At 69.7% G+C, this 114,259-nt stretch carries 99 protein-coding genes and 2 pseudogenes (2 of these 101 running past the window's edge); 68 read left to right on the forward strand and 33 right to left on the reverse strand.

Annotated features, from left to right (window positions below):
- The 4 genes in view from AC1PK7_RS02570 to AC1PK7_RS02585 are tightly spaced (at most 56 nt apart) and all read left to right on the forward strand, a layout consistent with a single transcriptional unit that may run on beyond the window.
- Positions 1–1,028 carry the 3' portion of a tryptophan halogenase family protein gene (locus tag AC1PK7_RS02570; RefSeq protein WP_481099763.1) on the forward strand. 502 nt of this gene lie to the left of the window's left edge, so the window shows 1,028 of its 1,530 coding nt (coding positions 503–1,530); its start codon lies beyond the left edge, outside the window; the stop codon is at positions 1,026–1,028.
- 24 nt (positions 1,029–1,052) lie between these two features.
- Positions 1,053–2,585: a xylulokinase gene (xylB, locus tag AC1PK7_RS02575; protein ID WP_481099764.1), complete on the forward strand. Its 1,533-nt coding sequence runs from the start codon at positions 1,053–1,055 to the stop codon at positions 2,583–2,585.
- A 44-nt stretch (positions 2,586–2,629) separates the two neighbouring features.
- Positions 2,630–3,964 carry a xylose isomerase gene (gene xylA, locus AC1PK7_RS02580; protein WP_481099765.1) on the forward strand — a complete coding sequence of 445 codons (1,335 nt, stop codon included), beginning with the start codon at positions 2,630–2,632 and terminating at the stop codon, positions 3,962–3,964.
- Positions 3,965–4,020: 56 nt separating this feature from the next.
- Positions 4,021–6,540: a glycoside hydrolase family 3 protein gene (locus AC1PK7_RS02585; protein ID WP_481100828.1), complete on the forward strand. Its 2,520-nt coding sequence runs from the start codon at positions 4,021–4,023 to the stop codon at positions 6,538–6,540.
- Between the two features lie 14 nt (positions 6,541–6,554).
- On the opposite strand, the gene AC1PK7_RS02590 is transcribed toward AC1PK7_RS02585, so the two are convergent.
- Positions 6,555–7,613, reverse strand: a complete 1,059-nt coding sequence (locus tag AC1PK7_RS02590; RefSeq protein ID WP_481099766.1) for a LacI family DNA-binding transcriptional regulator — start codon at positions 7,611–7,613, stop codon at positions 6,555–6,557.
- A 111-nt stretch (positions 7,614–7,724) separates the two neighbouring features.
- Between AC1PK7_RS02590 and AC1PK7_RS02595 the strand changes: the two genes are divergently transcribed.
- The 6 genes and pseudogenes from AC1PK7_RS02595 (at position 7,725) to AC1PK7_RS02620 (ending at position 18,732) form a co-directional block, all read left to right on the forward strand.
- Positions 7,725–9,869, forward strand: a complete 2,145-nt coding sequence (locus AC1PK7_RS02595) for an alpha-glucuronidase family glycosyl hydrolase (RefSeq protein WP_481099767.1) — start codon at positions 7,725–7,727, stop codon at positions 9,867–9,869.
- Positions 9,866–11,842, forward strand: coding sequence for a sialate O-acetylesterase (locus AC1PK7_RS02600; RefSeq protein WP_481100829.1), 1,977 nt, complete (start codon positions 9,866–9,868; stop codon positions 11,840–11,842). Before AC1PK7_RS02595 ends, AC1PK7_RS02600 begins: the two co-directional genes overlap by 4 nt.
- The gene (locus AC1PK7_RS02605) at positions 11,842–13,536 is read left to right on the forward strand and encodes a glycoside hydrolase family 43 protein (protein WP_481099768.1); all 1,695 of its coding nucleotides are present in this window, start codon (positions 11,842–11,844) and stop codon (positions 13,534–13,536) included. Before AC1PK7_RS02600 ends, AC1PK7_RS02605 begins: the two co-directional genes overlap by 1 nt.
- Before the next feature lie 2 nt (positions 13,537–13,538).
- Positions 13,539–16,241, forward strand: coding sequence for a glycoside hydrolase family 3 protein (locus AC1PK7_RS02610; protein WP_481099769.1), 2,703 nt, complete (start codon positions 13,539–13,541; stop codon positions 16,239–16,241).
- Positions 16,195–17,724 (forward strand): annotated as a pseudogene (locus tag AC1PK7_RS02615) (MFS transporter); the annotation flags it as partial. The gene AC1PK7_RS02610 and the pseudogene AC1PK7_RS02615, both read left to right, overlap by 47 nt.
- The gene (locus AC1PK7_RS02620) at positions 17,725–18,732 is read left to right on the forward strand and encodes a glycoside hydrolase family 43 protein (protein WP_481100830.1); all 1,008 of its coding nucleotides are present in this window, start codon (positions 17,725–17,727) and stop codon (positions 18,730–18,732) included. It begins immediately after the preceding pseudogene.
- A 274-nt stretch (positions 18,733–19,006) separates the two neighbouring features.
- On the opposite strand, the gene AC1PK7_RS02625 is transcribed toward AC1PK7_RS02620, so the two are convergent.
- Both AC1PK7_RS02625 and AC1PK7_RS02630 read right to left on the reverse strand, forming a co-directional pair.
- Positions 19,007–20,110 carry a dipeptide epimerase gene (locus AC1PK7_RS02625; RefSeq protein WP_481099770.1) on the reverse strand — a complete coding sequence of 368 codons (1,104 nt, stop codon included), beginning with the start codon at positions 20,108–20,110 and terminating at the stop codon, positions 19,007–19,009.
- Positions 20,107–21,501 (reverse strand): SH3 domain-containing protein, encoded by a 1,395-nt coding sequence (locus AC1PK7_RS02630; protein WP_481099771.1) that lies wholly within the window; start codon positions 21,499–21,501, stop codon positions 20,107–20,109. The genes AC1PK7_RS02625 and AC1PK7_RS02630 overlap by 4 nt, the downstream gene beginning before the upstream one ends.
- Before the next feature lie 342 nt (positions 21,502–21,843).
- Here AC1PK7_RS02630 and AC1PK7_RS02635 point away from each other — a divergent pair, with 342 nt between their 5' ends.
- From AC1PK7_RS02635 to hglS, 14 genes and pseudogenes are all read left to right on the forward strand, one after another.
- Positions 21,844–24,636: a TonB-dependent receptor plug domain-containing protein gene (locus AC1PK7_RS02635; RefSeq protein WP_481099772.1), complete on the forward strand. Its 2,793-nt coding sequence runs from the start codon at positions 21,844–21,846 to the stop codon at positions 24,634–24,636.
- Positions 24,637–24,722: 86 nt separating this feature from the next.
- The gene (locus AC1PK7_RS02640) at positions 24,723–25,523 is read left to right on the forward strand and encodes an N-acetylmuramoyl-L-alanine amidase (RefSeq protein WP_481099773.1); all 801 of its coding nucleotides are present in this window, start codon (positions 24,723–24,725) and stop codon (positions 25,521–25,523) included.
- 113 nt (positions 25,524–25,636) lie between these two features.
- Positions 25,637–26,557 (forward strand): hypothetical protein, encoded by a 921-nt coding sequence (locus tag AC1PK7_RS02645; protein WP_481099774.1) that lies wholly within the window; start codon positions 25,637–25,639, stop codon positions 26,555–26,557.
- A 379-nt stretch (positions 26,558–26,936) separates the two neighbouring features.
- Positions 26,937–27,722, forward strand: a complete 786-nt coding sequence (locus tag AC1PK7_RS02650; protein WP_481099775.1) for a hypothetical protein — start codon at positions 26,937–26,939, stop codon at positions 27,720–27,722.
- A gap of 147 nt (positions 27,723–27,869) precedes the next feature.
- The gene (locus AC1PK7_RS02655; RefSeq protein ID WP_481099776.1) at positions 27,870–29,780 is read left to right on the forward strand and encodes an XVIPCD domain-containing protein; all 1,911 of its coding nucleotides are present in this window, start codon (positions 27,870–27,872) and stop codon (positions 29,778–29,780) included.
- 329 nt (positions 29,781–30,109) lie between these two features.
- Positions 30,110–30,415, forward strand: coding sequence for a lysozyme inhibitor LprI family protein (locus AC1PK7_RS02660; protein ID WP_481099777.1), 306 nt, complete (start codon positions 30,110–30,112; stop codon positions 30,413–30,415).
- Between the two features lie 119 nt (positions 30,416–30,534).
- Positions 30,535–30,738 (forward strand): annotated as a pseudogene (locus AC1PK7_RS02665) (peptidoglycan-binding domain-containing protein); the annotation flags it as partial.
- 124 nt (positions 30,739–30,862) lie between these two features.
- Positions 30,863–31,624 carry a M15 family metallopeptidase gene (locus AC1PK7_RS02670; protein ID WP_481099778.1) on the forward strand — a complete coding sequence of 254 codons (762 nt, stop codon included), beginning with the start codon at positions 30,863–30,865 and terminating at the stop codon, positions 31,622–31,624.
- Between the two features lie 30 nt (positions 31,625–31,654).
- Positions 31,655–31,852 (forward strand): CPXCG motif-containing cysteine-rich protein, encoded by a 198-nt coding sequence (locus AC1PK7_RS02675; protein WP_481099779.1) that lies wholly within the window; start codon positions 31,655–31,657, stop codon positions 31,850–31,852.
- A gap of 79 nt (positions 31,853–31,931) precedes the next feature.
- The gene (locus tag AC1PK7_RS02680) at positions 31,932–32,321 is read left to right on the forward strand and encodes a hypothetical protein (RefSeq protein WP_209032273.1); all 390 of its coding nucleotides are present in this window, start codon (positions 31,932–31,934) and stop codon (positions 32,319–32,321) included.
- A 236-nt stretch (positions 32,322–32,557) separates the two neighbouring features.
- Positions 32,558–32,947 (forward strand): EF-hand domain-containing protein, encoded by a 390-nt coding sequence (locus tag AC1PK7_RS02685; RefSeq protein WP_010340159.1) that lies wholly within the window; start codon positions 32,558–32,560, stop codon positions 32,945–32,947.
- A 200-nt stretch (positions 32,948–33,147) separates the two neighbouring features.
- Positions 33,148–33,906, forward strand: a complete 759-nt coding sequence (locus AC1PK7_RS02690; protein WP_481099780.1) for an HAD family hydrolase — start codon at positions 33,148–33,150, stop codon at positions 33,904–33,906.
- 138 nt (positions 33,907–34,044) lie between these two features.
- Complete coding sequence (locus AC1PK7_RS02695) at positions 34,045–34,635, forward strand: hypothetical protein (protein ID WP_481099781.1); 591 nt, start codon at positions 34,045–34,047, stop codon at positions 34,633–34,635.
- Positions 34,636–35,027: 392 nt separating this feature from the next.
- The gene (gene hglS / locus AC1PK7_RS02700) at positions 35,028–36,389 is read left to right on the forward strand and encodes a 2-oxoadipate dioxygenase/decarboxylase HglS (RefSeq protein WP_481099782.1); all 1,362 of its coding nucleotides are present in this window, start codon (positions 35,028–35,030) and stop codon (positions 36,387–36,389) included.
- 365 nt (positions 36,390–36,754) lie between these two features.
- Here the strand turns inward: hglS and AC1PK7_RS02705 are convergent, their stop codons facing one another.
- From AC1PK7_RS02705 to AC1PK7_RS02730, 6 genes are all read right to left on the reverse strand, one after another.
- Positions 36,755–38,125, reverse strand: a complete 1,371-nt coding sequence (locus tag AC1PK7_RS02705; RefSeq protein WP_481099783.1) for a leucyl aminopeptidase family protein — start codon at positions 38,123–38,125, stop codon at positions 36,755–36,757.
- Positions 38,126–38,174: 49 nt separating this feature from the next.
- Positions 38,175–38,891 carry an HAD family hydrolase gene (locus AC1PK7_RS02710; RefSeq protein ID WP_481099784.1) on the reverse strand — a complete coding sequence of 239 codons (717 nt, stop codon included), beginning with the start codon at positions 38,889–38,891 and terminating at the stop codon, positions 38,175–38,177.
- A 111-nt stretch (positions 38,892–39,002) separates the two neighbouring features.
- A complete protein-coding gene (locus AC1PK7_RS02715; protein WP_481099785.1) occupies positions 39,003–40,115 on the reverse strand; it encodes an AI-2E family transporter in 1,113 nt (370 codons plus the stop codon).
- Between the two features lie 247 nt (positions 40,116–40,362).
- Positions 40,363–40,845 (reverse strand): hypothetical protein, encoded by a 483-nt coding sequence (locus AC1PK7_RS02720; RefSeq protein ID WP_209032266.1) that lies wholly within the window; start codon positions 40,843–40,845, stop codon positions 40,363–40,365.
- On the reverse strand, positions 40,842–41,318 hold the full coding sequence (locus AC1PK7_RS02725; RefSeq protein WP_420008795.1) for a phage holin family protein: 477 nt from the start codon (positions 41,316–41,318) through the stop codon (positions 40,842–40,844). The genes AC1PK7_RS02720 and AC1PK7_RS02725 overlap by 4 nt, the downstream gene beginning before the upstream one ends.
- A 7-nt stretch (positions 41,319–41,325) precedes the next feature.
- Complete coding sequence (locus AC1PK7_RS02730) at positions 41,326–41,697, reverse strand: hypothetical protein (RefSeq protein ID WP_019801903.1); 372 nt, start codon at positions 41,695–41,697, stop codon at positions 41,326–41,328.
- A 174-nt stretch (positions 41,698–41,871) separates the two neighbouring features.
- Here AC1PK7_RS02730 and AC1PK7_RS02735 point away from each other — a divergent pair, with 174 nt between their 5' ends.
- Positions 41,872–42,099 (forward strand): hypothetical protein, encoded by a 228-nt coding sequence (locus AC1PK7_RS02735; RefSeq protein WP_481099786.1) that lies wholly within the window; start codon positions 41,872–41,874, stop codon positions 42,097–42,099.
- A 9-nt stretch (positions 42,100–42,108) separates the two neighbouring features.
- Here AC1PK7_RS02735 and AC1PK7_RS02740 read toward each other — a convergent pair whose 3' ends face one another.
- Positions 42,109–43,545 carry a Do family serine endopeptidase gene (locus AC1PK7_RS02740; RefSeq protein ID WP_010340431.1) on the reverse strand — a complete coding sequence of 479 codons (1,437 nt, stop codon included), beginning with the start codon at positions 43,543–43,545 and terminating at the stop codon, positions 42,109–42,111.
- Positions 43,546–44,039: 494 nt separating this feature from the next.
- Here AC1PK7_RS02740 and AC1PK7_RS02745 point away from each other — a divergent pair, with 494 nt between their 5' ends.
- From AC1PK7_RS02745 to AC1PK7_RS02780, 8 genes are all read left to right on the forward strand, one after another.
- Positions 44,040–47,312 carry an LAGLIDADG family homing endonuclease gene (locus tag AC1PK7_RS02745; protein WP_481099787.1) on the forward strand — a complete coding sequence of 1,091 codons (3,273 nt, stop codon included), beginning with the start codon at positions 44,040–44,042 and terminating at the stop codon, positions 47,310–47,312.
- A 190-nt stretch (positions 47,313–47,502) separates the two neighbouring features.
- Positions 47,503–48,192: a hypothetical protein gene (locus AC1PK7_RS02750; protein ID WP_481099788.1), complete on the forward strand. Its 690-nt coding sequence runs from the start codon at positions 47,503–47,505 to the stop codon at positions 48,190–48,192.
- Positions 48,193–48,279: 87 nt separating this feature from the next.
- On the forward strand, positions 48,280–49,119 hold the full coding sequence (locus AC1PK7_RS02755) for a TSCPD domain-containing protein (protein WP_481099789.1): 840 nt from the start codon (positions 48,280–48,282) through the stop codon (positions 49,117–49,119).
- A 3-nt stretch (positions 49,120–49,122) separates the two neighbouring features.
- Entirely contained in the window at positions 49,123–49,911 is a 789-nt protein-coding gene (locus AC1PK7_RS02760; protein ID WP_481099790.1) for a hypothetical protein, read from the forward strand.
- Positions 49,912–50,362: 451 nt separating this feature from the next.
- Positions 50,363–51,292 (forward strand): hypothetical protein, encoded by a 930-nt coding sequence (locus tag AC1PK7_RS02765; RefSeq protein ID WP_481099791.1) that lies wholly within the window; start codon positions 50,363–50,365, stop codon positions 51,290–51,292.
- Positions 51,293–51,460: 168 nt separating this feature from the next.
- Positions 51,461–52,075 carry a pyridoxamine 5'-phosphate oxidase family protein gene (locus tag AC1PK7_RS02770; protein ID WP_481099792.1) on the forward strand — a complete coding sequence of 205 codons (615 nt, stop codon included), beginning with the start codon at positions 51,461–51,463 and terminating at the stop codon, positions 52,073–52,075.
- Between the two features lie 213 nt (positions 52,076–52,288).
- A complete protein-coding gene (locus AC1PK7_RS02775; RefSeq protein ID WP_481099793.1) occupies positions 52,289–52,882 on the forward strand; it encodes a CPBP family intramembrane glutamic endopeptidase in 594 nt (197 codons plus the stop codon).
- A gap of 370 nt (positions 52,883–53,252) precedes the next feature.
- Positions 53,253–54,491, forward strand: coding sequence for a sensor domain-containing phosphodiesterase (locus AC1PK7_RS02780; RefSeq protein WP_481099794.1), 1,239 nt, complete (start codon positions 53,253–53,255; stop codon positions 54,489–54,491).
- 43 nt (positions 54,492–54,534) lie between these two features.
- Here AC1PK7_RS02780 and AC1PK7_RS02785 read toward each other — a convergent pair whose 3' ends face one another.
- Positions 54,535–54,723, reverse strand: coding sequence for a hypothetical protein (locus AC1PK7_RS02785; protein WP_481099795.1), 189 nt, complete (start codon positions 54,721–54,723; stop codon positions 54,535–54,537).
- Between AC1PK7_RS02785 and AC1PK7_RS02790 the strand changes: the two genes are divergently transcribed.
- The 3 genes from AC1PK7_RS02790 to AC1PK7_RS02800 all read left to right on the forward strand — a co-directional run bounded on the left by AC1PK7_RS02790 (position 54,707) and on the right by AC1PK7_RS02800 (position 56,803).
- Entirely contained in the window at positions 54,707–54,898 is a 192-nt protein-coding gene (locus AC1PK7_RS02790) for a hypothetical protein (RefSeq protein ID WP_481099796.1), read from the forward strand. The genes AC1PK7_RS02785 and AC1PK7_RS02790 overlap by 17 nt on opposite strands.
- 100 nt (positions 54,899–54,998) lie before the next feature.
- Entirely contained in the window at positions 54,999–55,733 is a 735-nt protein-coding gene (locus AC1PK7_RS02795) for a hypothetical protein (RefSeq protein ID WP_481099797.1), read from the forward strand.
- A gap of 245 nt (positions 55,734–55,978) precedes the next feature.
- A complete protein-coding gene (locus tag AC1PK7_RS02800; protein ID WP_481099798.1) occupies positions 55,979–56,803 on the forward strand; it encodes a DUF6348 family protein in 825 nt (274 codons plus the stop codon).
- A 45-nt stretch (positions 56,804–56,848) separates the two neighbouring features.
- On the opposite strand, the gene AC1PK7_RS02805 is transcribed toward AC1PK7_RS02800, so the two are convergent.
- The 3 genes from AC1PK7_RS02805 to AC1PK7_RS02815 form a co-directional block, all read right to left on the reverse strand.
- On the reverse strand, positions 56,849–57,631 hold the full coding sequence (locus tag AC1PK7_RS02805; protein ID WP_481099799.1) for a lysophospholipid acyltransferase family protein: 783 nt from the start codon (positions 57,629–57,631) through the stop codon (positions 56,849–56,851).
- Between the two features lie 336 nt (positions 57,632–57,967).
- On the reverse strand, positions 57,968–58,447 hold the full coding sequence (locus tag AC1PK7_RS02810; protein WP_481099800.1) for a hypothetical protein: 480 nt from the start codon (positions 58,445–58,447) through the stop codon (positions 57,968–57,970).
- 153 nt (positions 58,448–58,600) lie between these two features.
- Positions 58,601–58,807, reverse strand: a complete 207-nt coding sequence (locus tag AC1PK7_RS02815; RefSeq protein WP_481099801.1) for a hypothetical protein — start codon at positions 58,805–58,807, stop codon at positions 58,601–58,603.
- A gap of 74 nt (positions 58,808–58,881) precedes the next feature.
- Between AC1PK7_RS02815 and AC1PK7_RS02820 the strand changes: the two genes are divergently transcribed.
- Positions 58,882–60,009 carry an exodeoxyribonuclease III gene (locus tag AC1PK7_RS02820; protein WP_481099802.1) on the forward strand — a complete coding sequence of 376 codons (1,128 nt, stop codon included), beginning with the start codon at positions 58,882–58,884 and terminating at the stop codon, positions 60,007–60,009.
- Positions 60,010–60,080: 71 nt separating this feature from the next.
- Here AC1PK7_RS02820 and AC1PK7_RS02825 read toward each other — a convergent pair whose 3' ends face one another.
- Together AC1PK7_RS02825 and AC1PK7_RS02830 are read right to left on the reverse strand one after the other, a co-directional pair.
- Positions 60,081–60,899 carry an HDOD domain-containing protein gene (locus AC1PK7_RS02825; RefSeq protein WP_481099803.1) on the reverse strand — a complete coding sequence of 273 codons (819 nt, stop codon included), beginning with the start codon at positions 60,897–60,899 and terminating at the stop codon, positions 60,081–60,083.
- Between the two features lie 157 nt (positions 60,900–61,056).
- Positions 61,057–61,530 (reverse strand): YehS family protein, encoded by a 474-nt coding sequence (locus tag AC1PK7_RS02830; RefSeq protein WP_481099804.1) that lies wholly within the window; start codon positions 61,528–61,530, stop codon positions 61,057–61,059.
- A gap of 171 nt (positions 61,531–61,701) precedes the next feature.
- Here AC1PK7_RS02830 and AC1PK7_RS02835 point away from each other — a divergent pair, with 171 nt between their 5' ends.
- From AC1PK7_RS02835 to glpK, 4 genes are all read left to right on the forward strand, one after another.
- Complete coding sequence (locus tag AC1PK7_RS02835) at positions 61,702–62,541, forward strand: DeoR family transcriptional regulator (protein ID WP_371183710.1); 840 nt, start codon at positions 61,702–61,704, stop codon at positions 62,539–62,541.
- Between the two features lie 289 nt (positions 62,542–62,830).
- Positions 62,831–64,345, forward strand: a complete 1,515-nt coding sequence (gene glpD, locus AC1PK7_RS02840; RefSeq protein WP_481099805.1) for a glycerol-3-phosphate dehydrogenase — start codon at positions 62,831–62,833, stop codon at positions 64,343–64,345.
- A gap of 160 nt (positions 64,346–64,505) precedes the next feature.
- Entirely contained in the window at positions 64,506–65,327 is an 822-nt protein-coding gene (locus tag AC1PK7_RS02845; protein ID WP_017916383.1) for an MIP/aquaporin family protein, read from the forward strand.
- Between the two features lie 103 nt (positions 65,328–65,430).
- Positions 65,431–66,930 carry a glycerol kinase GlpK gene (gene glpK / locus AC1PK7_RS02850; protein WP_481099806.1) on the forward strand — a complete coding sequence of 500 codons (1,500 nt, stop codon included), beginning with the start codon at positions 65,431–65,433 and terminating at the stop codon, positions 66,928–66,930.
- Positions 66,931–67,041: 111 nt separating this feature from the next.
- Here the strand turns inward: glpK and AC1PK7_RS02855 are convergent, their stop codons facing one another.
- Positions 67,042–67,260 (reverse strand): hypothetical protein, encoded by a 219-nt coding sequence (locus AC1PK7_RS02855; protein WP_010342416.1) that lies wholly within the window; start codon positions 67,258–67,260, stop codon positions 67,042–67,044.
- Between the two features lie 166 nt (positions 67,261–67,426).
- On the opposite strand from AC1PK7_RS02855, the gene AC1PK7_RS02860 reads away from it, so the two are divergent.
- The 7 genes from AC1PK7_RS02860 to AC1PK7_RS02890 all read left to right on the forward strand — a co-directional run bounded on the left by AC1PK7_RS02860 (position 67,427) and on the right by AC1PK7_RS02890 (position 74,160).
- Positions 67,427–68,134, forward strand: coding sequence for an HAD-IA family hydrolase (locus AC1PK7_RS02860; protein ID WP_481099807.1), 708 nt, complete (start codon positions 67,427–67,429; stop codon positions 68,132–68,134).
- Positions 68,131–68,589, forward strand: coding sequence for a hypothetical protein (locus AC1PK7_RS02865; protein ID WP_481099808.1), 459 nt, complete (start codon positions 68,131–68,133; stop codon positions 68,587–68,589). The genes AC1PK7_RS02860 and AC1PK7_RS02865 overlap by 4 nt, the downstream gene beginning before the upstream one ends.
- Positions 68,590–68,998: 409 nt before the next feature.
- Complete coding sequence (locus tag AC1PK7_RS02870; RefSeq protein ID WP_481099809.1) at positions 68,999–70,033, forward strand: aldo/keto reductase; 1,035 nt, start codon at positions 68,999–69,001, stop codon at positions 70,031–70,033.
- Positions 70,030–70,911, forward strand: a complete 882-nt coding sequence (locus tag AC1PK7_RS02875) for an amidohydrolase family protein (RefSeq protein WP_481099810.1) — start codon at positions 70,030–70,032, stop codon at positions 70,909–70,911. Before AC1PK7_RS02870 ends, AC1PK7_RS02875 begins: the two co-directional genes overlap by 4 nt.
- A 31-nt stretch (positions 70,912–70,942) precedes the next feature.
- The gene (locus tag AC1PK7_RS02880; protein ID WP_481099811.1) at positions 70,943–71,689 is read left to right on the forward strand and encodes an SDR family oxidoreductase; all 747 of its coding nucleotides are present in this window, start codon (positions 70,943–70,945) and stop codon (positions 71,687–71,689) included.
- Between the two features lie 33 nt (positions 71,690–71,722).
- A complete protein-coding gene (locus AC1PK7_RS02885; RefSeq protein ID WP_010342410.1) occupies positions 71,723–72,580 on the forward strand; it encodes a fumarylacetoacetate hydrolase family protein in 858 nt (285 codons plus the stop codon).
- A 260-nt stretch (positions 72,581–72,840) separates the two neighbouring features.
- Positions 72,841–74,160 (forward strand): L-fuconate dehydratase, encoded by a 1,320-nt coding sequence (locus AC1PK7_RS02890; RefSeq protein ID WP_481099812.1) that lies wholly within the window; start codon positions 72,841–72,843, stop codon positions 74,158–74,160.
- Positions 74,161–74,287: 127 nt separating this feature from the next.
- On the opposite strand, the gene AC1PK7_RS02895 is transcribed toward AC1PK7_RS02890, so the two are convergent.
- Together AC1PK7_RS02895 and fucP are read right to left on the reverse strand one after the other, a co-directional pair.
- On the reverse strand, positions 74,288–74,662 hold the full coding sequence (locus AC1PK7_RS02895) for an L-rhamnose mutarotase (RefSeq protein WP_481099813.1): 375 nt from the start codon (positions 74,660–74,662) through the stop codon (positions 74,288–74,290).
- 3 nt (positions 74,663–74,665) lie between these two features.
- Positions 74,666–75,973 (reverse strand): L-fucose:H+ symporter permease, encoded by a 1,308-nt coding sequence (fucP, locus tag AC1PK7_RS02900; protein WP_481099814.1) that lies wholly within the window; start codon positions 75,971–75,973, stop codon positions 74,666–74,668.
- A 211-nt stretch (positions 75,974–76,184) separates the two neighbouring features.
- Here fucP and AC1PK7_RS02905 point away from each other — a divergent pair, with 211 nt between their 5' ends.
- The 8 genes from AC1PK7_RS02905 (at position 76,185) to AC1PK7_RS02940 (ending at position 80,964) form a co-directional block, all read left to right on the forward strand.
- A complete protein-coding gene (locus AC1PK7_RS02905) occupies positions 76,185–76,937 on the forward strand; it encodes an IclR family transcriptional regulator (protein ID WP_152180516.1) in 753 nt (250 codons plus the stop codon).
- A 157-nt stretch (positions 76,938–77,094) separates the two neighbouring features.
- Positions 77,095–77,526, forward strand: a complete 432-nt coding sequence (locus tag AC1PK7_RS02910) for a hypothetical protein (RefSeq protein WP_481099815.1) — start codon at positions 77,095–77,097, stop codon at positions 77,524–77,526.
- 371 nt (positions 77,527–77,897) lie between these two features.
- A complete protein-coding gene (locus tag AC1PK7_RS02915; RefSeq protein WP_481099816.1) occupies positions 77,898–78,218 on the forward strand; it encodes a hypothetical protein in 321 nt (106 codons plus the stop codon).
- A 48-nt stretch (positions 78,219–78,266) separates the two neighbouring features.
- Positions 78,267–78,659, forward strand: a complete 393-nt coding sequence (locus AC1PK7_RS02920) for a hypothetical protein (RefSeq protein WP_481100962.1) — start codon at positions 78,267–78,269, stop codon at positions 78,657–78,659.
- A complete protein-coding gene (locus tag AC1PK7_RS02925) occupies positions 78,604–78,942 on the forward strand; it encodes an immunity protein Imm33 domain-containing protein (protein ID WP_481099817.1) in 339 nt (112 codons plus the stop codon). Before AC1PK7_RS02920 ends, AC1PK7_RS02925 begins: the two co-directional genes overlap by 56 nt.
- Before the next feature lie 408 nt (positions 78,943–79,350).
- Positions 79,351–79,911, forward strand: coding sequence for a peroxiredoxin family protein (locus AC1PK7_RS02930; RefSeq protein WP_481100831.1), 561 nt, complete (start codon positions 79,351–79,353; stop codon positions 79,909–79,911).
- A gap of 3 nt (positions 79,912–79,914) precedes the next feature.
- Complete coding sequence (locus tag AC1PK7_RS02935; RefSeq protein ID WP_267097823.1) at positions 79,915–80,130, forward strand: hypothetical protein; 216 nt, start codon at positions 79,915–79,917, stop codon at positions 80,128–80,130.
- 231 nt (positions 80,131–80,361) lie between these two features.
- On the forward strand, positions 80,362–80,964 hold the full coding sequence (locus AC1PK7_RS02940) for a DUF305 domain-containing protein (RefSeq protein WP_481099818.1): 603 nt from the start codon (positions 80,362–80,364) through the stop codon (positions 80,962–80,964).
- Positions 80,965–81,160: 196 nt separating this feature from the next.
- On the opposite strand, the gene AC1PK7_RS02945 is transcribed toward AC1PK7_RS02940, so the two are convergent.
- Positions 81,161–82,231, reverse strand: coding sequence for a pirin family protein (locus AC1PK7_RS02945; protein WP_481099819.1), 1,071 nt, complete (start codon positions 82,229–82,231; stop codon positions 81,161–81,163).
- Between the two features lie 353 nt (positions 82,232–82,584).
- Between AC1PK7_RS02945 and AC1PK7_RS02950 the strand changes: the two genes are divergently transcribed.
- The 6 genes from AC1PK7_RS02950 (at position 82,585) to AC1PK7_RS02975 (ending at position 92,035) form a co-directional block, all read left to right on the forward strand.
- Entirely contained in the window at positions 82,585–83,100 is a 516-nt protein-coding gene (locus AC1PK7_RS02950; protein ID WP_010342400.1) for an RNA polymerase sigma factor, read from the forward strand.
- Complete coding sequence (locus AC1PK7_RS02955) at positions 83,093–84,175, forward strand: FecR family protein (RefSeq protein WP_420008831.1); 1,083 nt, start codon at positions 83,093–83,095, stop codon at positions 84,173–84,175. Before AC1PK7_RS02950 ends, AC1PK7_RS02955 begins: the two co-directional genes overlap by 8 nt.
- A gap of 114 nt (positions 84,176–84,289) precedes the next feature.
- The gene (locus tag AC1PK7_RS02960) at positions 84,290–86,791 is read left to right on the forward strand and encodes a TonB-dependent receptor (protein WP_481099820.1); all 2,502 of its coding nucleotides are present in this window, start codon (positions 84,290–84,292) and stop codon (positions 86,789–86,791) included.
- Between the two features lie 8 nt (positions 86,792–86,799).
- The gene (locus AC1PK7_RS02965) at positions 86,800–88,110 is read left to right on the forward strand and encodes a histidine-type phosphatase (RefSeq protein WP_481099821.1); all 1,311 of its coding nucleotides are present in this window, start codon (positions 86,800–86,802) and stop codon (positions 88,108–88,110) included.
- A gap of 215 nt (positions 88,111–88,325) precedes the next feature.
- Entirely contained in the window at positions 88,326–89,348 is a 1,023-nt protein-coding gene (locus AC1PK7_RS02970) for an NAD(P)H-quinone oxidoreductase (protein WP_481099822.1), read from the forward strand.
- Positions 89,349–89,617: 269 nt separating this feature from the next.
- Positions 89,618–92,035: a DUF3772 domain-containing protein gene (locus tag AC1PK7_RS02975; protein WP_481099823.1), complete on the forward strand. Its 2,418-nt coding sequence runs from the start codon at positions 89,618–89,620 to the stop codon at positions 92,033–92,035.
- 131 nt (positions 92,036–92,166) lie between these two features.
- On the opposite strand, the gene AC1PK7_RS02980 is transcribed toward AC1PK7_RS02975, so the two are convergent.
- Positions 92,167–93,858, reverse strand: a complete 1,692-nt coding sequence (locus AC1PK7_RS02980) for an ABC1 kinase family protein (RefSeq protein ID WP_481099824.1) — start codon at positions 93,856–93,858, stop codon at positions 92,167–92,169.
- A 394-nt stretch (positions 93,859–94,252) separates the two neighbouring features.
- Here AC1PK7_RS02980 and AC1PK7_RS02985 point away from each other — a divergent pair, with 394 nt between their 5' ends.
- Together AC1PK7_RS02985 and AC1PK7_RS02990 are read left to right on the forward strand one after the other, a co-directional pair.
- Complete coding sequence (locus tag AC1PK7_RS02985) at positions 94,253–94,393, forward strand: hypothetical protein (RefSeq protein WP_481099825.1); 141 nt, start codon at positions 94,253–94,255, stop codon at positions 94,391–94,393.
- A gap of 84 nt (positions 94,394–94,477) precedes the next feature.
- Positions 94,478–95,635 carry an XAC2610-related protein gene (locus AC1PK7_RS02990; protein ID WP_481099826.1) on the forward strand — a complete coding sequence of 386 codons (1,158 nt, stop codon included), beginning with the start codon at positions 94,478–94,480 and terminating at the stop codon, positions 95,633–95,635.
- A 367-nt stretch (positions 95,636–96,002) separates the two neighbouring features.
- Here AC1PK7_RS02990 and AC1PK7_RS02995 read toward each other — a convergent pair whose 3' ends face one another.
- Entirely contained in the window at positions 96,003–97,628 is a 1,626-nt protein-coding gene (locus tag AC1PK7_RS02995) for a dihydroxyacetone kinase subunit DhaK (RefSeq protein ID WP_481099827.1), read from the reverse strand.
- Between the two features lie 140 nt (positions 97,629–97,768).
- Between AC1PK7_RS02995 and AC1PK7_RS03000 the strand changes: the two genes are divergently transcribed.
- Positions 97,769–98,665 (forward strand): DUF808 domain-containing protein, encoded by an 897-nt coding sequence (locus AC1PK7_RS03000; RefSeq protein ID WP_481099828.1) that lies wholly within the window; start codon positions 97,769–97,771, stop codon positions 98,663–98,665.
- 106 nt (positions 98,666–98,771) lie between these two features.
- Here the strand turns inward: AC1PK7_RS03000 and AC1PK7_RS03005 are convergent, their stop codons facing one another.
- On the reverse strand, positions 98,772–100,370 hold the full coding sequence (locus AC1PK7_RS03005; protein WP_481099829.1) for a GGDEF domain-containing protein: 1,599 nt from the start codon (positions 100,368–100,370) through the stop codon (positions 98,772–98,774).
- Between the two features lie 442 nt (positions 100,371–100,812).
- On the opposite strand from AC1PK7_RS03005, the gene AC1PK7_RS03010 reads away from it, so the two are divergent.
- Positions 100,813–101,439, forward strand: coding sequence for a ParB-like protein (locus tag AC1PK7_RS03010; RefSeq protein ID WP_481099830.1), 627 nt, complete (start codon positions 100,813–100,815; stop codon positions 101,437–101,439).
- Here AC1PK7_RS03010 and AC1PK7_RS03015 read toward each other — a convergent pair.
- Together AC1PK7_RS03015 and AC1PK7_RS03020 are read right to left on the reverse strand one after the other, a co-directional pair.
- Positions 101,400–101,900 carry an MgtC/SapB family protein gene (locus AC1PK7_RS03015; protein ID WP_420008844.1) on the reverse strand — a complete coding sequence of 167 codons (501 nt, stop codon included), beginning with the start codon at positions 101,898–101,900 and terminating at the stop codon, positions 101,400–101,402. The two genes, AC1PK7_RS03010 and AC1PK7_RS03015, sit on opposite strands and share 40 nt — an antisense overlap.
- Positions 101,901–101,991: 91 nt before the next feature.
- The gene (locus AC1PK7_RS03020) at positions 101,992–102,918 is read right to left on the reverse strand and encodes a carbohydrate kinase family protein (RefSeq protein ID WP_481099831.1); all 927 of its coding nucleotides are present in this window, start codon (positions 102,916–102,918) and stop codon (positions 101,992–101,994) included.
- Positions 102,919–103,261: 343 nt separating this feature from the next.
- Between AC1PK7_RS03020 and AC1PK7_RS03025 the strand changes: the two genes are divergently transcribed.
- Positions 103,262–103,894 carry a Rossmann-fold NAD(P)-binding domain-containing protein gene (locus tag AC1PK7_RS03025; protein WP_481099832.1) on the forward strand — a complete coding sequence of 211 codons (633 nt, stop codon included), beginning with the start codon at positions 103,262–103,264 and terminating at the stop codon, positions 103,892–103,894.
- A gap of 199 nt (positions 103,895–104,093) precedes the next feature.
- Here the strand turns inward: AC1PK7_RS03025 and AC1PK7_RS03030 are convergent, their stop codons facing one another.
- A complete protein-coding gene (locus AC1PK7_RS03030; RefSeq protein WP_481099833.1) occupies positions 104,094–104,855 on the reverse strand; it encodes an SDR family NAD(P)-dependent oxidoreductase in 762 nt (253 codons plus the stop codon).
- A 218-nt stretch (positions 104,856–105,073) separates the two neighbouring features.
- On the opposite strand from AC1PK7_RS03030, the gene AC1PK7_RS03035 reads away from it, so the two are divergent.
- Positions 105,074–105,412 carry a DUF6172 family protein gene (locus tag AC1PK7_RS03035; RefSeq protein ID WP_481099834.1) on the forward strand — a complete coding sequence of 113 codons (339 nt, stop codon included), beginning with the start codon at positions 105,074–105,076 and terminating at the stop codon, positions 105,410–105,412.
- 44 nt (positions 105,413–105,456) lie between these two features.
- Here AC1PK7_RS03035 and AC1PK7_RS03040 read toward each other — a convergent pair whose 3' ends face one another.
- The 7 genes from AC1PK7_RS03040 to AC1PK7_RS03070 form a co-directional block, all read right to left on the reverse strand.
- Positions 105,457–106,734 carry a DEAD/DEAH box helicase gene (locus AC1PK7_RS03040; RefSeq protein WP_481099835.1) on the reverse strand — a complete coding sequence of 426 codons (1,278 nt, stop codon included), beginning with the start codon at positions 106,732–106,734 and terminating at the stop codon, positions 105,457–105,459.
- Positions 106,735–106,817: 83 nt separating this feature from the next.
- Entirely contained in the window at positions 106,818–109,172 is a 2,355-nt protein-coding gene (locus AC1PK7_RS03045; RefSeq protein ID WP_481099836.1) for a DUF4034 domain-containing protein, read from the reverse strand.
- A gap of 46 nt (positions 109,173–109,218) precedes the next feature.
- Positions 109,219–109,428 (reverse strand): hypothetical protein, encoded by a 210-nt coding sequence (locus AC1PK7_RS03050; RefSeq protein WP_481099837.1) that lies wholly within the window; start codon positions 109,426–109,428, stop codon positions 109,219–109,221.
- A 50-nt stretch (positions 109,429–109,478) separates the two neighbouring features.
- Positions 109,479–111,050 carry a M4 family metallopeptidase gene (locus tag AC1PK7_RS03055; protein ID WP_481099838.1) on the reverse strand — a complete coding sequence of 524 codons (1,572 nt, stop codon included), beginning with the start codon at positions 111,048–111,050 and terminating at the stop codon, positions 109,479–109,481.
- A gap of 617 nt (positions 111,051–111,667) precedes the next feature.
- A complete protein-coding gene (locus AC1PK7_RS03060; protein WP_481099839.1) occupies positions 111,668–113,107 on the reverse strand; it encodes a dihydrolipoamide acetyltransferase family protein in 1,440 nt (479 codons plus the stop codon).
- Positions 113,104–113,454, reverse strand: coding sequence for an SH3 domain-containing protein (locus tag AC1PK7_RS03065; protein ID WP_010340973.1), 351 nt, complete (start codon positions 113,452–113,454; stop codon positions 113,104–113,106). Before AC1PK7_RS03065 ends, AC1PK7_RS03060 begins: the two co-directional genes overlap by 4 nt.
- 1 nt (position 113,455) lies before the next feature.
- Positions 113,456–114,259: the 3' portion of an alpha-ketoacid dehydrogenase subunit beta gene (locus tag AC1PK7_RS03070; protein WP_019799772.1), read on the reverse strand. The gene runs 276 nt beyond the window's last position; only the last 804 of its 1,080 coding nucleotides appear in the window; its start codon lies beyond the right edge, outside the window; its stop codon occupies positions 113,456–113,458.

A 114,259-nucleotide genomic window follows, 5' to 3' on the forward strand; every position in this document is an offset into this window, starting at 1 on the left:
TCCTGCGCAAGAAGGCCGAAGGCTACGGCTTGCGCCGGGTGGAAGGGCAGATTCGCGAGGTTCGGCAACACGCGCACGACGGCTCGGTCGCGTCGCTGCTGCTGGAAGACGGGCAAGTGATCGAGGGCGACCTGTTCATCGACTGCACCGGCTTCCGCGGCCTGCTGACCGAGCAGACCCTGCACACCGGCTACGAAGACTGGCGCGACTGGTTGCCCAGCGATCGCGCCGTCGCGGTGCAGACCGAGGCGGTCGCGCCGCCGGTGCCGTATACCCGTGCCATCGCGCACGAGGCCGGGTGGCGTTGGCATATCGCCCTGCAGCACCGGGTCGGCTGCGGGCTGGTGTTCTCCAGTCGGCACATGTCCGACGACGAGGCGCACGCCAAGCTGCTGCGCGACGTCGACGGCCCGCCGCTGCGCGATCCGTGGCTGGTGCCGTTCCGCAGCGGGCGCAGGTTGCAGGCGTGGAACAAGAACGTGGTGGCGCTGGGTCTGGCCAGCGGCTTCATCGAGCCGCTGGAATCGACCAGCATCCACCTGACCATCAGTGCGGTGGTGCGCCTGATCCAGCTATTTCCACACGAGGGCATCAGCCCGGCGCTGGTGGAGCTGTACAACACGGTCAGCCGCCAGGAGATGGAGCACGTGCGCGATTTCATCATCCTGCACTACCACGCCACCCAGCGCGACGAGCCGATGTGGAAAGCCTGCCGCGAGATGGCGCTGCCGGAGTCGCTGGCGATCCGGCTGCGCGCCTGGCGCGAACGGGCGCACGCCTGGCAGGACCCGGGCGAGTTGTTCCGCGTGGATTCCTGGACCAGCGTGTTGCTGGGCCAGGGGATCCAGCCCGGGCCGCCGCATCCGCTGGCCGCGGCCATTGGCGATGCGGATCTGCGCACGCTGCTGACGCGGATCCGGCAGCCGCTGCAGCAGGCCAGCGCGGCGATGCCTTCGCAGGCAGAGTTCATCGAGCGCTACTGCAAGGCGACCGCGGACGTCTGGCAGCGGAGCGTGTCCCTGGCGTAACGGCACACACGCTGCCGTCCAAAAATGATAGCGCTAACGAGAAGGCGGTACGACGTGGAAGAACGGGAACTGGTAGCCGGAATCGATGCGGGAACGCAGAGCCTGAAGGTCGTGGTCTACGACCCGGTCGGGCGCAGCGTCGTGGCCAGCAGCAGTGCGCCGCTGGAGTTGCATTCCGCCGCCGATGGCCGCCGTGAACAACATCCGGCCGACTGGGTCGCGGCCCTGCAGGCCTGCTTCCGGGCCATCGATCCTGCGCTGCGCTCGCGCCTCGCCGCGCTCGCGGTCTCGGGCCAGCAGCATGGGTTCGTGCCGGTCGATGCGGCAGGCGAGGTGCTGGCACCGGCCAAGCTGTGGTGCGACACCAGCACCTCGGCCGAGTGCGTGCAGATCATGGACGCGGTCGGCGGCGCGGCGCGCACCATCGCGCTGGCGGGCAACCCGATCCTGGCCGGCTACACCGCGTCCAAGCTGCCGTGGACCAAGACCCATCGGCCCGACGCCTACGCGCGCCTCGCCACCATTCTGCTGCCGCACGACTACCTCAACTTCGTGCTGACCGGCCAGCGCTTCTGCGAGTACGGCGACGCCTCGGGCACGGGCTGGCTGGACGTGCGCACGCGCACCTGGTCGACCGAGCTGCTGCGCGCCACCGATCCGCAGCGCGACCTGGCGGACTGCCTGCCGCGCCTGGCCGCACCCGATGCCCTGTTCGACATCGACCCGGCCGCGGCCGACTTGCTCGGCGTGCCGGCGACGCTGAAGGTCGCCGTCGGCGGCGGCGACAACATGATGGCGGCCATCGGCACCGGCTGCGTCGTGCCCGGTCGTCTGGCGATGAGCCTGGGCACCTCCGGCACCCTGTTCGCCTACTCCGACACGCCGGTGGTCGACCCGGACGGCGCGTGGGCCGCGTTCTGCTCCTCCACCGGCGGCTGGTTGCCGCTGATCTGCACGATGAACTGCACCGTGGCGACCGAACAGGTCGCCGCCGCGTTCGGCTTCAGCAGCCGCGACGGCGATGCGCACCTGCACGCCACCGCGCCCGGCGCCGACGGATTGGTCATGCTGCCGTTCCTCAACGGCGAGCGCACGCCCGACCTGCCGCTGGGCAAGGGGGTGCTGGCGGGCCTGGACACGCACAACATGACCCCGGCCCACCTCTATCGCGCGGCGATGGAAGGGGCGACGTACAGCCTGAAGTACGGCTTCGACGCCTTCGTGCGTGCCGGCATGCAGTTCGAGCGCATCGTGCTGACCGGCGGCGGTAGCAACAGCGGCGCGTGGCGGCAACTGGTGGCCGATGTGTTCGGCCTGCCGGTGGACGTGCCCACGCAGCCGGAAGGCGCGGCTTTCGGCGCCGCCTTGCAGGCGCTCTGGGCCATCGGCCTGGCACGCGGCGATGCCGCTTCCATCGCCGACATCGCCCAACAGCATGTGGCGGTGGATCCGCAGCTGTCTGCCCGTCCAGATCCGGCGCGCACCCAGGCCTATGCCGCGGCCTATGCGCGCTTCCTGCGCCACCTCGATGCCGTCATGCCGCTGTTCCGCGGTTGATCCTCCGTTTCGCACTGCCTCCCACCACGACAGGAATCCGCACCATGCACACCCAGCCCTTCATTGGCGCCAAGGAATACTTCCCCGGCATCGGCCGCATCCCCTTCGAGGGCCGTGGCTCGGATAACCCGCTGGCCTTCAAGGTCTATGACGCCAACAAGGTCGTCGGCGGCAAGACCATGCAGGACCATCTGCGCTTCGCGGTCTGCTACTGGCACACCTTCTGCAACGCCGGGCAGGATCCGTTCGGCCCGGGCACGCGCCACTTCCCCTGGGAGGTCGGTGCGCCGCTGGCCAGCGCCGAGGCGAAAGTGGATGCGGCGTTCGAGTTCTTCACCAAGCTCGGCGTGCCGTACTGGTGCTTCCACGACATCGACCTGGCGCCGGACGCCGACGATGCCGGCCAGTACGAGAAGAACCTCAAGCACATGGTCGGCCTGGCCAAGGCGCGCCAGGATGCGACCGGCATGAAACTGCTGTGGGGCACGGCGAATCTGTTCTCGCATCCGCGCTACATGAACGGTGCCGCGACCAATCCCGATTTCGCCGTGGTGGCGCGCGCCGCGGTGCAGGTGAAGGCGGCGCTTGAGGCGACGGTGGAGCTGGGCGGCGAGCATTACGTGTTCTGGGGCGGCCGCGAAGGCTATGCCTCGCTGGTCAACACGCAGATGAAGCGCGAACTCGAGCACTTCGCGCGCTTCCTCACCATGGCGCGCGACTACGGCCGCAGCATCGGCCTGAAGGGCAACTTCCTGATCGAGCCCAAGCCGATGGAGCCGATGAAGCACCAGTACGACTTCGACAGCGCGACGGTGGCGGGCTTCCTGAAGGCGCACGGCCTGGACAAGGACTTCAAGCTCAACATCGAGGCCAACCACGCCACGCTGTCCGGCCATACCTTCGAACACGACCTGCAGGTGGCCTCCGACCACGGCCTGCTGGGCAGCATCGACGCCAACCGCGGCAATGCGCAGAACGGCTGGGATACCGACCAGTTCCCCACCGACCTGTACGACACCGTCGGCGCCATGCTGGTGGTGCTGCGCCAGGGCGGCCTGGAAGGCGGCCTGAACTTCGACGCCAAGGTGCGCCGCGAGTCCACCGAGCTGGAGGACCTGTTCATTGCCCACATCGGCGGCATGGATGCCTTCGCTCGTGGTCTGGAAGTGGCCCATGCGCTGCTCACCGACTCGCCCTGGGAACAGTGGCGCCAGGAGCGCTATGCCAGCTTCGACAGCGGCGCCGGCCAGGACTTCGCGCGCGGCGCGCTCGGCCTCGCCGAACTCGCCGCATTGGGCGCGAAGGGCGGCGAGCCGCGGCAGATCAGCGGCCGCCAGGAGCGCTACGAGAACCTGATCAACCAGTACCTGCTGCGCTGAGCGCGGCGGCAAGGAGCAGCGCCGTGACCGACACCGATTCCACCCGCCACAGCGGCATGTTGCTGGCCGCGCTGTTGCTCGCGCTTGCCGTGTGCAAGGGCGACGTCCAGGCCGCAGCGCCCGCCCGCGCGGAGGCCAGCCCCTGGCCCAGCGTGCGCTGGCCGCTGCCCGAGGATCCCGCGCTGGAACAGCGCCTCACCGACCTGATCGCCACCATGACGGTGGAGGAAAAGGTCGGCCAGTTGGTGCAGGGCGATATCGGCAGCCTCACCCCGGAGGACGTGCGCAAATATCGCCTGGGGTCGATCCTGGCCGGCGGCAACTCCGATCCCGGCGGCCGCTACGACGCCGCGCCGGCCGAATGGCTGGCGCTGGCCGATGCGTTCTATGCGGCGTCGATGGATACGTCGCAGGGCGGCAAGGCGATTCCGGTGCTGTTCGGCATCGATGCCGTGCACGGACAGAGCAACATCGTCGGCGCCACGCTGTTCCCGCACAACATCGGCCTGGGCGCGACCCGCAATCCGGCGCTGCTGCACCGGATCGGCGAAATCACCGCACTGGAAACGCGCGCCACCGGCATGGAGTGGACCTTCGCGCCGACCGTGGCGGTGCCGCAGGACGACCGCTGGGGGCGTACCTACGAGGGCTATTCCGAATCGCCCGCGGTGGTGGCCAGCTACGCCGGTGCGATGGTCGAGGGACTGCAGGGCAAGGTGGGAACGCCGGCGTTCCTCGATGGCCGCCATGTGATCGCCTCGGTCAAGCACTTCCTGGGCGACGGCGGCACCACCGACGGACGGGACCAGGGCGACACCAAAATCGGCGAAGCCGAGCTGGTGCGCATCCACGCCGCGGGCTATCCCCCGGCCATCGCCGCCGGTGCGCAGACCGCGATGGCCTCGTTCAACAGCGTCAACGGCGAAAAGATGCACGGCCACAAGACCTACCTGACCGATGCGCTGAAGGGACGCATGCACTTCGGCGGCTTCGTGGTCGGCGACTGGAACGGCCATGGGCAGGTCAAGGGCTGCACGCCCACCGACTGCCCGGCCACCATCAACGCCGGCCTGGACATGGCCATGGCCTCGGACAGTTGGAAGGGCTTCTACACCACCACGCTGGCGGCGGCGAAGAACGGCACCATCTCGCAACAGCGCCTGGACGATGCGGTGCGCCGGATCCTGCGGGTCAAGATGCGGCTGGGCCTGTTCGAGGCGGGCAAGCCGTCGGCGCGCGCGGTCGGTGGGCAGTTCGCGCTGATCGGCGCACCGGCGCATCGGGCGGTGGCACGGCAGGCGGTGCGCGAGTCGCTGGTGCTGCTGAAGAACCAGGGCGGTCTGCTGCCGCTGTCGCCGAAGCAACGCATCCTCGTGGCCGGCGACGGCGCCAACGACGTCGGCAAGCAGGCCGGCGGCTGGACGCTGAACTGGCAGGGCACCGGCACCACCCACAAGGACTTCCCGAATGCGGACACCATCTACGAGGGGTTCGCGCAGCAGGCCAAGGCCGCCGGCGGCGAGGCCGTGCTTTCGGTCGACGGCAAGTACACGACGAAGCCGGACGTGGCCGTTGTGGTGTTCGGAGAGAACCCGTATGCGGAGTTCCAGGGCGATCGGCCGACCCTGGCCTACAAGCCGGGCGACGACACCGACCTGGCGCTGATCAAGCGGTTCACGGCCGACGGCATTCCCGTGGTCGCGGTGTTCCTCAGCGGGCGCCCGCTATGGGTCAACCGCGAACTCAACGCCGCCGATGCCTTCGTGGCGGCGTGGCTGCCCGGCTCGGAAGGTGCGGGTATCGCCGACGTGTTGCTGCGCACCGCGCAGGGCGGCGTGCAGCACGACTTCAAGGGCACGCTGAGCTTCAGTTGGCCGCGCACGGCCACGCAATACGCCAACAACGTGGGGCAACAGGGCTACGACCCGCTGTTCGCCTTCGGCTACGGCCTGCGCTATGCCGACAACGGCAACCTGGCCAGGTTGCCGGAAGTCTCCGGCCTCACCGGAAACGAAGGTGCGGCCGGCGTGTTCTTCGCCCGCGGCGCGGCCGGCCCGGGCATGGCCTTGCGCCTGGAAGGGGCCAATGGACAGGGCGTGACCGTCACCCGCGTGCCGGAATCGCTCGACGGCGCGCTGTTGAACGTCACCGGCGTCGATCACCTGGCGCAGGAAGACGGCCGCCGCCTCGCCTGGTCGGGCGGGCGCGAGGCGGTGGTCGCGCTGCAGTCGCATACGCCGCTGGACCTGCAGCGCGAAAGCAACGGCGACCTGATGCTGGTGACCACGCTGCGGGTGGATGCCGCACCGCGCGGCGAGGCGTGGCTGGCGGTCGGCTGCGGCAGCGGCTGCACCGCGCGCGTGGCGATCGGGGAGACGCTGACCGCCCTGCCGGTGGGCCAATGGACGCGCGTGGGCGTGCCGCTCAAGTGCCTGGCGGCGGCCGGCGCGGATCTGGGCAAGCTGGATCGCCCCTGGGCATTGGCGACGGCGGGCACCATGACGCTGTCGGTGTCGCGGGTTGCGCTCGGCGCGCTCAACGAAGCGGAGACCACCGTCGCATGCCCGAGCGCATGAGCCTGCGTCCTGCGCTAGCGCCCCTCGGGCGGGCCGGCGACCGAACCGCGCAGCACCAGCCGGTGCGGGACCACGTGGTCGCTGGACACGCGCGCGTCGTCGCGCTTGCGGCGGATGCTGCGCAGCAGGATGTCGATGGCGGCGTCGGCCATCGAGGCGATCGGTTGGTGGATGGTGGTCAGCTCCGGCCAGACGGTGGTGGCGGCCGAGGTGTCGTCGAAGCCCACCACCGACAGGTCGCGCGGCACCTCCAGGCCGCGCCGGTGCGCGACCGAGATCGCCGCCGCGCCCATGTCGTCGTTGCTGGCGAAGATCGCGGTCGGTGGCCGTCGCTGCGACAGCAGTTTCTCGGCGGCGGCCAGCCCCGAGCGATACGTGTAGTCCCCCTGCTGGACCAGGCCGGGCTCGATCTTCAGCCCGGCCTCCTGCAGGGCGGTGACGAAGCCCTCGTAGCGCCGCGCGCTGGCGCTGAGATCCTGGCGGCCGCGGATGAAGCCGATGCGCCGATGGCCCTGGCCGATCAGGTGTTCGGCCATCTCCTTGCCCGCGTGGAAGTCATCGATGCGCACGCAGGAGATCGCGTCGCTGAGGCGACCTGCGGCGATCGCGACCACCGGGATGCCGGCCTTGACCAGTTCGGTCACCGCCGCCTGCGACTCGCACAACGGCGGCGGCAGGATCACGCCGTCCACGCGCCCGGCCAGGGCGCGCGCGGCCTTGCGCTCGGCGTCGGCGTCCAGGTCTTCCCAGTAGTGGATGACCAACTGGATGGCGGCGTTGGACGCGACGCGCAGCAGGCCGACCAGCAGTTCGCGCAGGTAGGCGCCGCTGGGATTGGTGTAGATCAGGGCGATGCGCGTGTGCTGCGCGGCGGCCAGCGAACTGGCCGCCAGGTTGGGCGTATAGCCCAGCTCGCGCACCGCGCGCATCACGCGCTCGCGCGTGGCATCGCGCACCTTGCCCTGGTTGATCGCGCGCGAGACGGTCATCGGCGAGACGCCGGCCAGGGCCGCCACCTCGTCGATCGTCACCCCGCTGGTCTTGCGGCGGACCGCTTTCTTCGGCTTGTCCAAAACGCGTTCCCTTTCTTTTTGCTGACGCTGCCGCGCCGCGGGCACGCCCGCAGCTTACAAGGTTTGCTGGCGCTGCTCGGTGGGCGTTTGCATGTCATTCGGTGTCACTGGATGGCGTGTGCTGCCATCGCGCTGATGGCCTGCGCGGGCGTCGCGCGTGCCGAGGATGGCGCCGCGCTGTGGCTGCGTTATCTGCCGTCGCAAGGCGCCGCGCGCACGACGGACGTGCGCTTGCGCCTGGATGAAGTGGTGGCGCCGGAGCAGAGCCCGACGCAGCGTGTGGCGCGCGACGAGCTGGTGCGTGGCCTTACCGGCCTGTTCGGACGCGCGCCGGCGATGCGGGCCGCGGCGACCGGCGACCACGCCGTCGTACTGGGCACGCCACAGTCGTCGCCAGCGCTTGCGCCATTTCGCGAGGAGATCGCGGCGCTGGGCGAGGAGGGCTACCTGCTCAAGCGCACGCGCATCGACGGGCACTCCGTGCTGCTGGTGGGCGCACGCCGCGATATCGGCGTGCTGTATGGGGTGTTCCATCTGCTGCGCCTGCTGCAGACAGGCGCATCGCTCGACGCGCTCGATGTGCGCGAGTCGCCACGGATCCGGCTGCGCGTGCTCGACCATTGGGACGACCTGGACGGCCATGTCGAGCGCGGCTATGCCGGCCGCTCGTTGTGGGACTGGCAGAGCCTGCCGGAGTGGCGCGACCCGCGTTACACCGACTACGCACGCGCCAACGCCTCGGTCGGCATCAACGGCACGGTGCTGAACAATGTCAACGCCAATGCGCAGAGCCTGGCGCCGGCCTACCTCGACAAGGCGGCGGCGCTGGCAGAGGTGTTCCGGCCCTACGGCATCCGCGTGTACCTGAGCGCACGCTTCAGCGCGCCCATCGAACTGGGCGGGTTGAAGACCGCCGATCCGCACGATCCGGCCGTGCAGCGCTGGTGGCGCGACAAGGCCGCCGAGATCTACGCGCGCATTCCCGATTTCGGCGGTTTCCTGGTCAAGGCCAATTCCGAAGGGCAGCCCGGCCCGCAGGACTATGGCCGCTCGCACGCCGACGGCGCCAATCTGCTGGCCGATGCGCTGGCGCCGCACGGCGGCGTGGTGATGTGGCGGGCCTTTGTCTACGCCCACGACGTGCCGGTGGACCGTGCCATGCAGGCGTACACCGAGTTCGTCGGCCTCGACGGTGCCTTCCGCCCGAACGTGATCGTGCAGGTCAAGAACGGGCCCATCGACTTCCAGCCGCGCGAGCCCTTCCATCCGCTGTTCGGCGCCATGCCACGCACGCCGCTGATGCTGGAGGTGCAGATCACCAAGGAGTATCTCGGCTTCGCCACGCACCTGGTGTACCTGGGGCCGCTGTACGAAGAAGTGCTGCAGGCCGACACCCACGCGCGCGGCGCGGGCTCCACGGTGGCGGACGTGGTGGATGGCACATTGGAGGGCCATGCCCTGACCGGCATCGCCGGCGTCGCCAACATCGGCAATGACCGCACCTGGAGCGGCTCGCACTTCGACCAGGCCAACTGGTATGCCTTCGGCCGCCTGGCCTGGAATCCGCACCAATCCGCCCGCGCCATCGCCGAGGACTGGGCGGCGATGACGTTCTCGCCGGCGCCCGAGGTGGTGCAGCCCATCGTGGGGATGATGATGGGCTCGCGCGAGGCCGCGGTGAACTACATGACCCCGCTGGGCCTGCACCATCTGATGGCGCGCGGCCACCACTACGGCCCCGGCCCCTGGGTGGACGGCGGCCCGCGCGCGGACTGGACGGCGGTGTATTACCACCGCGCCGACCGCGATGGCATCGGCTTCGATCGCACTGCGCATGGCAGCAATGCGGTGAGCCAGTACGCGCCCGAGGTGGCGGCCGTGTATGGCGATCCGGCGCGGGTGCCCGAGTCGCTGCTGTTGTGGTTCCACCATGTTCCGTGGGACCACCGCATGGCCTCCGGACGACCGTTGTGGGACGAACTGGTCGGCCGCTATACGCAAGGCGTGCGCCAGGTGCGGACCATGCAGGCCACCTGGGATGGGCTGCGCGGCAAGGTGGACGCCGAGCGGCATGCGCAGGTGGCAGCGTTCTTGCGCATCCAGTTGCGCGAGGCGCAGTGGTGGCGCGATGCCAGCGTGGCGTATTTCCAGTCGGTGAGCGGACGGCCGTTGCCTGCAGGCGAAGCGCCGCCGCCGCATCCGTTGGCCTGGTATCAGGCCCTGCAGTTTCCCTCCGCACCTGGAGATGGACGATGAAGCCGACAACGTGGACGGGCTGGTTGCTGGCGGCGGCCTTGGGGTGCAGCGCCACGCCAGGGATGGCGCAGGACGCGGCGCCGCTCTTGCATGCGCTGTTCCAGGATCACGCTGTGCTGCAGCGCGACCGGCCGATGCCGGTGTGGGGGAACGCCGCGCCGGGCGCCACGGTGTCGGTGACCTTCGCCCGGCAGACCGTCAGCGCACGCGCCGATGCCGGCGGCCACTGGCGTGCCACGCTCAAGCCGGTCGCCGCGGGCGGTCCTTACGAGATGACGGTGCGCGCGGGACAGGCGCGCCAGGTCGTGCGCGATGTGCTGGTGGGCGATGTGTGGCTGTGTTCCGGGCAGTCGAACATGGAGCTGCCGGTGTGGCGCGCGCTGGATGCGAGCCGCGAACTGGCCGCGGCCGCTGAGCCCAATATCCGTCTGTTCACCGTGCCCAAGGCCGCGGCGGTCGCGCCGCAGGATGCGTTCGCCGCTGCGGTCGCGTGGCGACCCGCGGCGGCGGACACGGTGCGGGAGTTTTCGGCCGCGTGCTTCTACTTCGCGCGGGAGCTGCAGAAGACGGTCAAGGTGCCGATGGGGCTGATCCAGGCGGCCTGGGGCGGTGCGCGGATCGAGGCCTGGACCAGCGCCGACGCCCTGCGTGCACAGGGCGGCATGGACGAGGCGCTGGACGTTCTGGCGCTGTCTGCCACCGATCCCATCGCGGCGAGCGCGCGCTGGGGCCGGCATTGGCAGCAGTGGTGGACCACGCGCGCCGGTGCCAGGCCGGGCGATACGCCCTGGCAGCCCGGCATTGGCGGCACCGGATGGCAGGACGCGCCGGAGGCGCTCGGCGCATGGGAGCGCTGGGGCGTGCCGGCGCTGGCCGACTACAACGGCATGGTCTGGTATCGCACGCAGGTCACCCTGAGCGCCGCGCAAGCGGCGCAGGGCGCACGGCTGGTGCTGGGGCCGGTCGACGAAGCCGACGTAACCTGGGTGAACGGCGTGGCCGTGGGCAGCCAGAACGCGCCGAGCGATCCACGCCGGTACGCGCTTGCGCCCGGCCTGTTGAGGGCGGGCACCAACACGGTGGTCGTCAACGTGCTGGATACCTACGGCGAAGGCGGACTGGCAGGCCCCGCCGGTGCGCATGCCGTCGAATTGGCCGATGGCACGCGCATCGTCCTGGATCGGCATTGGCAGTACCGCATTGCGCCCGATCCGCAGTCACCGCCGCTGGCGCCGTGGCATGCGGCCTCCGGTATGTCGACGCTGTACAACGGCATGATCGCGCCGCTGGGACGTTACGGGCTGCGCGGCATGTTGTGGTACCAGGGCGAATCCAACACCGGCGAGGGCACGGCTTATGCGACGCGGCTGCGCGGCTTGCGCGACGACTGGCGCCGGCAGTTCGGCGCAAAGATGCCGTTGCTGGTGGTGCAGCTCGCCGGCTATGGCCTGCCGCCGCAGGCCCCGGTGGAGAGCGGCTGGGCGCAGGTGCGCGAGGCGCAGCGCCGCGTGGCCGCGGAAGACCCGTACAGCGGCATCGCGGTGGCCATCGACATCGGTGATGCCTACGACATCCATCCGCCGAACAAGCAGGAACTGGGACGACGCCTGGCACAGGTGGCGCGCCACGTGGTCTATGGCGAACGCGCACTGGCACCATCCGGTCCGACGCCACGCACGGCGTCGCGCGCGCAGGGCGCAGTGCGGATCGCGTTCGACGATGTCGCCGGCCGCCTGGTCACGACCGGCGCCAACGGCCCCATCGGCTTCGAACTCTGCGATGCGCAGGCGCAGCGCTGTACCTATGCCGACGCCGCGCTGGAGGGGCGCGACGTGGTGCTGCGCAGCCCGCAGGCCGCCTCCGCCATGCGCGTGCGCTACTGCTGGGCTGATGGCCCGGTCTGCACGTTGCGCGACAGTGCCGGCGCGCCGGCAGGGCCGTTCGAACTGGCACTTTCTGCAGAGGTTCCCTGATGCGTGCGCTGATCGCCACGGCCTTGCTGCTGCTGTCCGCGGCGTTGCAGCCGCTGTGGGCCGCGCCCGCACCGCCGGTCTATTTCGACTGGTTCGACTACGCCGGGCGCGACGCAGCCTTCGAGGCGCCGTTGCCGGCCGGGCATTACCGCAACCCGATCCTGGCCGGTTTTCACGCCGACCCGAGCATCGTCCGCGCGAACGGGCGGTTCTATCTGGTCAATTCCAGCTTCACCTACTTCCCGGGCATTCCGGTGTTCGAGAGCGTCGACCTGGTGCACTGGAAACAGATCGGCAACGTGATCGAGCGGCCGACGCAACTGGATTTCGATGGCCTGAGCGTGTCGCGCGGCATCTTCGCGCCGGCCATTTCCTACCACGACGGCGTGTTCTACGTGGTCACCACCGCCGTGGACAGCGGCGGCAACTTCATCGCCACCGCGCGCGATCCCGCTGGCCCCTGGTCGGACCCGCACTGGCTACCGAGCATCGGCGGCATCGATCCGTCGCTGTTCTTCGATGAAGACGGCCGCGTCTACCTGCTCAACAACGACGCGCCGCCCGGCCCGGCGCGCTACGACGGCCACCGCGCGATCTGGATGCAGCAACTCGACCTGGCGACCTTCACCCCGGTCGGGCCGCGCAAGGTGCTGATCGACGGCGGCGTCGAGCCGGCAAAGAATCCGATCTGGATCGAGGGGCCGCACCTGTATCGACGCGACGGCTGGTACTACCTGTCCGATGCCGAGGGCGGCACCGGGCCGCAGCACTCGCAGGTGGTACTGCGCAGCCGCGACGTGTGGGGGCCTTACCAGCCGTACGCGGGCAATCCCATCCTCACCCAGCGCGACCTGCCCGACGCTCGGCCGCTGCCGATCGCCAATGCCGGGCATGCGGACCTGGTGGAAGGGCCCGACGGTTCCTGGTGGGCGGTGTTCCTGGCTAGCCGTACCTACGACGTGCGCCACTACAACACCGGGCGCGAGACCTACCTGCTGCCGGTGCAGTGGCGCGACGGCTGGCCGGTGATCCTGCCGGCCGGGCAGGCCATCCCGTATGCGGTCAAGGCGCCGTCGTGGATGCAGGGCGAGGCGTCGCAGGCGCCATCCACCGGCAACTTCGCCGAGCGCGACGATTTCGACGCACCGACGCTCGGCAATGCCTGGTTGCGCGTGCGCGTGCCCAGGCAGGACTGGGCGGACCTGCGCACGCATCCGGGCAGCCTGGCCGTGCATCCGCTGCCGGAGAACCTGGACACCTTGCGCAACCCCGCGTTCCTGGGGCGCCGCCAGCAGCACCTGCGGTTCGAGGCCAGCACCGCGCTGACCCGGCCGGCGGCGGGCGTGGCCGCAGGGCTGGCGGCGTTCCAGAACGAGGACTGGTGGTACTTCCTCGGCGTGCGCAGTCTCGGCCGCGATCGCGTGGTGGTGTTTCTCGAAGCGCGCGGGGGCAAGGGCGCGACCAGGATCGTTGCCAGCCGCGAAGTGGACGCGTCCACGTCGCTGCGTCTGAAGATCGCCGGCGACAACGGCACGTATGCGTTCGCGTTCGACACCGGCGCAGGGCAAGGCTGGCAGACCCTCGCCGACGACGTCGACGGGACGGTGTTGAGTACGGATCGTGCGGGCGGCTTCGTGGGCGCCCTGCTCGGTCCCTTCGCGCGCGACGAGCGCGCCCCCAGGAGCAAACGATGATGATGCGCAGGTCTTCCTTTCGCAGCGGTGTTCGTGGCCGCCTGTTCCGTACGCTGGCCCTGTGCGCCGCCATCGCGCTGGCCGGCGTGGGCCATGCCGCCGACGCCGTCGACGTCAAGCCGTGGCAGGACACCTCGGCCAGCTTCGAGACCCGGGCGGCGGCGCTGGTCGCGCAGATGACCCTGGAGGAGAAGGCGGCGCAGATGCAGAACGCCGCGCCGGCGATCGAGCGCCTGGGCGTGCCGGCCTACGACTGGTGGAACGAGGCGCTGCATGGGGTGGCGCGGGCCGGGCAGGCCACCGTGTTTCCGCAGGCCATCGGGCTGGCCGCCACCTTCGACGTGCCGTTGATGGGGCAGGTGGCCACCACCATCAGCGACGAGGCGCGCGCCAAGCACCACCAGTTCCTGCGCGAAGGCGCGCATGGCCGCTACCAGGGGCTGACCTTCTGGTCGCCGAACATCAACATCTTCCGCGACCCGCGCTGGGGCCGCGGCCAGGAAACCTACGGCGAGGATCCCTACCTCACTGCGCGCATGGGCGTGGCCTTCGTGCAGGGATTGCAGGGCGACGATCCGGTGTACCGCAAGCTCGACGCCACCGCCAAGCATTTCGCCGTGCACAGCGGCCCGGAGGCCGACCGCCACCACTTCGACGCGCGCCCCAGCAAGCGCGACCTCTACGACACCTACCTGCCCGCGTTCGAGGCGCTGGTGAAGGAGGGCAAGGTGGATGCGGTGATGGGCGCCTACAACCGGGTGTACGGCGAGTCAGCCAGCGCCAGCCAGTTCCTGCTGCGCGACGTGCTGCGCCGCGACTGGGGCTTTACCGGCTACGTGGTGTCGGACTGCTGGGCCATCGTCGATATCTGGAAGCATCACCATCTGGCGCCCAGTCGCGAGGCCGCCGCGGCGCTGGCAGTCAAGAACGGCACCGAACTGGAGTGCGGCCAGGAGTACGCCACGCTGCCGGCGGCGGTACGCCAGGGGCTGATCGGCGAAGCGGAGATCGACGATGCGGTGACGCGCCTGTTCGCCGCGCGCATGCGACTGGGCATGTTCGACCCGCCCGAGCGCGTGCGCTGGGCGCGGATTCCGGCGTCGGTGAACCAGGCGCCCGCGCACGATGCGCTGGCCCTGCAGGCCGCGCAGGAATCGCTGGTGCTGCTGAAGAACGATGGCGTGCTGCCGCTCTCGCGCAAGCTCAAGCGCATCGCCGTGGTCGGCCCGACCGCCGACGACACCATGGCCTTGCTCGGCAACTACTTCGGCACGCCGGCGGCGCCGGTGACGATCCTGCAGGGCATCCGCGACGCGGCCAAGGGCATCGAGGTGCGCTATGCGCGCGGCGTGGATCTGGTCGAAGGGCGCGACGATCCGGGCGCCACGCCGCTGATCGAGCCGACGTATCTGCGGCCCTCGGCGGATTCGCCGGAACGCGGCCTGCGCGGCGAATACTTCCGCACGCCCGATCTGTCGGGGACGCCGGCGCTGGTCCGCACCGACGCGCAGATCGGCTTCCGCTGGGACCGCGGCTCGCCGACCGACAATCTGCTGGCCCGCGGCGAAGCGGGGCCGGGGCAGGGCATTCCCAACGATCATTTCAGCATCCGCTGGAGCGGCCAGCTGCTGCCGCCGGTCTCGGGCCGCTACCGGATCGAGGCGGCCGCCGACGACGGCTTCCGTCTCTACGTGGACGGCAAACTGGTGCTGGATCACTGGACCGACAGCGACCGCATGCGCGCCGACGGCGTGGACCTGGAGCTGCAGGCGGGCCGCGCCTATGCGGTGACGCTGGAGTACTACGACGCCGAGCGCGACGCGAGCGTGCGCCTCGGCTGGCGCATGCCCGGGGCCAAGCCACCGTTCGACGAGGCGCTGGATGCCGCGCGCAGCGCCGATGTGGTGGTGTTCGTCGGCGGCCTGACCGGCGATGTCGAGGGCGAAGAGATGAAGGTGGACTACCCGGGCTTCGCCGGCGGCGACCGCACCGATCTGCGCTTGCCGACGCCGCAGCGCGCCTTGCTGGAGGCGCTGCACGCCATTGGCAAGCCGGTGGTGATGGTGCTGACCGGCGGCTCGGCGATGGCAGTGGACTGGGCGCAGGCGCATCTGCCGGCGATCCTGATGAGCTGGTATCCGGGGCAGCGCGGCGGCACCGCGGTGGGCCAGGCGCTGTTCGGCGAGGTCAATCCCGCCGGCCGCCTGCCGGTGACGTTCTACCGGGCGGACCAGGCGCTGCCTGCGTTCGACGACTACGCGATGGAAGGCCGCACCTACCGCTACTTCCGCGGCACGCCGCTGTATCCGTTCGGTCACGGGCTGTCGTATACGCGCTTCGACTACGGCAAGCTGCACCTGGATGCGCCGCGCATCGCCGACGACGGACGCCTCAAGGTGCAAGTGGAGGTGGCCAACACCGGCAAGCGGGCCGGCGACGAAGTGGCGCAACTGTACGTGCGGCGGCTGGCGGCCGCGCCCGGCGATGCGCAGCAAACGCTGCGCGGTTTCCAGCGTGTGCACCTCGCCCCTGGCGAACGCCGGACCCTGACGTTCGAGCTGGATGCGCAGCAGGCGCTGCGGCAGTACGACGAGGCGCGCGGCGCGTATGTCGTGCCGGCGGGACGCTACGACGTGCGGATCGGCGGCTCTAGCGCCGATGCCCGCGTGCGTGCCGGCTTCACCGTGGAGGCGCGCCGTGACTGAGGCCCGCAGTGCGGAGACCGCCGCGCACACGCTGTCGGTGCGCGAGAAGCTGGGCTACAGCCTGGGCGACCTGGCGGCGAACCTGATCTTCCAGACGCTGATCACCTACCTGGCTTTCTTCTACACCGATGTGTACCGGTTGCCGGCGGCCACGGCGGCGACGATCATCTTCGTGATCGGCCTGCTCGGCGCGTTCGTGTTCACCCCGCTGATCGGCATCGCCGCCGACCGCACGGCCACGCGCTGGGGCAAGTTCCGGCCGTGGATCCTGTGGACGGCGATCCCGTTCGGCGTGCTGTCGCTGCTGGCCTTCAGCACCCCGGACCTGGGTGCGCGCGGCAAGGTGCTGTACGCCCTGACCACCTATGGCCTGCTGATGCTGGTGTACGCGGCCAACAACCTGCCGTACTCGGCGCTCAGCGGCGTGCTCACCGGCAACATGACCCAGCGCAACAGCCTGTCGGCCTACCGCTTCGTGGCGGTGATGATCGCGCAGTTCATCATCCAGGTGCTGCTGCTGCCGCTGGTGCTGATCCTGGGCGACGGCGACAACGTGCGCGGCTTCGAGCGCCTGATGACGGTGTTCGCGGTGGTGGGCACGCTGTTCTTCCTGATCACCTTCGCTACCACGCGCGAACGCATCGTGCCTGCCAAGGAGCAGTCTGCCGGCGTGCTGCAGGACCTGTCCGACCTGCTGCACAACCGGCCGTGGAAAGTGATGCTGGCGCTGACCGTGCTGGTCTTCGTCAATCTGGCGCTGAAGGGCGGCACCTACATCTACTACTTCCAGTATTACCTCAGCGAGGCCGCGCTGGCGGGCTTTCTCGACGCCTCCGGCTTCAACGGTTTCATCGGCGGGGTGAACGCGCTGCTCGGCGGATGGGGCCTGTCCGGCTTCACCTGGCCGCAGGATCCGGCGACCTCGGCGTTCAGCCTGTTCAATGCCTGCGGCATCCTGTGCATGATCCTGGGTATCGGCTTCTCGCGGCGCCTGGCCGACCGCTTCGGCAAGCGCGATGCCTTCGGCGGCGCGTTGCTGGTCTCCACCCTGTTCCTGCTGGTGTTCTACGTCCTGCCGCCCACCGCGATCGGCGTGGCCTTCGGCGCCTTCATGCTGCACGGCTTCTGCTACGGCATCACCATCCCCTTGCTGTGGGCGATGATCGCCGACGTCGCCGACTACTCCGAATGGAAGAACCATCGCCGCGCCACCGCGATCATCTTCTCGGCGATGCTGTGCGGGCTGAAGATCGGGCTCAGCATCGGCGGTGCGCTGGTCGCCGGCATCCTCGCGCACCACGGCTACCAGGCGGGTGCGCCACAGCAGCCGCAGGCCGTGGTGGACGGCATTCGCCTGACCGTCAGCGTCTACAGCGCCCTCCCGTTCCTGGTCGCGGTGGCGCTGCTGTTCTTCTACCGGATCGACAAACGCATGGAACTCCGCATCGAACACGAGCTGCAGGCACGTCGGCAGGGCGGCGAGGTGCGCGACCTCAGCGACCTTGGCCATCTCGCGGCGCACGCCATCGCGCAACCACTGGTGACCCACATCTACACGGCCGATCCATCGGCCCACGTGTTCGAGGGACGCCTGTACATCTATCCGTCGCACGACATCGACAGCGGCGCGCCGTTCGACGACGAGGGCGGTCACTTCGGCATGGAGGATTACCACGTGCTGCGCATGGACGCGCCCGACGGCGCGGCCACCGACTGCGGCGTGGCCCTGCATGTGCGCGACGTGCCGTGGGCGAGCCGGCAGATGTGGGCGCCGGACGCGGCCCATCGCGACGGCCGCTATTACCTGTATTTCCCGGCCAAGGACGCGCAGGATCTGTTCCGCATCGGCGTGGCGGTGGCCGATCGCCCAGAAGGCCCGTTCGTTGCCGCGCCGGAGCCGATCGCCGGCACCTACTCGATCGACCCGGCCGTGTTCGAGGACGACGACGGCGCGCACTACCTCTGCTTCGGCGGCATCTGGGGCGGGCAGTTGCAGAAGTACCGCGACGACCGCTTCGATGCGGCGCACGCCGAGCCTGTCGGCGACGAACCGGCGCTGGGGCCGCGGATCGCCAAGCTGGACTCCGGCATGACACAGCTGGCGGAGCGCACACATGAAGTCGTCATCCTCGACGAACACGGCCAGCCGCTGCGCGCCGACGACCACGCGCGCCGCTTCTTCGAGGGACCGTGGCTGCACAAGGACCAGGGCCGCTACTACCTGTCCTACTCCACCGGCAACACGCACCTGCTGTGCTACGCCATCGGCGACAACCCGTATGGACCGTTCACCTATCGCGGCGTGCTACTGAAGCCGGTGGTGGGCTGGACCACGCACCACTCCATCTGCAGGTTTGAAGGCCGGTGGTACCTGTTCTATCACGATGCCCTGTTGTCAGGCGGCGTGACCCACCTGCGCTCGGTCAAGTGCACGCCGCTGCACATCGAACCGGATGGCAGCATTCGCACTGTCGATCCCTATGGTGGCTGAAAGGCCCTGGTTCAGGGACTGCGCACGCGCCGGCCGTGGCAAGGCGGTCGCCCTGTCCCTTGTAGGAGCGGCTTCAGCCGCGACAGGCCTTCCCGGTCACGCCTGTCGCGGCTGAAGCCGCTCCTACGAGTGCATTGTCGATCGTGATTGGAGACCTGCTCCAGTCACGGGCGGACGCTGGAGAATCGGCCTTCGTGTCCGCCAGTGCAGCCAGGCGCCGCTTTTCGCCGCATGGCGCAGAGCGCCGGGCGCCACGCACGACGCAGCACCCTCCCTAAACCGACCGCGGCAACAGCTCCAACCCCTGGATCTCGCGAATCCCCAGCCCCGCCGCCTCGCCGATGCGGATCTGCGCCTCGTCGAACTGCACCCCGCCCACCACCGGGTCGAACGCCCCCAGCGACGGGCCGTCCAGGTCCACCTTGGTGATGACGTCCGCGCGCGCCACCGCCAGGTGCGCCGCCGCGGCCACGCCGATGCTCGATTCGAGCATGCAGCCGATCATGCACGGCACCCCGTACACCGCGGCGATGTCGGCGATGCGCAGCGCGTTGGACAGGCCGCCGGCCTTGATCAGCTTGATGTTGACGATGTCCGCCGCGCGCCGCTGCAGCAGCGCGATCGCCTGCGCCGGCGAGAACACGCTCTCGTCGGCCATCACCGGGGTCTGCACGCGTTCGGTCACGTACTGCAGGCCGTCCACGTCGCCGGCCTTGACCGGCTGCTCCAGCAGTTCCAGCGTCACCCCGGCGCGCTCCAGCGCGTGCATGGCCTGCACCGCCTGCTTCGGCGTCCAGCCCTGGTTGGCGTCCAGCCGCAGCTGCGCGCGGCCGGCGACCGCGGCGTGGATCGCCTTGACCCGTGCGATGTCCTCGGCCAGATCGGTGCCGATCTTGATCTTCAGCGCCACGAAGCCGCGCGCCAGCGCCGACAGCGCGTCGGCCACCATCGTGTCCACGGCATTCACGCTGATGGTGAGGTCGGTGGTCAGCTGCGGGGTGCCACCGCCGAGCAGCTGGTACAGCGGCGCATCATGCAGCTGCGCCCACAGGTCGTGCACGGCGACCTCCAGCGCCGCCTTGGCGCTGCTGTTGTGTTCCAGCGCGCCCTGGATCAGGCCGCGCAGGCGCTGCAGGTCGGCGATGTCCTCGCCGATCAGGCGCGGTGCCAGGCAGCGCTCGATCGCCGCGATGATCGATCCATGAGTGTCGCCGGTGATCGGCGGGGTGGCCGGTGCGCTGCCATGGCCGATCCGACCGTCGTCGGTGTGGACCATGACCACCACGTCCTCGATCGCCTGCACGGTGCGCAGCGCGGTCTTGAACGGGGTCTTCAGCGGCACGCGCAGCATGCCCAGGCGGATCTCGGTGATCTTCATTCGGCGGTCGGCGCGCGCAGGCGCTGGATGCGGGTGATGCGGTCGATGAAGGGCGTGCCGTCGCCGAGCAGCAGCGGTTCCAGCGGCGTCACCGACACGCCGTTGAGGCGCACGCGCTGCAACCGGCCGGCAGCGTCGCGGTAGCTGGCGCCGGCCACGTCGTGGATCACCCAGGTCTGGCCATCCTCGTGGCCGATCAACAGCATTACGTGGCCGGGGATGTAGACCAGGTCGCCGACGCGCAGTTGCGCCAATGCCTGCCGCCGCTGCGGCAGCGGATCAGTGGCGGTGTAGGGCACCGACATCAGTGCGGGGCTGCGCGCCTGGTCGCCGGTGTTGCGCGGCAACTCGATGCCGAGGCTGCGATGCAGATCGACGACGAAGCCGCTGCAGTCGCGCGCGTCGTAACCGTTGCCCCAGCCATAGCGCTCGCCGAGGAACTTGAACGCCTGCTGCAGCAGCATCTGCGGCGTGGCCGGCAGCGGCGCCTCGGCGACGTCGGCGCTGCGCGGCACCAGGGCGGGTATCAGTTGCAGGCGTCCGTCGCGGTCGCGCAGCGGCAACTGCACCACGTAGGCGGCCAGTGGCGACTGGCCGTTGACACTGTTCTGTGGCGGCCAGTCGCGCAGCAACGGCAGCGCGCTGCCCATGTCCAGCGCCACCTGCGAGGCCGCCGGCAGTTCCGGGGTGAACACGGTGGCCGCGCGTGCGCCGGTGACCAGCAGCCGTGGCGTGCGTTGCGCGTAGGCGAGCACGCTGGCGCGGTCGCCCTCGGCGAGATGATCGCGGGCGATCCACGCGGCGTAATTGTTCGCCAGCACGAACAGCCACTGGCCATCGGCACTGGCGTGCAGGATCGCCACTGCGCTGCCCGGATAGAGCGCCGATTCCTGGAAGCGGTCGATGTCGCGATCGTCGCGGTCGCTGAACACGCGCTCGGCGGTGGGGAAGCGCCGCAGGTCGGTGCGTTGCACCACCAGCGCGTAACGCGGCTGCACCTGTGCCGGCAGCGCCTCCAGCGCCAGCGCGTGCTGCAGCGCCTGCAGGCGCGCGGCGTCGAGTGCGCCGCCCTGGGTGTCGTAGAGCGTGCGCGTCGGCGGCGCCGACAGCGCCAGGATCTGCGCGCGCACCTGCGCGGCAGGTAGTTGCGTCGGCAACGCGGCCAGGTCGTGCATCGACGCATCGTCGCGCAGCAGCCGGGCGTTGAACGCGGCGCGCTGCGTCGCCTGCAGCAGTGGCGGCGAGGCCGCCGGCAGCCGTGCGATCCAGTGTTCGGCCTGCAACTGCGCCGGCTGTGCCTGCAGCGGCATGGCGTCGGTGGCGCGTGCTGGTGCGATGCCGCCGCTCGCCGCCACGGCGAGCAACAGGCACAGGCCGCGCATCGTGATCATGGCATCCCGCTGTCTGGAAAGAAGGCCGACGCATGCGGCGCGCCGACGCCAGGATCTTCGATTCCCGGTTTTTTTCTGTCAAGGCGCTGCGTTGACAGGTTTTGCGAGCGCGTGTTACACCCGGCTGCACAGGGGAAGCGTGGCGATGGCGCTGGGGAACGTGCAGGCACCGCACGGCAGCGCCGCGTCCGCTCGGCAAGATGCAGGACCCGCAACACGATGGCCGCGTGCCGCCCACGCGCCATCGCCGTGTGCGTGGACGCCAGGGACAGGCGCTCGTCGGTGGCCGCGCCCGCGGCGTTCGCGCCATCCACCCGCGCCATGCAGGAGAGCCGCGTGCCCATGCGAATCGTTCGTCGTCCTTCTCCCTTGCGACCCGTACGCGTGGCGCTGGCCGCGCTGACGACGCTGGCCGTGGCCTCGCCGGCAGCGGCCGTGGCGCAGGAACAGGCGGCGACGCCGCGCGATCTCGATGCGGTGCTGGTCACCGGCTCGCGCATCGCCCGCGCGCAGGTGGAAGGCCCGGCGCCGGTCACCGTCATCACCGCCGAGGACATCCGCAAGCAGGGCTTCGCCACGGTGTGGGAATCGCTGGGCACGCTGACCCAGTTCAGCGGCAGCACCTTCAACGAGAGCGACCAGACCGGCAGTTCGCCCAACGGCCAGTACCTCAACCTGCGCGGGCTGGGGCCGGGCTATCAACTGATCCTGCTCAACGGCAAGCGCATGGCCGACTACCCGCAGCCTTACGGCGCCAACGGCACCGCGGTCAGCTTGGGCAGCATTCCGGCGGCGGCGGTGGAGCGCATCGAAGTGATGAGCGGCGGCGCCTCGGCCATCTACGGCTCCGACGCGGTGGCCGGCGTGGTCAACATCATCACCAAGCGCGATTTCCAGGGCGACAGCCTGCGCGTGCGCGCCGGCACCACCACCCGCGGCGGCGGCGATACCGGGCAACTGCAGTGGAGCGGCGGGCGCCGCGGCGACGGCTGGAGCGTCACCTACGCCTTCGAACGGCTGGACCGCGAACCCATCGTGGCGCGCCAGCGCAGCTTCATGGATTCCTACGACGACCATCCGGCCAACAAGGCCGATCCCAGCTCGCCCAACGTGTCGATCTCCGGCGTGTACCTGCGCCGCGGCAACACCTATCTGTGGCCGCAGGCGGGCGCGCTGTCGACCTCGCCGCAGGCGCTGGCCGCGGCCTGCGCCGCGACCAATCCGGCGTTCCGTCCCTACCGCACCAGCGACAGCCTGGCCGCGCCCAACCGCTGCGGCGCGTTCGACTACTACGCCGGGCGCTCGGTGCAGAACGGCTACGGCAAGACCTCGGCCTACCTGGCCGGCGATGCCGAGCTCGGCCACGATGTGGTCGCCTATGCGCAACTGCTGGCCAACCGCTCGCAGGACAAGAGCTCCAGCCAGACCCACTACTACATCGGCGAAGGCGCGTTCACCGCCTACGATCCGGACCTGGGGCTGGTCACCGCGCAGCGCATCTTCCTGCCCGACGAGGTCGGCGGCATCAAGACCATCGACTACAACGAGCGCAGTTGGAATCTCAACGCCGGCGTGCGCGGCAAGGCCTTGGGTGGGCGCTTCGACTGGGACGCCAGCGTGTCGCTGTCGCGCTACGACATCACCACGCGGCGCCCGCGCTTCCTCACCAATGCGGTGCGCGATTACTACTTCGGGCCTGTGCTGGGCTATCGGCCGGACGGCACCGAAATCCGCCGCGTGCGCCCGGACCGGTTGTTCGCGCCCGGCAGCCCGGCGTTGTACCAGCAGCTCACCACCGAAGTGGTCAGCCGCGGCGAATCGGCCACCGACCAGGCCCAGTTCGTGGTCAGCGGCGACCTGTTCGAACTGCCGGCGGGCATGGTGCAGATCGCCACCGTGCTGGAAGCGGCGCGGCAGACCTACGACCTGCAGCCCGATCCGCGCACCACCGTCGACTACACCGGCAGCGAGCGCATCTACAACCTCACCCAGACCCCCGGCGGCGGCCCGCGCAAGCGCTACGCCGCCGGCCTGGAGCTGCGCGTGCCGATCGCCAGCCGGCTCAGCGCCACCCTGGCCGCGCGCTACGACGCCTACGACGACATCACCGCGGTCGATGGCGCGGCCACCTGGCAGGCCGGCCTGGAGTGGCGCCCGTTCGACACCCTGCTGCTGCGCGGCAGCCACGCCACCAGCTTCCGCGCGCCGGACCTGCTGTGGATCTACGCCGGCACCAGCGCCAACAATCCCACCGTGGTCGACGAATACCTGTGCCGCCGCGACGGCCTGGATCCGTTGTCGGCGGCCTGCGCGAGCGCGCACGAGTACCAGACCTTCTCCACCCAGGCATCCAATCCGCTGCTGCGCGAGGAGACCGGCAAGTCGACCACGCTCGGCGCAGTGTGGGACGTGCTGCCGGCGCTGTCGCTGAGCGTCGATTACTACCGCATCGAACTGAAGGGGCGGGTCGAAGCCATCTCCAGCGAAACCCTGCTGGAGAACAACGCCAACTGCCTGCTCGGCCGCGACCGCGCCGGCGCCGCGGTGGACACCGCCTCGGCGGCCTGCCGCTTCTACCTGGACGCGGTCACGCGCAGCCCGGGTACCGACCTGACCAGCGAAGGCCAGATCACCGCGTTCAAGACCTTCCCCATCAACCAGTCGCTGATGCGCACCGACGGCGTCGACGCCAGCCTGCGCTACGACCTCGACCTCGGCGCCTGGGGCACACTCGGCCTGCAGGGCGGGCTGACCCGGGTGCTGCGGATGGAGGTGGCGCAGTTCGCCGGCGCGCGCCCGGTGGACGTGATGAACGACGTCGACTACCTGGCGTTCCGCACGCGCAGCAACTGGCGTGCGAACTGGAGCCGCGGCGACTGGTCGGCCAGCGTGTACGGCTACCGCTACGGCTCGCGGCCCGACTACGCCGAGCGCGGGCGGGTGGCGCCCTACCTGGTGTGGAACGTCGACCTCGCCAAGCAGATCACCGACAAGGCCACCGTCGGCCTGAGCGTGCTCAACGTGTTCGACGCGCTGCACCCGCGCGACGACACCTACACCGCCTGGCCGTACTTCCCGCGGGTGTACAGCGCGATCGGGCGGCAGTGGTCCGTCAACTTCAATTACCGCTTCTGAGCGCGCGGCGGTAGCGTCGACGTGCGCCTGCACGCCGCCGCCGCACCGATTGCGTACGCTTGTGCGTCCCCGACCAGGATGTGCCCATGACCCGCGTTCCCGTGCCGTCCCCGTCCGCCGTGCGCCGGCTGCTGCTGTTGGCCGCGCTCGCGCTGCTCGGGGCCTGCGCGCACGCGCCGCAGCGCAATCCGCTGGCCACCTGGGTGCCGTCGCCGAACTACGACACGCGCCGGCCGATCCTGATCGTCATCCACTACACCGACCAGCACTCGGTACAGCAGAGCCTGGACACGCTGCGCTCGCACAACAGCAAGGGCAAAGTCAGCGCGCACTACCTGATCGGCCGCGACGGCACACGCTACCAACTGGTCGCCGACCAGGACCGAGCCTGGCACGGCGGCGCCGGACGCTGGGGCACCATCACCGACATCAACTCCGCCTCGATCGGCATCGAACTGGACAACGACGGCAAGACCCCGTTCGCGCAGGAACAGATCGCCAGCCTGCTGGTCCTGCTCGAGGACCTGTGCACCCGCCTGCGCATCCCGCGCACCCAGGTGGTCGGCCACGAGGACTTCGCGCCCTCGCGCAAGGTCGACCCGGGTCCGCTGTTCCCGTGGAAGCGACTGGCCGAGGCCGGCTTCGGCCGTTGGCCGGCCGCCGACACGCCGCCGGCCCCGCCCGGCTTCGATCCATGGCAGGCGCTGGCGCTGATCGGCTATCCGGTCGACGACCGCGCCGCGACCCTGCGCGCCTTCCACCACCACTACCGCGGCAACGACGCCACCGACTTCGACGCCGAAGACCTGCGCATCCTGTACGCGCTGACCCAGCCGCTGCTGGCGCGGCCGCAGCCGGTCCCGGCGATGGAGCCGGACGCGCCCTGAGCCGGCGCGCTGCGGCGCCAGCGTCGGTCCTGGCGGCGCGCACGCCTGTCACTTGGCGCCGCCGCGGTTCTTGGTAGCATCGCGCGCCAACGGACTCCAAAGGACGCAGTGCGATGAGGCGAGGAACCACGGCCCTGTGGGCGGCCACCTTCCTGCTGTTGGGCGGGTGCAAGGACAAGGCGGCCGATGCGCCCGCGGCGCAGACCCCGGCAACGGCGAGTGCGCCGGCAGCGCCTGCCGACACGAACGCGGCGGCACAGCCGGTCGCCGCCGAGGTGCCTGCGCCGGGCCAGGTGCTGGCCGACATCTACGGCGCCAAGGGCGATGGCTCGGCGTCCTATGCCATCGACAACGGCGCGGCGGCCAGCTTCTGGTACGGCTTCCGCTTCGACCTCGGCGGCAAGCAGTACTACACCGGGTTCGCCAACGCCACCGGCGGCAAGTACGCCAAGCCTGGGGACCAGGGCAGCGACCAGGACATGCCCGACCCGGCCGCCACCGTCAGCATCAGCCAGGCCACCTACGTGCTCGACAGCGCCGGCGGCAAGCCGACCTGGACCCTGTTCCACGCGCAGCGCTGGGCCGGCGACTTCGGCTCCGACGGCAAGGCCGACACCCTGGACGAACAGCGCAAGCCGCAGACCACCGCCACCCAGGACGGCCACCTGCTGCTGGCGCTGCCGACCACCCGCTTTGCCGACGGCATCACCAGCGCCGGCTTCGCGATCTTCACCTTCGACCCGAACAAGAACGACCTGGGCGACTACAAGGGCTGGGTATACCTGGGCACGGTCGCCGCCGGCGAGGACAACAGCGCCGCCTGCGACGACCAGGGCACCATGAAGTGCGCCACCAGCACCGGCACGCTGAGCTTCGTGCCGCCGGCCAGCGGCAATGTGCCGTCGCTGCGGATCGCCCTGCAGGGCACGGCGGTGGAAGGGCCGGGCAAGGTCCGCACGCTGGGCCCGGCCGACGCCGTCACCTACACCTACGACCCCGCCAAGCAGCAGTACACCCCGCCGCTGGACCGTTGAACGGACGGCGCGGGGCGTGTGCGCGGCGCGCGCGGCGGCGGTGGTTTCGGGCGCGGGACCTGGTTTAAGATGCGCCCCACGGGGCCTGATGATCAGGCGAGTCATTCGCGAGCGGCATGGGATGCTGCACTCGCCCGAAAATGCCGGTGTGGATTGCCGGCGTGCGGTTCGCCATGCGCGACCGCCATCACCGCCCCTGCTCGGGGCCGCAGTGCACGTCACCGTCGTTCCGTCCGAACTCGCGCCTGCCGGCAGCATCGTCCGGGGCGTCGCGTCCGTGCCGTGCGCGTCTGCGCCATGGCGCACGCGGCAGCAGGGCGTGGCGGGCGGTGCGGGTGGGCTCCCTCGGCTTCTTCACCGAATACAGGATGTTCTGGACATGTCGAACGACAACAAGCGCGCCGCCGCTCCCGAAGTGCCACCCGATGCGGGCAGCGTGCTGTACCTGATCTACGGCTGGGACGGCGATGGCGCCGTGTCCTACGAGATCGACAACGGTGCCGTGGTGAATTTCTGGGGCGGCCAGCATGTCGAGCTGGACGGCAAGCACTACTACACCGGTTTCAGCTACGCCACGCCGGGCCGGTACGGCATCGACGATGCGGAAACCTTCCCGAACCCGGGCGAGGGCGTCTCGCTCGGCGCCGCCACCTTCCTGCTGACCACGCCCGGCGGCGAGCGGCCGTGGATGGTGCTGCATGCGCAGCGGTACATCGGCAGCTTCGGCGCCTACGCGCGCGCCGATGCGTTCGATACCAGCCGCGCGCCGCAGCAGCATGCGCTGGGCGATGGCCGGTTGCTGCTGGCCGTGCCCACCACCCGCTTCGGCAACGGCATCACCGAGGCTGGCTTCGCGCTGTTCGTGTTCGATCCGAACCGGCACGACCTCGGCGATTACCGCAGCTGGGTCTATTGCGGCACGGTGGCGGCCGGCGAGGACAACGAGGCGGCCAGCGATCCGGATGGCGTGGTGCCGCACGTGTCCAGCACCGGCACCCTGGATTTCCATGCGGTACCCAGCCAGCCCATGCCGGCGCTGCGGGTGGCGCTGCACGGCACCGCCATCGCCGGTCCCGGCCGGGCACGCCTGCTCGATGGCAGCGACGTGCTGCAGTACGCCTACGACCCGGACAGCGGCCAGTACCGGCCCACGCCCGACGCATGACCCCGGCGGCGCGCCGCTGGACGCAGCACCCGATGTTCCGCAGTACGCAAATCGTTCTGTTGACCGCGCACTAACAAGCTCATGGACGAGCTCGGTTGACCCAGGCGGCCGCGATGGCCGTACCTCAACCTCAAGGAGTTACACGAGATGGCACGCGATACCACCAAGGCAGAGAATCTCGACATCATCGAGCGGGAAGCCAGGCAGCGGCAGATTCCGGTCGACGATTTCATGCGCTTCGCCTACATCGAAACCGGCGGCCGCTTCGACGAGCAGGCCAGTCGCGGTCCCAACAGCGCCAAGGGCCTGTTCCAGTTCACGCCCGGCGCCGCCAGCGCCTACGGCATCCGTGGCCGCGAGCTCGACGCGGTGGCCAACACCGATGCCGCCGCGCGCATGTACCAGGACAACCGCAACAGCCTGACCCGTCAGCACGAACGCGACGGCCGCCCCTACCTGTCCGGCAACGCGCAGCCCGACGGCCTGGACATGTACATGGCGCACCAGCAGGGCGCCGGCGGCTACCGCTCGATCCAGGCCGCCATCGCCACCGGTCACTTCGAATTGAAGGGCACCCGCGCCAACATCCTCAACAACGTGCCCGGCGAAAAGGACGCGCAGGGCGCGCGCCAGTTCCAGGCCTACACCGGCACCTCGCTGGCCGACTTCAAGAAGCTGTCCGACCAGGACATGGCCAAGGCCTTCGTGAAGTACTGGGACGCCAAGTACGACCACATCGCGATCCCGGAAAAGGGCATCAAGCCGCTCGCCGAGGACCAGGCCGCGCCGGCGGCCGCGCGCACGCCGACGCAGGCAGGCGGCAAGCAGGGCGGCCACGACGGCATCGCCCTGACCGCCGCCTACGACCTGGGTGTCAAGCACGACGACGTCAAGTATGCGATCAACGTCAAGAGCAGCAAGTACTACCACCCCGGCGTGGACGGCAAGCATCTGTCGCAGGGCTACATCGACTGTTCCGGCTGGGTGACCGAGCTGCAGAACGCGACGATGAACGAGATCAACCGCAAGGCCGGCCGCGACGTGTTCACCCAGAAGGACATGCTGGTGCAGGGCATGACCGGCTCCGGCGAGATCGTCAAGAAGGCCTACGACAGCTCCGGCGTGCTGCTGGAGGGCAAGGACGTGTTCAAGCCCGGCGCGTTGAAGGAAGGCATGGTCATCGGCGTGGACTCGGGCAAGACCGCGCACGAGCACTGGAAGGGCATCGACCACATCATGATGGTCGTGCGCGATCCCAAGAGCGGCGAGCTGCTGGTCAGCCAGTCCACCGGCAGCAAGGGCGTCAACACCATGCCGCTGGACGACTATCTGGCCACGCACCGGAACGCCAAGCTGTTCGCCTCCGATCCGCTGGCCAAGGGCCGCGACCTGCTGCAGGACCGCCAGCAGACCCAGGCGCAGACGCAGGGCACGCAGGAGCCGCGCACGGCGCTGAAACCGGGCGAGCAGGGCGCCGACGTCAAGGCGATGCAGCAGCGCCTGATCGAACTGGGCATCAAGGACGACCAGGGCAAGCTGCTCAGCGGCACCGGCTACTACGGCGATCGCACCAGTGAAGTGGTCGCCAACCTGCAACGCGAGAAGGGCCTGGCGGCGACCGGCATCGCCGACAAGGCCACCCTGGAGGCGATCGCCAAGCAGCCGACGCAGGCCAAGTCCGACGCGGCGACGCTGGCCGACAACCCGCTGTACAGGCAGGCCATGGAGCACCTGCAGAAGCAGGGCCCCAACGGCGGCTTCAAGAGCGCCGAAGAGATGCAGCGCGCCGCCGGCCAGGTCGCGTTCGAGGCCAAGGTGAGTGGCATGCAACGCATCGACGACTTGGTGCCCAGCGGCGACCGCCGTGGCCTGATCGCCGTGCAGCGCAATCCCGACAATCCGCACGACGTCAATCGCGCCTACGTGGACAGGCAGCAGGCCGCGGCGGTGCCGCTGGAGCGCAGCCAGCAGCAGTTGGCCGCCGAAACTCAGCGGCAGGCGCAGGAGCAGGCGCAGCAGCCCGACCCGCAGCGCGAAAAGACCCAGTCGCCGCGCTGATCGGTGATTCCGGCCACGGCCGCCGTCGCGCATGTCGCGCGGCGGCGGTGGTGCGTGGCGATGGCGGCGGCCCTTGCCACGCATGCGCCGGCGCGACATTGCCCAACGCTGGCCAAATACAATCACCTGCCATCGCGGCGTGCGATGGACAGGGTGCACAACGATCGATTAGAACCTCGCCTTCCCGCTCGCGCGCACGACAAGGACGTAACCCGATCATGGCCATTGCCAAGGCGTTCCAACGCTCTTCCCTGCTGCTTTTGTGCGTGGCCACGCCGGCCGCTGCGCCGGCGGCGCCCGGTCCTTCCAGCGCGTCGGGAGATTCCTCCGTGCTGCGACCGTCCTACGACACCTGCATCACCGCCGCCGGCGGTGCCACCCCGGCGATGCTGGACTGTATTGCCGACGAACATGCCTACCAGGACCAGCGCCTCAACACCGCCTACAAGGCGGCGATGGCCAAGCTCGGCGAGGCCGAGCAGCATGCGCTGCGCGAGCGGCAGCGCAAGTGGATCGCCGAGCGCGACGAAAAGTGCGTCGCCGATCCGGACGGCGGCCAGGCCGAGCGCGTGGATGCGGCCGAATGCCGCCTGGAAATGACCGCACGCCGCGCCGACGAACTCGAAGCGCACTGAGCACCGCTGTAGCGCACCCGACGCGCAGTCCTTTCCACGCCGCGCGTCCTGCCCCAGAAGATTGCGATGCGCGACGGGGATTGGGAACTGGGCCAGACCTTCAAGCACTACGAGGCCGCGGTCACGGCATGATCGCGGTGCAGCGCAATCCGGAGAACGCGCACGACGTGCATCGCGCCTATGTCGACCGCCAGCAGGCGGCGACCGTGCCGCTGGAGCAGAGCCAGCAGCAACTGGCCGCCGAGACCCAGCGCCAGGCGCAGGAGCGGCAGGTGCAGGACCAGCAGCGCACCCAGACCCAGGCGCAGACGCCCGGGCGCTGAGTCGCGCTGCGCAGGGCGGTCATCGGCACGCGCCGCTGGCCGCCATGCATTGGGCAGTTCGCATCGCGCGTATTTGCAGGCGCGCGGCAGGACAGCGGCCGCGGCCATGGCCTATGCTGCGCACATGCCGCATGACCGCCGCTCCCGCCACCACCGTTCCTCGCGCACCTGGGCCCGGCCTGGCGCACTGCGCGCAGTGGGCCTGGCCCTCGCGCTCGTCGTCGCGCCTGCCGCGCTCGCCGCGGAACCGACCACCTCACCGGCGACCACGCCGGAACAGGCGGGGCTCGTAGACGTGCATACGCTCGCGCCGGACATCGCGATGGACATCCGCTACGCCGGCTACGACAACTTCACCGGCCGCCCGGTGCCCGGCTACGACGCACCAAAGTGTTATCTGCTGGCGCCGGTGGCCACGGCCCTGGCGCAGGTGCAACGCGACCTGCAGGCCAACGGTTACCGCCTGCAGGTGTTCGATTGCTACCGGCCGCAGCGCTCGGTCCGCGCCTTCGTCGCCTGGGCGCGCGATCCGCAGGACCAGGTGGCCAAGGCGCGTTACTACCCCAAGCTCGACAAGGGCGTGCTGCTCGGCGACTACATCGCCGAACACTCCGGCCACAGCCGCGGCGCCACCGTCGACCTGGGCCTGCTGGACTGCCGCCAGGGCGCCTGCCGCGCGCTGGACATGGGCACCGGCTTCGACTTCTTCGATCCCAGCGCGCACACCGATACGCCCACCATCGACGCCACCCAGCGCGCGCATCGTCAGCAATTGCTGAAGGCGATGGCCGCGCGCGGCTTCGTCAACTATCCGATGGAATGGTGGCACTACACTTTCCAGCCCGAGCCCAGCCCCGGCGTCGCCTTCGACGTGCCGGTGCGCTAGCGTCTCGTCCCGATCGCCACGGACTCGCCCATGACCGGTACCCACCAGTTCGTCGACCTGCAATGCCCTTACTGCGGCGAATGGATCGACGTCGCCCTGGATCCGTCGGTGGACATGCAGCAATACGTGGAGGACTGCCAGGTGTGCTGCAAGCCGATGCTGATGACGGTGCGCTGGGACGAGGACGGCGCGCCGGTGGTGAGCGCGATCGCCGAAAACGCCAGTTGATCCGTGCGCCGGCGCGGTGTCTCGTACGCCGATGCGCGACAGCCTCTAGACTTGCGTCCTTGCCGACCGAGGACACCCGATGAACCTGCCGCTGCACTTCGGCCTGCTGGGCTCCCTGGAAGCCGGGCTGATCGCCTTGGCGGTCGGCTTTCTGGTGTATGCGCTGTGGCAGTGGCTGGGCCGGCGGCTGGGCTGGTCCGAGGGCCAGCAACTCGGCGGCGCGTGCCTGATCGCGGTGGCGGTGTCCGCCGGCATCGACTGCTGGAACCTGTTCTACACCAGCATCGTGCGCCTGGAGTCGCCGCTGTACGCGCGCATCGCCCTGGCCAGCATCCACGATCCGGACGAACTGGGTTCGCGGGTGGTGCTGGAGGTGGCCGGCGCGTTGTCCGGCGTGGCCTTGGCGTGGATCGTGTTCAGGGCGCGTTCAAGCGAAAACGCCGGCGATGGTGGTCACGAAACACGCTGAAACAGACGTTTTCTTTCTGCAATCCAAACGTCTCGAATGGACGCCTTACTGCTTGCTGACGGAATCCTAACCAGTGCGGTAGCGCGCCGCACGAGCGCCGTGGTTAACGATCCGTTTTGCGGCGATTTTCGACAGGGAATGGATTCAGTCTGAGGTGGGCACGGTAGGGCCGTGTTCCGGAATCGACCGGACATGCCACACCGAGAGCCAAACCGAACGTCAAGGAGAATCCACCCATGAACATCCGCACCCGCACCCCGCTGATCGGTACCGCCGCCATTCTCGCCGCCGCGCTGGCCCTGCCGGCCTTCGCCCAGGATGCGCAGGCAGACGCCGCCGCGCAGGCGCAGACGCAGTCGTCCACCAGCGCCACCGGCCAGAGTGGACAGGCCGGTGCGGCCTCGGGCGGCGCCCAGACCTGGGCCGACGTGGACGCCGACAAGGACGGCGCCATCAGCAAGCAGGAGGCGCAGGTCAACGCCGGCCTCAGCCAGATCTTCGCCCAGGCCGACGCCGACCATAACGGCAAGCTGACCCCGGACGAGTACAAGGCCTACGTCGCCAAGCAGCAGGGCGGTGCGGCCACCGGCGGCAGCACCGGCAGCGACAGCAACGGCGGCCAGTAACGGGAGCGGGACCGGCGCGGCGGTGGCGCGGCGATGAGGGCGCGCACCGCCCGCCGGGACCGAATCGATCAAGACTGACGCGCCAGTGGCGCGCAATGCGATCCACACGACGGCGGCCCTCGGGCCGCCGTCGTCCGTTTGTACGGGATGCGGCGCCGCAGGTCGTATGGCCACCTTTGCAGCGCTGCTATGCTTGGCCGATGCCCACGCCCACCGCTCTGCGCTCTTCTCCCATCGCCTTGGTCGGTTTCGACGGCGACGACACCCTGTGGAAGAGCGAGGACTATTACCGCGACGCCGAGGCTGCGTTCGAAGCCATCCTCGGCCAGTACCTGGACCTGCACGACACCGCCACCCTGCAGCATCTGCTGACGGTGGAGCGCCGCAATCTCAAGGTCTTCGGGTATGGCGTGAAGGGCATGACCCTGTCGATGATCGAGGCGGCGATCGAGCTGACCGAGGCGCGCATTTCCGCGCGCGACATCGGGCGTATCGTCGAGATCGGCCGCGCCACCCTGCAGCATCCGGTGGAGGTGATCGCCGGCGTGCGCGAAGCGGTGGCCGCGATCGCGGCCGAGTTCGAGATCGTGCTGATCACCAAGGGCGACCTGTTCCACCAGGAAGCCAAGATCGCGCAGTCCGGCCTGGGCGACCTGTTCCCGCGCATCGAGGTGGTGTCGGAGAAGGACCCGCAGACCTATGCCAGGGTGCTGTCCGAATTCGGCATCGGCGCCGAGCGCTTCGTGATGATCGGCAACTCGCTGCGTTCGGACGTGGAGCCGGTGATCGCGCTCGGCGGCTGGGGCATCCATACGCCGTACACCACCACCTGGGCGCACGAGGCCGAGCACGGCCTGTCGGCCGACGAGCCGCGCCTGCGCGAAGTGGCCGCGGCCGCGGACTGGCCGCAGGCGGTGGCGGATCTCAACCGGCATGCGGCGGGCCTGCAGCGGGGCTGAGCCAGTGCCGCGCCAGGCGGCGGCGTCTGGCTTTGTCGCGTAGGAGCGGCTTCAGCCGCGACACCGCCGAGCCCGCGGTGCACATCCCTGCCAGCCTGCCGCGCTGACAGCGCCCACTGCCTCCGGCAGAATCGACGCATGCGTCTGCTTCCGTCTCCTGCCGGTCTGTTCCTGTGCGCTGCCCTGGTGGCTGCCGGCCCGGCCATGGCGCAGGGGGCGGCGGCGCCCGCGCGCGCCCCTGCCTCCGAGGGTGGGGATGCGGCGCCGGTCGAGGTGCCCGGCACCGACGATGCCTGGATCGATCGCCAGTTGCTGGACATCGATCGCTACGCCGCGCGCTACCCCGACAGTTTCCTCGACGAGGTCGTGCGCTACGCGCAGATGCCGCGCGGCTATGCCGAGGTGCTGCTGCGCGATCGGCGCTGGCCACCGCGCGATGTCTATGTCGCCGCGTTCCTGGCCAAGGCCGCGGGACGGCCTTACCGCGAGGTGGTGCGCGCCCGCACCGCGGCCGGCGTCCCTGCCGGCTGGGCAGTGGTGGCGAGCGGCCTGGACGCGCCGCCCGGCTCGCTGGCCTACCGCGCGCTGCGCCATGCCATCGTCGCCAGCTACGATCACTGGGACCGGCCGATCGTGCTGGACGCGCTGTTGCGCCGGCAACTGGGCGACCGCGCCGCCCGCGACCGCGCCGCGGCACAGCCCCAGGACGGGTCCACGCGCACGCAATAAGCGCGGGGGAGCACAACGACACAGCGCGGCCGCCTGCACGGTCGCCCATGCGGTTGCGCGAACGTCCCGTTGCCGTGCACGGCATGCAGGCACCGCTATGCACCAACGTCAGCGCACACCTAGCCCCTCACCCCCCGGGAGAGGGGTTGGGGTGAGGGTCGGTGCGCGCAGCGCCTCATGTAGTTTGGGGGCATGAGGCTGCGCCCGGACCCTCATCCGCCCCTGCAGGGCACCTTCTCCCGGCGGGAGAAGGAGACAGCGGTGCCGGCCACTCCCGTGTCGCACCGATACGCGCCGCGCATTCATCCGCACTGGCCGCGCCGCCGCCACGGCGCGAGAATAGGCGTTCTGCCGGTCCTGCCGCCGGCGCCACCGCCGTCCCGGACCGCCCGATGACCAACGCCTTCGTTTCGCCCGACGCTATCCGCAGCCTGTTCGCGCAGGCCATGTCCGACATGTACCGCACCGAGGTGCCGCTGTACGGCACGCTGATGGAGCTGGTGGCGCAGGTCAATGCGCAGACCCTGGCCGCGGACCCGGCGCTGGAGGCACAACTGCAGCGCAACGACGAGCGCGCGCGTCTGGACCAGGAGCGGCATGGCGCGATCCGCGTCGGCACCGCCGAGGAACTGGCCACGCTGCGCCGCCTGTTCGCGGTGATGGGCATGGCGCCGGTGGGCTATTACGACCTGTCGGTGGCCGGCGTGCCGGTGCACTCCACCGCGTTCCGCCCGCTGGATGCCGCGGCGTTGGCGCGCAATCCGTTCCGCGTGTTCACCTCGCTGCTGCGGCTGGAGCTGATCGAGGACCCGGCACTGCGCGAACAGGCCGCGCAGATCCTCGCCAAGCGACGCATCTTCACCGACGGCGCGCTCGCGTTGATCGCGCAGTGCGAACGCGACGGCGGCCTGGGCGAGGCCGATGCGCAGCGCTTCGTCGCCGAGGCGCTGGAAACCTTCCGCTGGCACAGCGATGCCACCGTGAGCCTGCCGACCTATCGCGCGCTGAGCGAAGCCCACAAGCTGATCGCCGACGTGGTCAGCTTCCATGGCCCGCACATCAACCACCTGACCCCGCGCACCCTGGACATCGATGCCGCGCAGGCCGAGATGCTGCGCCGGGGCATCGACGCCAAGGCGGTGATCGAAGGCCCGCCGCGTCGCGCCTGCCCGATCCTGCTGCGCCAGACCAGCTTCAAGGCCCTGGAGGAAACCGTGCGCTTCCCGGCGGGCGCGGACAGCGCCGAGGCAGGCACTCACACCGCGCGGTTCGGCGAGATCGAGCAGCGCGGGCTGGCCCTGACGCCGAAGGGCCGCGCGCTGTACGACGCGCTGCTGGAACGCGCACGCGCCGCCGATGGCAGCGCCGGTGCCGACTACGCCACGCGCCTGCAGGCCGCGTTCGCCGATTTCCCCGACGATTACGCCACCCTGCGCCGCGAGGGCCTGGGCTATTTCCGCTACGCACTGACCGACGCCGGTCGCGCCGCCGGCGCCGCGGCCCTGGCCGGCAAGCCGGCCGAATCATTGATCGCCGATGGCCTGGCCAGCGCCGACCCGATCGTCTACGAGGATTTCCTGCCGGTCAGCGCCGCCGGCATCTTCCAGTCCAACCTCGGCGGCGGCGAACAGCGCGCCTACGCCGCGCACGCCAACCGCGCCGCGTTCGAGCAGGCACTGGGTGCGACGGTGCACGATGAGTTCGCCATCTACGCCGGTATCGAACGCGAATCGCTGCAGGCACTGGCGGGTTGAAGGTATGGCCGGCGCACCGATTGGCGTGCCCCGGCGATCGGCAGGAAAGCGCGCAGCGGTTGGTTTGCCGCGCGCCTGCTGCCTGCTGTCGTAGGAGCGGCTTCAGCCGCGACAGGCGTTCATGGGAAGGCCCATCGCGGCTGAAGCCGCTCCTACAAGAACACGATCAGTGTGGGGTGCATTGTGGGAGGGACTTCAGTCCCGACGGCCTCCGAAGGCGACCAAACCGCACACCGCCGCATCGCAGCCGAAGTGGCCTCTGCACGAGATGCATGCGCGGCAATGAACCGCGTGCTGTTGCCTAGCCACCGGCGCAGCAGCGCCAGCCTGCGCGACCTCGGCCGCGCAGCCGCATCGAACGCGGCTTACCCCGCGTAACGCGCCTTGAGCATGGCGTACGCCGAACGCAGCGCCAGTGCTTCGCCACCCGCCGGGCGGCCGGGGCGGTCGCTGTCGTTCCAGGCGTACACGTCCAGGTGCGCCCACGCCTGCCGCGCCGGCACGAAACGCTCCAGGTACAGCGCCGCGGTGACCGCACCGGCCATGCGCGAGCCGGCGTTGGCCAGGTCGGCGACCGAGCTGGTGAGATAGCGCAGGTAAGGACGCCACAGCGGCATACGCCAGACCGGGTCGCGGGTGCGCTCGCCGGCGGCGATCCAGGCCTGCGCCAGCGTGTCGTCGTTGCTGAAGAGCGCGGGCAGGTCGGGACCCAGGGCGATGCGCGCCGCGCCGGTCAGGGTGGCGAAATCCAGGATCGCGTCCGGGCGCTGTTCGCCGGCATAGGCCAGCGCATCGCACAGCACCAGGCGGCCTTCGGCGTCGGTGTTGTCGATTTCCACGCTGGTGCCCTGGCGGGTGGCGATGACCTCGCCCGGGCGGAACGCGTTAGGGCCCACGGCGTTTTCCACCGCCGGCAGCAGCACGGTCAGCCGCAGCGGCAGGCGCTGCGCCATCACCAGTCCGGCCAGCGCCAGCGCGTGTGCGGCGCCGCCCATGTCCTTCTTCATGTTGCGCATGCCGTCGGCCGGCTTCAGGTCCAAGCCGCCGGTGTCGAAGCACACGCCCTTGCCGACCAGCGCCACGTGCGGGTGCGCCTCCTCGCCCCAGCGCAGCACCAGCAGCCGCGGCGCGCGGTGCGAGGCGCGGCCGACCGCATGGATCGCCGGGAAGTTCTGCTCCAGCAGCGCGTCGCCGACGATGCTCTCGAACTGCGCGCCGTGTTCGTGCGCGATCGCGCGTGCGGCCTCTTCCAGTTGCTCCGGCCCCATGTGCTCGGTCGGCGTGTTGACCCAGTCGCGCACGCGCAGGCTGGCGGCGATCAGGTCGCACACTTCGGCCTGCGGCGTGGCCAGCAACTGCGCCGGCAGCCGCGGCGGTTGCTTGTAGCGGGCGAAGCGGTAGCTGCCCAGGCCCCAGCCCAGGTGCAGCGCCGCCAGCGTGTCCGCGTCCAGTGCCGTTTCCACGCGCCAGGTGCTGCCGGCCGGCAGTGCGAAGGGCGCATGCGCGTAGGCATACGCATCGCCGCGATCGCCGACGCCCAGCACCGCCGCGGCCACGCCGTCGGCGCCCGGCAGCAGCAGCACGCTGCCCGGCGCGGCCATGAATTGCTGGGTATCCATCCACGCCACCCAGGCCGGCGATTGCGCCGCGCGCCATTCGGCCAGGTGTTCGCGGTCGAGCACGTACAGCGGCAGGGCGTGGGTGGAGGCGTCGGTGAAGCCGGTCGGCAGGGACATCAGCGGATCCTTGGAAGGGGGAGAGGACCGGCAGGCGAGGGCGCGCGGATCAGGCGCGCGCCGCGGCGGCCGGCTGGGTCGCGTCCAGCCAGTCGGCCAGGCCGGTGAGGGTGTCGAAGTGCAGGTCGGGCGGGGTCGGCGGATGCCAGGCCTGCGCGTCGCGGTTGATCCAGCAACCGCGCAGGCCGGCCTGCATCGCGCCGACCACGTCGATCTCGATGTGGTCGCCCACATGCAGCACCTGCGCGCAGGGCAGGCCCAGGCGTGCGCAGGCAGCGCGGAAGATGCCGGGGTCCGGCTTGGCCGCGCCGTGGTCGCGGGCGCTGAGCTGGAAGGCGAAATGCTGGTCCAGGCCGATCGTGGTCAGGTCGGCATTGCCGTTGCTCAGCGCCACCACCGGCACGCGCGCGGCGATGCGCTCCAGCGCGGTGATGCTGTCCGGGTAGCACTCCACCTGGTTGCGCGCGGCATGGAACACCGCATAGGCCGGCTCCAGCAGGGCGGCGTCGGCGCCGCTCTCGTGCAGCGCGCGGCGCAGCGTCAAGCGGCGCAGTTCGCTGAGGTCGTGGTGAAGGTGCGGATGCGCGGCGAACACGTCTTCGCGCAGCTGTCGCATCGCCGCGACCGGAAAGCGCGCGGCGGTGGCCGGGCTGTGCTGCAGCAGCCACTCGTGCAGCACCTGCTCGATGCGCGCACCGATGGGCGCGAACGGCCACAGGGTGTCGTCCAGATCCAGCGTGATCGCGCGGACGGGGAAGGAGGGCATGGAAGTCACCGGCGCATTTTACGCCAAGCGCCGAGGCCTACGATGGCCGTGCCCGGTAGACAGTACCCGCGCGCTTCCACCAATCCCCAATCCCGACTCCCGAATCCCGCATCACTCAAGCAGCCGCGCCCAGCGCTGCATGCCCTCCACCCGCGCCAGCACCATCTTGATGCACACCAGCAGCGGCACCGCCAGCAGCAGGCCGATCATGCCCCACAGCCAACCGAATAGCATCAGCGCCAGGATCAGCATCAGCGGCGAGATCGCCATGCGCCGGCCGAGCACGATCGGCGTTACCACCTGACCTTCCAGCGTGTGCAGGGCCAGGTACAGGATCGCCGGCAGCGCCGCGCTCAGCGGATCGCGGAAGGCGACGAAGCCCATCAGCAGCATCAGCACCGCGCCGATCAGTGGCCCCACGTACGGCGCGAAGTTCAGCAGCGCCACCACCGTGCCCCACAGCAGCGCTTCCTGCGGCGGGATCTTCAGCACGATCAGGATGCCGGCGAAGATCAGGCCGACCAGCGTGTTGATCACGGTGATGGTCAACACGTAGCGCGAGACCTCGCGTTCGATCGAGCGCAGGATCTCGGTGGTGAACTTCTGCTGCTGGCGGCTGGGCAGCAACGCGATCGCATGGCGTTGCAGGTTCTCGCCGAACACCATGAAGAAGAATGTCAGCAGCACCACGGCCAGGGCCGAGGCGGCCAGCCGCGGGGTCCGCACCAGCGCCTTGTACGGATCGTCCATCTGCGTGCGGATCACCTGCACGCGGCGGCCGCTCTCGCCGCCGGCGGCGCGCGCGAAGTTTTCCGCGGCCTGGTTGGCCTGCTGCATCGGCTTGGTCAGGTCGCGCACCTGGTTGGCCAGGTGGCGCAGCTGCGCCGGCGCCTGCTGCGCCCACTCGGCGGCGGGGCCGGCCAGCTGCACGGTCAGCGTCGTCGCCACCGCCATGCCCGACAGCAGCACCAGCAGCGCGGCCAGGAAGCGCGGCAGGTACAGCCGTTGCAGCATCCGCAGGATCGGGTTGCCGACCAGGGCGAAGAAGGCCGCAAGCAGGATCGGCAGGATCACGTCCTGCGCGGCCCACAGCGTGTAGCAGACCGCCAGGGTGGCCAGCACCACCAGCGAGACCGGTCCGCGCGGACGCGGTGCGGGCGGCGGCGGCAGGGGGCCGTGCGGCGCGTCGTCGGCGACGGCCGCGGGATCGGGAACTGTGCTCATCGAACCTGCGATGCGGTGGCCGCGCCGCGCGCCGCAGTGCACGCGCCGAGCGGCGTCGGAAAGGAAGCGAAGTGTAGGCCGATCGTGGCCGGCGCGGTATCAAGACCGCGTGGCCGCCGCGTGCGCGCGGCGTGGCGGCGCAGTCATCACACCGGCTGCAAAGTCCGGCGTAGGAGCGGCTTCAGCCGCGACAGGCTTTACCGGGAACGCCCATCGCGGCTGAAGCCGCCCCTACAACGGGGCCGCCCTAGCGCTCGGACAGATCGGTGGCCGCTTCCGCGGCGGCGGGGTGCCCGGGCCGCGAGGCCGTCGGCGGCCGCACCGGCTGCGGACGAGCAGGAGATGGAGGAACCGGTGTGGCGGGTGGCGGTGTCTGGGTGGCGGCATCCACTGCCGCATCCTGTGCCGTGTCCGCGGCCTCCTCCGCATCGTCGGAGGCGCGCTCGGCGTTATCGGACGCGCTCTTGGCGGTGGTGGCGTTGATCAGGCTCGACACCGCGCTGAGCATCTGCAGCCAGCGTGCGCCGCCGAGCTTGCCGACCACCGCCGCCGGTTCGGCGCGCCCGACCAGGAAGCCGGTGCCGAGGCCGACCACGACGATCCGCCACGGCGTCCAACCTTCGCGCCAGACCTGCTGCAGGGTCGCCCAGTGCGTGCGCACCTGCTCCTGGCGGCCTTCCAGCACGGCTTCGGCGCGGGCGATACGGTGCTGCAATTGCCGCAGGCTCATGGCGTGGCCTCACCCTTGGCGATGTCGTCGTCGCCGTCCTCGTCGTCGCCGCCGATGCCCAGCTTGGCCAACTGGCGGCGGGTGGCGTCGAGCTTGCTCATATCGAAGTAGCGCAGCGCCTGCCAGGCACCGAGCGCGGTGACCACCAGGCTGAAGGCAGCGGTCGCCGAGATCGATGCCAGCCACGACCAGCCCATGCGCTGCAGCAAGGCGATCATCGCGCCCATCAGCAGCATCCAGGCCGAGGCGCCGAACGCCACCGCCACGGTCATCCACACGAAGGCCCGCGCCAGGGCGGCACGGGCCAGGGCGAAGTCCGCGGCCACCAGCTTGCGTAGGGCGCGGCCGGTGTCCAGGGTGGCGGTGAGTCCTTCGCGTCCGGCCGTGCCGAGCGCGCGGAAGGATTCCTCCAGCGACGGTGCGGCCGCGGCGTCTGCCGCGGCGCCGTCGGTGCGGGCCTGCTCCTCGCTCACGCGCGGCTTACTTGTCGCCGCCGCTGCGCGCCAGCTTGGCGATGATCCAGCCGGTGGCGAAGGCCACGCCGAACGAAGCCAGCGGACGCTCGCGGATCAGTTCGGCAGCGCTGTCGATCAGGTCGCGGCCCTTGTCCAGCAGCACGTCCACCTGCTCCTTCGCCGCCGCGCCGCCGAACTCGGCCGCCGCCAACCCGGACAGGGCGCTGTCGGACAGCTCGGCCTTGACGTTGGCCTTGCCCAGCTTCAGTTCCTCGCCGGCGGCACCGGCAGCGCCCTTGATCGCTTCGCCGGCGTAGCTGGCCGCGGACTTCAGGTGCGCGCCGGCTTCGCTCAGGTTGTCCTTGAGGTTCTCGGTATTGGTCGGGCTGGCATTCACGGGCATGTCTCCTCTGGGGTTTGGGGGCCTGCCGTCCGCCGATGCGGACGCTGCGCAGAACGTGGCGACACCAATACCATCGGCGGGGTGTACAGGGTGTTAGCTCGTCGCCACAAGCGATGCGCCATAGTGTCGGCGCTCGCCGGCGAGCGGCCAAGTCCCGGAGGAACCGCAATGCGTCGTTACGGCAACCGGAGCGGCCATGCCGGGGTGGTCGCCTACGACAGCGGCCCGGACTGGATCGTGCTGCGCTTCGCCGACGGCGCCACCTACCGCTACGACCGCCAGCATCCCGGCCTGCTCCATGTCATGGAGATGCAGCGCCTGGCCGCGGCCGGGCGCGGTCTCACCACCTACCTCAATCAACACGTGCGCGACGACTACGCCGCGCGCCTGGATTGAGCGCGCGGCTCACTGCATGACCAGGTCGGCCTGCGCGCCGCCGCGCACCACGCGCAGCACCAGTTGCGCCGGCTTGCGCGCGAAGTTGGCGCGGTAGCTGGCCAGGTCGGCGAACTCGCCGACCGAGGCGGCCACCACGATGTCGCCGCTGGCCAGGCCGTTGCGCGCCGCGCGGCTGCCGCGCGCCACGTTGCCGATCAGCACGCCGGAGATGCCGGACTGGCGCAGCGATTCGGGCAGGTCGGCGAAGGTGGCGCCGCTCAGCCGCGGATCCAGCGACTCGCCGCTGATCGCGCGCGGCTGCTCCTTGAGCGTGGCCTTGAGCTGCAGCGGCTTGCCGTCGCGGCGCACGTCCAGGGTCACGGTGCTGCCCACCGGCTGCAGGCCCTCGTAGTTGTGCAGTGCCTCGGCGCTGTCCAGGCGCTCGCCGTTTGCGGCGACCACCACGTCGCCCGGCTGCAGCCCGGCGGCCGCGGCCGACGAGCCGGCCAGCACCCGCGTCACCAGCGCCCCGCGCGGCGCCGACAGGCCCAGGCCCTGCGCCATCTGCGAGGTCAGGTTCTGCGTCTCGATGCCCAGGGTGCCGCGGATCATCACCCCGTTGTTCTTGATCAACTGGTCGACCACCGCGCGCGCCAGGTTCGACGGGATCGCCAGGCCCAGGCCGATGTTGCCGGCCATGCTGCCCTGCGGGTTGAAACTGGCGGTGTTGATGCCGACCAGCTCGCCGCGCAGGTCCACCAGCGCGCCGCCGGAGTTGCCGGGGTTGATCGAGGCGTCGGTCTGGATGAAGTTCTGGTAGCCCAGGCCGCGGATGCCGTTGCGGCCCATCGCCGAGACGATGCCGGAGGTGACGGTCTGGGTGAAGCCGAACGGGTTGCCGATGGCCGCGACGAAATCGCCCACGCGCAGCTTGTCGCTGTCGCCCAGGCGGATCTCGGTGAGGTTGTCGGCCTTGATCCGGATCAGCGCGATGTCGGTGTCCGCGTCCGAGCCCATGAACTCGGCCTTGAAGCTGCGCCCGTCGGCCAGGGTCACCTGCACGTCGTCGGCGTTCTCCACCACATGGTGGTTGGTCAGCACGTAGCCGTTCTTCGCGTCGATGATCACGCCCGAACCCAGAGACTCGTTGATGCGCTCCTGCGGGATGTCCGGGAACAGGCGGCGCAGGATCGGGTCATTGAAGAACGGATTGCGCACCCGCACCACCTGCTTGGTGTTGATGCTCACCACCGCCGGCATCACCTTCTGCAGCATCGGCGCCAGCGACGGCAGCGGCTCGCCGGCCACCGAGGACGGCAGGCGCGCGGCCGCGGACAGCGGCGGCGGTGCCGCGGCGGGCGCGGCCTCGGCGCGGTTGTCCAGTTGCGCATTGATCGCGGTGGCGGCGAAACCGCCGAAGGCAGCAGCGGCGGTCAGGGTCAGCAGCGTAGGCAGCGGTCGCATGGGTCGGTTTCCGGGGAACGCGGGAGACGTGGGGCAGATGGGCGCGCGTGCGCGTAAATCAAGATGAACGCGCGGCGTTTAACCGCCAGTGAAAGCGCTCTGGTGCCGCCTGCGCAAGGCCGCAACGGCGCTCCGCGTGCGTGGCGCTGCGACAGCGCCGAATCGCGTCGCGGCGACGTTGACAGTGGGCCTGCCCGGCGTTAGCGTTCACGCGTGTCGCAGCCACTACATGTAGCGGTATGGCTTCGGTGCGGCACTAGACATAGGGTTTTCTTCACCAGGACTTCACATCCAGGGGCGCGCTCGGCGGTGCATGACGGGACGGTGACAGGAAGCGTCGCGGAATCAGGGGATTTTTGATCGGTCGAGGGCAGGCGCCGCGTGCGCTGCCGCGGCCGTCGCTGCCGTGCAGCGCAAGTGCGATATAGACAAGACACACGGCGGGTGACCACCCATCCGCTTCATCGGGACAGGTTCGAGGAGAACACAGCAGAATGAGTACGGTGCGCCTGGAAGTCGTCCAGACCGGATCCAAGCACGACCCCATCCCGATGCAGCCGGCGTCGCAGGACATCTGGGACAAGAAGTATCGGCTCAAGACCAAGCAGGGCGATCCGCTGGATGCCGACATCGACGGCACCTACCTGCGCGTGGCGCGGGCGCTGGCCGATGCCGAGGCCACCGACGAGTTGCGTGCCTACTGGTTCGAGCGCTTCACCTGGGCGCTGCGCCGCGGCGCGATCCCGGCCGGGCGCATCACCTCCAACGCCGGCGCGCAGGAACACAAGCCGGCCACCAGCACGATCAACTGCACCGTGTCGGGCACCATCACCGACTCGATGAACGGCATCCTGGAGAAGGTCCACGAGGCCGGGCTGACCCTCAAGGCCGGCTGCGGCATCGGCTACGAGTTCAGCACGCTGCGCCCGCGCGGCGCGTTCGTGGCCGGCGCCGGCGCCTACACCTCCGGGCCGATGTCGTTCATGGATATCTTCGACAAGATGTGCTTCACCGTGTCCTCGGCCGGCGGCCGCCGCGGCGCGCAGATGGGCACCTTCGACGTGTCCCACCCGGACGTGAAGGATTTCATCCGCGCCAAGCGCGAGGACGGGCGCCTGCGCCAGTTCAACCTGTCGCTGCTGATCACCGACGGCTTCATGCAGGCGGTGGAACAGGACGCCGACTGGCCGCTGGTGTTTCCGGTGAACCGCAAGGAAGAGGCCGACATCGATCTGGCCGACGCCAGCGCCGTGGTGTGGCGCGACTGGCCCACGCACCACGACTACATCGTGCGCGACGACGGCCTGGTCGCGTGCAAGGTGTACGGGCACATCCGCGCCCGCCACCTGTGGGACATGATCATGGTCTCCACCTACGACTACGCCGAGCCGGGCTTCATCCTGATCGACCGCGTCAACGAAATGAACAACAACTGGTGGTGCGAGAACATCCGCGCGACCAATCCGTGCGTGACCGCCGATACCTGGGTGCAGACTGCCGAGGGGCCGCGTCAGGTCGCCGATCTGTTGGGAACGCCGTTCCTGGCGCGGGTCGATGGCGGCGACCATGCCACCGGTGCGGAGGGTTTCTTCAAGACCGCGCACAAGCAGGTGGTGCGACTGCAGACGCAGGAAGGTTACGCGCTGCGCCTGACCGCGGACCACCGCGTGCGGCGCGTGGTGCGCCAGACCCGTTGGTCGCTGGACACCCAATGGTGCCAGGCGGATCAACTGGTCGCAGGCGACCGGGTGCTGCTCAACAATCACCGTGCCGGTGCGGAGTGGGGCGGCGCGCGCAGCTATGAGGAGGGTTTCCTCCTCGGCATGCTGGTGGGCGACGGCACGCTCAAGCAGGACGCCGCCGTGTTGTCCGTCTGGCCGCAGGCCGCCGCCGTCAATGCGGCGCCGCTGGCACCGGTGGCGCTGATGGACGAAGCCCTGCGCTGCGCGCGCAGCCTGCCGCACCGTGCCGACTTCGCCGGCTGGAGCGAGGTGCGCGACCGTGGCGAGTACCGCCTGAAGTCGGCCGCCTTGCGCGATCTGGCCCTGGAGCTGGGCCTGCGTCCGGGCGACAAGGCGATCACCCCGGCCGTCGAGAAGACCTCCAGCGATTTCCATCGCGGCTTCCTGCGCGGCCTGTTCGACACCGACGGCTCGGTGCAGGGCAGCCAGGAGAAGGGCGTCAGCGTGCGCCTGGCACAGTCCGACCTGGCGCGGCTGGAGGCAGCGCAGCGCATGCTGTTGCGGCTGGGCATCGCCTCGCAGATCTACCGCGACCGGCGCCCCGCCGGCACGGCGTTGCTGCCCGACGGGCACGGCGGCACGCGTGCCTACGCCACCAAGGCGCAGCACGAACTGGTCGTCAGCGGCGACAACCTCGATGCCTTCGCCCAGCGGGTGGGCTTTGCCGACACCGCCAAGGCCAACCGGCTCAAGGCGCTGCTGTCCGGCTACCGTCGCCAGTTGAACCGCGAGCGTTTCGTGGCGACCGTGCAGTCGGTGGCCGCCGATGGCGTCGAAGACGTCTACGACGTGCAGGTCCCCGGCATCAACACCTTCGACGGCAACGGCCTGCACGCCCACAATTGCGGCGAGCAACCATTGCCGCCCTACGGCGCCTGCCTGCTCGGCTCGATCAACCTCACCACCTTCGTGCGCGAGCCGTTCACCGAGCGCGCCCGCTTCGACTGGGAGGAATACAAGGAAGTGGTGCGGGTGTTCACCCGCATGCTCGACAACGTGGTCGAGGTCAACGGCCTGCCGCTGCAGCAGCAGCGCGACGAGATCATGCGCAAGCGCCGTCACGGCATGGGCTTCCTCGGTCTGGGCTCGACCATGACCATGCTGCGCATGAAGTACGGCAGCGCCGAGTCGTGCGAGTTCACCGAGTCCATCGCCCGCGAAATGGCCGTGGCCGGCTGGGAGACCGCGCTGTCGCTGGCCAAGGAGAAGGGCCCGGCGCCGATCATGCAGGAGACCTTCGAGGTCACCGCGGCGATGCTGCGGCAGCGCCCGGAGATGGCCCGCGACGGCTGGCGCGTCGGTGAGCGTATCGAAGGCCGGTTGCTGCACGCCAAGTACAGCCGCTACATGCAGCGCATCGCCGAGGTGGCGCCGGCGCTGGTCGAGGAACTGGCCGAGGTGGGCGCACGCTTCACCCACCACAGCTCCATCGCCCCCACCGGCACCATTTCGCTGAGCCTGGCCAACAACGCCTCCAACGGCATCGAGCCGAGCTTCGCCCACCACTACAGCCGCAACGTGATCCGCGAGGGCAAGAAGAGCAAGGAGAAGGTGGACGTGTTCTCCTTCGAGCTGCTGGCCTACCGCCACCTGGTCAACGCCAAGGCGATGCCGTTCGCCGAGGACGCCGCCGCGCGCCTGCCGGACTACTTCATCGCCGCCGACGACATCCACCCCAAGGAACACGTGGACGTGCAGGCCGCCGCGCAGAAGTGGGTGGACAGCTCCATCTCCAAGACCGCCAACGTCCCCACTGACTATCCCTACGAGCAGTTCAAGGACATCTACCGCTACGCCCACCAGCAGGGGCTGAAGGGCTGCACCACGTTCCGCTTCAACCCGGCCGCCTTCCAGGGCGTGCTGGTGAAGGAAGCGGACCTGGAGAACACCACCTACCGCTTCGAGCTGGAAGACGGCAGCGTGGTCGAGGTCAAGGGCAACGAACAGATCGAATACGACGGCGAGATGCACACCGCCGCCAACCTGTTCGATGCGCTGAAAGAAGGGTATTACGGCAAGTTCTGACGCCGTCCCGTCTCCTCTTCGCGCCGGCGGAGGGGAGGGCGGCGGTGGAAGCCCTGGAGCGCGGCGCGCCGTGCTTCCCCAACGCTTCCCCACCGTTCGCCGTGTGTCGCCGTTTCCGGCTCCCCGCTTCGCTGCAATCGGTATAGCATCGCCCGCGTGACATAAACACTGACACCCTGAGGAGGGTTTTATGAGCAATGGAAATGGCGTCACGGCGACGCTGACGCAGGTCGCCGAGAACGTGAAAGAAACCGCCACCAACGTCGGCGAGACCATCGCCGCCACCGCCAGCGAGGCCGTCGCCACGGTCAAGCAGACCGCCGAGACCGTGCAGAAGCGCGTGCAGGACCAGGTCGCCAAGACCCGTAAGGCGGTGAAGCAGGCCGAGAAGGCCGTCGCCAAGCGCGCCGAGAAGGCCGGCAAGGCCGTCAAGAAGACCGTCGCCAGCGCGCGCAAGAAGCTGGAAGCGGCCAAGGCCAGCGCCCAGGCCGAAGCGGCCGCGCTGACCAAGGGCGGCAAGAAGACCGCCAAGAAGGCGGCTGCGAAGAAGGCGCCGGCGAAGAAGGCCGCGGCCAAGAAGGTCGCGGCGAAGAAGGCGCCGGCCAAGAAAGTGACCGCCAAGAAGGCCGCGCCGAAGAAGGCGGTCAAGAAGGTCGCCGCCAAGAAGGCCGTGACCAAGAAGTCGGTGGTCGCCAAGAAGAGCGCGGTGAAGAAGGCCGTGGGCGCGCGCAAGGCCGTGGCCAAGAAGGCCGTGGGCAAGGCCGCCAAGGCGGTCAAGAAGAGCACTGCCAAGGTCGCCAAGAAGAGCGCCGCCGTGAAGAAGACCGCCGTGCGCAAGGCCGCCGGCAAGAAGGCCGCGGCCACCCGCGCCAAGAAGTAAGCCGACCCGTCGCACCCTCTCTCCCGTGCGCGGGAGAGAGGCCGGGCCCACGCCCGTCCCGCTCCGCCTTCCAGGAACGCACGCCTCATGGCCATCAAGATCGACCAGAAAATCAAGGGCTACGCCGTCGTCACCCCCGAGGACAAGGCGCGCGACGCCGCCGCCGCGGTGCCCGCCTCGTCGATCGATCGCGCCACCGCCGAGGCCGAAGCGCCGGCGGACAACATCATCCACATGCACGAGCGCATCGAGCGCCCGGACGTGCTGATCGGCAGCACCTACAAGATCAAATCGCCGTTGGTGGAACACGCCATGTACGTGACCCTCAACGACATCGTGCTCAACGCCGGCACCGAGCACGAACTGCGCCGCCCGTTCGAAATCTTCGTCAACTCCAAGTCCATGGAGCACTTCCAGTGGATCGTGGCGCTGACCCGCATCATGTCCGCCGTGTTCCGCAAGGGCGGCGACGTCACCTTCCTGGTCGACGAGATGAAGGCCGTGTTCGACCCCAAGGGCGGCTACTTCAAGGCCGGCGGCGTGTACATGCCGTCGCTGGTCGCCGAACTGGGCAGCATCGTCGAAGAGCACATGAAGTCGATCGGCCTGCTGCACGACCCGGAAATGAGCGATCACCAGCGCGCGCTGATCGCCGAGAAGCGCAAGCAGTACGAAGAACGCTCAAAAAAAAACAGTGAAGTGAGCAAGGCGGTTCCTGCTCCTGCGGGAGAAGGTGCCCGCAGGGCGGATGAGGGTGCGGTGTCCGCCGACTCCACCGCCGACCACGAAGAGGACATCGCCGTCACAGGCGACGGCGCCAGCTTCCCGCCGTCGGCCACGATGTGCCACAAGTGCAACACCAAGGCGCTCGTTATTATGGACGGGTGTGCTACTTGTTTGAATTGTGGGTATTCGAAGTGCGGGTGATTTATGGCTGTAAATAGGGGGAAAAAAGATTCCAGCAACTGGAAAGATCATCCGGTAATAATAGTTATTATCGCTGGTGCCGCAGTTGCGGCGTTCATGATGAGCGTCGTCTTTCCAATGCTCACGACCATTCAGTCACAGAAATTAGAGGCTGCACTGCAAAGATCACAGAGAGATAAAGATGCTATAGAAAATTTAAAGGGTTCTCTTAAGGTGGCGTCTCTTTCCTTGAAGACTGCTGCAAGAGAGCTTGCTAGCCGTGGAGAGGAATTGCGTAGCTTGAGGCTTGGGGCAATGTTCGACCCTATGTCTCCTCTTCCGTATGGCTGGAGATCAGTGCCGATTGGATCAGAGAAGAGCCTTATAAGAACGCGCTACCCAGACAGAAAAATAGAAGATGACGGGGAGGGTATGGTTCGTGTTTCATCGGATCAGTCCCCATTCGATGCTGGCATTTTTTACATATCTGAAAATGGTCTGGTGAAGTTTATCAGATTCTCTCATTATAAGCTTGATTTTGTTAATGGGGAGTTGATAAGCGCAAACAAAGGCGTAGTAACTAGAAAGCTAAGGGATTCTTTCGGTGAGCCGGACTTGGTAAAGAAAGATTCCTTGTGCTGGCTGGGAAGGAATGGCGTTGATTTAGTGCAAGATAAGTTTGCACTTATGATACTCCCAGCTTCAAAATATGTGCTGAATGAGTGTGGAAGTGAAGCTGAGGTTATGGCTGCAAGATTTAAATCCCTTAACTGCCCGGTGCCAAAGGAGCTTCAGAAAATCATTTCAGATTGATTTTTTGCAGTATCGTTTTGATCAAGATTTTTGCGCCAGGTCTATATGGCAAATAGTCTGTAAGAGAGCGCGCAAGCGACAGCGCTCGCCAATGTTGGCGCTACCAAAGCGGAAGCGTCGATTGAAGCGACATCGCCTACTTCACCGGACACCATCGCATCACCAGCCTCGATGTCCTCGAGGAACTATATGGCCAACCCGCCGAGTGCGGAGTACGCAAGCAGCTCGACCATTTGAGTACCGCCCACCAGGCGGTCGTGCACGCGTCGCCTTTTATGGTGCTGACCTCGGCCACGGCCGAGGGCATTGCTGTTCGCTGCGCGGCGATGCGCCTGAATTTTTGCAGGTATTGGAGAACGGGGCCAAGGGCACTTCTTGGTAGCGCCGCCAGTGCACTTCAATACGATCAGGGTCGATATCGATAAAGTAAAAGGCCGCAGGGGGCGGAAAGATGATTCAAGACCAGGAGAGATGGATCTCGGGAGCCATCCTGCTATTCGTGTTCGCGGGTTTTGTGCTCACGGTTGTGCTGGTGCGACGGGCCAACAGGCGGGAGCGCGCGCTGGATGCCCTTCCAGCGGTGCCGATGGCGCGCGTGAGCGTAGGCATGCACTGGGACAGCGATACCAGCATGCCCATCCCCAAGTGGGAGGCCATTGCAGAGGCTGAGCCAGCGGACGCGGGGGCAGACGCGCTGCATGTCTACTGGACCTCTGCCGCGCGACAATGGTTGGAGGTCTTGAACCAGCAGTTGGGAGATCACTATGCGGTGACCGAGTCCGCCGATGACGACGACTACTACGCCTATGTCTCCAATTACTACCCCGAGGGCGGAGAGTATGCGATGTCCTCGGGGATGTTCATCAGGGCCGGCTATGGGCACTTCGTGGTGCCACTCGCGATCATGGACGCGATGGAGCCTGTGATCGCACACGAGCTGACGCATTGCTTGCTGCAGCACCTGCCGATCCCCGCGTGGTTGAACGAAGGTCTGGCGGTCAACACCGAGCACACCATGTTCCCGCATCTGGCCATGCCAAGCACACAGAAGTACTTCCAGCACGAGATCCCGGCCCGCCATGCAGCGTACTGGAATGCGGACAGCATCCAGACGTTCTGGTCCGGAAAGTCGTTCCTGGCGACCGACGATGGCAATGAGCTTTCCTACGATCTGGCCAAGAAGATCACGGCACTCGCCGCCGGGGACGAACCCGCGTTTCGTGCGTTCGTCGCTGAAGCAAGCATGGACGACGGTGGCGTGGCCGCTGCGCAGCACCTAGGCTATCCGCTGGAACGCCTTGTCCAGGCCGTGCTGGGTGAAGGGGATTGGTCGCCGAAGCCGGAGCGTTGGTGTCGGGACGTCGAGCGTGGGCAGTTCTGATCAGACGTCAGGTGCTGCAAGTGATGCACCCGTCGAAGTGCCATTTCAAGTTGCGTCTGGAAGGTGGGGGCGGAACGTTTTGAATGCGTGCCTCTATTTCCGTTTGTGCGCGGTTTGATGGATCATTGCGCCTTAATGCCGTGGACGCGATAGGGATAGGACGACGAGATGGACAACTGCATCACGCGTGTCGATGCCCTCGAAGCCCTATACGGCCAAGCTGTCGAGCGCGCCATACGCAAACAAATCGACCATCTGAATGCCGACTACCAGGCGTTCGTGCACGCGTCGCCGTTCGTGGTGCTGGCCTCGTCCGGCGTCGAAGGATTGGACTGCTCGCCGCGCGGCGATGCACCCGGATTCGTGCAGGTGCTGGATGCGCGCACGCTGGCGCTGCCGGATCGGCCGGGCAACAACCGCGTCGATACGCTGCGCAACCTGCTTCAGGATCCGCGGTTGTCGCTGTTGTTCCTGATTCCCGGCATCGGCGAAACCTTGCGCGTGAACGGGCGTGCCGAGATCCGGGTCGATCCGGACCTGCTGGCGCGGTTCGCAGTCGGCGAGCGCCTGCCGCGCAGCGTGATCGTGGTGCACGTCGAGGCGGTGTACTTCCACTGCGCCAGGGCGATCGTGCGCTCGCAGCTGTGGGATCCGACGCGGTACCTGCCGCGCGATCGCCTGCCCAGCCCCGGCACCATGCACGCACATCTGGCCGATGGCGCGTTCGACGCCGAGACCTACGACCGGGAGTTGCCGCAGCGCACCCGGGACGCGCTGTACTAACTTGACTGGATTGGTATGCGCGCCGCGCCGCGCGCATCACGCCGCCACCGATGTCCCCGGTCATGCCACCCTGCTACGGTACGCCCCTGGTGGGAAGGGGCGACGACGCCGTTCCGGCGCGCAGCGAACGACAGGGGAGTGCGGATGCAGGGAAGTGGGGAACCGTCAGGCGGTTGGGGTGAACTGCTGCTGGTCACGGCAGTCGCGTTCGGGTTGCCGATCTATTGGAGCGCGCTGGCGGTGCTGGCGCCGGTGGTGGAGCCGTCGTTTTCCGACGCGAACCTGTGGGGCATGGTGTTCTACGAGCTGCTGGTACTGGCGTTGTTGCTACCGACGCTGTGGTTCCGCGGCTGGACGCCACAGGCGCTGGGGTTGCAGTGGCAGGCGCGCGACATCGGGGTGGGCCTGGCGCTGTTGGCCGCCTGCGTGGTGGCGACCTATCCGTTGAATCTGTTGAACGACAGCGTGGCGGCGGGGGTGAATCCGTCGATGGACGCGATGGTGGCCGGGCCGCTGTCGGCCGGCGTGGTGGTGCTGGTCTCGCTGCTCAATCCGATCTTCGAGGAAGTGTTCGTCTGCGCCTACGTGATCCGCGCGCTGGAGCGGCGGCACAGCCCGGCGTTCGCGGTGAACGTGAGCGTGGCGATCCGCGCGTCGTACCACCTCTATCAGGGGCCGGTCGGCACCATCGCCATCGTGGTGATAGGGCTGATCCTGGGCTGGTGGGTGGCACGCACCGGGCGGCTGTGGCCGGCGATCGTGGCGCATGCCGCGCTGGACCTGATGGGGTTGATGGCCTACGCCTGACGGACGCGGCACACGCCGGCAGCCGGGCATGCGCCAGCGTGGCGTGGAGCGAATATCGTGCGGTGCCGCCTGCTCGAAGCCGACGAAAGGCGGTCGACCATCCCTGCCAACGGCAGTGCCATCCGGCCGGTCGCTGAATACGCGGCGGCGCCTTGCCGAAACGGTCGGTGGCGTAGACAGCTGCATTCCTGAACAGACCGGCGCTTTCGCGGCAGTACGTCACGCTTTACAGTCGAACGACAAGGACGTGTCGCCCGCTGGACAACGGGGAACGGTCCGGGTTCCCGCTGCTCGATCACCTCGCCTACGGCGCAGCGCCGTGCGCGGCGCGCGCAGCGCGGGCCGCAACGCTTTCAGGGCGAGAAGCGGGATGGCGTCGACCGAGCATCTACCAGCACCGCATCCGTTGTTCGAGCTGTTGTCCGGCGAGATCAGCGACCGCGAACTGCGCCGCTGCCTGCGCGTGGTGCGTCGGCATCTGGGCATGGACGTGGCGTTCCTGTCGCGCTTCCGCAAGACCGACCGCGTGCTCGATCATGTGGATGGGCCGCCCGACGGGCCGATCCACGAGGGCCAGGTCCTGCCGTTCGCCGATGGTTACTGCATGGGCGTGGCGCGGGGCGAATTGCCGCAGCTCATCCCCGACACCTCGCTGCTGCCGGCGGCGCAGTGCATTCCGGCGACGCGGGAGATTCCGATCGGTGCGCACATGAGCGTGCCGATCCAGGTGGGAGGGCGGATCTACGGCACGCTGTGCTGTTTCAGTTTCCTGCCCAGGCCCGACCTGGGCGAGCGCGACATCGGGATGTTGCGCGCGTTCGCCGAGATCTTCGCGCTGCGCCTGCACGAGGTGGAGGCGCACAAGCTGGAACGGCAGGCGATGATCGACGAGATCGAAGGCGCGCTGGCGGCGGGCGCGCCGCGCATCGTGTTCCAGCCGGTGTTCGCGCTGCAGGGGCTGCGCCTGCATGGATTCGAGTGCCTGTCGCGTTTCGACGTGGCGCCGCAGCGCGGGCCGGCGCAATGGTTCCAGCAGGCCGAACTGGCCGGGGTCGGCATCCGCCTGGAATTGCATGTGCTGGCCAAGGCGCTGGCGCATCTGCGGCGGTTCCCGCCGCAGTACCGGCTCAGCGTGAACCTGTCGCCGGAGTTGATGACCTCCGCGGCGCTGGCGGGCGTGCTGGGCGACGATGCCGAGGTGGCGCGGCTGACCCTGGAGATCACCGAGCACGCCATCGTGCGCAACTACCAGACGCTGGCGCAGGCGCTGGCACCGCTGCGCGAGCGCGGCGCGCAGGTGGCGGTGGACGATGCCGGCGCCGGCTACGCCAGCATGCGCCACATCCTGCAGTTGCAGCCGGACGTCATCAAGCTCGACATGAGCATCACCCAGTGCATCCATTCCGACCGCAGCCGCCGCGCGCTGGCCAAGGGGCTGACCAACTTCGCCCACGAGATCGGTACCCAGGTGGTGGCCGAAGGCGTGGAGACGGCGCAGGAACTGGAAGCCCTGCGCGAACTGCAGGTGGACTTCGTCCAGGGCTATTTCCTGGCGCGGCCGCTGCACGAGGATGCGGCGCTGGCGCTCGCGTTGAAGGAGAGCGGCTAGTGGGGCTTCGGCGTCGCGCGGGCCGCTGAAGCCCGCGTGGCGCCTACCACGGCACCACGCGGCCCAGGTAATCCAGGTAATGCAAACCGCCGCGGCCGTGGGCGGTGTCGATGGTGTCGAGCAGGGGCGGGATGCTGTCGTCGATGGACAGGCGCGCCTGCGGCCCGCCCATGTCGGTGCGCACCCAGCCGGGCGGCTCGGACTTGATCGCATTGTTGCCCGCCTCGTTCATGGCGGCGCAGCCCGACATGCTGCGCGAGCCCGCGCATACGTTTGCGCTCCCCGTGGTCACCGAGCCGATCACGGTGTCGATGCTGTGGCATCCGCGCCTGGAGCACGATGCGGCGCATCGCTGGCTCCGCGGCCTGTTTCTGTCCGAGTTCCGCTCGCGCGTGCCGCTGCGCTGAGTCGCACAGGCCGTTGCTGTCGGGATGCGACATCGGCACTGGTCCGCCGCCGCGGCGATGCCGCACACTTGCCGGCTCAGATCGAAGGCAGGAACAGGCGATGGCACGGCGATACGGATGGAGCGCGATGCTGGTGGGGCTGGTGGCGTTCGCCGCGGCGGCGGCCGGCCCCGCACCCGGCGAATACAGCACCAAGGAAGGCTGGGGCAGCATGCGCGTCACCGACAAGGGCGGTGCGCGCCAGTTCGACCTGTTGTCGGTCGGCGCCAACGGCCACACCTGCTCGCTGTCGGGCACGCTGCAGGGCGACAAGGCGGAGGTAAATGACGCTGGCGACGTGCCGTGCAAGCTCGCCTTCAAGCCGGTGCCGGGCGGGTTCAACGTGGCCGCGCTGACCGAGGAAAGCTGCCGCGACTATTGCGGCATGCGCGCCAGCTTCGAGGGCGACTACCTGCAGTTGCCGGCCGGCTGCACCGCCGTGGCCAGCAGCCGGCGGCGCGAGGCCTATCTGCAGGACTACCGCGGCAAGCGCTACGACAAGGCGCTTGCCGGCATGCAGGCGTTCGCAGGCGAGTGCGGCGGCTTCCTCAACTGGCTCGATCGTGACCGCTTCGCCAACGACCGTGCCATCACCCTGCTGCGCCTGGGTCGGCCGCAGGAGTGCCTGGCGGCGTTGGACGGCACCCTGGCCGGCCGCAGCCGCGACGAGGCCTCGTTCCAGGCGGAACTGGAAAAGCAGAGCACCATGCTGCCGCCCAGCGACTGGGACGCCTACCTGCCGATCGCCAAGTCCACCTGGTTCAACCGCAAGCTGTGCGAGGCGGCCAGGCGCTGACAGACGCTGTGTCGGTACGGCGCGCCGATGGCCGCTGCACCGGGTGCCGTCCGCCGCTGCGAGACGCGGCGCGGTGGCCATGGATGTGCTGCGGTTGGCGTGCGACGCGAGAGACGCCCAGGCCCCTGGCGCCGTTCCATGGCCCGCTGGTCGCCGGGGCGGCGTGGCGTCGGCGGTTGCCGTGGCCGCGGGCGACTGCGCATACTTCCGGCGACCGATGGCGGGTTGGACGCCCTGGAGCAAGGATGATCGATCGACTGCGACGCCTGTTGTCCCGCACCTCGCCACGCGAGGCCGATGCCGCTGGGTCGGAGCCGGCGCCCGACGTGCAACCGGGCCGCGCACTGCAACAGCTGTTGCTGCAGGTGCTGCAGCGCGAGGGGCATGCGGCCAGCTTGCACGACGAGGTCGTCGTGCTCGGCAACGGGCTGCAACTGCGCACCGAACTGGTGGATCTGGCCGAACTGCGCAGCGGCGTGCGCACGGCCAGTTGCATTCGCGTGCATCACGCCAGCCTGTTCGCGGACGGGATCGTCGAGTTCCAGCATTCCATCGGCGAGGACACCGAGGCGAGTCTGGCCTCGGGCTTCACCACCTGGGCGCGTACCGATCTGGTGGCGCTGTCGGAGGCGGTGGCGGCGCCGGCAGAGGCCCGCTGCATGACGTTGCAGATGGAGTTCCCCGCCTCGGCCACGACCGAGGCCGCGGTGCGGCGCACGGTGGTGCTGGGGCCGGTGGCGCACATGAACGGTGACGCGGCCCGGGCCGCGGCGGGCGACGACACGGAACACGCGTTCTGCCCGTGCTGTCTGTTCACCAACAGCCTGGATGCCTTGATGCCGTTGCTGCAGCGGGATCAGCGCATGCTCGGCATCCGCCTGTTCGCCTCGCGCGACGCCGACGGCGAGGTCGCGGCCGACTGCCGGGTCAACGGCGAGGACTTTCCGGACGGCGTGGCCTGCCTGCGCCGTTATGCCGAGACCTGGCCGGCGCTGGGCGCCTTGGAGTTCCGCAAGCAGTACGCGGTGGTGCGGCTGCCGGAGCCGGTGGTGCCGGATACCGCGCACTGACGCGCAGTCGGGCATCGCCCGCGCACGCCAGCAAGGCACGCCATCCTAGGCTGCGGCGGCATTCGTCGACGCAGCCGGCAGCGCCGAGGCCACGATGCCATGCAGTTGCGCGGCCAACGCCTTGCGGTCGCTGCCCGGCGCCACCGCGATCGGCGCGTGGAAGGTCACCCTGACCACCGCACCGGACAGGCGCAGGAAGTGCGCGACGTGCGCACCGGCCTGCATCTCGCCGTAGAAGGCATAGGCATCGCGATCGCCGCCCTGCGCCAGCGGCTGCCCATCGACGCTGCGCACCTCCAGCGTGAACGGCTGCAGCGTCCAGCGTCGCGCGTCGGGGTCGGCACTGAGGAACAGCGAGAACAGGCTGGACTTGAACGGCGCAACGCGCTCGCCGGAGGAGGTGGTGCCCTCGGCGAACAGCACCACATCGTGATCCGGGCGCAGTTGCGCGGCGACCGCGGCCGCCACCGCCGCAGCATCCTGACGACGCCGGCTGATGAACACGGTCTGCGCCAGCGCGCCGATGTGGCGCATGCCCGGCCAGCGTTCCATGTCGTTCTTGGCGATGAAGCGCGCGCGCAGCAGGCTGCCCAGCACTACGATATCGAAGTGGGAGATGTGGTTGCCGACGAACAGCGTGCCGCCCGCGTCGCGCGGCGTGCCCACCACCTCCACGCGAATCCCCAACGCGCGCCGCAGGCAGCCGAACCACAGCCGCGGCAGCACGAACGCGGCGCGGCCGCGGGTGAAGCGCATCAGCAGCCACTGTGGCGGGATCAGCAGCAGGCTGGCAGCGATGCAGACGGCGAGCCGGACGATGGCGCGCACGCGGCCAATCGGGGCGTCTGTTGCGTGTCGGGGCGAAGCGGAAGGCATGGGGATCGCAGGTGAGGGTACGGTCGGCACGCGCGGCGGCGCGCCCGCGGCGATGGTAGCCGAGGCGTGTGTACTTCAGCATCCTGCCGGCGGTCCGGCGCGCGCTCTCTGCTCCGCGCGTCGCGGCTGAAGCCGCTCCCACAGGGGCCGGCGATGTGCTGGCTGGGGGCACTGTGGGAGGGACTTCAGTCCCGACTGCTTCCAGGAACGAATGGCTGACCTGCTTCGTTCGTCGCGGCTGAAGCCGCTCCTACGAGTCAACCGCGCTCACCGATCCATGGCAAGTGACTAGCGGTGCGCCGATGCCGCGCTTGCAGAGTCTGCTGGGGTCGCCGGCTCAGCGCGCGCTGTCGCCTGTGTGCAGTCCGCACGCTGTGAGATGGCGAACGATGTCAGCGTCCAGTCATGCATGGACGCTGCCTCAACGCCGTAGATCCACGATTGGCGCAGGCCGTCGATGCAGCTTGCGATGGCGATGCTGTCGCCGGGCGCGCCCTGGTCGGGCAGCGGCAGCGCTACCGGCGCCTTGGTCGGCACGCCGTGCAGCGCACGTGCGTAGGTCAGCACCAGCGGGCCGAGTCGCTCCAGGTTCTGGGCCCGCGCCGGGCCGGCGTCCGATGGCCGATGCTTCGCCAGCCAATCGCGCACCTGCCGCCATTCGGGCGTGCCCGCGGCGTAGGTGTTGGTACTGGACACGCGCAGGCTGTCCGGCACGTCCGGCGCCGCGTGCGTCGCCAGGGGCAGCAGGGCGAGCAGCAGCGGGCCCATGACCCATCCGCTGCGCCGAGCGCGTCGTTGACTGGTCAAGACAGCACAACCGTTGCGCCTGTGCATCCGCCCGCTCCCTGCTGGTTGCCGATGGCGCGACGATAGCACCATCGGCGGCCACGTCTTCCCGCATGGCGCCGGCCGCGCTGACGCTTAGCGCTTGCCGGGACGATCGGCCAGCGACGCCTGCAGCGCGGTGGCCAGTGCGGCGTCGCCGCTGACCAGCGCATTCCAGCGCAAGTCCAGGCCCTTGCGCCGGCCTTTCTCGGTGAGCTTCAGGCCTTCCGGATCCACGGTCAGGGTGTAGTGCACGCCGTCGATCTCCAGTGCGCGGCGCAGGGGTTTGTCGAGCGGGGTCATGCGGCGGCTCCCGTTTTCACGATGCGACGAGCGTAGCGGGGCCAAGGTGACGGCAGGTTCTGCAGGCGCGCCGGATGAAGACGCTAAAAATCGCCACCTACAACGTCAACGGTATCCGCAGCCGCTTGCCGCAACTGCTGCAGTGGTTGCAGCGCGAGGCGCCGGACATCGTCGGGCTGCAGGAACTCAAGAGCGTGGATGCCGGCTTCCCGCTGGCCGAGTTGCATGCCGCCGGCTACGGTGCGGTGTGGATGGGGCAGTCGGGCTGGAACGGCGTGGCGCTGCTGGCCAGGGGCTGCGACCCGGTCGAGAGCCGGCGCGGCCTGCCCGGTGATCCGCGCGACACCCAGAGCCGCTACATCGAGGCGATGGCGCACGGTGTGCTGGTCGGCTGCCTGTACCTGCCCAACGGCAATCCACGCCCGGGGCCGAAGTTCGACTACAAGCTGGACTGGTTCGCGCGGCTGCAGCGGCATGCGCAGCACCTGGTGGCGTTGCCGCATCCGGTGGCGCTGATCGGCGACTTCAACGTGGTGCCCACCGATGCGGATATCTACAACCCGGCGTCGTGGCGGCGCGACGCGTTGCTGCAGCCGGAGAGCCGCCAGGCCTATGCGGAGTTGCTGGCGCAGGGGTGGACCGACAGTCTGCACGAAGTGCACGGCGAGCACCGCGTGTACACGTTCTGGGATTATTTCCGCCAGCACTGGCAGCGCGATGCCGGGCTGCGCATCGACCACCTGCTGCTGAATCCACCGCTGGTCGCGCGCCTGCGCGACGCCGGCGTGGACCGCTGGGTGCGCGACCTGCCGCATGCCAGCGACCATGCGCCGACCTGGGTCGCGCTAGGCCCGGCGCCGGCTCGCGGTGCAGCCAAATCGTCGGCCAAGCCGAGGCGCAGTGTCGAGGGCGCTGGAAGCAAGACCGCGCGCGGCGCTGCGAAGAAGACCGCACGTGCATCCGCGTCTGGCGCCGCGCCTTTGGCGGCGAAGACGACAGCGCGGCCCAAGCGCAAGACGACGACCAAGGCCGCGGCGACATCGGCGCAGCCGGCGCCGGCAACAAAGAAGACAAACGCGACAAAGACGAAGACGCCGAAAGCGCGCAAGGAGCCCGCTGCGAGCGCGGTGCCGCCGACGCCCGCGCGCGGCGGCAAACGCCGCAAACCCTCCCTTCTCCCATCGGGAGAAGGTGGCGCGTAGCGCCGGATGAGGGTACGGCGAAGCGGGGAAGGTACCGACCCCGCGCTACCGCCGCGTCCCGGCGGCTTCTCTTACTTCAACATCTCGGTAAACGCGCGATCGGCCTCGATCACGTCCGGCAGCGCGGCGAACAGCGCGTCCAGATCCACGTCGTCCAGCAGCGGGCCGGCCACCGCCTGCCGCGCCTGCTCGTTGGCGCCGCCGTGGCGCTGCAGCGCGTCGGCGACCAGCGCGGCCTGGGCGACGACCTTCGGCATCGGCTCGCCTTCCGGCGCCTGCAGCGGCCGCGCCTGGAAAGCGATGGCGGTCTGGATCACCTGCGGCAGATGCCAGCGCCGCGCCAGCTCGGCGCCCACTTCCGGGTAGCCGAAGCCCAGTTGCACGGTCTCGTCGGCGGCGCGGCCGCTGGAGGAGGCGTCCGGGTGCAGTTGCGCGGCGTAGTCGGGCGCGCCGGTCTGGATCAGCAGTTCGCCGATGTTGTGCATCATGCCGCAGGTGAACGCGGTCTCCGCGTCCAGGCCCTTCTGCCGCGCCAGCAGCCGGCACACGCCGGCCACTTCGAAGCTGTGCAGCCAGAACGCGCGCAGGTCGAAATGCGCCGGCGCATGGAACGCGCCGGTCACCGAGGAGGCCAGCACCAGGGTGCGCAAGGTGTTGAAGCCCAGGCGCAGCGCCGCGTCTTCCACCGTGGTGGAGTCGCGCGCGCCGCGGAAGCGCGCCGAATTGGCCAGCCGCAGCACCTTGGCCGCGATCACCGGGTCCCGTTCGATGTTGCGCGCCACCGTGTCCAGGCTGGTGCCCGGCGCATCGAACTGCAGGATCAGGTCCTGCGCCACCTGGGGAATGGTCGGCAGGGTGTGCAACTGGTCGAACAGCGCCTCTAGCTTCATGGGGACCCTCGGAACGGAACGGGAGGCGGGCAGGGCCGGCAGCCGGCCGCGCCGCCACGGTGGCGGAATGCGCGCATCCTACCGATTCGCGATGGCCGGCGTGTGGAAAACCGGCCCCGCGGCGACGGCCGCGCCCTGCTGCAGCGGAGGACGCGGCTCAGCCGGCGCCGCGCACGCGCAGGGTCAGGCCCTTGAGGAAGTTGCGCAGCAACTGGTCGCCGCACAGGCGGAAATTCTTGTGTTCCGACTGCCGGAACAGCGCCGACAGTTCCGGCTTGGACACCGGGAAACCGGCGGCGTCGAAGATCTGGTGCATGTCCACGTCCTTGAGCTGGAACGCCACGCGCAGCTTCTTCAGCACCACGTTGTTGGTGATGCGCGCCTCCACCGGGCGCGGCGGCAGGCGCTCGTCGCGGCCGCGGTAGTGGAACACCAGCCCGTCCAGCACATGCGCCAGCACCGCGTCGCTGCATTCGACCAAGCCGTCTTCGTCCTCCTTCTTCAGCCACGCCGGGATCTGCGCCTTGTCGATCGCGAACGCGGGGTCGGCGAGGTGCGCCAGATCGACGATCTTCTGGTCGCTCAGGTCGAGCATGTAGCGGATGGAGCGCAGGATGTCGTTGTTGAGCATGATCGGTGCAGGAGTGCCGGCAGGCCCGGCGAGGGGCGCTAGTCTAGGCGCTGGTCCACATCGGTGCGTAGACCGCGCAAGCCAGGCCAGGGTTGCGGTTCACCGAGGGTGTGTACGCGACGATGCCGGCGGCGCGGTTGCATCCACCGACGCATGCGCCATCATCGGGGCATGGACCATCCGATTCCCAAGCCGAACGCCGTGTCCGCGCTCAATCCGCGCCAGGAGCAACTGGTGGCGCTGGTGCGCCAGCAGGGCTATGCCGAGGTGGAAGGGCTGGCGGCGCGTTTCGAGGTGACGCCGCAGACCATCCGCCGCGACCTGACCCTGCTGTGCGAAGCCGGCGTGCTGCGCCGCTACCACGGCGGGGTGAGCCTGCCGTCGAGCGTGGAGAACCTGGCCTACGCGGCGCGCAAGTCGCTGCAGGCGCAGGAGAAGCGGCGCATCGCCACGTTGTTGGCGCAGCACATTCCCGACGACGCCTCGTTGTTCATCAACATCGGCACCACCAACGAGGACGTGGCGCGCGCGCTGATGGGCCACAGCGGCCTGCGCGTGATCACCAACAACCTCAACGTCGCGGTGATGATGAGCGCCAACCCCAGCTTCGAGGTGATGGTGGCCGGCGGGCGCGTGCGCGGCCGCGACCAGGGCGTCACCGGCGAGGCCACCATCGAGCTGATCCGCCAGTTCAAGGTGGATTTCGGCGTGATCGGCATCTCCGGCATCGATCCGGACGGCACCCTGCTGGACTTCGACTTCCACGAGGTGCGGGTGGCGCAGGCGATCATCGAGCACTCGCGGCAGGTGTTCCTGGCCGCCGACCACAGCAAGCTCGGCCGCAACGCGATGGTCCGGCTGGGCCCGATCGGGCGGGTGCACGCCTGGTTCACCGACCGCGCGCCGCCGGCCGAGCTGGCCGCGGTGCTGGAGGCGGCCGGCACCCGCGTGTTCGTCGCCGAGGGCGATGCGGCCGACCAGGGCGCGCCGCTGGACGCGGCCGCGGACTGAGCGAGGCCGGTCCTGCCGTCGTCGCCAGGGCGGCCACAGGACTGTGTTCGGATTGTTTCGTTAATGTTGCGTGATGTGGCGCGATCATCGCGCCGCAGCGGCCCGGCGCGCCCGCTCGGCTGTCTCTGACCTAAGCCACTGGCCGATTACGGCGGGTTTGCAGGACGCCGTCGACGCCACGCTGCAGTGCAGCGTGATATGTTCGGAAATGTTCGTTTACGATCTTTTCGTCCTCAGTCCTGACCCCGGCCGGTTGCCGGGTCCGGGCACGACACTTCCGGAGTCGGCTATGCGTGAGACCTACGATGTGCTGGTGGTCGGTGGCGGCATCAACGGCGTGGGCATCGCCCGCGACGCGGTGGGCCGCGGATTGTCGGTGTGCCTGTGCGAGCGCGACGACCTAGCCGCGCATACCTCCAGCGCCAGCACCAAGCTGATCCACGGCGGCCTGCGCTACCTGGAGCAGTACGAGTTCGCCCTGGTCGGCAAGGCCCTGGCCGAGCGCGAGGTGCTGCTGCGGCTGGCCCCGCACATCATCTGGCCGCTGCGTTTCCTGCTGCCGCACCAGCCGCACCTGCGCCCGGCGTGGATGATCCGCACCGGCCTGTTCCTGTACGACCACCTCGGCCGCGGCCGCCGCACCCTGCCGGGGTCGCGACGCCTGGCGCTGCGCACGCACCCGGTGGGCGCGCCGCTGCGCGAGGAGTTCCGCACCGGTTTCGTCTATTCCGACGCCTGGGTGCAGGACGCGCGGCTGGTGGTGCTCAATGCGATGGACGCCGCCCAGCGCGGTGCGCGCATCCTCACCCGCACCCGCTGCGTCGGCGCGCGCCGCGTGGATGGCCTGTGGCAGGTGCAGTTGCAGCATGCAGACGGTCGCCGCGAGGAGCTGCGCGCGCGGTCGCTGGTCAATGCCGCCGGGCCGTGGGCGGTGCAGTTCCTGGACGAGGTGGCGCACGTCGGCCACGACCACGCGCTGCGCCTGGTCAAGGGCAGCCACATCGTGGTGCCGCGGCTGTTCGAGCACGACCACGCCTACATCTTCCAGCAGCCGGACCGGCGCATCGTCTTCGCCATTCCCTACGAGCAGGACTACACCCTGATCGGCACCACCGACGTCGACTACCGCGCCGACCCGGCCGCGCCGCGCATCGACGGCGAGGAGACGCGCTACCTGTGCGAGGCGGCCAACCGCTACTTCCGCAAGCAGATCGCCCCGGACGACGTGGTGTGGAGCTACAGCGGCGTGCGCCCGCTGCTCGACGACGAGGAGGACAACGCCGCCGAGGTCACCCGCGACTACCTGCTGGAACTGGACACGCGCGATGGTGCGGCCCTGCTCAACGTGTTCGGCGGCAAGCTCACCACCTACCGCAAGCTCGCCGAGGAGGCGGTGGACCGGTTGACCGCGCATGCCGGGCGCAAGGCGCCGGCCTGGACCGCGCACGGTGCGCCGCTGCCCGGCGGCGAGCGCAGCGACATCGCCACGCTGGCGCGCGAGTTGCACGCGGCACGGCCGTGGCTGCCCGAGGCCACCGCGCAGCGGCTGGCGCGCAACTACGGTACCCGCGCGGACACGCTGCTGGGCGATGCCGCCTCGCTGCAGGACCTGGGCCAGCACTTCGGCGCCGACCTGTACCAGGCCGAGGTCGACTACCTGCGCGAGCACGAATGGGTGGTGGAGGCCGAGGACTTGCTGTGGCGGCGCAGCAAGCTCGGCCTGCGCGTGGACCCCGCCGGACGTCAGCGCCTCGTTGCCTACCTGCAACAGGCGCCGGCCACGCTGGCCGCGGCACCGGCGTGATCGAAACGCTGCCGTCGGCCCGGTTCGGGCCGCGGCGGCGCGTGCACAATCGCGCTGCGCCCGGCACCCGCCGCGGCGCACGAACCTGGACGCAACCGTGGAGGGTGGCAGGCATGGGTGGATCGACAGCGGCAACGACGGCAGGCCGGGAGGCATGGGCATGAGCCGGCAACTGGTGGGCGAACTGATTTCCGAGGCGATCGCGATGTTGATCATCATCGCCTTCGGCTGCTCGGTGGCATGCATGTACGTGCTCTACGACCCCAGCCCGTACCAGCACGCCTACTGGGGCGTGTGCATCGCCTGGGGCCTGGCGGTGACCATCGCCATCTACGTCACCGGCTCGGTGTCCGGCACCCACGCCAATCCGGCGGTGACCCTGGCGCTGGCGCTATACCGCGGCTTTCCCTGGCCCAAGGTGCTGCCGTACTGGGTCGCCCAGGTGATCGGTGCGTTCCTCGGTGCGTGGATCGTCTACCTGCTGTTCGCGCCGGTGATCGACCACTACAACCAGGCCCAGCATCTCACCCGCGCCGGCGGCGGTGCGGCCGGGGTGTTCTTCACCGCGCCGGGCCTGGCGATCACGCCGATGCACGCGCTGCGCGACCAGGTGATCCTGACCGCGTTCCTGATCTTCGGCATCTTCGCCATCACCGAGCGCTACAACGAGGCCGCGCCCACCGCCAATTCCGGTGCGCTGATCATCGGCCTGCTGGTGGCCACCATCGGCGCGTCGATGGGCTATCTGGAAGCCTGGGCGATCAATCCGGCCCGCGACTTCGGCCCGCGCCTGTTCGCCTACGTCGCCGGCTGGGGCTCCTCGGCGCTGCCGTCGGCCGACAATTACTGGTGGATCCCGATCGTCGGCCCGCTGATCGGCGGCGTGATCGGTGGCGCCGCCTACCAGTGGCTGATCTATCCGTTCCTGCCGGCACGGGTGAAGGCGCTGGAGGAAGAACAGGCCGCCGCGCGCCGCGGCTAGCGCGCCGGCAGCGCGTTCGTTTCCGCGCGCGGCGTGCGCGCGTCCCTACTTCCCCGTTGGCGCCGCGCCCGTGCGCGCGGCGTGCATCCCGCAGGAGTCTCCGATGGAAAAGCAGTTCATCCTGGCCATCGACCAGGGCACCACCAGTTCGCGCGCGATCCTGTTCGACCGCCAGGGCCGCATCGTCGGCATGGCGCAGCGCGAGTTCTCGCAGATCTTCCCGCAGCCGGGCTGGGTCGAGCACAACCCGCGCGAGATCATGACCAGCGTCTACACCACGATCACCGAGCTGCTCAACAACCACCAGGTGGACGCCAGCGCGATCGCCGGCATCGGCATCACCAACCAGCGCGAGACCGCGGTGGTGTGGGACCGCGCCACCGGCCAGCCGATCTACAACGCCATCGTCTGGCAGTCGCGACAGACCAAGGACATCTGCGACCAGCTCAAGGCCGACGGCCACGAGGACTTGGTGCGGGCCAAGACCGGCCTGCTGATCGATGCGTACTTTTCCGGCACCAAGGTCAAGTGGATCCTCGACCACGTCGAAGGTGCACGCGAACGCGCGCAGCGCGGCGAGCTGGCCTTCGGCACCATCGACAGCTGGCTGATCTGGAACCTCACCGGCGGCAAGGTCCACGTCACCGACTACACCAACGCCTCGCGCACGCTGCTGTACAACATCCATGAGTTGCGCTGGGACGAGGAACTGCTGCAGCTGCTCGACATCCCCGCCTCGATGCTGCCGGAGGTGCGCTCGTCCAGCGAGATCTACGGCGACACCCAGGGCCAGTATTTCTATGGCCATGCCGTGCCCATCGCCGGCATCGCCGGCGACCAGCAGGCGGCGCTGTTCGGCCAGGCCTGTTTCGAGCCGGGCATGGCCAAGAACACCTATGGCACCGGCTGTTTCATGCTGATGAACACCGGCGAGAAGGCGGTGGCGTCGAAGAACGGCCTGCTCACCACCATCGCCTGGGGCGTGGACGGCAAGGTCGAGTACGCGCTGGAAGGCGCGATCTTCGTCGCCGGCTCGGTGGTGCAGTGGCTGCGCGACGGCCTGCGCATGCTCGGCAAGGCCAGCGATTCGCAGGCCTATGCCGAGCGCGCCGGCGACAACGACGGCGTGTACTTCGTGCCGGCCTTCGTCGGCCTGGGCGCGCCGTACTGGCGCAGCGACATCCGCGGCGCGGTGTTCGGCCTGACCCGTGGCACCACCAAGGAACATTTCATCCGCGCCGCGATCGAATCGATGGCGTACCAGACGCGCGACGTGCTGACCGCGATGCAGGTCGATTCGGGCATCGAACTCAAGGAACTGCGCGCCGACGGCGGCGCCATCGCCAACGACTTCATGGCGCAGTTCCAGAGCGACATCCTGGACGTGCCGGTGCTGCGCCCGGAGGTGGCCGAGACCACCGCGCTCGGTGCGGCCTACCTGGCCGGCCTGGCCACTGGCTTCTGGAAGGACCGTGCGGAAATCGCCCAGCAGTGGGCGGTGGACCGCCGCTTCGAGCCGGACATGCCGGCCGAGCGTCGTGAGGCGCTGTATGCCGGTTGGCAGCAGGCGGTGGAGGCGACGATGGGCTTCCGGATTCGTTGAGGCGAGCAAAACACGTAGGGCGGTTTCAACCGCGACTGGGCGTTCCTGGGAAAGTCTGGTCGCGGCTGAAGCCGCTCCTGCGACGGCGGATTCTCTCCGCTCGGCGATGATTCAGACGTATTGCGTCGGCCCATGCGGACCCGGCACCGGGGCGTCGACGTCGCCGACCGGGTCCTGGATCGGCGGGATGGTCGGATCGATCGGCTGGTCGGGGGTCGGGTCGATCGGGCGATCCGGAGTCGGGTCGACGCCCGGGTTCGGGACCTGGCCCGGCACCTCGTTCGGTGGCTGCTGCGGATCCTGGCCGGGATTGGGGGATTGCATGTGCATGGGCGTCTCCGTGCGATGAGGGTCCAGCGTGCGCGCTGGGCCGGTGGTTGCGGGTGAAGCGCACGGCAACGGTGGATGAAAGGCGGGCCAATCCGCGCACCTCGCCGTCGCGATCGGGAGGCTTGTCGCTGGCGCCGACTCCAACGCTCCGGCATGCTGGCGCCGCATGCGCCACTACGACCTGGTCATCTTCGATTTCGACGGCACTCTGGCCGATTCGTTTCCCTGGTTCCTGGCGACCATCAACGGCGTCGCCGACGAATTCGGCTTCCGCCGCTTCGACCTGGCGCGGCTGGACGAGATCCGCAGCCTGAGTGCCCGCGAGCTGATGGCGCGCAGCGGCCTGCGCTGGTGGCGGGTGCCGGCGGTGGCGCAACGCATGCGCGCGCTGATGAGCGCGCAGATCGAGCGCATCGCGCTGTTCGACGGGGTCGCCGAACTGCTCGCGCAGTTGGCGCAGGCCGGCGTGCAGCTGGCCCTGGTCACGTCCAACAGCCACGCCAACGTCGCGCGCGTGCTCGGCCCGGCGCTGCTCGCGCAGTTCCGCGACGTGCGCTGCGGCGCGGCGGTGCTGGGCAAGCGCCGCAAGCTGCGCGCCAGCCTGCGCGCCTGCGGCGTTCCCGCCGCGCGGGCGCTGTGCGTGGGCGACGAGATCCGCGATGCCGAGGCCGCGCGCCAGGCCGGCATCGCCTTCGCCGGCGTGGCCTGGGGCTACACCTTGCCGACCGCGTTGCAGCCGCACACGCCGCTGCCGTTGCTGCAGCGACCGGACGCGCTGCGGGCGCTGGTGCTGGGTACCGGTGTCTGCGCGGAGCCGCATCTGGCGCAGGCAGGCGAGCGCGGCGCCTGCGCAGCCATGGGCAGCGACGCATGACGTGGCTGCCCTATGTGGTCGCAGGCGTGATCGCTTCCGTCTTCCTCGGCAGCGCCGCCCTGTCGATCGGCGCGCTGCATCGCATGGGGCGCAACCAGGTGACGCACCTGCTGGAGGCTTCGTTCCGCGAGCAGGCGTTTCCGGGTGAGCACGGGCCGTTGCGTGGCAGCGACCTGACCGTGGTCAAGCGATCCAAGCAGACCATCGAGGGCAGCTACGGCCATGTGTATTCGATCGCACCGGGTGCCGCGCTGCAGACCGCCGATGCGTTCTGGTACTGCGTCGGGCCAGGACCGAGCTGGTTCCTGGCCATTCCGGTGGTGACGTCGGGCTTCGGCGAGGCGCAGGTGCGCTGGATCGTGCGGCCGATGACCGAGGGGCGCATGCGCGTGGCGCTGCAGTTCGACCGCAAGGCGACCCGCCTGGCCTTCGGCACGCGGCCGGCTGCGCGCTGAGTCCACCGACCCGAGCGAGGCAGCCAGGCGCGCACGGCGCGAAGGGACCTGCCGATCGCGTCCTCGCGCCGTTCCTTTGTCCTCGGCGTGCCCGGTGGCATGCGCCATGACCGACGCCGCGGAATCCAGAGGCGCATCGAGTGCCATCGGGCCTCGGCCCCGCCATGCGCCGGCTGGCTCGGCCGGACGCCGAGCGGAATTGCTGCGCTGCAGGTTGATTGTTCACTTGTGATTGCTATATTCATATGCGAACAGTCGCCGTGCCATCGCCATCCCGGGCGTGCATGCTGCGGCCTTCCTTCATCGCGCCCGACCCCGGGCAGAGGCGTGCCATGCGTGACCCCAGCAACTTCCGTCCCTCGCGCGTCCGTGGGCGATCCGCTGTGGTCGTCGTTTCGGGCGTGCGCGCATGGCGCTGAGCGCTGTCGCCGCCGACGCCACCCTGGCGCCGCGCGCGCTGGGCCGCAGTGGCGTGCAGTTGTCCACCCTGGGCTTCGGCGCCGCGCCGATCGGCAATCTATACGCCGAGGTGGACGATGCAGTGGCGCTGGCCGCAGTGGCCGACGCCTATGCCGCCGGCATCCGCCATTTCGACACCGCGCCGTACTACGGCTACGGACTGAGCGAGCAACGCCTGGGGCAGGGCCTGCGCGGGCTGCCGCGCGCCAGCTACACGCTCTCGACCAAGGTCGGCCGCTGCGTCTACGACGATGCCGCGGCCGCGCCCGGGCGCGATGGCTTCGCCGTGGTCGGGCGCCGCGCCGAATTCGACTACAGCCGCGACGGCGTGCTGCGTGCGTTCGAAAGCAGCCTGCAGCGGCTCGGTACCGATCACGTCGATGTGTTGCTGCTGCACGACATCGGCCGCCTGACCCACGGCGAGCGCCATCCGGCCATGCTGCGGCAGGCGCTGGACGAAGCGCTGCCGACGATGGCCGCGCTGAAGGCGCAGGGCGCGTGCCGGGCGATCGGCATCGGCGTCAACGAGGAAGACGTGGCGGTGGAACTGATGCCGCTGTTCCCGCTCGACTGCGTGATGCTGGCCGGCCGCTACACCTTGCTCGAACAGCACGCCGCGCAGCGGATCATGGCGCAGGCGCTGCAGCGGCAGGTCGGCATCCTGGTGGCCGGGCCGTACAGTTCCGGCCTGCTGAGCGATGCGCGCGGGCCGGGCGAGACCTACAACTACGCGCCGGTGGATCCGGCCACGCTGCAGCACGCGCAGCGCCTGTTCGCGGCCTGTGCGGCGCACGGCGTGGACGTGGGCGCGGCGGCGCTGCAGTTCCCACTGGCCCATCCGGCGGTGAGCGCGGTGGTCGCGGGCATGCGCACGCCGGCGGAAGTGGCCAGCGCCGCTACGCGCCTGCGCGCGGCGATTCCCGCGGCGCTGTGGCAACAGCTGCGCGACGACGACCTGCTGCGCGCTCCGGCGCCCACGCCGTGACCATCATCGACGCCCATGTGCATTTCTGGCGCCTGGCGCGTGGCGACTATGCCTGGCTGACCCCGGACCTGGGCGTGCTGTACCGCGATTACCTGCCCGAGGACCTGGCCGCGACGCTCGACACGCACGGCGTGACCGCGCTGGTGGCGGTGCAGGCGGCGCAGAGCGAGGCGGAAACCCGCTATCTGCTGCAGCTGGCGCGGACCGAGCCGCGCATCGTCGGCGTGGTCGGCTGGGTGGATTTCGACACCGCCGACGTCGCCGCGCGCATCGCCGCGCTGTGCGCCGACGGCGCCGGCCTGCTCAAGGGGCTGCGGCCGATGGTGCAGGACCTGGCCGATCCGCAGTGGCTGGCGCGGCCGCAGCTGGATGCGGCCTTCGACGCGCTGCTGCAACACGGCCTGGCCTTCGACGCGCTGGTGCGTCCGCTACACCTGCCGGCGCTGCTGGCACGGCTGCAGCGTCACCCTCACTTGCGCGTGGTGCTGGACCATGCCGCCAAGCCCGCCATCGGCGGTGCCGACTTCCGGGCCTGGGCCGATGGCGTGGTGCAACTGGCGCAGCACCCCAACGTGGTGTGCAAACTGTCCGGCCTGCTCACCGAACTGCCGGCCGATGCCGCCCTCGACACTCCGCTGCTGGCGCCCTACGTGGCGCACCTGTTCGCCTGCTTCGGCGCGCAGCGACTGCTGTGGGGCAGCGACTGGCCGGTGCTGACCCAGCGTGCCGACTACCCCGCGTGGATGGCGCTGGCGCAGGCCTGGGTCGCGCAGCATGCCGCCGGCGCCGCGGAGGCGGTGTTCGCCGGCAATGCGCGGCGCGTCTATCGCCTGTCCGATCCGATTGCTTCCTCCCCCACCTGGAGTCCCGCCCCATGACCACCTTCGCGTCCGTTTCCGGGAGCCGCGCATGAGCGGCCGTCTGCAAGGCAAGCGCTGCCTGATCACCGCCGCCGGCGCCGGCATCGGCCGCGAGAGCGCACTGGCCTGCGCGCGCGAAGGCGCGCAGGTGCTGGCCACCGACATCGATGCCGCCGCGCTGCAGGCGCTGGCCGCCGAGTCCGACGGCATCGTCACGCAGACGCTGGACGTCACCGATCCCGCCGCGATCCAGGCGCTGGTGGCGGCGCAGCCGACCTTCGACGTGCTTTTCAACTGCGCCGGCTACGTGCACCAGGGCAGCATCCTCGAGTGCGACGCGTCGGCCTGGAAGCGTTCGTTCGCGATCAACGTCGATGCGATGTACTACCTGTGCCAGGCGGTGCTGCCGGGCATGCTCGCGCAGGGCCGCGGCAGCATCGTCAACATGTCCTCGGTGGCGTCCAGCATCAAGGGCGTGCCCAACCGCTTCGCCTACGGCGTGACCAAGGCGGCGGTGATCGGCCTGAGCAAGGCCATCGCCGCCGACTACGTGGCCAAGGGCATCCGCTGCAACGCGATCTGCCCCGGCACGATCAAGACGCCGTCGCTGGGCGAGCGGGTCAAGGCACTGGGCGGCGACGAGCAGGCGGTGTGGAAGAGCTTCACCGACCGCCAGCCGATGGGCCGCCTGGGCGACCCGCGCGAGATCGCGCAACTGGTGGTGTACCTGGCCTCGGACGACTCCTCGTTCACCACCGGCCAGACCCACATCATCGACGGCGGCTGGTCGAACTGACTGCGCCTTCCCACTACGACAGAGGATTTCCCCATGAAACTGCTGCGTTACGGCGAACCCGGCCACGAACGCCCGGCCCTGCTCGATGCCGACGGCCACCTGCGCGACCTCTCGGCGGTGATCGACGACATCGCCGGCGAGCATCTCACCGCCGCCGGCCTGGCCAGGCTGCGCGCGCTCGATCCGGCCACGCTGCCGCAGGTGGACGGCGAGGTGCGCTACGGCGCCGCCGTGGGCCGTGTCGGCAAGTTCATCTGCGTCGGGCTGAACTACGCCGACCACGCCGCCGAGTCGGGCATGGCGGTGCCGGAGATGCCGGTGTTGTTCATGAAGGCCACCAGCGCGATCAGCGGCCCCAACGACACCGTGACGATCCCGCGCGGTTCGCTCAAGACCGACTGGGAAGTGGAGCTGGGCGTGGTGATCGGCGATACCGCGCGCGACGTGTCGGTGGACGAGGCGCTGTCGCACGTCGCCGGCTATGCGGTGATCAACGACCTGTCCGAGCGCGCGTTCCAGCTGGAGCACGGCGGGCAGTGGGTGAAGGGCAAGAGTTGCGACGGCTTCGGCCCGATCGGCCCGTGGCTGGTCACCGCCGACGAAGTACCGGATCCGCAGAACCTGTCGATGTGGCTGGAGGTCAACGGCCACCGCTACCAGAACGGCAGCACCCGCACGATGGTGTTCGGCGTGGCCGAGCTGGTCAGCCACATCAGCCGTTACATGACCCTGCTGCCGGGCGACGTGATCAGCACCGGTACGCCGCCGGGCGTGGGCCTGGGGCAGAAGCCGCAGGTGTACCTGAAGCCGGGCGACGTGATGCGGCTGGGCATCGAAGGCCTGGGCGAGCAACGCCAGGCCGTGGTCGCGCATCCGCGCGACGCGCAGTAAGCACGCCGCGATGCAAAGCCCCTCTCCCTCCGGGAGAGGGGTTGGGGTGAGGGTAGGGGCGAAGCCACCTCGCAATGCATCCGGATGTGGCTTTCGCTCGCGCGTGCGCGACACCGTGACGTGCTCTGACTTCGTTTTTGTTTGCAGGGTCGGTGACATCACTGCACGACCGCACCCTCACCCCAACCCCTCTCCCGGGGGGAGAGGGGCTAATTCACTGCTTTTTTGACTTTCTCACCGCCTCACCGACCAGGATCCCCATGAGCAAAATCGTCGCGCTCGAGACCTTCGACGTCCGTTTCCCCACCTCGCGCGAACTGGACGGTTCCGATGCGATGAATCCGGATCCGGACTATTCGGCCGCCTATCTGCGCCTGCGCACCGATGCCGACGACGGCCTCGCCGGCTACGGCCTGGCCTTCACCATCGGCCGCGGCAACGACGTGCAGAGCGCGGCGGTGGCGGCGTTGGCGCATCACGTGGTCGGCCGCGACGTGGAGACGGTGATCGGCGACCTGGGCGGATTCGCGCGCAGCCTCACCGACGACTCGCAGCTGCGCTGGCTGGGCCCGGAGAAGGGCGTGATGCACATGGCCATCGGCGCCGTGGTCAACGCCGCCTGGGACATGGCCGCGCGCCGCGCCGGCAAGCCGCTGTGGCGCTTCATCGCCGAGCTGTCGCCGGAGCAACTGGTGGCCGCGATCGACTTCCGCTACCTCAGCGACGCGCTGACTCCGGACGAGGCGCTGGCTATGTTGCGCGCCGCCGAACCGCTGCGCGCCGAACGCATCCAGACGCTGCTGGAACAGGGCTATCCGGCCTACACCACCTCGCCGGGCTGGCTCGGCTATTCCGACGAGAAGCTGGTGCGCCTGGCCAAGGACGCGGTGGCCGACGGCTTCCGCACCATCAAGCTCAAGGTCGGCGCCAACGTGGAGGACGACATCCGCCGTTGCCGCCTGGCGCGCGCGGCGATCGGCCCGGACATCGCCATGGCGGTGGACGCCAACCAGCGCTGGGACGTGGGCCCGGCGATCGCCTGGATGCGCCAGCTCGCCGAATTCGACATCGCCTGGATCGAGGAGCCGACCAGCCCCGACGACGTGCTCGGCCACGCCGCGATCCGCCGCGGCATCGCCCCGGTGCCGGTGTCCACCGGCGAGCACACCCAGAACCGGGTGGTGTTCAAGCAGTTGCTGCAGGCCGGCGCGGTGGACCTGATCCAGATCGACGCCGCGCGCGTGGGCGGCGTCAACGAGAACCTGGCGATCCTGCTGCTGGCGGCCAAGTTCGGCGTGCGCGTGTTCCCGCATGCCGGCGGCGTGGGCCTGTGCGAACTGGTGCAGCACCTGGCGATGGCCGATTTCGTCGCCATCACCGGCAAGATGGAAGACCGCGCGATCGAGTTCGTCGACCACCTGCACCAGCACTTCGTCGATCCGGTGCGGATCGTCCACGGCCGCTATCTGGCGCCGACCACGCCGGGCTTCTCGGCCGAGATGCACGCCGCCTCGGTCAGCCAGTTCCTGTACCCGGACGGCCCGTTCTGGAGCGCGGATCTGGCGGCGCAGGGCGGCTGAGGTTTGCCGCCTAGGTGCGTTTCCGCTGACGGAAGCGCACCGGCGGCGTTGAAGCGGTCGCGGCTGAAGCCGATCAACCCACCCGGCCGCAGCAGCGGTCGGGACGAAAGTCCTTCCAACAATCGCCTCAGCCCGCGCCCTTGCGCTCGAGTTCCGCCAGCGCCGCCTGTAACGAAAAGATCTGCAGCGCCTCGCGCCACTTCTCGCCGGGCGCCGAACCGGGCAACGGCTTCTGGAAGCGCCACATCAACTCCTCCCACGCCTGAACGCGCGGGTTGGCGGCGTCGGCGGCGGCTTTCGCCGCGGGCGAATAGTCCTCGTCCACCTCCATCAGCATCACCAGGCGATCGCCGCAGCGATGGATGTCCAGCTCGCGGATGCCGGCGTCACGCAGCGAGGCGACGATCTCCGGCCACACGGTGTCGGGACGGTGCCAGCGTTCGTATTCGGCGATCAGCGCCGGGTCCTCGTGCAGGTCCAGCAGGTAGCAATGACGCGGCATGGCTCAGGCTCCACGGGCAGAGGGCAGGGACGCCGCGTCGCGGCGCGCCGCGTGGAGCGCGAAGCCGAGGATCACCGCGAAGCCGACGGCGGGCACCGCCAGCGCCCAGTGGATGCCGGCATGGTCGGACACCGCGCCCATCACCGCGGTCAGCGCGGCGCCGCCGATGATCGCCATGACGATCAGCGACGCACCCAGCTTGCGCGCATCGTCGTCCAGTCCGTCCAGGCCCAGGGCGAAGATGGTCGGGAACATCACCGACATGAACAGACTGCTGGCGACCAGCGCATACAGGCCGATCCAGCCCGGCAGCGCCACCGCCACCGCGCACAGCAGCAGGTTGAGCAGGGCGAATACGCCCAGCAGCAGCGACGGCGTCAGGAACCGCAGCAGCGCGGTGCCGATGAAGCGGCCGGCCATGAACAGCACCAGCGACAGGGTGAGGAAATCGGCGGCGGTCTTCTCCGGGGTGCCGGGCACGCCGTCCTGCAGATAGCGGATCAGGTAGCTCCAGATGCCGACCTGCGCGCCGACGTAGAAGAACTGCGCGATCACCGCGAACACGAAGCGGCCATTGCGCCGCAGCTGGCCGAAGCCACCGGCGCGCGCGCCGGCGCCATCGGCGCGGGTGGCCGGGAAGCGGGTCAGCCCGATCAGCAGCGCCCACAGCAGCACCACCGCGCCGATGATCAGATACGGGGTCTGCACCGCCAGCGACTCGGTGGCGAAGAAGGCCTCGCGTGCGGCCGGCGCCATCGCCGCCAGTTCCTGCGGCGTGTGCTCCACGCCGGAGAGGATGAAGTGCTGGCCGACCAGGATGCCGGTGATCGAACCCAGCGGATTGAACGCCTGCGCCAGGTTCAGCCGCCGCGCCGCGCCCTCGGCCGGGCCGAGCACGGTGACCAGCGGGTTTGCGGTGGTTTCCAGGAACGCCAGGCCGCTGGCGATGACGAACAGCGCCAGCAGGAACAGCCAGTAGGTGTGCACCTGCGCGGCGGGGTAGAACAGGAAGGCGCCGACCGCGTACAGCAGCAGGCCCAGCACCACTGCGGCCTTGTAGCTGTAGCGGCGCATGAACATCGCCGCCGGGATCGCGAACACGAAGTAGCCCAGGTAGAACGCGCTCTGCACCAGCCCGGCCTGCAGGTCGGTCAGCTCGAAGGCCTTCTTGAACTGCTTGATCAGGATGTCGTTGAGGTTGTTCGCCATGCCCCAGAGGAAGAACAGGCTGACGATCAGGACCAACGGCGCAAGCGCGGTCCGGGTGAGACTGGCGGACGCAGGTGTGGCGGATTCGCTGCTGTAGTGCATTGCCGCCTACCCCTCCCAAGGTGTGCCGCGTCGCGTTCGGATTGTCGGCGGAGCGTACTGCGCCGGCGAGTGCCATGCAAATATAAAATTTGAGTTCATATGTGGATGGCGGTGCGGTCTCGACCTGTGCGCTGCTGGCCGCAGGCGGTGCGAGCCGGTGCGGCGTCCCTGTACCCTAGTCCTCTTCACCTGCTGCCGGGCCCTCGACGGAATGACCACCCCCTTGCCCAAGTACCGCGCGCCCGCCCTGGACAAGGGGCTGGACATCCTGGAGCTGCTGGCGCGCGACGGGCGGCCGATGAGCATGGGCGAGATCTCGCAGGGCATCGGCCGCTCGCGCGGCGAGATCTTCCGCATGCTGCAGGTGCTGGAAGAGCGCGGCTACCTGACCCGCACCGCGGGCGAGGGCGGCTACACACTGACCAACCGCCTGTTCATGCTCGGCATGCAGCAACCGCGGGTGCAGAACGTCACCGAAGTGGCGCTGCCGGTGATGCGCGCGCTGGCCGACGCGATCCGCCAGCCCTGCCACCTGGTGGCACCGTCGGACGATCAGATCGTGGTCATCGCGCAGATGGACGTGCCCAGCGACCTGGGGCTGGTGGTGCGCCCCGGCCACCGCCGCCCGTTCGCGCACTCCACCTCGGGCCTGGTGCTGTTCGCGTTCCAGCCGGCCGATGCGCAGGCGCAATTGCTGCAGCGCCTGGACGCCAGCGAGGTGGCGTACGACCGCGCCGCATTCCTGGCCGCGGCACAGGAAGTGCACGCGCTGGGCTACAGCATCCACCCCAGCGAAGCGGTGGTCGGGGTGATCGACCTCACCGCGCCGATCCTGCAGCACGGCATCGCCCGCTACACCCTGACCGTGCCCTTCATCGAACGCCGCCCGCAACCGATCGACGCGCAGGCGGCGATGCGCGCGGTGTGCGATGCCGCGGCGCAGATCAGTGCGGCGTTGGCGTAGGTGCGGTGACCACCCTCTGCCGGTGTGCCGTGGCGCGTCTCTTCCCGCAGTGCATGCGTTCGCGCCCCGTGTCGCGTGCGGACGACGGCCCGCGCGCCCGGCGAACGCAGGTCTCGCTGCGCAGCGGTCGTGATGGTCGGCTGACCGAGGGCGAGTGATGGCGAACGCGCTCTTCTATTTGTTCGCTGCGACAGTGGCGCTGGTGGTGGTCTGCCTTTACCGGTACAACAGGCGCCGCATGGACCTCCTGCTGACGGAGTCCTTTCGCCAGCTGTCCTTCAGCAGCGATGGCGTCGTCCTGCGCGGCGCGGACCTGCAGGTGGTGAAGAAGGCGCAGCAGTTCATCCGCACGAAAGAGAATTTTTTGCTCTTGCCGGATAGCCCCGTCGTCAATCAAGGCGATGCGTTCTGGTACTGCTCCGGCCCCGTCGCAAGCTGGTTCCTGGCGATTCCCACAGTGATGTCGCGTGGTGGCGAACTGGAGGTGAGCTGGGTCGTGCGCCCCCTCACCGAGCAGCGCATGCGTGCCGCCCTGCAGTTCGATCGCAAGGCCTGCCGGCGTGCGTTCGGCGAACCAGACGCATCCTGAGCGTCGTGGCAAGCCGCTGCGGGTCGAAGACCGATGCGATGCCGCGGTGCAGATCAGCGCGGCGGTGGCTTAGACATCGCGCGCTTGGCGATTCCGACGCTGGGGATGCCCTGATGGCATGTACGAGAAGCGAGCGGGATAGTCCGCGCGATCGCGATCCGTGGCATGCTCAACGCTCGGTGACGGTGGTGGGGTGCGGTCCATGCTCTATCAATTCCTGGCGCCATAGCCAAACCATTCAAAGAGTTCCGTATCTCCAAATCGAGTGAGCGTCTCGATGTCGGACTCAACACTATGTGCGAGGAGTTCAATCCGATCGTACAAGTCGCGATTATCGATCGCTTGTTTGAGGGCTAAATTAGGTGGGCATCATGTCCGAGGTCTTGCTCTTCACCGTTGACGATGTGTTCCAGCTTTCCGGGCGACTCGGACTTGTGTTGGTTCCCGGCATTCCAGACGTACCGGGCATGCCGGTCGTCCATATCGGTTCGCCGATCGTCCTATCCACCCCCGACGGCAAACGTATCAACACGGAAGTGGCGGGCTTTGAAATGCTTAATTTTGGTGGCCGATCACGGCCTGCCATCTTGTCCACCCCACTCGCGTTGCCGACAGGTATTTCAAAGCAAGACGTTCCTTTGGGTACGAAGGTATCCTTGGTCATCAGCGGCGCTGGCAGCAATGGCGCCTAACAGTTCTTCCAAAAGGCCCCGGTGACACGAGCTGCTTTAGACATAAAAATGGATCAACGCAAGCTCGTTCTATATCTTGAGACCCCGTTTGCTGCGTATGAAGCGACTCTCGCACCACCGCGAGATGTCGTTCTTGCTGGCTTGAGTGCAATCTGGCCTTCTGATTACTGGGCCGGGCTCGCTATCGGCTGGCTGGAAGAGGGGGCGCTAATCGACAGTGAAATAGCCCAGGTGCTTGACGCCATGGTCAAGGGGCCTTTCTCGCAAAGTGTTCGCCATCGAGCATTCGCATTGGCTAGGCGCTGGCACCAGGCGCACAATGTCTGGCAATTCGTTCAAAGTGGATGCGCGTACCTCGCACCGCTTAATTGGAACTTTAGGCTGCATGAGTCAGATCCCGTTACAGACAGAGATTTGCAAGAAGTTCCACTCGCTCTTTGATCCTCCCGGTGAGGTCGAGCGCGTGGGCGTCGCGCTGTCTACTCTCTCGCAAGTTCCACTCAATGCTCTGCGGCATCACCGCGAGAACGGTACGTGCGGCTGGTATGTCTGGGGCGGAGAGTTATCCGATCACCCTGATTTCTTTCAGCCGCTTCACGTCCATCATCTGGTAGCGCACGTCCCGTCGATCGTTCCTTACCTGGCTCTGGGGCCGGGCTGGCGAGTGCTTCTAGCTCCTGGGCACGTGGACGTCTGGTATGACCCAGCACTTTTAGCTGTTTAGCATAAGGCCTAACAGCGCATTCAATCCGTGCAGCTTGGTGCCTCGGCTCAGTTCAAACGTTCGACCGCCTGGCCTGTCTTAGGAAGCGCAGCGCTCCAGAGAAATCTCGACCGATGTAACGCCACCCGTGCGTCGACCATGCGATGCATCCCTCGTACCGCTGTTCTCGCGCCGTGCGCGGCGAGTACTCAGCAAGGTCAGCGAATGCCTGCGCCTGCGCTGCATGCCCACATATGCGCCACACCGCTGGAATGCGCGCCCACGGTCCACGTGACTCGCTCCCCAGCCTGGTCACGCAGTCGCTGCGCATGCGCGCAAAGCGTTGACCATCGCACCAAGGCTGCGCAGCCTGCACAGGACACGGCGACACAGGCACACGGCATGGCACGGCGGTTTCCCTGGAGTTGGTTGGCGTTGCTGGCGGCCTGCGCGCTGGTGCTGGTGCTGGCCTGGCAGAACCGCGGTCTGCGCGAGGAACGGCGCTGGTTCGTCACTCGCACCACCGAGCCGTATCCGGGCATGTATGTGCCGCGCATCGATGTCGCTGCGGTCGATGGCACGCCATTGACGCTCGGTGTGCCGTCCGCCGAGCGCCAGGTCCTGTTCTTCTTCACCACCACCTGCCCGTACTGCAAGCGCTCGGCGCCGCAGATCGTGCAGGCGGCGCAGCGGCTGGCCGCGCAGCAGCCGCGCGTGCAGGTGCTGGGTGTGTGCCAGTGCAGTCCCGCGCAGGCGCAGCGCTACGCCGCCGAGCACGGTTTTACGTTTCCGGTGACTACGTTGACCGATCGCCGCGCGGTGATGCTGTTCCGCGCGCGCAACGTGCCGACGCTGCTTGCGCTGGACCGCGAGGGACGCGTGCGCTATGCGCGCGTCGGCGTTTTCGAGACCACGGAGCGGATGCAGGACCTGATGGCCGCAGTGCGCAGCACGGAGGCGCCACCGGCCTTGGCAACCATCGAGGAGTAAGCCATGAAACAGCGTTGGACAGCGTTACGCAACGGGATGCTTGCGGCCGTGTTCCTGGCCAGCATGGGCTTCGGCGCCGTACAGGCGACCGCCGGCGACGGCATCGAGAAGGAGGCGGCCTGCAGCGCCTGGGCCTGCCAGCAGGAGTGCGCGCCGTTCGGCGGCGAGTTGGGGCCGGGCGGACCCGGACAGCCGTTGGTCTGCTACTGCTGCGGCTGAGCAGTGCCGGAGCCGGCCGCGCCAGGCCGGCTCCGGGAACGGGGATACGATGGCGGCGATCACCGCTCGCAGTGAGCGTATGCCGCAGTGCGATTCCGGCATTACCGCGGCCAAGCTGCAAGGCACGTCTGGTACGCGATCGCGCCCCCGCGTCGCCGCCAGCCGCCGCGATTCACGCGGGTTTGCGCGGGTACTGGGCATGGTGGAGCGCAGACCAACCAGGAGCGCTTCATGACCTCACCTCTTCATCCCGCCCGCCTGTCCCTGCTTGCCGCGCTGATCGCCGTGGCATTGAGCGGCTGCGGCAAGCCCGGCGACCAGGCCTCGCGCACCGCACCGGCCACCTCGCCGGAGCCCACCGCCGCGCCGGTGGGTGGCGAAAGCGGGCACGCACCGATCGGCGGCGACGCCTCGGCCAAGGCGATGCTGCAGGTGCTGGAGGGCAACGTGGTGGCGCTGTCGAAGCAGGCGCTGTCGCGCAACGTCAGCAAGACCGTGGCCGACTTCGCCCGCGAGACCATCGCCGTGCATCACGACGCGGACCCGGCCACCGCCGGCAAGGGCGGCCCCGGCGATGCGGAGAAGATCGACGCGCAGGTGGCCAAGGGCCGCGCGCAGTTGCAGGCGCTGGGCGACGAGAAGGACAACTCCGCCTACATGAACGCCTACGCGGCGGCGGTGGTGCGGCAGTACTCCGATGCGCTGTCGGTGATCGATGCCGAACTGGTGCCGGCGGCCAAGGAAGACGCCACCCGCCAGGAACTGCAGCAGGCGCGCAAGCGCATCGCCGAGCAACTGGAGCGCGCGCAGGCGCTGGCCTCGGCGCGCTACTGAGCACATAGCCCCTCTCCCGTTGGGGCGACAGGGTGCGGCCTGCGCGCCACTGGCGCGCGCACCCTGGAGCGCCCGCGCCGCGAGCGCGGGCCGGGGGCGGAGCGGGGGTTGGGGGGAGGGTACGGCGCGAAGCGACTCGCAGAATCGGTGTCTACGAGGCTGGGAACGCGGCGTCCTCTCGAAGCGGTGACACGCCCTAGCCGTCGGCGGCGACCGCGCGCGACGCCGGCCGCTCCTCGCGTCCATCCGGGTGGCGCGCGAAGCGGGTCGGGTCGCTGCCGTGCACCGGCGCCTCGTCCCGCCATGGCCAGCCGCCGAACTGGGTGCGGCGATAGTCGGCCATGGCCTGGGCGATCTCGGCCTGGGTGTTCATCACGAACGGACCGTGTTGGGCCACCGGTTCGGCGATCGGTCGGCCTTGCAGCACCAGGAACTCGCTCGCCTCGCCGTCGCCATTGACCAACTCGACCGCCTGATCGGCGCGCAACTCGATCGCCGCGTGGCGGGTCACCGGGCGCCCGCCCACCGTCACCGCTGCGCCCTTGAAGAAGTACAGGCTGCGGCGCGTGCCGCGGCCTTGTGCGGCGGGCAGGGTCCAGCGTGCGCCGGGTGCCATGCGGATCGTCCAGATGGCCACATCGGCATCGTCCTGCGCGGCCCACGAATCCGGTGGCGGCGCAAGCGGGCCGCCGGCGCTGCCGGGCGCGGCGTCGACCGGGCCGATGCGGCCGGCCACGCAGGTCACCTCGGTGGTGCGGCCGGCGTCGTCGGTGGCCGTGAAGCGCGGCAGGTCTTCCGACCAGAACATGGTGAAGTGCGGCGCGGCGAGCTTGTTGCGCGCCGGCAGGTTGAGCCAGATCTGGAACAGCTCCAGCGGGTTGGGCGCCGCCGTGTCCAGCAACGGAAACATCTCCGAATGGACGATGCCCGCGCCGGCCGTCACCCATTGCACGTCGCCGGCGCCGAAGCGCGCCGCCGCACCGAGCGAGTCGGCATGGTCGATCAGGCCCTTGCGCACGATGGTCACGGTCTCGAAGCCGCGGTGCGGATGACCGGGAAAGCCGGGAATCTCCTCGCCGTGATACATGCTCCAGCCGTCCTTGCGGCTGAAGTCCTGGCCGATGGCGCGGCCATGCAGGGACGCCGCCGGCCCCATCGCGCCGTTGCCGGCGGGGTAGGCATCGTCGTGGTAGACGCAGAACAGGAACGGGTCGATCGTGTCCCAAGGGAAGCCAAGCGGCTTGATCTGGACGATGGGGTCGGTCATGGGGAGATCCTTCATGCGAACGCCGCCCAAGAATTGGACGCGGCAACCTTCACGATATGGGGCGACGCCGATGGAGCGGAAGGTCGGCCCGAAGGACATCCTGTCCCGCACGGGAAACACTGGGATGCGCGGCGGCCGCTCGCATGGAGATGACGCAGGCGCGGTGACCGGCTGCATTGCATGCCCCGATCGCGCGAACCCGGCAGGCAGCGCTCAACTGAATGCTTGCCGGGGCGCAACCGCTCCGCTGCGCCCGCAGGACCCGTGCGTCATCGGACTGTCATCGCCGAGGACCAGCATCGCAGCCTTTCCGAATCGCCGGCCGCCGATGGCGCCGGCACTGCGAGTGGCTGGTGCGTTCCGAACCCCTGCCGGCGTTGTCGCGGCTGTTCCTGCAATGGCGGCCGTCGCTGAGCCGCTATTTCCGCAAGCGCCGCGCCGCGGCCTGGGATACCGACGACCTGCTGCAGGAAGTGTGGCTGCGGCTGCAGCGCAGCGAGGCGCACGCGCCGGAGATCGCCAACCCCGAAGCCTACCTGTTCACCATCGCCGCCAACCTGATGCGCGAGCACGCGCTGCTGCACCAGCGCAACAGCCAGCGCGACACCTGCCTGGACGATGTGCTGGAGCGGCTGGCGGTGCCCTGCGAAGCCGATGCGCAGGTGCATCGCGCGCAACGCCGGCAGCGCCTGGCCGAACTGATGGCGCGGCTGCCGCCGAAGTGCCGCGCGGCGATGACGCTGCGCTACCGCGACGAACTGGGCTACCAGGAGATCGCCGAGCAACTGCAGATCTCCAGCCACATGGTCAAGAAATACATCATCAAGGGCCTGGCGGTGTGCCGGCAGGGCATGGCGCGCTATGCGTGAGGATGCGCAGCGCGTCGCCGAGGCGGCCGCGGACTGGTACCTTGCGCAGCGCGAGACCGCGCTGCCGCCGGCGCGGCAGGCCGAGTTCCTGGCCTGGCTGCGGCACTCGCCGGCGCACGTGGCCGCCTATTTCGACATCGCGCGGATGCACGGCGACCTGCCGTCCGCGGCGCAGGCGCAGCAAGCCAGCAGTGCGCAGCTGCGCGCGCATGCCTTGCGCAGCGGGGCAGTGGTGGTGCCGTTGCGCCCGGATGTGGACACGCCGACGTCGGTGCCCAACCCGCGTCGCGCCCTGCCACGGCACCGGCGCTGGCCGCTGGCGGCCGCCGCCGTGCTCGCGCTGGCCGCCGCGGGCGTGGCGCTGCGCCTGAGCGCGCCGGAGATGGTGCAAGCGACGGTGTACGCAGCGCCGGCGGATGCGCCGCGCAGTGTCGCCCTGGACGACGGCAGCGTGGTGCAACTGGACCGTGGTGGCGCGATCGCGGTGCGCTACGGCACGCAGCGCCGCGACATCGCCCTGCTGCGCGGCAAGGCGGTGTTCGATCTCGGCCATGATCCGGCGCGGCCGCTGCGGGTCAGTGTCGGTACGCTGGTGCTGCGCGACGTCGGCACGGTGTTCGGGGTCGACCCGCAGGCCGGCGGCGCCCGCGTCACCGTGCTGCAGGGGCGGGTGCAGGTGTCGCGCGATACCCCGGCGTGGTGGCACCGCGGCGACCTGCCGTCGGAGGGGACGACGCTGGCCGACCTGGGCGGCGGCCAGCAGGCGCGGGTTGATGCGCAGGGCCGCGTGCTGGCGCGGCGCGACCATGCCGACATCGCCGATGCCACTGCCTGGCTGCCGGCGCAGGTCGGCGTGCACGATCGCAGCCTGGGCGAGGTGGCGCGCCTGTTCAATGCCTACACCACGCAGCCGCTGCGCATCGCCGACCCGGCGCTGGCGGCGCGGCGGGTCAGCGGCGTGTTCCACCTGCGCGATCCGGAGGCCTTCGTCGCCTATCTCGGCAGCCTGCCGGACGTGCAGGTGCAGCGCGATGCGCACGCGGTGACCATCCGCCACGCACCGGCGCCGCTGTAAGAAAAAATTCACGCAATCGACGGTAGCCGCACGGCGCACCGGGTCACTCCTAGGAAACATGGCCATCGCGCAGCACGCGCGGGGCCGCCCTTCCTCCCCTCCGGTGTGATCGTCATGCGCAAGCCTCTCGTCGTCTCCATCGCCCTGCTGTTGGGCTATACGTCTTCGCTGCCGGCCTGGTCGGCGCCCGCCGCCACGGCCCAAGCCATCGCGCCCATGCCGCTGGCGCAGGCACTGGACCAGTTCGCGCGCAGCAGCGGGCTGCAACTGATGTACGACCCGGCGCTGGCCGAAGGCCTGCGCAGCAGCGGGGCCCCGGCAGGCCTGGCGCCGCCGCAGCAGCTGCATGCCTTGCTCGCCGGCACCGGCCTGGACTACCGCATGCTGACGCCCGGCTCGGTCGCCATCGTGCGCAGCAGCGTTGCTACCGCGCCGGCCGCCGCGCCGCGGGCGCCACGCAGCGCCGCCCCGGCGCACGCCGAGGCCGACGGCGAACACGACGGCCCGCGCGAACTGGCGCCGATCAACGTCACCGCCAACAGCGTCGACACGCTGGCGCCCAGCGCCGCGCCGCTGGAGGCGAGCCAGCCGACCTCGGTGATCGACGAACGCTTCATCCGCGACGGCCTGCGCCTGAATTCCAACTACGACGACATCATCAAGTACGCGCCCAGCGTGGTCACCACCTCGCCGGAAGGCCCCGGCTTGGGCAAGAACGAAGGCATCAGCATCCGCGGCTTCCAGGACGGCCAGTTCAACATCACCTTCGACGGCATCCCGTTCGGCGATGCCAGCGACCTGCACCACACCACCTCGGCCTACTTCAACAACCATGTGCTCGGCCAGGCCGAGATCGACCGCGGCCCCGGCGGTGGCGCCACCATCGGCAACGCCACCTTCGGTGGCACCCTGGCGCTGCGCACGCGCAATCCCAGCGAGGTCGACGGGGTCACCGTCTACGGCACCGGTGGCAGCTGGAACACCTGGGCCGGCGGCGTCAGCGCCGACGAGCACATCGGCAACACGCGCCTGTTCGCCGACCTCTCCAAGGAAGCCAGCGATACCTACCTCAAGGGTACCGACGACCGCCGCGAGCACGCCTTCCTCAAGACCGTCACCGACCTGGGCGAGGCGACCACGCTGACCTTCGTCAGCAGCTACAACCAGGAACACCAGAACACCGTGCAGGGCGCCACCCGCGCGCAGATCGCGCAGCATGGCTGGCGCTACGGCCTGGGCAACGATCCGACCCTGCAGAACTACACCGGCTACAACGCCGCCGCCTACTATTCCAGCTTCACCTATCTGGGCCTGAGCACGCGCCTGGGCGAGTGGGACCTGGACAACAAGGTCTACTACAACAGCTTCGACCACACCGCTTCCAAGACCAGCATCCCCACCAGCGAGAGCGCTGCCGACAACGGCGTGACCTTCTACGGTGCGACCGGCAAGAAGCTGTCCAAGGCCGCCAAGGACGTGCCGGGCAAGCTCTCGGACAACGACTTCCGCGCCTTCGGCGATGTGCTGCGGCTGGCCCGCGACCTGGGACCGGGCCAGTTGCAGACCGGCGTGTGGGTGGAGCGCAACCTGGACGAGCGCCAGCAGTTGCCGGTGGACATGACCACCGGCGCGGCCAGCGGCACCAAGTACGGCCCGCTGTACAACTACAACCTGCACGACCGTACCGACACCCTGCAGCCGTATCTGCAGTACGACTGGAAGCTCAGCGACAGCCTGACCCTCAGCCCGGGCCTGCGCTACGCGCGGGTGCAGCGCCAGCTCGATGCCGAACTCAACAAGAGCACGCCGCCGGCGCCGGCGCACAGCGAGGCCAGCTACGACGCCACGCTGCCGTCGCTGAGCCTGCACCAGAGCTTCAACGAGCACTGGAGCGGCTACGTGCAGGCCGCGCGCGGCTTCCTGGCGCCGCCGATCGACGTGATCGAACTCAATGGCGCCCGTGGACTGCGCCCGGAGCTGACCAGCAATTACCAGCTCGGCACCAGCTACGCCGCGCGCGGCCTGACCTTCGGCGCCGACGTCTACTACATCGACTTCAGCAACTACATCAGCCAGACCCTGATCAATACCGACAGCGGCACCGAGAGCGCCTTCGTCAACGGCGGCGGTGCGGTGTACCGCGGCGCCGAGGCCGAGGCCACCTACGCGCTGACGCCGATCCTGAGCCTGTACGCCAATGCCAGCTACAACGACGCCACCTACAAGCACAGCAGCACCCAGGTCGCCGGCACGCCGCGGGTGACCGCCGCCCTGGGCCTGCTGTACAACAGCGGCACCGGCTATTTCGGTTCGCTGATGGAGAAGGTGGTGGGCGCGCAGTACGGCGTGGACAACACCACCGCGGCCAACGGCGCCACCGTGTTCGGCAACGACCAGCGCCTGGGCGGCTACGCCAGCCTGGATGCGGCGCTAGGCTACCGCAGCACCCACGGGCCGTACGGCCTGAAGGGCTACTCGATCAGCATGGACGTCAACAACCTGCTGAACCGGCATGCGCTGATCGGCTACGCCGGCGCCCGCTCTTCCGACAACCAGCCGCTGTACTTCGGCCTGGCCGGGCGCGGCGTGTTCCTCGACCTGTCGCTGAAGTTCTGAGGCCGGCCATGATCGCTTCCCGATTCGCACGACTGCACAGCGGATGGTGCCTGGCTGCGGTGCTGTGCGTCGCCAGCGCCGCCTGGCCGGCGGCGGCATCGCCCAAGGCGCCCACCGCACCGGATGCCGCGCAGGTGCGCCTGACGATCGTGGTGATGCGCCACGGCGTGCGCGCACCGACGCAATCGCCAGAAGACCTGGCCAAGTACGCCACGCAACCCTGGCCGCAATGGCCGGTGGCGCCCGGCCAGCTCACGGCGCACGGTGCCGCCGGCATGCAGGCGCTGGGCGCGCGCTACCGGCAGCGCTGGTTGGCCACGGCGGTGCTGGCGCCGGATTGCGCCGGGTCCGGCGCGGTGGTGATCGGCGACAGCACGCCGCGCAACCACGACAGCGCGGCGGCCTTTACCGAGGGACTGCTGCCGGGGTGCCAGGCGCACTACCTCGCATTGCCGACGACGCAGAACAACCCGCTGTTCCATTTCGGCAAGGACGAGGACAAGGACGACGATGCACCCGCGCCACCGCTGCAGCTGGACGTGACCACGCGCAAGCGGCTGCGCGCGCTGCAGCGGGTGCTGTCCGGCTGTGCGGGGTCGGCCTGCGCTGCGCAGGCCTCGCCGCGCCTGGACGATCCGCAGCGGCTGCAGGATCCGGCGCAGGCGGCCAAGGCCTTGAAGACCGCCGGCAGCCTGGCCGAGAACCTGATGCTGGAGTACGCGCAGGGCCTGCCGTTGCCGCAAGTGGCCTGGGGGCGCGCCGATGCCGCGGCGCTGCAGCGGCTGATCGGCCTGCACAACGCCTCCTTCGCCTACAGCAAGCGGACGCTGCCTGCGGCGCGTGCCGGTGGCTCCAACCTGCTCGCGCACCTGCTGGCGACGTTGCAGGCGGCGGCCGGGCAGGCGCCGGCGGTGGCGCCGCTGGCGCCGGCGGACACGCGCGCGCTGGTGCTGCTGGGCCACGACACCAACCTGGCGCATCTGGCGGGCCTGTTCGGCATCGACCCGTTGGTGCCCGGCCAGCCGGATGCGTATCCGCCGGGTGGTGCGCTGCTGCTGGACCTGGTGCGGCAGGACGGCCGCGACTTCCTGCAACTGCGCAGCGTGGTGCCGACCTTGCCGGCGCTGCGTGGCAACCGCTTCGACGGCCGTGGCCTGCGCGAGCGGCGCTGGTCGTTGCCCGGCTGCGGCGGCCGCCTGCGCTGCCCGCTGGCGATCGCGTTGCCGGCGTTGCAGGCGCGGCTGGATCCGCAGCGGGTCGAGGCTGCCGTGCCGGCAATGACGCCATGGCCGGCGCAGGCGGCCCCGGTGGGCGATTAGCTGGCGCCTGCGCTTGGCGGCACCGTAGGAGCGGCTTCAGCCGCGACCGGGCGTTCCTGGTAATGCCTGTCGCGGCTGAAGCCGCTCCTACCAGTGCCACGGGGGCCGGGGTGTGCCGCCCGCCGTCACGGACCACTCAGCGCGAAGGGTCGATCATCGCGGTTCCCCCACGCGCCTGCGCCTGCGTGCGCCGCGCTCTTTGCCAGGACCCCGCCATGTCCCCGACCCACGCCGCCGCGCTGCCCGACACCATGACCGCGATCGAAATCCGCCAGCCCGGTGCGCCCGAGGTGCTGGTGCCGGTGCGCGTGCCGTTGCCGCACCCCGGGCGCGGCGAACTGCTGGTGCGGGTGGCTGCGGCCGGCGTCAATCGTCCCGACGTGATGCAGCGCCAGGGCAGCTATCCGCCGCCGCCGGGCGCGTCGCCACTGCCGGGACTGGAGTTCGCCGGCGAGGTGGTCGGCCTGGGCGAAGGCGTGGAGCGCTACCGGCTAGGCGACCAGGTCTGCGCGCTGGTCGCCGGCGGCGGCTACGCCGAGTACGCGGTGGTGCACGAGCGCAACGCCCTGCCGGTGCCGGCGGCGCTGAGCCTGACCGAGGCCGCCGCGGTGCCGGAAACCTTCTTCACCGTGTGGACCAACGTGTTCCAGCGCGGCCGCCTGCAGTCCGGTGAGACCTTGCTGGTGCACGGCGGCACCTCCGGCATCGGCAGCGTCGCCACGCTGCTCGGGCGGGCCTTCGGCGCGCGGGTGATCAGCACCGTGGGCTCGGCCGACAAGCGCGCGGCCAGCCTGGCGCTGGGCGCGGAGGCGGCGATCCTGTATCGCGAGGAAGACTTCGTCGCCGAGACCATGCGCCTCACCGAGGGCCGCGGCGCGGACGTGATCGTGGACCTGATCGGCGGCGACTACCTGGCGCGCAACTACCAGGCCGCGGCGCTGGACGGGCGCATCGTGCAGATCGGCATCCAGCAGGGCAAGGTGCGCGAACTGGACCTGATGCCGCTGCTGGCCAAGCGCCTGACCCACACCGGCTCGACCCTGCGTCCGCGCTCGGTGATGGAAAAAGCGGCGATCGCGCGCGAACTGGAGGAGCGGGTGTGGCCGTTGCTGGCCGAGGGTCGCATCAAGCCGCAGGTGGACCGCTGCTTCCCGCTGCAGGAGGCGGCGCAGGCGCATGCGCTGATGGAATCCAGCGCGCATATCGGCAAGATCATGCTGGTGACGGACGCGCGGTGAGCCCGGGCGTCGGTCGCGGCGACCCGCCTGCTGTCGTAGGAGCGGCTTCAGCCGCGACGGGCGTTCCCGGTAAAGCCTCTCGCGGCTGAAGCCGCTCCTACATGCGATCCCGGCTTTGATGGGAGGCCACCCTTGCTGGCCACCGCGCGCGCAGGTGTTCCGCGCCCCCTCGCAACACAGCCGCGCCAACACGCTGGCCCGGTTCAAGCGCCGCGCCGTATAGTGCGCCGCACGCGCGGTGGTCCGCGCTTGCCCGTGCCGGTCCCTGCGTGCGCCTGCTGCCCCGTTCCGCATCCTCGTCTTCCCTGTTGCGTTGCGTCCTGCTGCTGTTGTGGCTGTGCGCGGCGGTGGCCTCCGCCCAGCCGCAGGACACCGCCGACGCGCCGCCGGACCCGCAGACCCTGCTGGACAACGCCGCCAAGTCGCTGAAGGACGCGCGCGGCAAGGAAGTGGATGCCGGCAACCAGGCCGCCTTCCAAGACCTGGTCACGCAGGTCTCCGACGCCTCCAACGATGCGCAGACTGCCGCCGATGCGCTCTCGCAGCAGTTGGCGCAGGTCAATGCGCGCCTGCAACAGCTCGGTCCGGCCGCCACCGGCGATTCGCCCGACATCGCCGCACAGCGCAAGGCGCTGACCAAGCAGCGCGACGCCCTGGACTCGGGCGTCAAGCGCGGCAAGCTGATGGTGGTGGAGGCGCGGCAACTGGCCGACGACATCGAACGTGCGCGCGCCGAGCATTTCAGCCAGGAGCTGTCGCTGCGCTCGCCCTCGCCGTTGTCGCCGACGCTGTGGAAGCAGATCGCCGACGACTTTCCCGACGACCAGGCCAAGCTGCTGGCGCTGTATGCGCTCGGCCAGCAGTCGCTGCAGGGCGCGATCGCCGAACATGGCAACGGTGCGCTCGGCATCGGCATCGCCATCGCGCTGATCCTGCTGTTCCCGCTGCGCTACCTGCTGCGCTGGCTGGGCAAGCGCTATGCGATGTCGCGCGCGCCGGGCAGCCGCCTGCGCCGCTCGGGCCTGGCGATCTGGTTCCTGCTGCTGGGGACCTTGACCCCGGGCCTGGCCGCGCTGGCCCTGGCCGAGGCCCTGCGCAGCATCGATGCGGTGCCCGAGCGGCTGGATGCGGTGCTCAATGGGTTCGTGTGGGTCAGCTTCGCCGCCGCCTTCATGGGCTCGCTCGGCGCCAGCGTGCTGCTGCCGAACCAGCCGAGTTGGCGGCTGTTCCCGATCGACGACGCCACCGCGCGGCGCCTGCGCAAGTACACCTGGGCCACCGCGGCGCTGGCCTGGCTCAGCAGCATGCTGCTGGTGATCAACCAGGCCGCGCGCACCAGCGACTCGGCCACCGTCGCCGCCGACGGGGTGATCGCGCTGGTCTACGGCGTGCTGATCCTGGCGACGCTGACCAGCCTGACGCGGCTGCGCCGGCGCCAGTACGCCGAGGCGGCGGCGCAGGCGCTGGCCAACGACCAGCCGCCGCCACCCGGCCAGCACGGCGGGGTGCTCGCGCTGATCGGCGTGCTGGTCAAGGTGGCGGTGGTGGTGGCGCTGCTGGCGGCGCTGCTGGGCTATCTGCACCTGGGCCTGTTCATCACCCGGCAGATCATCTGGATCACCATGATCGTCGGCGCGGTGCGGCTGCTGATGACCTTCGCCGACGACTTCGCGCTGTGGCTGTTCGCCAGCGAAGGCCGCATCGGCCGCGCCGCCAACGGCGCGCTGGGGGTGCGCTCGAGCAGCCTGGAGCAGGCCGGGGTGCTGACCTCGGCGCTGCTGCGGGTGGTGCTGCTGCTGATCGGCATCGGCGCGCTGCTGATGCCGTTCGGCACCAATGTCTCGATCATCTCGGACTGGTTCTCGCTGCTGTCCGACGGCATCCGCGTCAGCGACAAGGTGGTGCTGTACCCGGGCGCGATCGCGCGCTCCGTGCTGGTGCTGCTGCTCGGCCTGGGCGTCATGCAGTACCTGCATCGCTGGCTGACCCAGACCTATCTGCCCAAGACCGAACTGGACGACGGCTCGCGCAATTCGATCAGCACGGTGGCGCGTTATGTCGGCATCATCCTGGCAGCGTTGTGGGCGCTGGCCGCGCTGGGCATCGGCCTGGAGCGGATCGCGCTGGTGGTCAGCGCGCTGTCGGTCGGCATCGGCTTCGGCCTGCAGTCGATCACCCAGAACTTCGTGTCCGGCCTGATCCTGCTCGCCGAGCGCCCGGTCAAGATCGGCGACTGGATCAAGATCGGCGACCAGGAGGGCGATGTGCGCCGGATCAGCGTGCGCGCCACCGAGATCCAGGTCGGCGACCGCTCCACCCTGATCGTGCCCAACTCCGAACTGATCACCAAGACCCTGCGCAACATGACCCTGGCCGGGCCGCTGGGGCGGGTGCAGATCCAGTTCGCGGTGTCGCTGGGCACCGACGTGGTCAAGCTGCGCGCCATCCTGCTGGAACTGTACGCGGCGCATCAAGGCGTGCTGGACGACCCGGCGCCGTCGGTATTCATCGACTCCATCGCCAACGGCCACGTGACCCTCAACAGCTTCGCCTACGTGGCCTCGCCGCGGCTGACCTACGGCACCCGCAGCGAACTGTTCTTCGCCCTGCTGCAGCGCCTGGCCGAGGAGGGCATCGCGCTGGAGTCGCCGCAGGAAGTGAAGCTTCTACGCGATCCTCAGGAGTAGCCGGGATTCGGGAGTGGTGATTCGGGATTGGTGGAGCGCGAAGCGGCTTTGGCCGCCAGCTGCCGGCGCGGCAGGTCGCGGCTGAAGCCGCTCCTACGATTCCCCATTCCCGATTCCCCACTCCCGGCTTTTCAGCGCCTCCCGCGCTCCTCGCGCGCGTGCGCGCGCCGGTCGAACAGCACCGCGCTGACCACGATGCCCAGCCCCAGCACCACGCCCAGCAGGAACAGCACCATCGCGATCGCCGGGTAGCCGAACAGCTTGCTGCCGGTGTCGATGCGCATCATCTGCGTGGAGGCCAGGATCAGCGCGGCGGTGACGATGCCGGCGGCGACGCGGTTGGCGATCTTCTGCAGGCTCTCCATCAGCCGCGATTCCTCCAGCCCGGCCACGCGCACCTGCAGGCGGTTTTCCGCGGCCAGGGTGAGGATGTCGGAGATGCGGCGCGGGCCCTCGCGCAGCAGCGCCTGCAATTCCATCGCCTCGCTGGCCAGGTTGGCCGCCGACAGCGACTTCTTCAGCCGCGCGCGCATCACGTGCTGCAGTTGGTCCTCGACCACCACGCGGGTGTCCAGGTGCGGCGACAGCGCGCGGCACACCGCTTCCAGGTTGAGCAGGGTCTTGCCGAGCAGGCTCAGCTCCGGCGGCGTGCGCAGCCCGTAGGCGGTGGCGATGCGCACAAGGTCCAGCACCACCCGGCCTTCGGACATGGCATCGTGCGCGGCGTAGCGGGCGATCATCTGTCCGGTCTCGCGCTGGTAGCGTTCCTCGTCGAAGTCCTCCAGGCGCGTGCTCAGCGCGATGGTCTCCTCGGCCACTTCCTCGCCGCGGCCGTCGACCGCGGCGAACAGCAGCTTGAGCAGGCGCTCGCGCAGCTTCGGCGGCACGTGCGCGACCATGCCCAGGTCGAAGATCGCCAGGCGCCCGTCGGCGAGCACGCGCAGGTTGCCCGGATGCGGATCCGCGTGGATCTCGCCGTGCACGAACATCTGGTCCAGGTAGCCGCGCACCAGCGCCGCGGCCAGGTCGTCCATCGGCTGCTCGGTGCGGCGCAGCCCGGAGATCTTGTCCACGCGCACGCCTTCGGCCAGTTGCATGGTCAGCACGCGGCGGCTGCACAGGTCCCACACCGGTTGTGGCACCCACAGCTGCGGGAACGGCCGCAGGTGCTCGCCGAAGCGCGTCAGGTTCTCGGCCTCGGCCTCGTAGTTCAGTTCGGCCAGCAGCGCCTTGCCGAATTCGGCCAGCCAGTCGGCGAAGCGGATGCGCCGGCCCAGCCCGGTCAGCTTGTCGGCGGCGCTGGCGAAGCTGCGCAGTACCTCCAGGTCCGCGCGCACCTGCGCGGCGACCTCGGGCTTCTGCACCTTGATCGCCACCGGGGTGCCGTCGCGCAGCGCCGCGCGGTGCACCTGCGCCAGCGAGGCGCTGCCCAGCGGGGTGTCGTCGAAGGCGGAGAAGGCCTTGTTGATGCCGACGCCGAGCTCGGCCTCGACGATCTCGCGGATGCGTTCGCTCGGAATCGGCGTGGTGTTCTCCTGCATCCGCTCCAGGGCGGTGGCGAACTCCGGTGGCACCACGTCCGGGCGCGTGGACAGCATCTGCCCGAGCTTGACGAAGGTCGGGCCGAGCGCCTCAAGATCGGTGACGAACTGTTCCGGCGTGCCTTCCGGCGGCAGCTCGTGCTCGCCCTGGGCGGTCTCCATGTCCATGCCGGAAAACACCCCGGAGCTGCGGTAGCGCAGCAGCAGGCGCAGGATCTGGGTACGGCGGCTGAGGCCGCCGATCACGTGCGGTGTGGCCGCAGCGTCGGGCGTCGCGCTCAAGGTGGGCTCCAGGCAGGCGAAAGGCTGCGACGAGTTTGGCCACGGCCGGGTCGTCGCGCAGTGAATCCCGCGCGGGGTTGGGCCCGGCGCCGGGGAACGCAGGCGCCAGGCTGCGTTGCCGTGGCGGCGCGCTGCCGGCAACAGGCTCGCCGGGACCGCGGTTTGGCCAACCGGCTTGTGCCGATGGTCGGGCGACATGCCCGCCGCGTATGCTGCCGCGCAACGCGGGTCGGAGAACAGCGCGCAGTGCGGCAGGGCGAGTGGCGATGGCGGTGAGGAGGGTGGGACGCAGCGGACGCTCCCGGTGCGGCGACCGAGCGCGGGTGGCACCCGCGCCGCGACGCGCTGCACCGTGCGTTGCGCAATCGCGCCCGTTCGGTAGGGCGCCCGGCCGATGAGCGGACGTCGGCTCGCGCTGCTGGCGGCTGGGGTGGTCGTGGTGCTGCTCGCGGTGGCCTGGCTGGGCGAGGACGGCGGCGGCATCGCCACCGAGGCGCGCGCGGCGCTGCGGGCGCTGGCACGCGCGCTGTTCTGACGCGCCGCCGTCCGCTGGCCTCTGGCCGGCCGCCACGGCCAGCCTTACCCTTGGCTTCCGCTGCCCGCCGCCAGGAACGTCACCATGTCCTCCATCGTCTCGCATGCCGTTGGCCATGCCCGTGTGCTGTCGGCGCGTGCATGCCTGGCCTTGCTGCTCGTGCTGCTGTCGTCGACCGCGACCGCCGCGACGCAGACCCAGCGGTATGCCGCCGACGACTTCGACGCCAAGGCCTTCGCCGCCAGCACGCACCGCCGTTACGACCTGCAGGACTTCTCCGACCGCTACCGCGCCACCTTGGAGATCGAGGACAGCGGCGAGGTGTTCCGTCCCGGCATCGTGCGCGTGTTCGCCCGCGGCAACGCCACGCCGCTGCTCGAGGTGGCCTCGCCGGAGCTGGTGCTGGACACCGATGCGAAGAGCGGCAAGGTCAAGGCCAATGTGCATAAGCTGCCGTACGGCGAGCAGAGCGTGCTGATCTACGACGATTTCAATTTCGACGGGATCAAGGACCTGGCGGTGATGGATGGCCAGAACAGCTGCTATCACGGCCCGTCCTACCAGGTGTACCTGGGTACCGCCGACGGCTTCGAGGCCGATGCGGACTTCACCGAGCTGGCGCAGAGCAACTGCGGCCTGTTCGAGGTGGATGCGCAGGCGCGCGAGCTCCACACCATGACCAAGGACGGCTGCTGCTGGCACCAGTTCGCGACGTACTCGATCCGCGATGGTGAGCCGTTGCTGGAGCGCGAAACGGTCGAGGATGCGCGCGGCGACGGGCCGGGACTGGCGCAAGAGACCGTGTATCGCGATCGTGGCGGCAAGCGCGTGCCCGACATGCACTACCTGTGGGACGAGGAAGGCGAGACCGCGGTAGGCCAGCGCAAGATCCTGCTCGAGTTCCGCCTGGCACCGGCCGGCAAGCGCATCGTGGTGTTCGCCAACGTCGGCGACGGCGCAAGCGGCACACCGTACTACGCGGCGCTTGGCGCGCAGCAGCGGGTGGATCTGCTGTATCCGGACGCGCAGGGCGAGGCGATGGACTACGACGCCGACCGCCATCTGCTCAGCTTCGCGCGTGGCGACACCACCTACCGCATCGTCGGCAATGCGCAGGGCGTGCCGCAGCGCATGGAGGTGGTGGCGCGCGGCAAGACCCAGCCGCTGGCGCTGCAGCCCGGCTCGGTGCATGGCTCGCTGCAGGCGGTGGCGCAGGCGCTGGAGGCTGCGTCGGCGGAGTAGTGGACGACGGGGCGTTGCTCCCAGGATGCTGGCGATTCCGACTTGCGTGCGTCGGGACTGAAGTCCCTCCCACAGTGCGCTCGGACAGCGCGCTGCAAGCCTTGTAGGAGCGGCTTCAGCCGCGATGGGCGTTATCGGTGAATCCTGTCGCGGCTGAAGCCGCTCCTACAACGAGGGAGGGCACGGCCGCCGATTCCTGGTGGCATTGCATGCGGAGTTGCCTACGTGTGCGGCGACGACGCCATGCATGAGGCGTGGGGCGCGTCGTAGGAGCGGCTTCAGCCGCGACAGGCGTTCCCGAGCGCGCCTGCCACCCCGATTGACCCCTACCTCCCGCGCACCGCATCCGCCGACCCGACCGGCTGCTTCACCGCCACGCCGCGAATGCCCGCGCCACCGCTTCGGCGCCCGGGTCGATCACGCCACGCAAGGCATCCGCCGGTACCGCGGCGGCGCGGCCGGCGCCGGCGCGGATGAGCCGTGCGGTGGCATCGGCACCCGCGCGCGCGGCGTGGGCGGCGGCGTCCACGTCCGCGCCCTGCGCCAGGGCGTCCAGCGCCGGCAGCAGCGCATCGAGCAGGGTGCGGTCGCCGCGTTGCGCGCCGCCGTAGTGCTGCATCCGCGCCACGCCGGCCTGCAGCGCCTGCACCCAGTCGCGTCCCTCCGCCAGAGCACCGGCGGCGGTGGTGAACAGGATCGACAGCAGCACGCCGCTGGAGCCGCCCATGCTGTGTTCGATCGTCGCCGCCAGGCCGCGCGCCAGTGCGGTGGCATCGCCGGTGGCCAGCGCATCGGTGTCCAGGGCCTGCTGCAGGGCGCGCGCGCCGGCGGCAAAGGTGCTGCCGGCATCGCCATCGCCGCTGCGCGCGTCCAGCGCGTCCAGTTCCGCCTGCGCGGCGATCAGCGCCTGCGCCACCCGCGCCAGTGCGGCCGCGCATTGCGCATCGCGTGGACCCTGGCGATGGTCGTCGTCGCGCTTCAGTGCCGGAGCAAAGGTCTGCACCGCATGCGGCACGCGCACGCCGGGCCAGCCAAGGGTCTGCACCGGCGCCTGCAGCGCGGCGAGCACGTCTGCGTCGGCCGGGGCGAGGGTGATCGAGAAGCCGTGCATGTCCATCGAGGTCATCAGCGCTGCCGGCACCGGCATCAGCGCGACCCGCTCGACGCCGATGCGCTGCAACGTCAGCCGCGTCAGCACGCCCAGTTCCTGCGTCGAGCAGCCACCGAGGTCGTTGAGCATCAGCACCAGCGGCGCGTCGTCGCCCAGGCGCGCATCGGCCTGCGCCAGCAGCGGGTCCAGCACCAGCGCCAACGCCTCCTCCACGGTGCCGGGCTGCACCGGCCGCGCGCCCGGCTCGTTGTGGATGCCCAGGCCCAGTTCCGGCGCGCGGCGGCCGGCCTGCTGGCCCGGCACGCTGCAACTGGACAAGGCCATGCCCAGCGACAGCAGGCGGTCGGCGAAGGCCTGGCCGCGCTGCGCCAGTTCGGCCAGCGGCACGCCCTCGCGCGCCAGGTGGCCCACGTACTTGTGCACCAGCACCGTGCCGGCGATGCCGCGCGGCTGCGCGACGTCGGGCAGGGCGATGTCGTCGGCGACCAGCACGCTGGCCACGTCGATGCCCTCAGCGCGGGCGCGCTCGGCGGCCAAGCCGAAATTGAGCCGGTCGCCGGTGTAGTTCTTGATCACCATCAGCACGCCGGGCGCGTCGGCGCAGGCGCGGATCGCCGCCAGCACCGCCTCCACCCCGGGCGAGGCGAACAGGTCGCCGGCGATGGCGCCGCTGAGCATGCCCGGGCCGACGAAGCCGGCATGCGCCGGCTCGTGCCCGGCGCCGCCGCCGGACAGCACCGCGACCTGGCGCGGATCGCGTGCGGCCTGCAGCACGATGCGGGTGCCGCTGTCGGTCTCGGACAGCCGCAGCGGTTGCAGCATGGCCGCGGACGCGAGCACGTCGTCGACGATGGCGCGGGGGGCGGTGAGGAACTGGTCCATTCGGGTCTCCTTCGCGGGCAATGCGGGCCTGCCGCGCACGGTAGCCGAGCCGGCGTTATGCGCGGCTGAGGCGGCACCGCTCACGCACGTGGCCGGCGGAATCGGCGAGAATCGCCGCTCATCCCGAATGGAATCCCCGCATGGCCGGCGCCAGCCTGTTCACCCTGCTCGACGACATCGCCACCCTGCTCGACGACGTGTCGATCCTGACCAAGGTCGCGGCCAAGAAGACCGCCGGCGTGCTCGGCGACGACCTGGCGCTGAACGCGCAGCAGGTGACCGGGGTGAACGCCGACCGCGAACTGCCGGTGGTGTGGGCGGTGGCCAAGGGCTCGCTGCTGAACAAGGCGATCCTGGTGCCGGCGGCGCTGGCGATCAGCGCCTGGCTGCCGTGGGCGATCACCCCGCTGATGATGATCGGCGGTGCCTTCCTGTGCTTCGAGGGCGTGGAAAAGCTGGCGCACCGTTTCCTGCACTCGAAGGAAGAGGACGCGGAACGTCGCGCGCAGCAGGTGCAGGCGCTGGCCGACCAGCAGGTGGACGTGGTGGCGCTGGAGAAGGACAAGGTCAAGGGCGCGATCCGCACCGACTTCATCCTCTCGGCCGAAATCATCGTGCTGTCGCTGGGTGTGGTCGCCGGCGTGCCGTTCGTGCAGCAGGTCGCGGTGCTGGTGGCGATCGCGCTGGCGATGACCGCCGGCGTCTATGGCCTGGTCGCCGGCATCGTCAAGCTCGACGACCTGGGCCTGTATCTGAGCCGCAAGGGCGCCGCCGCCGCGACGATCGGCCGCGGCATCCTGTGGCTGGCGCCGTGGCTGATGCGCACCCTGTCGGTCGCCGGCACCGCGGCGATGTTCCTGGTCGGCGGCGGCATCCTGGTGCACAGCATCGGCCCGCTGCACCACGCCATCGAGGCCATCGCCCCGAGCGGTGGCCTGGGCAGCCTGGTGCTGGCCTTGGGCAATGCGGTGGTGGGTATCGTGGCCGGCGCGGTGGTGCTGGCGGTGGTGCTGGGCGTCAAGAAGGTGCGGGAATAGGGATTCGGGATTGGAGATTCGGTATTCGCAACAGCGCCGCCCAGGCCCGCTTTTGCGAATCCCCAATCCCGACTCCCCAATCCCGCGCCGGCCACGCCGGCGCCAGCTAGTCGGCCGACACCACCCGATTCTTGCCGGCCTTCTTGGCCTCGTACAGCGCACGGTCGGCGCGGCGGATCAGCGCGTCCTGCGCTTCGCCGGGCTGGCGCAGCGCCACGCCGGCGCTGAAGCTGACGAACACCCGCTGGTCTTCATGCACTACCGCGCGCTGGGCCAGCGCGCGCTGCACGCGGGTCACCGCCGCACTGGCCTCGAAGATCGTGCAGTCCGGCATCAGCAGCACGAACTCCTCGCCGCCGAAGCGGGCGACGGCATCGCTGGCGCGCAAGGTGGTGCGCGCCACTTCCACCACGTGGCGCAGGGCGCTGTCGCCGCCGGGGTGACCGTAGGTCTCGTTGAGCTTGCGGAAATCGTCCAGGTCCAGCATCGCCACGCACAGCGGCTGCGCGCTGCGTTCGGTGCGCACCAGTTCGCGCGCGAACAGGTCCTCCAGCCCACGGCGGTTGAGCGCGCCGGTAAGCTGGTCGACCCGCACCAGGCCGCTGACGTCCTGCAGTTCCTGCTCCAGGCGCAGGATGCGCTGCTCCGCCGCCTCCACCTCCTGGCGTGCGGCGATCAGGTGATCGCGCGCGCGCAGCGCCTGCTCCTGCACGTGGCTGGTGTCCTGCAGCACTTCCTGCAGCAGGCGGTTGAGGTCGGCGATGCTGCGCGCGTCGCGGATGGTCTGCGAGTAGTCGGCGATACGGTCGTGGAATTCGCCGGTGCTGGCGGCCATGCCGTCCAGGTCTGCGACGAAGGTCAGCATCAGGTCCTTCATCGCCTCCTTGGATTCGGCAATGCCCTGCTTGAGCAGGCCCTGCTTGTAGATCACCTCACGCAGGCTGCCGCGCGCCTCCTCGATCGAGTAGCGGTCCAGCGGCCCGGCGATCAGGTCGCGCACCACCGCGATCTGGCCCTGCAGCCAGCTGGTGTCGTCGAGCAGTTCGCCCACGTTCTCCAGCAGCAGGTCGAACAGGCTCAGCAACAGCGCCTGCTGCTCCTGGCCGTCGTTGGCGCGCAACGCGATCTGGTGGCACAGCTCGCGCACCTGTTGCGCTACCGGTTCCAGCGGCTGCCCGGGGCGCCACTGGCGCAGCGCCTCGCCGCTGGCCTCGGCCTCGCCGGCCAGTTCGGGCAGGGTGTGCAGCAGCGCCGCCAGCGCGCCGGCCACGGTCTGCCGCAACAGGTCGCGCAGGCGCTCGCTGTCGCTGGGCCCGGCCAGCGGGTCGTCGACGTCGATGGTGCGGATGTACTTGTCGATCAGCTGGCGCAGTGCGCGGCCATAGCTGGGCCAGTCGCCGCTGCTCGCCGCCGATTGCAGGCGCCGGCCCATGTCGCCCAATTCACCGTGCAGCGCGGCCATGCCGTCGGCGAAGGCGCCGAGCAGGCCCAGCGGCTCGTGCGCCTGCTGGAACAGGCGGATCAGCGCGGCCGTGGCGGCGGCCGGGTCGGTCGCCGCCTCTGCAGGCGTCGCCGCGTGGCCGTGCTTGTGCCCGTGCCCCTGCGCGCGCGCCGGCAGCGTCGCGGTCGTCGCCGGATCGCGCCGACGCGGCGACAGCAGCTTGCGCAGTCCGCTGATCGGCGGCTCGTCGCGTTGGTCCGACATGCCAGCCGGCTCCTCCCCAGGTCAATGCGCCGCCCATGCTGGCGCTCAGGCTCTGGATATCGGCGCTGGCGGCGCGCGCTTGAGTCGGCGGGTGGTGGGTCTGTGAAGAAGACTCCATTGCGGTCGTACCCTCACCCCCGGCCCCTCTCCCGGAGGGAGAGGGGAGTGGTTTGGTCAGGTGGCGCGGTGGCCCCCTCCCTTCTCCCACCGGGACCATGGCCCCCTTTTCGGGGGAAGGTGCCCCGTAGGGGCGGATGAGGGTGCGGTTCGCTAGGGAGGTGTCTGGGGAAGAGGTTCCCTAGCCGTCGCACCCTCACCCCCAGCCCCTCTCCCGGTGGGAGAGGGGAGCTTCTGCCACGGCGCTGTGCAGAACGCGCACGACGCTGGCACTCTGGCGGCCGCGCCTGCCGCGGCGCGCCCACCACCACCACGGAGACTGCGCATGGCCGATTCCCGCGAACCCCTGCTGCACCCGGTCCCGATCCTTTCCCTGCGCCCCACGCAGATGACCGTGGGCATGCGCGAGGTCAAGGAGAAGCGCAGGCGCTGGCGTGCGCATGCGTCCAAGCACAAGCAGGCCGAGCTGCTCGGCACGCACATGATCCCGGTGGTGCTGGGGCCGGACGGCAAGTACTACGTGGTCGACCACCACCACCTGGCGCGGGCGCTGCACGACGAAGGGGTAAAGGACATCCTGGTCACGGTGATCGCCGACCTCAGCGTGGTCGACAAGGGCGCGCTGTGGAGCGTGCTGGATCATCGGCGTTGGGCCTATCCCTACGACGCCAAGGGCGAGCGCCGCCCGTTCAAGGACATGCCGACGTCGATCGCCGACCTGAAGGACGATCCCTACCGCAGCCTCGCCGGAGAGGTCCGGCGCGCGGGCGGCTACGCCAAGGACACCACGCCCTTCAGCGAATTCCTGTGGGCCGACCTGTTCCGCCGCCGGCTGCGGCGCCGCGACATCAAGGAGGATTTCGCCCGCGCCGTGGAAACCGCGCTCGCGCTGGCCAAGAGCAGGGACGCGAGCTATTTGCCCGGCTGGTGCGGGCCGTTGTCCGACGATTGATCCGGCGGGGTGTCATGCGCCGGCCTGCCGCCCAGGAGCGCGTGCAGGGCGCGTTCGACGCGCCCGCCGAACAGCAGGATGACGAAGGCGATGACCAGCGACACCGCCACGATCTGCCACTGGCCGGCGCCGCACATGATGCCGACGCAGGCGGTGAGCCAGACGCAGGCGGCGCTGGTCAGACCGTGGACCCGCACGTGCTTCTCGACGTGATAGATGACGCCGGCACCGAGGAAGCCGATGCCGGTCAGGATGCCCTGGATGACGCGGCTGCCGGCATCGGTGAAGCCGCCCTTGCCGAGCGGGTCGGCCAACAGCACCACCATCGCAGTGGCCAGGCCGACCAGGCCCAGCGTGCGGATGCCGATCGGCTTGCCGTGCAGGTCGCGGTTCAACCCGATCGCCGCGCCGGCAAGCGCGGCGATGCCCAGGCGCACGGCAATGTCGGACAGCTCGATCAAGGCAGATCTCCTGGTGGATGCGGCGGGGTGGGCGCCCGGCTCATCTTAGGCAACCCGGCCGCGCGCGCTGCGTGCACGCTGCCGGCCGACGTCAGAGCGCGGCGCGGACCTCGTCCAGGCGGGGCGGGTTGGCGCCGGCGCGGGTGCAGTTGATCGCCGCGGCGGCCACGCAGAACTGCAGCAGGCGTTCCAGCGCGGCTGGCTCGCTGCCCAGCGCCGCCAGCGCGGCCGGATCGGGCAACTGCTGCAGAAGCGCGGCCTGGAAGCTGTCGCCGGCGCCGACGGTGTCGGCCACCTGCACCACGCGGCCGGGCACGCGCGCCTCGCTGTCACCGCGCCAGGCCACCGCGCCGTCGCTGCCCAGAGTCATCACCACCAGCGACGGGCCCTGCTGCAGCCAGCTGCGGGCGACGGCGAACGGATCCTGCTGCGGATACAGCAGCTCGATGTCCTCCTGGCTGACCTTGACCACGTGCGCCAGCGCGATCCAGCGCGCCAGCCGCGCGCGCCACACCGCCATGTCCGGCTCCACCGTCGGCCGCACGTTCGGGTCCAGCGAGATCAGCCGCTGCCCGCGCTCGCGTTCGGCCAGCGCCTGGAAGGTGCTGGCGGTGGTCTCGGCGACCAGGGTGTACGAGCCGAAATGCAGGCCGCCGACGCGCGCGTCCAGCGCCGGCAGGTCGGCCTCGGTCAGCGCGCGATCGGCGCAGCCGGTGCCGTAGAAGGCGTAGTTGGGTACGCCGCTCGCGTCCAGCGCGACCATCACCAGGGTGGTCGCCTCGCGCTTGTCGATGCAGTAGTCCAGGGCCACGCCTTCGCCTTCGAGCGTGGCGCGCAGCTGGCGGCCGAGCGGATCGGTGGACAGGCCGGTGAACAGCGCCGACGGCGCGCCCAGGCGGGCCAGGCCGATCGCCACGTTGAACGGCGAACCGCCCTGGCGCGCGGTCATCGCGACCGAGGTGCCGGCATAGCCGTCGATGAAGATGTCGTACAAGGCCTCTCCGCACACCACGAACATCGAACCGCTCCTCGTCAGGTTGCAGCGCGCCGGCCGGCGCGATGGGGCGGCTATTGTGGCGTACCTGCTGCGGCGCGGCGACCGTGTTGGGGCAGGCAAGAGCGTGCGAGGATCAGGCTGGCTGGGGCCCCGTACCCTCATCCGCCCCTGCGGGGCACCTTCTCCCGAGGGGAGAAGGGAACAGCCGTGTGGCCATAGCCCCTCTCCCCCCGGGAGAGGGGTTGGGGTGAGGGTACGGGCGCGCCGCGCTTCATGGCCCACGCCCGCCGCAAACATCCCCGACAGCACCTTGCCGCCACCCCTGCGATAGTCGCCGCATCCCAAGCCAACCCCAAGGCCGTTCATGAAAATCCTGCTCGCCGGCGCCACCGGCCTGGTCGGCGGCCACGCGCTGACCCAGTTGCTGGCCGAGCCGGCCTGCAGCGCGGTGATCGCGCCGACCCGGCGCGCGCTGGCCATGACCCATCCCAAGCTGCACAACCCGGTGCTCGACTTCGACGCGCTGCCGGCACAGGCACCCTGGTGGCAGGTGGAGGCGGCGATCTGCGCGCTCGGCACCACGATGCGCCAGGCCGGCTCGCGCGCGGCGTTCCGCCTAGTCGATCACGACTATCCGCTGGCGATCGCGCGCCTGCTGCGCCAGCACGGCACCGAGGCCTTCGCGCTGAACTCCGCGCTGGGCGCGAATCCGCGGTCCTGGGCGTTCTACAACCGGGTCAAGGGCGACCTGGAACACGATCTGCGCGCGCTCGGCTTTCCCTCGCTGACCCTGGTGCGGCCCGGCCTGATCGGCGGCGAGCGTGCGCAACGCCGCCGCGGCGAGCATGCCGCCAGCGTGGTGCTGCGTGCGCTCGGGCCGCTGCTGCCGCGGCGCTACCGGATCAACCCGGCCGAACATATTGCCGCGGCGCTGGTCGATGCCGCGCTGCGGGCGCGTCCGGGCGTGCAGGTGATCGAGGCGGCGCAGTTGGTTTAGGAGCGGGGATTGGGGATTCGGGATGGGAGCGCGTGCGCGAGTCCGCAGCATTGCGCGTGCGATAGCGACAGCCCGGCCGTGGGGCGATCGTCTGCGGCGCGGCATCGTCGCCAGGCCACATCAGCACCGCATCGCGTGCAGCCCACGCTCGCCTTAGCGCGCTCGCGTGCATTGGCCGCGGCCGTACGCGCGACCCGCCTCAGGCGCCCAGCGACTGTCCGCCGTCCACCGCCAGCACCTGGCCGGTGATCCAGCGCGCCTGTGGCGAGGCCAGGAACAGCGCAGCGTTGGCGACGTCGTCGATCGCGCCGAAGGCGCCGAACGGAATGCTGGCGCGGATCTGCCGGTACAGCTCGGGCTGCTGCTGGCGGCGCTGCTCCCACAGGCCGCCGGGGAATTCGATGGAACCGGGCGCGATCGCGTTGACCCGGATCCGTTCGCGCGCCAGCTGCGTCGCCAGGGTGGTCGTGTAGTAGTTCAGTGCCGCCTTCGCCGCCGAGTATGCCGGCACTCGCGGCGTCGGCCGCAGGCCGTTGATCGAGCTGATGTTGAGGATGCAGCCGCGACCACTGCCGCGCAGGTGCGGTAACGCGGCGCGGTTGCAGCGCACCGCGGCCATCAGGTCGATGTCGAAGCCGGCCTGCCAGCTCGCATCGTCGTCGCCGTGGCCGTAGCCGGAGGCGTTGTTGACCATCACGTCGATGCCGCCCAGTGCGTCGGCGGCCTGCGCCACCCAGGCCTCGATCTGTGCGGCGTCGGCCAGGTCGCAGCACTGCTGCGCCACCGGGTGGCCGTGGCGCTGCAACTGCGTGGCGGCCTCGGCCAGCGGCGCCGGACTGCGCGCGCAGATCGCCACCGCCGCACCGTGGCGTGCGAAGGCGTCGGCGATGGCAAGGCCGATGCCGCGGCTGGCGCCGGCGACGAGCACGCGGTATCCCGCGAAGGGGGACGGATCGGTCATCGGTGGCTCCTGCGTGGCGGTGGGGCGTGCGTCGATTATCCGCGCAATCCGCAGCGCGCGGCCGCTTCTGGCACCATGGCGGCCCATCCCACGCAGCGCCGTCCCGCGACGGCTGCCTGAGCGTGGCTCACAACACGTCGCGCGCAGTTCCGCACCCGCTTGGCGGCTGCACAGTCGTTTTGTTGGCTGCGCTTCTTCCCTTTCCAGGATTTCCCGCAATGAAGAAGACCTACCGGCTCCGCATCGAAGGCAAGCATCCCGACCGCCTGCTCGACGCCGCCAAGCACGATATCCGCAAGTACATCCGCCGCGAGCGCCGCAAGACCCTGCCGGCCGGCACCGACTACTGGGATTTCGACACCCTGTTCGGCACCGAGGAAGCCACCGCCGCCGTGCTGCCGCCGGCCGAGCTGCTGCGTGCGGTCGACGCGCTGGTGGCCGCCGGCGGCGAGCAGTTCTACGTGGAGATCCGCAGCCGGGCGTGCACGCGGCCGCCGCGGGCCAAGGGCGGGCAGGGCGGGCAGGGCGAAAGCGAGCACGATTTCTTCGAGGACTGAGCGCGATCCGGCGCACCCGCGCGTCGGAGCCCATGCCGCGCGACTCAGCCGCTCGCGGGTGGTTCGCCGCCCTGCGCACGCGCCGCGCGCAGCCTGTCCTTTTTGCTCGGCCGCCTGCCCTTGACGCCACCGGTGGAGGTGGTGGCTTCCGCGGCGGCCAGTGCCGGTGCAGGCGTCGGCTCGAAACCGGGAATGCGTTCGCGCGGCACGTACACGCCCTGGCGTTTCTCGATCAGGCGCAGATGCGCCGCGCTGGCGGCATCGACGAAGCTCAGCGCCTGGCCTTCGGCGCCGGCGCGCGCGCTGCGGCCGATGCGATGGGTGTAGTCCGCGGTGGAACGCGGCAGGTCGTAGTTCACCACCACCGGCAGCGCGGCGATGTCGATGCCGCGCGCGGCCAGGTCGGTGGTCACCAGCACGCGCAGTTGTTGCTGACGGAACGCGTCCAGGGTGCGCTGACGCCGGCCCTGGGCGAGGTCGCCGTGCAGCGGTTGTGCGGCGATGCCGGCCTTGCTCAGGGCGGTGGCGACCTGCTCGGTGCTGCGCCGGCTGGCCACGAACACCAGCGCCCGTGGCCAGGCCTCGTGGTCCAACAGATGCTGGAGCAGGGCCAGACGCCGGTCGCTGTCGACCTCGATCGCGCGCTGACGCAGCGTCGCCGGAATCGTCGCGGCGTCGGCGGCGTCGCCGATCCGCCGCGGCGCGCGCAGCAGGCGCGCGGCCAGCGCCGCGATCGACGCCGGCATGGTGGCCGAGAACAGCAGGGTCTGCCGCGTCGGCGGCAACAGGTGCAGCAGCCGCTCCAGTTCGGCGCCGAAACCCAGGTCGAGCAGACGGTCGGCTTCGTCCAGCACCAGGTGCGCCACCGCGTCCAACTGCAGCGCGCGCTGCTCCAGCAGATCCAGCAGGCGCCCGGGCGTGGCCACCACCACGTCGGCACCGCCGCGCAGTGCAAGCATCTGCGGATTGATCGAGACCCCGCCGACCGCCACCACCACCCGCGGCCGCCGCGGCAGTTCCAGGCCCAGCGCGACGAAGCTGTCGGCGACCTGCACCGCCAGTTCGCGGGTCGGCACCAGCACCAGCACGCGGGTGGAGCGCGCCGGCCTGTCCGCCTGTGCGCAGGCCTGCAGCAACGGCAAGGCAAACGCCGCGGTCTTGCCGGAACCGGTCTGGGCCATGGCCAGCAGGTCGTGGCCGGCGACGATCAGCGGCACCGCCTGCCGCTGGATCGGCGTGGGCGTCTGCCAGCCGGCGCGCGCAAGCGCGGCGGCGAAGGCGGGATACAGCGCGGACGACAGACCGAGGGAAGCGAACGACATCGGGGAGAGGGGCAGCGGCAGGCCATGCGGGTCACGGCGGGCGTGCAGTATCGCCGACCGCGCGCGGACGGGTGAAGGCGCGCTCAGTGCAGCAGATCGGGCGCCCGCTCAGCGGCCCGCGCCGCCGCGCGCGCATAGCGCCGCTTCGCCAGCCAGCCGTCGCCCTGCAGGGTCTGCCGCAGCGCCAGGTTGTCGGCATCGTCCGGCGCCAGCCGGCAGGCCGCCTCGCACCAGCGCACCGCACGGTCGAAGTCCTGCCAGGTGGGATTGGAGGTCGTGCCATGGAAGTAGCCGAGGCCGCGCATGGCCTCCTCCCAGCCGGCGTGCGCGAACCGGGTGAGCACGCCCAAGGCGCGCTCGACCCGCGCCGGGTCGTCGTCGTGGTGGGCAAGGAAGTGGCGCAGGCCGTGCACACAGGCATTGGCGCGGCGGATCGCGCGTTCGGACAGCGTCGGCATCGCCGCGGTGGCTTCCAGGCAGGCGATCTCGCAGTCGTTGGACAGACGCACCAGTTCGTCCGGTGCCAGCCCGGCGATACCGCCCTGCTCGATGCCGCGGTCGTACACCAGGCTGAGGTTGTACGCGGCCCGCGGAAAGCCGTGTTCGGCCGCGCGCCGGTACCAGTGGATCGCCAGCGCCGGGTCGTAGCGGTCCTCGTCCTCGAAGTAGCGATAGCCCAGGGCGAACTGCATTTCCGGATAGCCGAGTTCGGCGCCGCAGTTGGCCATGTGGTGCAGTGGACCGTGCTGTACTTGCTCGTCGAAGGCGTAGTAGACGTCGTTGAACGGACACACCTCTTCCGGCGCGGGCAACGGTGCGAGCGTGGCGGCGTGCCGGTACCACGCCTCGGCGATGGCTGGATCGCGCTGCACGCCTCCCCAGCCGGTATCGCACAGCAGGCCGTAGAGCACGGCCGCATGCGCGCTCTGCGTGCAGCTGCGCGCGGCCAGGGCGCCCAGCCAGTCGGCCTGCAGGTGTCCGCCATGCACCGCAGCATGCAACGCCCGCAGCAGTTGGTGATCGTCCAGGCGCAACGGCGCCGGCAACGCGGCGACGGCCGACAGGTGGGGAACGGCCTGGTCCGGCTGCTCGGCGAAGCTGTAAAGCTCCGCCAACTGCAGATGCAGCTGCGCTCGGTCGCCATCGTCGTGCGTCCGCTGCAACATGGCATGCCCGTGTTGCACCGCTTGCGCGATCGCCTCGGCGTCGTCGGTGTCGATGCTGTCCACGTCGATCGCGTCGAGCCAGGCGACCAGGCGCAGGCGCTGGCGTTCGCCAGGGTCGAGGCGAGCGGCCAGCGGCCCTTCGGCCAGCGCGAGGATCTCTTCGCGGCTGCCGCCCCAGCGTGGGGTGTGCAGCGTGGCGTAGGACAGCAAGGCCGCGAGTCCATGGCCGCTGTGGCGCAGCGTCAGCGACAGCCAGAACCACGCCGGCGGCACCGGCTCATCGGGGTCTGGCTCTCCGTCCGGCGCACGCAGTGGCGCGGGCAGTACTTCGGGCAGGCCGAGGGACGCGAGGTCACGCGCATCCGCCGCATCGAGCGTGTCGTTGTCGCTGGGATGCACGCCGTCGCATCGCCAGCGCGTCAGCCAGTCCGGTTCGCCGAAGACCTGCACGCTGCGGGTGAGCAGCGTGCCGAGGACCCACGGCAGCGAAGACCGCGTCATCAGCTGCAGCGCGTCTGCAAACAAGCGCCATTGCGCGTGGCGCACCGTCTGCCACTGCGTCGCGTCGACGCCTTCCGCCCAACCCGTGCCACGTGCCTGCAGCGCCCGCCGCTCCCAACAGGCGCAGCGCAGGAGCCGCGGTGCCAGACTGTCCGGAGACTGTTGTTGCCATGCGTCCAGCAGGGCTGGCAGCGCACCGGGGCGGGCGGCCGCGAGTGCACCGGTCTCTTCCACGACCCGCGTGTACAACTTCGCCTCGCCGGCTGCATCGGTCGCGGCGAGCAGCGTCCGCAACTGCGCGTCCACCGCGTCGAAGCGTTGGGCGAGCAGGTCATGTTGGAAGGGGGTCAGATCGGCGCGCACGGCTTGCGCGACGGACATGGCGGGATGCATGGGACGTCTCGGATCGGAAAGGAAGTGATAAGGGCAGCCCGTGCCGTTGCGGTGCAGGCGGTCGGCGCATGCGGGTGACGCAGGCATGTCGTCTCGCCATTGCGGATCGCGACGGCACCGCGTGCCGACGGCAAAGCCCCGTGCGGTTCCGGCGCGGCGTGGCGGTGCAGGTGCGGAGCGCCATGCGCTCGCAGACGGCGCTGTCGTTGGGGGCGGAGAACTCGCTTGCGTGCAGGCGCTGCGCCGTCCGCGGTGGCGGCTGGCGGTGAAGGCGGCATTGGACGCAGGGAAGAGAAGACGAAAACGGGCACGGAACTGGGGGGCGCCGTCTGCCGTCGTGGATCGCACGCGCGGCGTCACGATGCAGACGACCGACATGCCGACATGGGGCGTCGAGTGGGGCGCGCAGTATAGGGCAGCGCCGTTAGCGCACCGTCGTCGCCATGGCGTCATCGCCGCGGCCATGCGGGTGCTGCGCGGGCCGATCGCTGCGCTTCCGCGGGTGCGTGCCGGCGATGCGCACAGCACGCACGTGCAGGGCTCGGCCACGCGGCGCTTGCGTGACGATCGCCGCGCTCTCGGCAGCGCTGTGTCGGCGTGGGGCGGTGCAATGCACGCGCTTGCCGATCGCCATCGTCACACGCCCGGCCACCGTGGTGGATGGTCGGGCGTGCACTGCGGACGTTACTGCGGGCAGCTCACGCCGACGGCGGCGAAGGCATTGCGCACCGCGGTCACCGAACGGCTCAGGTCGCTGGCCGCGGTCTGCACGCCGCAGGCGCCGCTGTTGAAGGTGGTGCTGGGCGTCCAGTACAGCTGGTTGGCGCGGGCGAACACTTCGAACGCGCTGCGCGTGTTCCAGCCGGAAGTGGTGGCCAGGGTGTAGAACGCCTTGTTGTAGACGCCCGAGGAGTAATGCACGTCCAGGCCGCTGCGATAGTTGGCGGCGTTGTCGATCGAGCTGCCGTCCTGGGTCGGGGTGGCCATGTAGCGCAGCGCACCGTTGGCCTTGAAGATCTCGGTGCCGACCTTGAAGTCGTTCGTGCCCTTGAGGTAGTACTCGGTGGCCTCGCCGGCCATGTCCGAGAACGCCTCGTTGATGCCGCCGGACTGGCCGGAATAGGTGAGGTTGGAATGCTGCTCGGTGAAGCCGTGCGAGACCTCGTGGCCGGCGACGTCGGCGCTGACCAGCGGATAGAAGCGCGTGTTGCCGTCGCCGAAGTTCATCGTCGAGCCGTTCCAGAAGGCGTTCTCGTAGCGCGTGCCGTAATGCACGCGCATCACCAGCTGGAAGGTCAGCGGCGCCACGCCGACGTAGCTGCGGTACATCTTCTCGATCACGCCGCCGAAGTAGTGCGCGTCGTTGATCGGCGAGTAGGCGCCGTTGATGGTCTTGTAGGTATTGCGCGGGCAGGTGAACTGGTACGCGGTGGTGCCGGAGCTGCCGCCGTTGAGGTTCACCGACTTGACGTTGGTGTTCTGCATGCGGCAGTTGTCGTCCACCTCCAGGAAGCCGTGGATGCTGTCGCTGCCGTACTCGTACTGGCCGGTCTTGGCGTTGCCGCCGGGGCCGGTGGCATCGCGCGTGGTCAGCGCGTCCCACTGCTTGAGGATGGCGCCGCTGCGCGCGTCCACAATCACGAATGGCCGGCTCGGCGCACCGCCCTGCGGCGCATCGGCGAAGAACGACACCACGTAGGCCAGGTGCGCGCGGTCGCTGTCGTCGAGATAGATCATCTGCGGCGCCTGCGCGCGTTCGATGCGGCGCTCGGCCTGTGCGGCGCCCAGCGTGGCGCGCTGGGCCACGCGCAGCGCGGCATCGGCGCTCAGCGAGGCGCTGGCGGCATTGGCGGCGGTGGCCGGCAGTTCGCTGGCCAGCCCGGCGACGGAGCGCCCGAACAGGCTGCGCACGCTGCCGTCGGCACGTTCGCTGACGATCACCTGCTCGCCCCACACCGGAATGCCGCGGAAGGTCTGCTGGTAGCGGCGGTGTACGGTGCCGTCGGCATCTTCGCTGCTGCCGAGCAGGGTAAGGGCGGACTCGGCATCCAGCCCGATCAGTTCGGCATGGCGCAACGCGGGTGCGGCCGGGATGCCGCCGACGCGGGCGGCGGCGCTGCGGTACTGGCTACCGAGCGTGTCCGGGTTCTTGGCGTGCAGGTCGACGCGCTCCGCCGCGTGGGCGGAGGTGGCGGCGAGCGCAAGCAGCAGGGACGGCAGCAGTGCCAACGGGCGATGACGAAGCGACTGGGTCATGTGCGGAATCCTCGAGCGCAAGAAGGAAGGACGCGCCGACGCGGCAGCGAAGCGGCCGTGGCGCGGTGCGTGGCATGACGTTTCATGGCAGTGCGGCCGATCGGCGCAGTGCCTCCCCTGTGCAGCGACCATAACGGCGTCGCTGCGTCGCGTGGTAGACAGGTTGCGTTCAGAATTTTTGGATCGGGCGGATGCGGTATCGCCGTACCCGCGAGTGTGATGCGCAATCGAGCCGAGGCGGTTCGCCATCACGGTGCATGCAGGTCGGCGGATGTGCACCGAATGCATGCGAAGCGATCCCAGCACCAAACCCAAGCCGCTGATAGCGCTTGGTCACTGCACTTGTGGGAGGGGCTTCAGCCCCGACGCGCTGTGCAGGAATTGCTCGGGGGAGCATCCCGTAGTGTGTAGAAGACAGCAGAGACCACGCGCGCCTCTGCGTAGCCTCCGCTGCAGAAGGGCTCGAACCCAGTCGCCCTTTCGTTCGTCGCGTCGGGACTGAAGTCCCTCCCACAATGGAGGTGCATGCCGCCATGGCGGTGCATCTGCTGCGTCAGGCGCAGCAGATGCACCGTCTGGTCTCAGGCAGGTTGGCTGATCTGCAAGGTGGCCGGCGCTCAGGCCGGCAGCGCCAGGTCGTCGATCATCGCGCGCAGGAAGCGCGCGGCCTCGCCGCCGGTGCAGGCGCGGTGGTCGAAGCTCAGCGACAGCGGCAGGATCTTGTGCGTCTCCACGCCGCCCATCACCGGCACCAGTTGGTGGCGGGCGCGGCCGGCGGCGACGATGGCCACGCACGGCGGCACCACGATCGGGGTGGCGTAGCGGCCGGCGAACATGCCGAAGTTGGACAGCGAGATGGTGTAGCCGCTCAGCTCCGAGGCCGGGATGCTGCGCGCCTCCACCTGCTGGCGCAGGCGGTTGATGCCTTCGCGCACGCCGCGCGCATCGAGCATGTCGGCATTGCGCAGGGCCGGCACGAACAGGCCGTCGTCGGTGTCCACGGCGATGCCGATGTCCACGTGCGCGTGCAGGGTGCGGGTCAGCGCCTCGCCGTCGAACCAGGCGTTGAGCGCCGGCACCGCCTGGCAGGCGGCGACGATCGCGCGCACCAGGCGTCCGGTGGTGTCGTTGCCCGGCGTCCACGCGTGCAGGTCGGCATCGTCGTTGAGCGTGGTCAGCACCACCTGGCGCTGCGCCTCCGCCATCACCCGCGCCATGTTGCGGCGCACGCCCTTCAGCGGCTCGGGCTGGCCCTGCACGGCCACGCCCGGCGGCTGCGTGCGCATCGGCTTGCCGGCGGCGGAAAGCGGCGTGCGCGCGGGCGCCGCTTGGGGTGTGCGGGCTGCCGTAGGAGCGGCTTCAGCCGCGACGGCGGGATGGCGTAGGGTCGCGGCTGAAGCCGCTCCTACGACGGCGCCGGCTTTCGCCGAGCCATCCGCGGCGGCCTGCTTGACGTCGGCCAGGGTCACCGCGCCGTCGGCGCCGCTGGCGCGCACCCTGCCCAGGTCCACGCCCAGCTTCTTGGCCAGGGCGCGCACCGCCGGCATCGCGCGCACGCCGCCGACCGACACGGCCTGCTCGCTGTGCACGGTGTTGGAGCTCTGCATCGCCCCGACCACGGTGCCGGCATCGTCGCGCTCGCCGGCGGTCTGCGCGTTGTCGGCGTCGTGCAGTTCGCCGCCGTCGTCGGAGGCGACCACGCGGTCGTCGGCCGCGGCGGTGTCCGCACCGGCGCCCTTGCCGGACGCCACCGACGCCGCGCCGCCGTGGTGATGGCCGGTGTCCTGGCCTTCGGCGCGCTGCGGCAGGTTCGGGTCGGGCGCGAACTGCGCCAGCATACTGCCGGTAACGACGATGTCGCCCGGCGCGCCGGCCAGCTTCAGCACCTTGCCGGACACCGGCGAGGGCACTTCGACCACCGCCTTGGCGGTTTCCATCGACACCAGCGGCTCGTCCAGCCGGATGGTGTCGCCTTCCTTGACGAACCACTCGACGATGGTGGCGTCGGGCAGGCCTTCGCCCAGGTCGGGCAGATTGAAATTCTTGGTTTGGCTCATGTGGTCTCTTCCAGCAGTTCCAGGTCGCGTGCCGGCAGCCAGCCCTGCGTGCCGTCGGCGCGCTCGGCCCACCACCAGTCGCCGTATTCGTGATGCAGGACGACGGTGTCGCCCTGCGCGGCATCGAGTTCGCGCGCGTCATAGTCGCGCAGCGCCACGGCATGGCCGTCGCCGGTCGGCTGCAGCCAGGCCAGCGGCGCCCAGCCGGCGCTGCCGGCGGCATTGGTGATCCAGACGAACGCGGGCCACTCTTCGTCGCGCACGCCCAGCGCGATCCGCTCGCCGGCGGCGATGCGGATCGGATGCGGATAGGCGGCGCGGTAATCGCTGATCAAACGTGCCTGCATGTCAACCCGCGGCCATCGCCCGCTTGGCCGCCGCGACGATCTTGTCGGTGCTCGGCAGGTACTTCATTTCCAGCCGGAACAGCGGGATATGGGTGTCGTAGCCGGTCACGCGCTGCACCGGCGCGACCAGGTCGTACATCGACTGCTCGGCCAGGCGCGCGGCGATCTCGGCGCCGAAGCCGGCGCTGCGCGGGGCTTCCTGCACGATCACGCAGCGGCCGGTGCGCGCCACCGATTCGGCGATGGTGTCGAAATCCAGCGGGCGCAGCGTGGCCACGTCGATCACTTCGGCGCTGATGCCGTCGGCGGCGAGCCGGTCGGCCGCCTCCAGCGCTTCCTTGACCTGCGCGCCCCAGGCGACCAGGGTCACGTCGGTGCCGTCGCGCAGCACGAAGCACACGTCCAGCGGCAGCGCCTCGCCGTCGTCGGCGACTACTTCCTTGTACTGCCGGTAGATGCGCTTGGGCTCCATGTAGATCACCGGATCCGGCTCGCGGATCGCCGCCAGCAGCAGGCCGTAGGCGCGTTGCGGCGAGGACGGCAGCACCACGCGCAGGCCGGGCACGTTGGTGAAGATGGCTTCGTTGGCTTCGCTGTGGTGTTCCGGCGCACGGATGCCGCCGCCCCACGGCACGCGCAGCACCAGCGGGCAGTGCAGACGGCCGCGGGTGCGGGTGCGCAGGCGCGCGGCGTGGCAGATCAGGTGATCGACCATCGGGTAGACGAAGCCGTCGAACTGCGCCTCGGCCACCGGCTTCATGCCCTGCGCGGCGAGGCCGACGCTGAGCCCGGCGATGGTGGTTTC

This window comes from Xanthomonas sp. NCPPB 3174, from assembly GCF_056725205.1.

Bases quoted from the DNA above. Each gene is read 5' to 3' on its own strand.
- xylB (WP_481099764.1), top strand. From the start codon at position 1,053: ATGATAGCGCTAACGAGAAGGCGGTACGACGTGGAAGAACGGGAACTG.
- xylA (WP_481099765.1), top strand. From the start codon at position 2,630: ATGCACACCCAGCCCTTCATTGGCGCCAAGGAATACTTCCCCGGCATC.
- AC1PK7_RS02585 (WP_481100828.1), top strand. From the start codon at position 4,021: ATGTTGCTGGCCGCGCTGTTGCTCGCGCTTGCCGTGTGCAAGGGCGAC.
- AC1PK7_RS02595 (WP_481099767.1), top strand. From the start codon at position 7,725: ATGGCGTGTGCTGCCATCGCGCTGATGGCCTGCGCGGGCGTCGCGCGT.
- AC1PK7_RS02600 (WP_481100829.1), top strand. From the start codon at position 9,866: ATGAAGCCGACAACGTGGACGGGCTGGTTGCTGGCGGCGGCCTTGGGG.
- AC1PK7_RS02605 (WP_481099768.1), top strand. From the start codon at position 11,842: ATGCGTGCGCTGATCGCCACGGCCTTGCTGCTGCTGTCCGCGGCGTTG.
- AC1PK7_RS02610 (WP_481099769.1), top strand. From the start codon at position 13,539: ATGCGCAGGTCTTCCTTTCGCAGCGGTGTTCGTGGCCGCCTGTTCCGT.
- AC1PK7_RS02625 (WP_481099770.1), bottom strand. From the start codon at position 20,110: ATGAAGATCACCGAGATCCGCCTGGGCATGCTGCGCGTGCCGCTGAAG.
- AC1PK7_RS02630 (WP_481099771.1), bottom strand. From the start codon at position 21,501: ATGATCACGATGCGCGGCCTGTGCCTGTTGCTCGCCGTGGCGGCGAGC.
- AC1PK7_RS02635 (WP_481099772.1), top strand. From the start codon at position 21,844: ATGCGAATCGTTCGTCGTCCTTCTCCCTTGCGACCCGTACGCGTGGCG.
- AC1PK7_RS02640 (WP_481099773.1), top strand. From the start codon at position 24,723: ATGACCCGCGTTCCCGTGCCGTCCCCGTCCGCCGTGCGCCGGCTGCTG.
- AC1PK7_RS02645 (WP_481099774.1), top strand. From the start codon at position 25,637: ATGAGGCGAGGAACCACGGCCCTGTGGGCGGCCACCTTCCTGCTGTTG.
- AC1PK7_RS02650 (WP_481099775.1), top strand. From the start codon at position 26,937: ATGTCGAACGACAACAAGCGCGCCGCCGCTCCCGAAGTGCCACCCGAT.
- AC1PK7_RS02655 (WP_481099776.1), top strand. From the start codon at position 27,870: ATGGCACGCGATACCACCAAGGCAGAGAATCTCGACATCATCGAGCGG.
- AC1PK7_RS02670 (WP_481099778.1), top strand. From the start codon at position 30,863: ATGCCGCATGACCGCCGCTCCCGCCACCACCGTTCCTCGCGCACCTGG.
- AC1PK7_RS02675 (WP_481099779.1), top strand. From the start codon at position 31,655: ATGACCGGTACCCACCAGTTCGTCGACCTGCAATGCCCTTACTGCGGC.
- AC1PK7_RS02680 (WP_209032273.1), top strand. From the start codon at position 31,932: ATGAACCTGCCGCTGCACTTCGGCCTGCTGGGCTCCCTGGAAGCCGGG.
- AC1PK7_RS02685 (WP_010340159.1), top strand. From the start codon at position 32,558: ATGAACATCCGCACCCGCACCCCGCTGATCGGTACCGCCGCCATTCTC.
- AC1PK7_RS02690 (WP_481099780.1), top strand. From the start codon at position 33,148: ATGCCCACGCCCACCGCTCTGCGCTCTTCTCCCATCGCCTTGGTCGGT.
- AC1PK7_RS02695 (WP_481099781.1), top strand. From the start codon at position 34,045: ATGCGTCTGCTTCCGTCTCCTGCCGGTCTGTTCCTGTGCGCTGCCCTG.
- hglS (WP_481099782.1), top strand. From the start codon at position 35,028: ATGACCAACGCCTTCGTTTCGCCCGACGCTATCCGCAGCCTGTTCGCG.
- AC1PK7_RS02705 (WP_481099783.1), bottom strand. From the start codon at position 38,125: ATGTCCCTGCCGACCGGCTTCACCGACGCCTCCACCCACGCCCTGCCG.
- AC1PK7_RS02710 (WP_481099784.1), bottom strand. From the start codon at position 38,891: ATGCCCTCCTTCCCCGTCCGCGCGATCACGCTGGATCTGGACGACACC.
- AC1PK7_RS02715 (WP_481099785.1), bottom strand. From the start codon at position 40,115: ATGAGCACAGTTCCCGATCCCGCGGCCGTCGCCGACGACGCGCCGCAC.
- AC1PK7_RS02720 (WP_209032266.1), bottom strand. From the start codon at position 40,845: ATGAGCCTGCGGCAATTGCAGCACCGTATCGCCCGCGCCGAAGCCGTG.
- AC1PK7_RS02735 (WP_481099786.1), top strand. From the start codon at position 41,872: ATGCGTCGTTACGGCAACCGGAGCGGCCATGCCGGGGTGGTCGCCTAC.
- AC1PK7_RS02740 (WP_010340431.1), bottom strand. From the start codon at position 43,545: ATGCGACCGCTGCCTACGCTGCTGACCCTGACCGCCGCTGCTGCCTTC.
- AC1PK7_RS02745 (WP_481099787.1), top strand. From the start codon at position 44,040: ATGAGTACGGTGCGCCTGGAAGTCGTCCAGACCGGATCCAAGCACGAC.
- AC1PK7_RS02750 (WP_481099788.1), top strand. From the start codon at position 47,503: ATGAGCAATGGAAATGGCGTCACGGCGACGCTGACGCAGGTCGCCGAG.
- AC1PK7_RS02755 (WP_481099789.1), top strand. From the start codon at position 48,280: ATGGCCATCAAGATCGACCAGAAAATCAAGGGCTACGCCGTCGTCACC.
- AC1PK7_RS02760 (WP_481099790.1), top strand. From the start codon at position 49,123: ATGGCTGTAAATAGGGGGAAAAAAGATTCCAGCAACTGGAAAGATCAT.
- AC1PK7_RS02765 (WP_481099791.1), top strand. From the start codon at position 50,363: ATGATTCAAGACCAGGAGAGATGGATCTCGGGAGCCATCCTGCTATTC.
- AC1PK7_RS02770 (WP_481099792.1), top strand. From the start codon at position 51,461: ATGGACAACTGCATCACGCGTGTCGATGCCCTCGAAGCCCTATACGGC.
- AC1PK7_RS02780 (WP_481099794.1), top strand. From the start codon at position 53,253: ATGGCGTCGACCGAGCATCTACCAGCACCGCATCCGTTGTTCGAGCTG.
- AC1PK7_RS02785 (WP_481099795.1), bottom strand. From the start codon at position 54,723: ATGAACGAGGCGGGCAACAATGCGATCAAGTCCGAGCCGCCCGGCTGG.
- AC1PK7_RS02795 (WP_481099797.1), top strand. From the start codon at position 54,999: ATGGCACGGCGATACGGATGGAGCGCGATGCTGGTGGGGCTGGTGGCG.
- AC1PK7_RS02800 (WP_481099798.1), top strand. From the start codon at position 55,979: ATGATCGATCGACTGCGACGCCTGTTGTCCCGCACCTCGCCACGCGAG.
- AC1PK7_RS02810 (WP_481099800.1), bottom strand. From the start codon at position 58,447: ATGGGCCCGCTGCTGCTCGCCCTGCTGCCCCTGGCGACGCACGCGGCG.
- AC1PK7_RS02815 (WP_481099801.1), bottom strand. From the start codon at position 58,807: ATGACCCCGCTCGACAAACCCCTGCGCCGCGCACTGGAGATCGACGGC.
- AC1PK7_RS02820 (WP_481099802.1), top strand. From the start codon at position 58,882: ATGAAGACGCTAAAAATCGCCACCTACAACGTCAACGGTATCCGCAGC.
- AC1PK7_RS02825 (WP_481099803.1), bottom strand. From the start codon at position 60,899: ATGAAGCTAGAGGCGCTGTTCGACCAGTTGCACACCCTGCCGACCATT.
- AC1PK7_RS02830 (WP_481099804.1), bottom strand. From the start codon at position 61,530: ATGCTCAACAACGACATCCTGCGCTCCATCCGCTACATGCTCGACCTG.
- AC1PK7_RS02835 (WP_371183710.1), top strand. From the start codon at position 61,702: ATGGACCATCCGATTCCCAAGCCGAACGCCGTGTCCGCGCTCAATCCG.
- glpD (WP_481099805.1), top strand. From the start codon at position 62,831: ATGCGTGAGACCTACGATGTGCTGGTGGTCGGTGGCGGCATCAACGGC.
- AC1PK7_RS02845 (WP_017916383.1), top strand. From the start codon at position 64,506: ATGAGCCGGCAACTGGTGGGCGAACTGATTTCCGAGGCGATCGCGATG.
- glpK (WP_481099806.1), top strand. From the start codon at position 65,431: ATGGAAAAGCAGTTCATCCTGGCCATCGACCAGGGCACCACCAGTTCG.
- AC1PK7_RS02855 (WP_010342416.1), bottom strand. From the start codon at position 67,260: ATGCACATGCAATCCCCCAATCCCGGCCAGGATCCGCAGCAGCCACCG.
- AC1PK7_RS02860 (WP_481099807.1), top strand. From the start codon at position 67,427: ATGCGCCACTACGACCTGGTCATCTTCGATTTCGACGGCACTCTGGCC.
- AC1PK7_RS02865 (WP_481099808.1), top strand. From the start codon at position 68,131: ATGACGTGGCTGCCCTATGTGGTCGCAGGCGTGATCGCTTCCGTCTTC.
- AC1PK7_RS02870 (WP_481099809.1), top strand. From the start codon at position 68,999: ATGGCGCTGAGCGCTGTCGCCGCCGACGCCACCCTGGCGCCGCGCGCG.
- AC1PK7_RS02880 (WP_481099811.1), top strand. From the start codon at position 70,943: ATGAGCGGCCGTCTGCAAGGCAAGCGCTGCCTGATCACCGCCGCCGGC.
- AC1PK7_RS02885 (WP_010342410.1), top strand. From the start codon at position 71,723: ATGAAACTGCTGCGTTACGGCGAACCCGGCCACGAACGCCCGGCCCTG.
- AC1PK7_RS02890 (WP_481099812.1), top strand. From the start codon at position 72,841: ATGAGCAAAATCGTCGCGCTCGAGACCTTCGACGTCCGTTTCCCCACC.
- AC1PK7_RS02895 (WP_481099813.1), bottom strand. From the start codon at position 74,662: ATGCCGCGTCATTGCTACCTGCTGGACCTGCACGAGGACCCGGCGCTG.
- fucP (WP_481099814.1), bottom strand. From the start codon at position 75,973: ATGCACTACAGCAGCGAATCCGCCACACCTGCGTCCGCCAGTCTCACC.
- AC1PK7_RS02905 (WP_152180516.1), top strand. From the start codon at position 76,185: ATGACCACCCCCTTGCCCAAGTACCGCGCGCCCGCCCTGGACAAGGGG.
- AC1PK7_RS02910 (WP_481099815.1), top strand. From the start codon at position 77,095: ATGGCGAACGCGCTCTTCTATTTGTTCGCTGCGACAGTGGCGCTGGTG.
- AC1PK7_RS02915 (WP_481099816.1), top strand. From the start codon at position 77,898: ATGTCCGAGGTCTTGCTCTTCACCGTTGACGATGTGTTCCAGCTTTCC.
- AC1PK7_RS02920 (WP_481100962.1), top strand. From the start codon at position 78,267: ATGGATCAACGCAAGCTCGTTCTATATCTTGAGACCCCGTTTGCTGCG.
- AC1PK7_RS02925 (WP_481099817.1), top strand. From the start codon at position 78,604: ATGAGTCAGATCCCGTTACAGACAGAGATTTGCAAGAAGTTCCACTCG.
- AC1PK7_RS02935 (WP_267097823.1), top strand. From the start codon at position 79,915: ATGAAACAGCGTTGGACAGCGTTACGCAACGGGATGCTTGCGGCCGTG.
- AC1PK7_RS02940 (WP_481099818.1), top strand. From the start codon at position 80,362: ATGACCTCACCTCTTCATCCCGCCCGCCTGTCCCTGCTTGCCGCGCTG.
- AC1PK7_RS02945 (WP_481099819.1), bottom strand. From the start codon at position 82,231: ATGACCGACCCCATCGTCCAGATCAAGCCGCTTGGCTTCCCTTGGGAC.
- AC1PK7_RS02955 (WP_420008831.1), top strand. From the start codon at position 83,093: ATGCGTGAGGATGCGCAGCGCGTCGCCGAGGCGGCCGCGGACTGGTAC.
- AC1PK7_RS02960 (WP_481099820.1), top strand. From the start codon at position 84,290: ATGCGCAAGCCTCTCGTCGTCTCCATCGCCCTGCTGTTGGGCTATACG.
- AC1PK7_RS02965 (WP_481099821.1), top strand. From the start codon at position 86,800: ATGATCGCTTCCCGATTCGCACGACTGCACAGCGGATGGTGCCTGGCT.
- AC1PK7_RS02970 (WP_481099822.1), top strand. From the start codon at position 88,326: ATGTCCCCGACCCACGCCGCCGCGCTGCCCGACACCATGACCGCGATC.
- AC1PK7_RS02985 (WP_481099825.1), top strand. From the start codon at position 94,253: ATGAGCGGACGTCGGCTCGCGCTGCTGGCGGCTGGGGTGGTCGTGGTG.
- AC1PK7_RS02990 (WP_481099826.1), top strand. From the start codon at position 94,478: ATGTCCTCCATCGTCTCGCATGCCGTTGGCCATGCCCGTGTGCTGTCG.
- AC1PK7_RS02995 (WP_481099827.1), bottom strand. From the start codon at position 97,628: ATGGACCAGTTCCTCACCGCCCCCCGCGCCATCGTCGACGACGTGCTC.
- AC1PK7_RS03000 (WP_481099828.1), top strand. From the start codon at position 97,769: ATGGCCGGCGCCAGCCTGTTCACCCTGCTCGACGACATCGCCACCCTG.
- AC1PK7_RS03005 (WP_481099829.1), bottom strand. From the start codon at position 100,370: ATGTCGGACCAACGCGACGAGCCGCCGATCAGCGGACTGCGCAAGCTG.
- AC1PK7_RS03010 (WP_481099830.1), top strand. From the start codon at position 100,813: ATGGCCGATTCCCGCGAACCCCTGCTGCACCCGGTCCCGATCCTTTCC.
- AC1PK7_RS03020 (WP_481099831.1), bottom strand. From the start codon at position 102,918: ATGTTCGTGGTGTGCGGAGAGGCCTTGTACGACATCTTCATCGACGGC.
- AC1PK7_RS03025 (WP_481099832.1), top strand. From the start codon at position 103,262: ATGAAAATCCTGCTCGCCGGCGCCACCGGCCTGGTCGGCGGCCACGCG.
- AC1PK7_RS03030 (WP_481099833.1), bottom strand. From the start codon at position 104,855: ATGACCGATCCGTCCCCCTTCGCGGGATACCGCGTGCTCGTCGCCGGC.
- AC1PK7_RS03035 (WP_481099834.1), top strand. From the start codon at position 105,074: ATGAAGAAGACCTACCGGCTCCGCATCGAAGGCAAGCATCCCGACCGC.
- AC1PK7_RS03040 (WP_481099835.1), bottom strand. From the start codon at position 106,734: ATGTCGTTCGCTTCCCTCGGTCTGTCGTCCGCGCTGTATCCCGCCTTC.
- AC1PK7_RS03045 (WP_481099836.1), bottom strand. From the start codon at position 109,172: ATGTCGGTCGTCTGCATCGTGACGCCGCGCGTGCGATCCACGACGGCA.
- AC1PK7_RS03050 (WP_481099837.1), bottom strand. From the start codon at position 109,428: ATGGCGATCGGCAAGCGCGTGCATTGCACCGCCCCACGCCGACACAGC.
- AC1PK7_RS03055 (WP_481099838.1), bottom strand. From the start codon at position 111,050: ATGACCCAGTCGCTTCGTCATCGCCCGTTGGCACTGCTGCCGTCCCTG.
- AC1PK7_RS03060 (WP_481099839.1), bottom strand. From the start codon at position 113,107: ATGAGCCAAACCAAGAATTTCAATCTGCCCGACCTGGGCGAAGGCCTG.
- AC1PK7_RS03065 (WP_010340973.1), bottom strand. From the start codon at position 113,454: ATGCAGGCACGTTTGATCAGCGATTACCGCGCCGCCTATCCGCATCCG.